Origin of the sequence: Mycobacterium celatum, assembly GCF_002101595.1 — a bacterium.
Taxonomy (GTDB): Bacteria; Actinomycetota; Actinomycetes; order Mycobacteriales; family Mycobacteriaceae; genus Mycobacterium; species Mycobacterium celatum.
Window position 1 is genome coordinate 1 of record NZ_LQOM01000006.1, and the last position, 98,576, is coordinate 98,576.

The 98,576-nt window shown below is 66.1% G+C and carries 82 protein-coding genes and 3 pseudogenes; 47 read left to right on the top strand and 38 right to left on the bottom strand.

The annotated features are described in order from the left end of the window. From esxG to eccA, 6 genes and pseudogenes are all read right to left on the bottom strand, one after another. Positions 1–95, bottom strand: a pseudogene (gene esxG, locus AWB95_RS00535) (type VII secretion system protein EsxG); the annotation flags it as partial. 54 nt (positions 96–149) lie between these two features. Then, positions 150–1,595, bottom strand: coding sequence for a PPE family protein (locus tag AWB95_RS00540; RefSeq protein ID WP_085167419.1), 1,446 nt, complete (start codon positions 1,593–1,595; stop codon positions 150–152). A 2-nt stretch (positions 1,596–1,597) separates the two neighbouring features. Next, on the bottom strand, positions 1,598–1,906 hold the full coding sequence (locus AWB95_RS00545; RefSeq protein WP_062541361.1) for a PE family protein: 309 nt from the start codon (positions 1,904–1,906) through the stop codon (positions 1,598–1,600). After that, on the bottom strand, positions 1,903–5,865 hold the full coding sequence (gene eccCa / locus AWB95_RS00550) for a type VII secretion protein EccCa (RefSeq protein WP_062541360.1): 3,963 nt from the start codon (positions 5,863–5,865) through the stop codon (positions 1,903–1,905). The genes AWB95_RS00545 and eccCa overlap by 4 nt, the downstream gene beginning before the upstream one ends. Then, on the bottom strand, positions 5,862–7,427 hold the full coding sequence (gene eccB / locus AWB95_RS00555) for a type VII secretion protein EccB (protein ID WP_062541359.1): 1,566 nt from the start codon (positions 7,425–7,427) through the stop codon (positions 5,862–5,864). The genes eccCa and eccB overlap by 4 nt, the downstream gene beginning before the upstream one ends. Then, positions 7,424–9,265 carry a type VII secretion AAA-ATPase EccA gene (gene eccA / locus AWB95_RS00560; RefSeq protein ID WP_062541358.1) on the bottom strand — a complete coding sequence of 614 codons (1,842 nt, stop codon included), beginning with the start codon at positions 9,263–9,265 and terminating at the stop codon, positions 7,424–7,426. Before eccA ends, eccB begins: the two co-directional genes overlap by 4 nt. Positions 9,266–9,795: 530 nt before the next feature. Here eccA and AWB95_RS00565 point away from each other — a divergent pair. Next, complete coding sequence (locus AWB95_RS00565) at positions 9,796–11,361, top strand: PPE family protein (RefSeq protein WP_085167434.1); 1,566 nt, start codon at positions 9,796–9,798, stop codon at positions 11,359–11,361. Here the strand turns inward: AWB95_RS00565 and AWB95_RS00570 are convergent, their stop codons facing one another. Then, positions 11,362–12,267: a class I SAM-dependent methyltransferase gene (locus AWB95_RS00570; protein ID WP_062540876.1), complete on the bottom strand. Its 906-nt coding sequence runs from the start codon at positions 12,265–12,267 to the stop codon at positions 11,362–11,364. It abuts the gene before it with no gap. Positions 12,268–12,394: 127 nt separating this feature from the next. Between AWB95_RS00570 and AWB95_RS00575 the strand changes: the two genes are divergently transcribed. Both AWB95_RS00575 and AWB95_RS00580 read left to right on the top strand, forming a co-directional pair. Then, the gene (locus AWB95_RS00575; RefSeq protein ID WP_062540860.1) at positions 12,395–12,649 is read left to right on the top strand and encodes a ribbon-helix-helix protein, CopG family; all 255 of its coding nucleotides are present in this window, start codon (positions 12,395–12,397) and stop codon (positions 12,647–12,649) included. 2 nt (positions 12,650–12,651) lie between these two features. Next, on the top strand, positions 12,652–13,080 hold the full coding sequence (locus tag AWB95_RS00580) for a type II toxin-antitoxin system VapC family toxin (RefSeq protein WP_062540861.1): 429 nt from the start codon (positions 12,652–12,654) through the stop codon (positions 13,078–13,080). Between the two features lie 5 nt (positions 13,081–13,085). Here the strand turns inward: AWB95_RS00580 and AWB95_RS00585 are convergent, their stop codons facing one another. Next, complete coding sequence (locus AWB95_RS00585; RefSeq protein WP_062540877.1) at positions 13,086–13,991, bottom strand: oxygenase MpaB family protein; 906 nt, start codon at positions 13,989–13,991, stop codon at positions 13,086–13,088. Positions 13,992–14,072: 81 nt separating this feature from the next. Here AWB95_RS00585 and AWB95_RS00590 point away from each other — a divergent pair, with 81 nt between their 5' ends. Beyond that, positions 14,073–14,708, top strand: coding sequence for a TetR/AcrR family transcriptional regulator (locus tag AWB95_RS00590; protein WP_373280795.1), 636 nt, complete (start codon positions 14,073–14,075; stop codon positions 14,706–14,708). Here AWB95_RS00590 and AWB95_RS00595 read toward each other — a convergent pair. Then, positions 14,705–15,280 (bottom strand): VOC family protein, encoded by a 576-nt coding sequence (locus tag AWB95_RS00595; RefSeq protein ID WP_062540863.1) that lies wholly within the window; start codon positions 15,278–15,280, stop codon positions 14,705–14,707. The two genes, AWB95_RS00590 and AWB95_RS00595, sit on opposite strands and share 4 nt — an antisense overlap. A gap of 136 nt (positions 15,281–15,416) precedes the next feature. Between AWB95_RS00595 and AWB95_RS00600 the strand changes: the two genes are divergently transcribed. The 5 genes from AWB95_RS00600 to AWB95_RS00620 all read left to right on the top strand — a co-directional run bounded on the left by AWB95_RS00600 (position 15,417) and on the right by AWB95_RS00620 (position 21,010). Beyond that, entirely contained in the window at positions 15,417–16,055 is a 639-nt protein-coding gene (locus AWB95_RS00600) for a TetR/AcrR family transcriptional regulator (protein WP_099539615.1), read from the top strand. A 1-nt stretch (position 16,056) separates the two neighbouring features. Then, complete coding sequence (locus tag AWB95_RS00605) at positions 16,057–17,178, top strand: alpha/beta hydrolase (RefSeq protein WP_062540865.1); 1,122 nt, start codon at positions 16,057–16,059, stop codon at positions 17,176–17,178. Beyond that, on the top strand, positions 17,175–18,125 hold the full coding sequence (locus AWB95_RS00610) for a 2-hydroxyacid dehydrogenase (protein ID WP_062540878.1): 951 nt from the start codon (positions 17,175–17,177) through the stop codon (positions 18,123–18,125). The genes AWB95_RS00605 and AWB95_RS00610 overlap by 4 nt, the downstream gene beginning before the upstream one ends. Before the next feature lie 41 nt (positions 18,126–18,166). Then, on the top strand, positions 18,167–20,365 hold the full coding sequence (locus AWB95_RS00615) for an acyl-CoA dehydrogenase family protein (protein ID WP_062540866.1): 2,199 nt from the start codon (positions 18,167–18,169) through the stop codon (positions 20,363–20,365). A 138-nt stretch (positions 20,366–20,503) separates the two neighbouring features. Then, a complete protein-coding gene (locus AWB95_RS00620; protein ID WP_062540867.1) occupies positions 20,504–21,010 on the top strand; it encodes a DinB family protein in 507 nt (168 codons plus the stop codon). An 83-nt stretch (positions 21,011–21,093) separates the two neighbouring features. On the opposite strand, the gene fadD2 is transcribed toward AWB95_RS00620, so the two are convergent. Next, on the bottom strand, positions 21,094–22,767 hold the full coding sequence (gene fadD2 / locus AWB95_RS00625; protein ID WP_062540868.1) for a long-chain-fatty-acid--CoA ligase FadD2: 1,674 nt from the start codon (positions 22,765–22,767) through the stop codon (positions 21,094–21,096). Between the two features lie 56 nt (positions 22,768–22,823). Between fadD2 and ligD the strand changes: the two genes are divergently transcribed. The 14 genes from ligD to AWB95_RS00700 all read left to right on the top strand — a co-directional run bounded on the left by ligD (position 22,824) and on the right by AWB95_RS00700 (position 37,328). Further along, positions 22,824–24,038 (top strand): non-homologous end-joining DNA ligase, encoded by a 1,215-nt coding sequence (gene ligD / locus AWB95_RS00630; RefSeq protein WP_062540869.1) that lies wholly within the window; start codon positions 22,824–22,826, stop codon positions 24,036–24,038. A gap of 158 nt (positions 24,039–24,196) precedes the next feature. Next, positions 24,197–24,481 (top strand): type VII secretion target, encoded by a 285-nt coding sequence (locus tag AWB95_RS00635; RefSeq protein WP_062540870.1) that lies wholly within the window; start codon positions 24,197–24,199, stop codon positions 24,479–24,481. Positions 24,482–24,571: 90 nt separating this feature from the next. Continuing rightward, positions 24,572–25,813, top strand: coding sequence for a hypothetical protein (locus AWB95_RS00640; RefSeq protein ID WP_232315721.1), 1,242 nt, complete (start codon positions 24,572–24,574; stop codon positions 25,811–25,813). Between the two features lie 7 nt (positions 25,814–25,820). Then, on the top strand, positions 25,821–26,567 hold the full coding sequence (locus AWB95_RS00645; RefSeq protein ID WP_062540872.1) for a hypothetical protein: 747 nt from the start codon (positions 25,821–25,823) through the stop codon (positions 26,565–26,567). A 310-nt stretch (positions 26,568–26,877) separates the two neighbouring features. After that, on the top strand, positions 26,878–27,474 hold the full coding sequence (locus AWB95_RS00650; protein ID WP_062540873.1) for a hypothetical protein: 597 nt from the start codon (positions 26,878–26,880) through the stop codon (positions 27,472–27,474). 587 nt (positions 27,475–28,061) lie between these two features. After that, positions 28,062–28,637, top strand: a complete 576-nt coding sequence (locus AWB95_RS00660; protein ID WP_139818437.1) for a hypothetical protein — start codon at positions 28,062–28,064, stop codon at positions 28,635–28,637. Positions 28,638–28,849: 212 nt separating this feature from the next. Next, positions 28,850–29,857 carry an ABC transporter substrate-binding protein gene (locus tag AWB95_RS00665; protein WP_084707211.1) on the top strand — a complete coding sequence of 336 codons (1,008 nt, stop codon included), beginning with the start codon at positions 28,850–28,852 and terminating at the stop codon, positions 29,855–29,857. A 74-nt stretch (positions 29,858–29,931) separates the two neighbouring features. Beyond that, positions 29,932–30,582, top strand: a complete 651-nt coding sequence (locus AWB95_RS00670; protein WP_085167421.1) for a 5-oxoprolinase subunit B family protein — start codon at positions 29,932–29,934, stop codon at positions 30,580–30,582. An 11-nt stretch (positions 30,583–30,593) separates the two neighbouring features. After that, on the top strand, positions 30,594–31,511 hold the full coding sequence (locus AWB95_RS00675) for a 5-oxoprolinase/urea amidolyase family protein (RefSeq protein WP_062540709.1): 918 nt from the start codon (positions 30,594–30,596) through the stop codon (positions 31,509–31,511). Between the two features lie 9 nt (positions 31,512–31,520). Beyond that, the gene (locus AWB95_RS00680; protein WP_062540710.1) at positions 31,521–32,066 is read left to right on the top strand and encodes a GNAT family N-acetyltransferase; all 546 of its coding nucleotides are present in this window, start codon (positions 31,521–31,523) and stop codon (positions 32,064–32,066) included. 158 nt (positions 32,067–32,224) lie between these two features. Continuing rightward, positions 32,225–33,622, top strand: coding sequence for a nitrate/nitrite transporter (locus AWB95_RS00685; protein ID WP_062540711.1), 1,398 nt, complete (start codon positions 32,225–32,227; stop codon positions 33,620–33,622). A 389-nt stretch (positions 33,623–34,011) separates the two neighbouring features. Continuing rightward, the gene (locus AWB95_RS00690; RefSeq protein ID WP_062540712.1) at positions 34,012–35,412 is read left to right on the top strand and encodes an MFS transporter; all 1,401 of its coding nucleotides are present in this window, start codon (positions 34,012–34,014) and stop codon (positions 35,410–35,412) included. 87 nt (positions 35,413–35,499) lie between these two features. Beyond that, positions 35,500–36,642 (top strand): uroporphyrinogen-III synthase, encoded by a 1,143-nt coding sequence (locus tag AWB95_RS00695; protein WP_062540713.1) that lies wholly within the window; start codon positions 35,500–35,502, stop codon positions 36,640–36,642. Then, positions 36,639–37,328 carry a sirohydrochlorin chelatase gene (locus AWB95_RS00700; RefSeq protein ID WP_062540714.1) on the top strand — a complete coding sequence of 230 codons (690 nt, stop codon included), beginning with the start codon at positions 36,639–36,641 and terminating at the stop codon, positions 37,326–37,328. Before AWB95_RS00695 ends, AWB95_RS00700 begins: the two co-directional genes overlap by 4 nt. Here the strand turns inward: AWB95_RS00700 and nirD are convergent. Together nirD and nirB are read right to left on the bottom strand one after the other, a co-directional pair. After that, complete coding sequence (gene nirD / locus AWB95_RS00705; RefSeq protein ID WP_062540715.1) at positions 37,298–37,678, bottom strand: nitrite reductase small subunit NirD; 381 nt, start codon at positions 37,676–37,678, stop codon at positions 37,298–37,300. The genes AWB95_RS00700 and nirD overlap by 31 nt on opposite strands. A gap of 25 nt (positions 37,679–37,703) precedes the next feature. Continuing rightward, positions 37,704–40,277: a nitrite reductase large subunit NirB gene (gene nirB / locus AWB95_RS00710; protein WP_084707197.1), complete on the bottom strand. Its 2,574-nt coding sequence runs from the start codon at positions 40,275–40,277 to the stop codon at positions 37,704–37,706. Positions 40,278–40,479: 202 nt separating this feature from the next. Between nirB and AWB95_RS00715 the strand changes: the two genes are divergently transcribed. Next, on the top strand, positions 40,480–40,917 hold the full coding sequence (locus AWB95_RS00715) for an Hsp20/alpha crystallin family protein (RefSeq protein ID WP_062540716.1): 438 nt from the start codon (positions 40,480–40,482) through the stop codon (positions 40,915–40,917). Between the two features lie 61 nt (positions 40,918–40,978). Here the strand turns inward: AWB95_RS00715 and AWB95_RS00720 are convergent, their stop codons facing one another. Next, the gene (locus AWB95_RS00720; protein ID WP_062540717.1) at positions 40,979–41,740 is read right to left on the bottom strand and encodes an isocitrate lyase/PEP mutase family protein; all 762 of its coding nucleotides are present in this window, start codon (positions 41,738–41,740) and stop codon (positions 40,979–40,981) included. Between the two features lie 110 nt (positions 41,741–41,850). Between AWB95_RS00720 and AWB95_RS00725 the strand changes: the two genes are divergently transcribed. From AWB95_RS00725 to AWB95_RS22820, 5 genes are all read left to right on the top strand, one after another. Further along, complete coding sequence (locus AWB95_RS00725; protein WP_062540723.1) at positions 41,851–42,147, top strand: hypothetical protein; 297 nt, start codon at positions 41,851–41,853, stop codon at positions 42,145–42,147. A gap of 75 nt (positions 42,148–42,222) precedes the next feature. After that, positions 42,223–43,044, top strand: coding sequence for a hypothetical protein (locus AWB95_RS00730; RefSeq protein ID WP_062540718.1), 822 nt, complete (start codon positions 42,223–42,225; stop codon positions 43,042–43,044). 18 nt (positions 43,045–43,062) lie between these two features. Beyond that, positions 43,063–44,979 (top strand): fumarate reductase/succinate dehydrogenase flavoprotein subunit, encoded by a 1,917-nt coding sequence (locus AWB95_RS00735; RefSeq protein ID WP_062540719.1) that lies wholly within the window; start codon positions 43,063–43,065, stop codon positions 44,977–44,979. Beyond that, positions 44,980–45,726: a succinate dehydrogenase/fumarate reductase iron-sulfur subunit gene (locus AWB95_RS00740; RefSeq protein ID WP_062540720.1), complete on the top strand. Its 747-nt coding sequence runs from the start codon at positions 44,980–44,982 to the stop codon at positions 45,724–45,726. It begins immediately after the preceding gene. A gap of 41 nt (positions 45,727–45,767) precedes the next feature. Beyond that, positions 45,768–45,929 carry a hypothetical protein gene (locus AWB95_RS22820; protein WP_099539608.1) on the top strand — a complete coding sequence of 54 codons (162 nt, stop codon included), beginning with the start codon at positions 45,768–45,770 and terminating at the stop codon, positions 45,927–45,929. A gap of 3 nt (positions 45,930–45,932) precedes the next feature. On the opposite strand, the gene AWB95_RS00745 is transcribed toward AWB95_RS22820, so the two are convergent. Next, on the bottom strand, positions 45,933–46,421 hold the full coding sequence (locus AWB95_RS00745; RefSeq protein ID WP_062540721.1) for a flavin reductase family protein: 489 nt from the start codon (positions 46,419–46,421) through the stop codon (positions 45,933–45,935). A gap of 31 nt (positions 46,422–46,452) precedes the next feature. Next, positions 46,453–47,442 (bottom strand): isopenicillin N synthase family dioxygenase, encoded by a 990-nt coding sequence (locus AWB95_RS00750; RefSeq protein ID WP_420799439.1) that lies wholly within the window; start codon positions 47,440–47,442, stop codon positions 46,453–46,455. A gap of 202 nt (positions 47,443–47,644) precedes the next feature. Here AWB95_RS00750 and AWB95_RS00755 point away from each other — a divergent pair, with 202 nt between their 5' ends. Beyond that, entirely contained in the window at positions 47,645–49,480 is a 1,836-nt protein-coding gene (locus tag AWB95_RS00755; protein WP_062541878.1) for an acyl-CoA dehydrogenase, read from the top strand. A gap of 51 nt (positions 49,481–49,531) precedes the next feature. Here AWB95_RS00755 and AWB95_RS00760 read toward each other — a convergent pair whose 3' ends face one another. Together AWB95_RS00760 and AWB95_RS00765 are read right to left on the bottom strand one after the other, a co-directional pair. After that, complete coding sequence (locus AWB95_RS00760) at positions 49,532–50,455, bottom strand: TIGR03564 family F420-dependent LLM class oxidoreductase (protein WP_085167425.1); 924 nt, start codon at positions 50,453–50,455, stop codon at positions 49,532–49,534. A gap of 222 nt (positions 50,456–50,677) precedes the next feature. After that, a complete protein-coding gene (locus AWB95_RS00765; protein WP_062541058.1) occupies positions 50,678–52,015 on the bottom strand; it encodes an acetyl-CoA C-acetyltransferase in 1,338 nt (445 codons plus the stop codon). Between the two features lie 129 nt (positions 52,016–52,144). On the opposite strand from AWB95_RS00765, the gene AWB95_RS00770 reads away from it, so the two are divergent. Both AWB95_RS00770 and AWB95_RS00775 read left to right on the top strand, forming a co-directional pair. Next, positions 52,145–53,509 (top strand): 3-oxoacyl-ACP reductase, encoded by a 1,365-nt coding sequence (locus tag AWB95_RS00770; RefSeq protein ID WP_062541059.1) that lies wholly within the window; start codon positions 52,145–52,147, stop codon positions 53,507–53,509. Position 53,510: 1 nt separating this feature from the next. Continuing rightward, positions 53,511–54,353, top strand: coding sequence for a MaoC/PaaZ C-terminal domain-containing protein (locus tag AWB95_RS00775; protein ID WP_062541060.1), 843 nt, complete (start codon positions 53,511–53,513; stop codon positions 54,351–54,353). A gap of 89 nt (positions 54,354–54,442) precedes the next feature. On the opposite strand, the gene AWB95_RS00780 is transcribed toward AWB95_RS00775, so the two are convergent. Further along, positions 54,443–55,057, bottom strand: coding sequence for a TetR/AcrR family transcriptional regulator (locus AWB95_RS00780; protein WP_062541061.1), 615 nt, complete (start codon positions 55,055–55,057; stop codon positions 54,443–54,445). 58 nt (positions 55,058–55,115) lie between these two features. Then, positions 55,116–56,249 (bottom strand): glycoside hydrolase family 3 N-terminal domain-containing protein, encoded by a 1,134-nt coding sequence (locus tag AWB95_RS00785; RefSeq protein WP_062541062.1) that lies wholly within the window; start codon positions 56,247–56,249, stop codon positions 55,116–55,118. A 123-nt stretch (positions 56,250–56,372) separates the two neighbouring features. Between AWB95_RS00785 and AWB95_RS00790 the strand changes: the two genes are divergently transcribed. The 3 genes from AWB95_RS00790 to AWB95_RS00800 are packed head-to-tail and all read left to right on the top strand — an operon-like array spanning position 56,373 to position 62,235. Then, positions 56,373–56,546: a DUF2613 domain-containing protein gene (locus tag AWB95_RS00790; RefSeq protein ID WP_084707240.1), complete on the top strand. Its 174-nt coding sequence runs from the start codon at positions 56,373–56,375 to the stop codon at positions 56,544–56,546. A gap of 43 nt (positions 56,547–56,589) precedes the next feature. After that, on the top strand, positions 56,590–60,750 hold the full coding sequence (locus AWB95_RS00795; RefSeq protein WP_085167436.1) for an alpha-(1->3)-arabinofuranosyltransferase: 4,161 nt from the start codon (positions 56,590–56,592) through the stop codon (positions 60,748–60,750). A 39-nt stretch (positions 60,751–60,789) separates the two neighbouring features. Then, entirely contained in the window at positions 60,790–62,235 is a 1,446-nt protein-coding gene (locus tag AWB95_RS00800; protein ID WP_062539067.1) for a lipase maturation factor family protein, read from the top strand. An 8-nt stretch (positions 62,236–62,243) separates the two neighbouring features. Here AWB95_RS00800 and AWB95_RS00805 read toward each other — a convergent pair. Then, a pseudogene (locus AWB95_RS00805) lies at positions 62,244–63,112 on the bottom strand (catalase); the annotation flags it as partial. A 101-nt stretch (positions 63,113–63,213) separates the two neighbouring features. Between AWB95_RS00805 and AWB95_RS00810 the strand changes: the two are divergent. The 3 genes from AWB95_RS00810 (at position 63,214) to AWB95_RS00820 (ending at position 65,446) form a co-directional block, all read left to right on the top strand. Continuing rightward, on the top strand, positions 63,214–63,408 hold the full coding sequence (locus tag AWB95_RS00810) for a hypothetical protein (protein WP_180275992.1): 195 nt from the start codon (positions 63,214–63,216) through the stop codon (positions 63,406–63,408). A gap of 131 nt (positions 63,409–63,539) precedes the next feature. Further along, positions 63,540–64,469: a LysR family transcriptional regulator gene (locus tag AWB95_RS00815; protein WP_062539086.1), complete on the top strand. Its 930-nt coding sequence runs from the start codon at positions 63,540–63,542 to the stop codon at positions 64,467–64,469. Continuing rightward, a complete protein-coding gene (locus AWB95_RS00820; protein WP_180275993.1) occupies positions 64,466–65,446 on the top strand; it encodes an FUSC family protein in 981 nt (326 codons plus the stop codon). Before AWB95_RS00815 ends, AWB95_RS00820 begins: the two co-directional genes overlap by 4 nt. Positions 65,447–65,466: 20 nt before the next feature. Here the strand turns inward: AWB95_RS00820 and fdhD are convergent, their stop codons facing one another. From fdhD to AWB95_RS00840, 4 genes are read right to left on the bottom strand one after another with little or no spacing between them, the layout of a single operon-like run. Next, entirely contained in the window at positions 65,467–66,339 is an 873-nt protein-coding gene (gene fdhD / locus AWB95_RS00825; RefSeq protein ID WP_085167427.1) for a formate dehydrogenase accessory sulfurtransferase FdhD, read from the bottom strand. Between the two features lie 2 nt (positions 66,340–66,341). Further along, complete coding sequence (locus AWB95_RS00830; RefSeq protein ID WP_084706979.1) at positions 66,342–68,714, bottom strand: FdhF/YdeP family oxidoreductase; 2,373 nt, start codon at positions 68,712–68,714, stop codon at positions 66,342–66,344. Between the two features lie 13 nt (positions 68,715–68,727). Next, positions 68,728–69,837 carry a cytochrome d ubiquinol oxidase subunit II gene (gene cydB / locus AWB95_RS00835; RefSeq protein ID WP_062539069.1) on the bottom strand — a complete coding sequence of 370 codons (1,110 nt, stop codon included), beginning with the start codon at positions 69,835–69,837 and terminating at the stop codon, positions 68,728–68,730. A gap of 17 nt (positions 69,838–69,854) precedes the next feature. Next, the gene (locus AWB95_RS00840) at positions 69,855–71,303 is read right to left on the bottom strand and encodes a cytochrome ubiquinol oxidase subunit I (RefSeq protein ID WP_062539070.1); all 1,449 of its coding nucleotides are present in this window, start codon (positions 71,301–71,303) and stop codon (positions 69,855–69,857) included. 862 nt (positions 71,304–72,165) lie between these two features. On the opposite strand from AWB95_RS00840, the gene AWB95_RS00845 reads away from it, so the two are divergent. Together AWB95_RS00845 and AWB95_RS00850 are read left to right on the top strand one after the other, a co-directional pair. Continuing rightward, the gene (locus AWB95_RS00845) at positions 72,166–72,762 is read left to right on the top strand and encodes a TetR family transcriptional regulator (RefSeq protein ID WP_373280753.1); all 597 of its coding nucleotides are present in this window, start codon (positions 72,166–72,168) and stop codon (positions 72,760–72,762) included. A 144-nt stretch (positions 72,763–72,906) separates the two neighbouring features. Beyond that, entirely contained in the window at positions 72,907–74,535 is a 1,629-nt protein-coding gene (locus tag AWB95_RS00850) for a DUF445 domain-containing protein (protein ID WP_238600909.1), read from the top strand. Positions 74,536–74,637: 102 nt separating this feature from the next. Here AWB95_RS00850 and AWB95_RS23165 read toward each other — a convergent pair whose 3' ends face one another. Continuing rightward, entirely contained in the window at positions 74,638–75,210 is a 573-nt protein-coding gene (locus AWB95_RS23165) for an Abi-alpha family protein (protein WP_169714618.1), read from the bottom strand. A gap of 94 nt (positions 75,211–75,304) precedes the next feature. Here AWB95_RS23165 and AWB95_RS23170 point away from each other — a divergent pair, with 94 nt between their 5' ends. Then, on the top strand, positions 75,305–75,577 hold the full coding sequence (locus tag AWB95_RS23170; RefSeq protein WP_062539073.1) for a hypothetical protein: 273 nt from the start codon (positions 75,305–75,307) through the stop codon (positions 75,575–75,577). Between the two features lie 436 nt (positions 75,578–76,013). Here AWB95_RS23170 and AWB95_RS00860 read toward each other — a convergent pair whose 3' ends face one another. The 10 genes from AWB95_RS00860 to AWB95_RS00905 all read right to left on the bottom strand — a co-directional run bounded on the left by AWB95_RS00860 (position 76,014) and on the right by AWB95_RS00905 (position 87,529). Then, positions 76,014–76,253 (bottom strand): hypothetical protein, encoded by a 240-nt coding sequence (locus AWB95_RS00860; RefSeq protein WP_062539074.1) that lies wholly within the window; start codon positions 76,251–76,253, stop codon positions 76,014–76,016. A 117-nt stretch (positions 76,254–76,370) separates the two neighbouring features. After that, positions 76,371–77,252: a glyoxalase III HchA gene (hchA, locus tag AWB95_RS00865; protein WP_062539075.1), complete on the bottom strand. Its 882-nt coding sequence runs from the start codon at positions 77,250–77,252 to the stop codon at positions 76,371–76,373. Between the two features lie 20 nt (positions 77,253–77,272). Next, positions 77,273–78,979 carry a GMC oxidoreductase gene (locus tag AWB95_RS00870; protein ID WP_062539076.1) on the bottom strand — a complete coding sequence of 569 codons (1,707 nt, stop codon included), beginning with the start codon at positions 78,977–78,979 and terminating at the stop codon, positions 77,273–77,275. 10 nt (positions 78,980–78,989) lie between these two features. Continuing rightward, positions 78,990–80,528, bottom strand: a complete 1,539-nt coding sequence (locus AWB95_RS00875; protein WP_062539077.1) for a succinic semialdehyde dehydrogenase — start codon at positions 80,526–80,528, stop codon at positions 78,990–78,992. Beyond that, positions 80,525–81,541 (bottom strand): Rieske 2Fe-2S domain-containing protein, encoded by a 1,017-nt coding sequence (locus AWB95_RS00880; protein ID WP_346223221.1) that lies wholly within the window; start codon positions 81,539–81,541, stop codon positions 80,525–80,527. Before AWB95_RS00880 ends, AWB95_RS00875 begins: the two co-directional genes overlap by 4 nt. 29 nt (positions 81,542–81,570) lie before the next feature. Further along, positions 81,571–82,572, bottom strand: a complete 1,002-nt coding sequence (locus tag AWB95_RS00885; RefSeq protein ID WP_062539079.1) for a PDR/VanB family oxidoreductase — start codon at positions 82,570–82,572, stop codon at positions 81,571–81,573. Beyond that, on the bottom strand, positions 82,569–83,807 hold the full coding sequence (locus AWB95_RS00890; RefSeq protein WP_062539080.1) for a cytochrome P450: 1,239 nt from the start codon (positions 83,805–83,807) through the stop codon (positions 82,569–82,571). The genes AWB95_RS00885 and AWB95_RS00890 overlap by 4 nt, the downstream gene beginning before the upstream one ends. A gap of 187 nt (positions 83,808–83,994) precedes the next feature. Beyond that, the gene (locus tag AWB95_RS00895; RefSeq protein WP_062539081.1) at positions 83,995–85,467 is read right to left on the bottom strand and encodes a long-chain-fatty-acid--CoA ligase; all 1,473 of its coding nucleotides are present in this window, start codon (positions 85,465–85,467) and stop codon (positions 83,995–83,997) included. Between the two features lie 6 nt (positions 85,468–85,473). After that, positions 85,474–86,292, bottom strand: coding sequence for a lysophospholipid acyltransferase family protein (locus AWB95_RS00900; protein WP_062539082.1), 819 nt, complete (start codon positions 86,290–86,292; stop codon positions 85,474–85,476). Positions 86,293–86,380: 88 nt separating this feature from the next. After that, positions 86,381–87,529: a PucR family transcriptional regulator gene (locus AWB95_RS00905; protein WP_062539083.1), complete on the bottom strand. Its 1,149-nt coding sequence runs from the start codon at positions 87,527–87,529 to the stop codon at positions 86,381–86,383. Positions 87,530–87,853: 324 nt separating this feature from the next. Between AWB95_RS00905 and AWB95_RS00910 the strand changes: the two genes are divergently transcribed. Both AWB95_RS00910 and AWB95_RS00915 read left to right on the top strand, forming a co-directional pair. After that, positions 87,854–89,377, top strand: a complete 1,524-nt coding sequence (locus tag AWB95_RS00910; protein ID WP_084706982.1) for a flavin-containing monooxygenase — start codon at positions 87,854–87,856, stop codon at positions 89,375–89,377. Continuing rightward, positions 89,374–90,648 carry a PucR family transcriptional regulator gene (locus AWB95_RS00915; protein ID WP_062539084.1) on the top strand — a complete coding sequence of 425 codons (1,275 nt, stop codon included), beginning with the start codon at positions 89,374–89,376 and terminating at the stop codon, positions 90,646–90,648. Before AWB95_RS00910 ends, AWB95_RS00915 begins: the two co-directional genes overlap by 4 nt. Here AWB95_RS00915 and AWB95_RS00920 read toward each other — a convergent pair whose 3' ends face one another. Next, complete coding sequence (locus tag AWB95_RS00920) at positions 90,649–92,298, bottom strand: acetolactate synthase large subunit (protein ID WP_085167431.1); 1,650 nt, start codon at positions 92,296–92,298, stop codon at positions 90,649–90,651. It lies immediately after the preceding gene. A 60-nt stretch (positions 92,299–92,358) separates the two neighbouring features. Here AWB95_RS00920 and AWB95_RS00925 point away from each other — a divergent pair, with 60 nt between their 5' ends. Next, on the top strand, positions 92,359–93,774 hold the full coding sequence (locus AWB95_RS00925) for an NADP-dependent succinic semialdehyde dehydrogenase (RefSeq protein WP_062539085.1): 1,416 nt from the start codon (positions 92,359–92,361) through the stop codon (positions 93,772–93,774). Between the two features lie 95 nt (positions 93,775–93,869). On the opposite strand, the gene AWB95_RS00930 is transcribed toward AWB95_RS00925, so the two are convergent. Beyond that, on the bottom strand, positions 93,870–94,811 hold the full coding sequence (locus tag AWB95_RS00930; protein WP_085167432.1) for a R2-like ligand-binding oxidase: 942 nt from the start codon (positions 94,809–94,811) through the stop codon (positions 93,870–93,872). Further along, positions 94,808–95,476: a TetR/AcrR family transcriptional regulator gene (locus AWB95_RS00935; RefSeq protein ID WP_062541219.1), complete on the bottom strand. Its 669-nt coding sequence runs from the start codon at positions 95,474–95,476 to the stop codon at positions 94,808–94,810. The genes AWB95_RS00930 and AWB95_RS00935 overlap by 4 nt, the downstream gene beginning before the upstream one ends. Before the next feature lie 78 nt (positions 95,477–95,554). Between AWB95_RS00935 and AWB95_RS00940 the strand changes: the two are divergent. The 3 genes and pseudogenes from AWB95_RS00940 (at position 95,555) to AWB95_RS00950 (ending at position 98,373) form a co-directional block, all read left to right on the top strand. After that, positions 95,555–96,320 (top strand): annotated as a pseudogene (locus AWB95_RS00940) (class I SAM-dependent methyltransferase). 23 nt (positions 96,321–96,343) lie between these two features. Beyond that, positions 96,344–97,399, top strand: a complete 1,056-nt coding sequence (locus tag AWB95_RS00945; protein ID WP_269745763.1) for a Gfo/Idh/MocA family oxidoreductase — start codon at positions 96,344–96,346, stop codon at positions 97,397–97,399. Then, entirely contained in the window at positions 97,396–98,373 is a 978-nt protein-coding gene (locus tag AWB95_RS00950; RefSeq protein ID WP_062541217.1) for a Gfo/Idh/MocA family oxidoreductase, read from the top strand. Before AWB95_RS00945 ends, AWB95_RS00950 begins: the two co-directional genes overlap by 4 nt. Positions 98,374–98,576 lie beyond the last annotated feature (203 nt).

The window sequence follows — 98,576 nt, forward strand, 5'->3', positions numbered from 1 at the left end:
GCCTGACCGATCGTCGAGCGCATCAACCCCGCCTTAGCCGCAAACGCCGACTGCGACGCCACCAACTGCGGAATATGCGCATCCAACAAACTCATCACTCACATCCTTTCCTCATCGACTACCACTCATGCGACATGTACGGTGCTGTCTCAGTTGTGTTCTCCCCCTTCGCCGTTGGGATGGCTGGCCGACTCCGATTCCCAGGTGCCGGGTACCATCGGCATCGTCGGGCCGCCGCCGAATTCATCGCCGGCAAGCGTCGCCAACCCCGACGCCGCGGTCACCGTGTCCTTGCCCACCGTGCCGGCGAACCCCAACCGTCCGGCGCCGTTGCCCGAGGCCATCGTCTCCGGCTCGGCGGTGGCGCCCGGGTCGAAATCGGTCTCCATGTCCGCGAATTCGTCGGCGTGGTCGTGCAGCGCCGCCCGGCGGCGGCGCCGTGCGCGCGCCTTCTCGCGGCTCGATGCCCCGACTGCGGCGGCGGCCGGAATGTGCGCGGCCGGCGCCTTGGTTCCCTCGCGATCGCGCAGGCTCGGACCCGGTCCGCCGTCCGGATAGATACCGCCCACCGCGTAGGCGAAACCGGGTGCCGCCGATGCGGCGGCAGGTGCGGCGCCCGCCGCGGCGGTGCCCGCGGCCGGCGCGGATCCGGGTGCGGCCGAGGCGGGAACACCGGGGGCCAGGGCGGCGACCGGCAACGCCGCGGACGATGCGGTCCCGGCCGCGGCGGGTGCTCCGACCACCGCCGGCACGGGCGCCGGCGCAATCGGCGCGTCGGCGGTCATCAGTGCGCCGACCCCGAGACCGATCGCGAGCGGCAGCACAAACGGGGCGCTGAGAATCATCGCCCACGTCGGCCAACCGACGAGGTTCCAGAACACCTGGTAACCGATAAAGAACAGCAGCGGAAAATAGGTCACCCAGGCAGCGGGATTGGTCAGCAGTGCTTGAAGCACCTGGCCCGGATTCTGGAACAGCTGCATCAGCTGGTTGAACATCTGGCTGAGGAAGTCCGACCCGGACGGCGCCTGGCTGGCAGCCTGCGCGACGCCGTTCGACTTCACCACCGTCGGCGCCGCCGTGGTGCGCGGCGCGGAGGCCAGCGCGATGCCGGAAACCGCGTGATAGGTCGCCATTGTGGTGGCGGCCTGGACCCACATCCGGACATAGTCCGCCTCGTTCAGCGCAATCGGAATCGTGTTGATCCCAAAGAAATTCGTGGCCACCAGAATCCCGTGGATCGCGTGGTTGGCGGCCAGCTCGGGCAACGTCGGCATGGCGGCCAGCGCCGTGGTGTAGGCCGCCGCCGCCACCTCGTGCTGGGCGGCCACCCCGGCGCTGTTCGCGCTGGCCTGCGTCAGCCAGGCCAGGTACGGCACATGGGCCGCGACGTACTGCTCCGCGGTGGGACCTTCCCACGACCCAGCCTGCACCGCGCCCAACAGCGTGGTGAGTTCACCCGCGGCGGAAGCGTATTCGTTACTGAGCGAGGTCCATGCCGCCGCGGCCGCCAGCAGCGACCCGGGCCCAGGACCGCTGCTGAGCAGCGTCGAATGCACCTCCGGCGGCGAAGCCATCCACACCGGCGCAGTCATGGTCAGCCGCCGGCAACCAGGTAGGTCGAGGCCGCGGCCGCGTCACCGGTGGCGTAGCTGACACCGGATTCCCCGACGCCGACACCGGCCCGGCCCAGTTCCTCGACACCCTGGGCGGCCACGGTCGCGTGCTCGCTGCCCTGGGCGCTGAAGCCGGCAGCGGTTTGCAGCGAAACCGGGTCGGCCGCAGCCGGTATCACGGCACTGATCACCGGAGCCGCGCTCGCGTGGGCAGCCGCGAGCTTGGCGGTGATCGCTTCGACCGCGGCACTGGTGGCGGCCAAGCCCTCGGGAACAACTTGCAGCGTCATTGCAAATACTCCTTTCGACCGTCGACGGTCACTCCCTCATCGACCAGAGGGTTGACCAACTGCACATACGTGGGACTGTCGCTGTCGCCCAACAGGATCGCCCGGCCGGCGGGCAACCGTTCGAATCGTTGACCGCGGATCTTGCCGCCGTCGGCCGGATTGCCGGACAGCATCAGCGTGGTCGCCTGCAGGTCGTTGAACCGGCGCAGCAGGGGGCTGGTCATCAACGCGTGCGCAGACCCGCTGGCACGCGCGGTGATGATGACCCGCAAGCCCAGGTCGCCGGCCTGCGCCAGCAGCCCGATCAGGCTGGTCCACGGCCGTTGCCCGATGAACGGCCCGCTCATCGCCGGTGTGTCCGGGAACTGGTCGACGTCGTCGATGATCAGGTAGTGGGTGTGCCCACGGTATCGCCAGCCGGCCAGCTCGTGCGGCGCCAAACCCGCTGGCGGGCGGCGCTTTTCGATGAGGGCCGACAGCCCCAGCATCGCCGGGATGACGCGGTCGATGTTGGTGGTGTACTCGTTGTCACCGAACAGCGGCTCGTCGACCAGATGCAGCCGGCGGTCCAGCACTGTGAAAGCGACCTGCTCGGCGGTCGAGTGCTCGCGGACGGTGCGGATGATGTGGCGCAGCAGCGTGGTCTTACCCGACTTGGTGTCTCCGAAGGCCATCAGCAGTGGGTTGTCGGCGAAGTTGACTTCCACTGCGGCCAAGTCCTCTTCGCGCTGGCCGATGACGACCCGGTCCGGACCCCGATACACGGCGCCGACATCGCTCGGCGCGAGATTTGTCGGCAGCAGCCGCACCGGCGGCGCCACCGCTCCCGGGTAACGGGCGTTGACCGCGGCCACCTGGTCCGGCTCGGGAGCCGCGAACAAGAAGTGTTCGGCGGCCATGGTCAGCCCGCGACCCGGCTGGTCCGGCGGCACCGCCTCGGCCGGCCGGCGCAGCGCGCCCACCACTCGGACATTGCTGTCGCGGGCGTCGTGCAGCTTGAGCTCCAGCCGCAGCCCGAGACCGTCGCGCATCGCCAGCGGCACCTCCAGCCAGCTCGGTGTGGTGACGATCACGTGGATGCCGTAGGCCAGGCCGACGTTCACCAGCTCGGTCACCTTGGCCAGCAAGGGGTTACGGGTGTTGAACTGGTCGGTGTTATCCCGGCTGAACGCGTAGAGGTTGTCGATGACCAGGAACACTTCGCCGAATCCGTCGTCGAGCGCCGAGCGATCCCGGAAGACCTCCCGCTGCTGACGTGAGCGCAGCAGCTGCTCGAGCTCGCCGAAGGTACGACGGATGCGCTCGGGCTCCAGCGGCGAGGCCACGCTGCCGACATGCGCCAGGTCCTCCAGCGCCCGCAGGCCTCCACCGCCGTAGTCCAGGCAGTAGAAGCTCACCTCGCCGGGCGCGTGCAAGTTGGCGGCCGAGAGGATAAAGGTCTGCAGCGCAGTCGACTTGCCCGACTTGGCGCCACCGTGGATCACCATGTTGCCGGCCGCCGAGCGCGCGTCGAACACCAGCGGGTCGCGGCGCATCTCGAACGGCTTGTCGATCTCACCGAGCGGCCAGCGCCACTGGCCTTGCGGTATCGCGGCGCGGGCCAGCACCGTCCTCAGCGGGATCGGCTCGTCGAGCGGCGGCAGCCATAGCTCCGGCGCGCGCGGCCCGTACCGGGCCAACTGGTCGCCGATCGTGGCGATCAGCTTGCGCGGTGGACCGGTCGGTTCCTCGTCGTCGCCGCCGGTGATCACGGTGTCCTGATCCGGTTCGACGCGCCCGGCGCTGAACAGCTTGGGCTCCGGAGCCGAGTGCACCACAAGCGTTTTCGCCGCCTGCGGCGGATCGTAGATGCCGTCGACATACGTGCTGCGGAACTTGATCGGCGCCGCACCCGGCGCGGGCACCAAGAACCCCACGCCCTTGTGCTCCTTGCCGGATTCGATGTGGTAGGCGTCCTCCACACCGATGATCTGCCGCGACACCGCGGGGCTGGCCACCTTCAAACCGATCCGGTAGGACGTGTTCTTGTCGATGTCCTTGATCTTGCCGATGTCCAGGGTCTGCGACGCGAACAGAATGTGGATGCGGAACGAGCGGCCTTTGCGGGCAACGTAGTCGAACAGCTCCGCGTATTCGGGGTGGTCGGCCAGCATCAGGGTGAACTCGTCGGCGACCACGAACAATGTCGGGATCGGCGCCAGGTCGTGGCCCGCCGCGATCGCGTTCTCGTACTCGGTCACCGAATTGAACGCACTGCCCTGGACGCGACGGCCCGCTTCCCGCAGCAACACCTCGCGGCGCGCCACCTCACCGCGCAGCGTGTCGGCGAACCGGTCGGCCAGCGACTTCTTCTCCGCCATGTTCGAGATCACCGCGACGACCTGCGGGAAATTGCGGAAGCTGTCGGCGCCGGCCTCACCCTTGAAGTCGGCATAGATGACGATCAGCCGGTCGGCGGGGTGAGTTGTCAACAGCGACAACAGGATCGACATCAGGGTCTGCGACTTGCCGGAGCCCGTCATGCCGATCATCAGGCCGTGCGGACCCATGCCGCCTTCGGCCTCGTCCTTGAGGTCGAAGATCAGCGGCTCGCCGGTCGCGGTGACGCCGATCGGAACCCGCAGCTCGTCCTCGCGGCGCCGCGGTGCCCACAGCGTCGGCACGTCCAGGCGCGACGCGTCCGGAATCCCCAGCAGCGTCGTGAAAGTGGCGCCGCGGGTGGCCGCCGACTGCAGCCCGCTGTGGGTGGGGTTCGAGTCCCAGCGGGACAGCCGCCGTGCGAGATACGCGGCGTCGTCGGCGCCGAATGTGTCGGCAGTGTCGACGTAACGCTGCCAGCCGCCGGTCTGCCAGCGGTCGATGACGCCGTCCGCCACAAGCAGGATCGGCCGCTCTGGATCCGAATACTGTTCGCGGTGCGGCGGGGTGGCCGAACGGTGGATGACGGTGACGCCGGCCCACCCGGCAGCCAGGGTCGACGCGTTGACGTCGTAGTCGGGGTCGTCGACGACGATCAACAGGTGCCGCAGCGCGTCGGCCGCAGCGCCGTTGAACGCTGGGCGGTCGGCCAGCGCCGGGCCCAGCTGGGCGGCCAGCTCGTCGATGTTGGTGGACAGGTAGCGCGCCGGACCGACGCCGTCGACCTGGCCCGGAATGTCAACGTGCGGCAGCCATTTCAGCCACGACCAGTCCGGCGACTCCAGGTCGGGCGTGGCCAGCGCGACGCCCAGCACGGTCGGGTCGTGCCAGGTCACCGCCTGGGCGATCCAGGCGCGCAGCGCCCCTCGCACGTCGTCGGTGTCGCCGAGCACGGTGATCCGCGAAACCTTGGCCAGGTCGATGCCGGCCGGCACGTCGCGCACGGTGCGCTGGGTGTCCAGCAGGCTGCGTAAAGCGCTGTGCGACACCGGTTCCAGGTCGATCTCGTCGGCGGTGTCGTTGACGCGCAGCGCGGTGGCGAGCGGCGCCGAATGCAGTCCGGCCCGCACCACCAGGAAGTCGTCGTCGGCGGGGTCGCGCTCCCACTGACGTCGCGAGCCGGGGATCGCGACCAACTCGGCCGGGTCGGGATGCGACCACTGCGCGGCCGCGCGCTGCTCGGCGGCCTGGGCGCGGATGTTGTCCCGCACCACCGACAGGTAGCGCAGATAGTCGGCCCGCTCGGCGTCGACCTCTTCGGTGCGCATCTTGTTGTCGGTGCCGCGGTACAGCGCCGTGGCGGCCAGCAACAGCACGAACGGGAAGAACAGGGTCTGCGGGGAGATCACCCGCATCCCGGTGGCGACCATCGCGACGATCATCCCGACGATCAGGATGACGATCACGATCGGCAGCGCGCGCCGCAGCAGCGACGGCGGAATCGCCCGCGGCAGCTCCGGGGGCGCCTCGATGTTGATGGCACCCTTGCGGCTCACCGGCCGCGGCACCCGGCGGCGGGCCTCAAAGATCAATCGGCTCATCGGGTCTCCTCAGCTGAGGTCGTTCGACCGGGCCGTTTGTCGGGCGCCAGGCCGTCGTGGGCGAGCAACGCGTCGGCGCGTGAGAGCGTCGGTCCGGGCGCGAACAGCGACAGCATCGACCATGGGATCGGAGTCGGCGGCGGGTTGAGGCCGAGAGCTTCAACGGTTTTCGCGTGATCGGTGGTTCCGGCTTCGGTGTCGATGCCGTAGCGCACGCCTGTATCGGAGATCCAGAACAGCGAACCCGCCGCAGGAGACTCCGCACCCTGGCCGACGCTCTGGGCGAAGTAACCCGTGCCGGGTGCCAGCGCGACACGGGTCGCCGTCCCGCCGGCGCCGGCACTGACCAGATCCTCGGTGTGCACCGCTTCGGGCACCGGCAGCGCCGAACCGGACAGCAGCGTCAGGGAGTTGGTGGCGGCGCCGGCCGGCTTGCTCCAATGCGCACAGGTGACCGGATCATGGGCGGCGTCGACCAGACTGATCCGCTGATCGGGGTAGCGGGCGGTGTCCAGCACCCGCGATACCGGCAGCTTGGCGACTTGGTCGGCGCTCAGCCGGGGCGGCTGGTCCAGGCCGTAGGAGTTGGCGTTGCGCAACATCGCGGCCAGCACCGCCGAAATCGGTTGCAGCCCATCGGGTAACACCGCGTAATACAGCGGGGTGTTGTCCGCTGCATAGGCGACGACGACCGCGCCGACCGGCGCTCCCACCGGCAGCGGGAACTGCGGCGGGCTTCCGGCATCGGGGACGGCCGGGGCGGTCAGGGCCGGCGCCTCGGGAATCGCATTGAACAGGCCGGCGGCGATCGTCCGCGGAGCGGGTACGTCGGTGCCCAAGCCCAACGCTCCGGTGACCGCGCGGTCGGCCAAGTCGATCCTGCTGCGCCTGCCGTCCCACAGCAGCCAGGTGCCGGCGTCGTTCTTGGTCAGCACGCCGTGCCCGGCCGCCAGCGTCGCCGCGCGGGCGCCGCTGCTGTCCGGGGTTCCGGCGATCACCGTGACCCCGGCATCCGGACCGCTCACGGCGTCGCACACCGTCCAGTTGGCGTCCTTGCTGGTGTTTTGCACCATCCGCTCCGGCGCGCCGGGGATGCCGATCAGGTTGCCGCGCGGGAATTGGTCCAGCGCACTGCTTTTCACGGTGGTGGGGTTGACCGGCCGGCCGGCGATCAGCCGTGCCGACGTCAGGTTGAGCACCGGGTGCAACCGGTCCCCGACCCGCACGTACAGCGCGGCGGTGGAGCGGTCGGCCAGCACCGGGTTGTTGGCCGGCGACCCGTTGGGCCGGATCAGCGAGAACACGAAGCAGCCCACCAGGGTGGTGGCCAGGATCAGCACGCCCATGACCACCGAGCGGGTCTGGGTGCGCAGCGGGTCGACGAGCATGCGGGTGTCGTGCAGGGCAACCCCAGAAGCGATGCGGCGCATGACGAATCGCCAGCCGCTCACCTGGTGGCGGGTGACGAAGCCGCGGCGGTAGACGACTTTGTCCGGGTTGTCGTTGACCGGCGTGCGCGACGAGAACGAGCGCCGCTCGTCGTCAGGTTCGCGGGCACTCATGCCGGCACCGAGAGGCCGAGGCCGCGCAGCAGCGGCTCCACCGAGTTCGCGACGTCGCCGGCGGTGATCGTGATCAGTTCGTCGTCGGTGAACTCACCGGTTCCAGCCTGTTCCGAGTGATCCAATCGGAATTCTCTTTCTTCCTCGGACTTTTCCACGATGTTGCGGACGAACCGGCCGTTACCGGCGATGTCGAGGCTGCGCCGGTTGACGCCGTTGGAATCGGGAGTCGTCGAGTCAGCCAGATGGGCGAACAACTTCTCCAGATCGTCGAGGGCGGCCTTCTCGAATGCGCTGTCGCGTTGCTCGGCCATCTTGCGCGCGATTTCGACGAGTTCGCCCGGGTTGTACGACGGGAAGTCGATGCTGCGGGTGAACCGTGAGCGCAGACCCTCGTTGGTGTCGAGGAACTTGTCCAGGTCGGCGCGGTATCCGGCGATGATGACCACCAGCCGGTCCCGGTCGTTCTCCATCCGGGCCAGCAGGGTGTCGATGGCTACCAGGCCGAAGTCGTTCTTGGCGCCGGTGGCCACCAGCGCGTAGGCCTCGTCGAGGAACAGCACGCCGTCCAGTGCGCTGTCGATGATCGCGTTGGTCTTGGCTTCGGTCTCGCCGATGTGCTGGCCGATCAGGTCTGCGCGGTGCACCTCTTTGATGTTCTCTTTCTTCAAAAGGCCCAGCCCGCAATAGATTTTGGCGACAACTCGGGCGATCGTGGTCTTACCGGTGCCAGGCGGTCCGGCGAAGACCAGGTGGTGGGTGCGCTGGGCTACCGTGAGCCCGCGCTGCTTGCGCACCAATTCCATTGCCACCGAGCTCTTCAGGCGCGCCACCTGGTTTTTGACTTGTTCCAGTCCGATGAACTCGGCGAGCTGGCGTTCGGCCTCGGCGAGCAGCTCGGCCTTACGCTCGCGCGACTCGGGGTCGATGAAGTCTTCGGCGCTGGGCTCGGTCTCCGGGTTCCATGGATCGGTCCGCGCGTCGATCCGGGCCGCGGTGGTGGTGACGATCCCGAAGCTGGTGTCGGACAGGGCATGTTCGATCTGCTCGTTTTCCGGATTGGCCGCGTAAAGGTCCTGCAGGACTTCGCTTGCCGACTCTTCGTCGACGTGTGCGCGCAGTACGAGCGCTTTGGCCAGCGCGCCGTCGACGGCGGCGACCGCGACCGGACCGTCGGGTTCCTCCAGGTACGACAGCGCGGGGGCGAACATGCCGAGCCGGGCCAATGCGATGCCCAGCGTGATCTTGGCGGCGTGCGCGTAGGTCTCGTCCAGGTCGGGGTCGTTGACGACGGGGGTTAGCAGCTTGACGACGTCGGACCAGCGCTCGGCGCGGTAGTGGATGGCCACCATGACCCAGCGGGCGTCGCGCCAGCTCGGCCGGCGTTCGGTGATGTCGCTGACCAACTTGTGCGCGTCCGCGTAGCGGCCCTCGGCGGCCAGCGCCGCCGCATAGGCGAGGTGGAAATCGTCGGGGTCGGTGGCACGAAACCGTAGATACAGACCGGTGTCGTAGTAGAAGCCCAAAGCGCCCGGCGCCAACTCCACGCGGCGCTGCAATATCCCCGCGGTGGGCGCGGTGCGCGAAACCGCTTCCAGCACACGGGCCGACACGTCACCGGCAGCGGCCAGCCCCGTCCAGGCATCGCACTGGTCGTAGGCAATGCGGGTGAGTGCGCTGAAGCCGGACCGGGCGGCGGCCAGGTCGGCGGGGCGCCGGCGGTCGTAGACCTTGAGCCCGAGGGCTCGGCAGCAGGTGGCGAATCGGCTGATGACGTCGTCGTCAACCCGGGCAGTTGCGGGCCGCGTCGCGAGCGTGCCGGTGTCAGCGCTGTCCACGCCCCCGTCTCCTCCTGTTGTTAGTGCTACCTAACTTCGCTGAAGTTAGCATTGCATAAGCTAAGTGTCGAGACGCCCCTATTAGCGCAGCGAGTGACTCCGGCAGCGAGACTGAAGCAACAAGACAGCCTCCTTCCGGCTCCACGCGTTGATGAAAACCATTTTCGATAACGTCTCATCGGGACGATACCCCACGCTGACGCTCTCGACTGAACGGGTCTCACTATCAGTCGGTCTGCCGACGTGTCGGGTTCCCCGACTCAGCGAGCATCGCGCCGGCGGGACCGCCACCGCACGAATCCGCAGTGTCGGCACAGCACGATCCTATCTACGTAGGCGCGGGTATAGAAGCCGATCTTCACAGCTAATGCGGAGCAAAACGCGCTAGAACTCCGTATCTACGGTCGTAGAATATCGTCCTACGTGCTATGTGGGGGCGGTTTCGACCACCGCCCGCGTCGCAACGCCCCGAGGTGCGGAGGCGACGTGGCGTGGCCGACGCCGACGAGAGTTATCGGGAGAGGTTTGTGATGACCGCGCCGATCTGGACGGCCTTCCCACCTGAAGTTCATTCGGCGCTGCTGAGCAGCGGACCGGGCCCCGGGCCGTTGCTGGCGTCGGCCGCCGCATGGGATTCGCTCAGCACCGAATACGCCTCGGCCGCTGACGAACTCACCGCAGTGCTGGGAGCGGTACAAGCCGGAGCATGGGCGGGCCCGAGCGCCGAGTCGTATGTAGCCGCCCACGCTCCTTACCTGGCCTGGCTGATGCAGGCCAGTACGGATAGCGCCGCGACGGCGGTGCAGCAGGTGACCGCGGCAACCGCTTACACGACCGCGCTGGCGGCCATGCCGACACTGGCCGAACTGGCCGCCAACCACGCCACCCATGCCGTGTTGGTGGCGACCAATTTCTTCGGCATCAACACCATTCCGATCGCCCTCAACGAGGCCGACTACGTGCGGATGTGGATCCAGGCTGCCGCCACCATGACCACTTACCACGCCGTGTCGACCGCGGCCGTCGCCGCGACGCCACGCAGCACGGCGGCGCCGCAGATCATGAAAGCGGACATGCGCAGCGGTTCCGATATGGGCAACGGCTCGGGCATGGGCAATATGCCCGGCATGGGTACTACCCTGCCCACCACCCCCGAGCAGTGGATACAGGCCATCTTCCCGCCGCAGTTCAATCCGTTTTCGCCAAATTCCTTCCAGATGATGCAGCCGAGTTTGGCGACGTTCCTCCCCCGCGCAGAAGCCATGCTTGCCAACTACGCAGGCAACCCCGTGCAATTCCTCGAGGCGTTAGTGCTCCTCGGTACCCAATTCGTCGTGCACCGCACGATGTATCTGATCTGGCTCATTCTCTACAACCCGGCGGGCCTGATCGGCTTTGTGCTCAGCAATCCGATCTACACCCTGGGGTTGACCGCACCCGTGGCAATCGCGCCCACCGCAGCGCCGGGCGGATTCGCCGGCCTGGCCGGGCTGGCCGGTGTGACGGCGCCGGCACCGGTTCCCGCTGCTGCGGCACCGGTTCCCGTCGCGACGGCGCCCCCGGTGCCGGTCGCCGCGTCCGCTCCTGCTCCCGGCGCTGTCCCGGCGCCTACTCCGGTCGCGACGGCACCCACACCCGCGGCCGCACCTCCGCCCACCGCTCCGCCCCCATCCCCGCCGCTGATGGGCCCGGAAGCTACCCTCGGCGCCCAGAGTTCCGTCTATCCATATCTGGCAGGCGTTCTGGGATCTGGCGCGAAGTCGAGCGCCGGCGGCAAGGCTCACAACCCGGTACTCGACGTCGGCGCGGCACCGGCCGCCGCGGCTTCGACGGCGAAGCCGGAGCAAATCCGGTGGCGTCGGAGCCGGGCACCGAAACGCATCTACCGCGGTTACCGCTACGAGTTCCTGGGGCCGGACTCAGAACCCCTTCAGGGGCCTACGACGGTGGCCTCCGACCAGGGCGCGGAACCGCTGGGTTTCGCCGGCACCGCGACCAAGTCCGCTGCGCGGCAGGCGGCAGGGTTGGCGAGGCTGGAGGACGGTCGGTTCGGCGACGGACCAACCGTGCCGATGGTGCCGGGCAGCTGGTCCTGATCAGCCCTTGACGGCGCTGACCAAGGTGTTGCGGGCGATCATCGGTCCAGCCTCGGTGTCCGGGCCGGGTACCGGGCGCCCGACTTCCCGCAAATAGTCGGCCAGCGGGGTCGCGACGGCGGTCCAGCCGCGCTCGCCCAACCACTGGTCGGCCGGCGCGAACCGCTCGTTGTAGACCAGCTGGAAGAACACGCGCTGGTCGCCCGCGGCGGTCGCCTTGCGTTCTTCCTCGACGGCGGCGGCGAACTGGTCGGCCGGCAGCGGGGCGCCGTCCTCCACCGCGATATGACTTCCGGACGCGGCCAGCGCATCGATTCCGGTGAACAGTTGCTGCTGTGCGGTCGCCGGAAGATAGATCAGTAGGCCCTCGGCAATCCAGGCCGACGGCTTTGACGGGTCAAAACCGCTGTCCCGCAACGCTTGCGGCCAGTCTTCGCGAAGGTCGATGGCGACCTCGCGGCGCTCGACTTTAGGCTCAGCGCCGTGTTCGGCGAGCACCTCGCGCTTGAACTCCAGCACCTGGGGCTGGTCCAACTCGAAGATCGTCGTCCCGCCGGGCCAGGGCAGTCGGTAGGCGCGGGAATCCAGTCCGGCGGCCAGGATGACCACCTGACGCACGCCGGCGTCGGCCGCCTGGCGGAAATAGTTGTCGAAATATCTGGTGCGGGCGCCTTGGAAGTTGATGAAGTGCTGGCCGAAATCGTCGGTCTTCAGCTGGTGGTCGGGCACTTTGCCGTCGAGCACGCCGGCCCAGTCGCCGCCCACCGCGCGGCAGAACACCTCGGCGAACGGGTCAACGGCCAGGGGGTCGGGCTTTTGCGCCTCCAATGCTCGGGCGGTGGCCACGAATAACGCGGTCGAACCGACACTCGTCGTGATGTCCCAGGTGTCACCTTCAGTACGCACGTAACCGACCATACGCCAACGCGATTCGGGCCCAGTCGCCCACGAGATCGGTGACCGTGAGCTGCAGATCGGGCTGGCGGTCCGGCCCGTACACCGGTGATGCGTGTGATGCACTAGCGTTGTCATCATGCGCACCACAGTGTCGATCTCCGATGAGCTTCTCGCGGCGGCCAAGCGGCGAGCGCGTGAGCGAGGTCAATCGTTGGGCGCGGTGATCGAGGACGCGCTTCGTCGCGAACTTGCCGCGGCCGACGACCGGACACCTCGGCCTGCAGTGCCGGTGTTCCACGGCACCGGCCCGCGACTGGGCCTGGACTTGACCTCGAACCGGACCTTGACCGAAGTTCTCGACGAAGGGCTCGACCTGACCAGGCGTCGGTGAGGATGTTCCTTCTCGACGTCACCGTCGTATTGGCCGCCCACCGCGGTGACCACCCGGATCACCACACCGTCCGCCCCTGGTTCGATCAACTGCTGGCGGGCGACGAGCTTTTCACCGTGCCGAGCATGGTGTGGGCGTCTTTTCTTCGGTTGGCGACAAATCGACGGATCTTCGAGGTTCCGTCACCGCGAGCCGATGCGTTCGAGTTCATCGAGGCGACCAACGCCCAACCGCACTACCTTCCGACGAGTCCCGGCCCACGCCACATCGCGTTGCTTCGCGAAATATGCGATGAGGCCGAGGCTTCCGGTGACCTCATCCCCGACGCCGTCCTCGCCGCGATCGCCGTCGAGCATCACTGCGACGTGGTGACCCTCGATCGGGATTTCGCCCGATTCACCTCCGTGCGTCATATCCGCCCGGCGATCTGACCCCGCTATACCAGCGGCCGGCCCGTCCTGATCCGCCGGTCGAGGTCCCACAGCAGCACGTTGAACGGGAATTTCCGGACGAACCGCGGCATCAGGTTGTTGACCGTCCGCAGCACCGCCATCAGCCGGTCGAACCGCCGCTGCTGGGCGGCGTCCCACGAGAACCGCATCTCGTCGCGAAACCGTTGCGGCAGAAAGCCTGCGGTGATCAGCAGGCCGAAACTGTCGAGCCAGCGCTGCACCGGCCCGGGCAGGGTCACGCCGGGCATCCGGCCCACCGCGATGGGATACAGGTACTCGCGCACGGCGTCGTCGATGTGCACCTTGTCCAGCGACTCCTGCCAGTACCGGTCGAACGCGGCGCGATCGGCCGGCCACATCTCCGGCGGAACCTGAAGTGTGGTGCCCAGCGCCATCCCCTCGCGATAGTGGCGCTCGGCCTCTTCGTCGTCCATCTCGCCGACGAAGATGCGGTAGATGTCGACCCCGCCCTTGTACAGGCAGGCGCCGACCCAGCGCTGCAACTCCGGGTCAAACGCGTTGTAGGACACCGGACTTTCGTCCGTCGAGTAGACCTGCGCGTGCGCGCGGTTGACCGCCCGGCGAAACGCCGCCTTCTGTTCGTCGCTGCCCGCGCTGGCCACCGCCAGGTAGGTGAACGTGGTGCGTGCCCGCTTGATCGGATGCAGGTCGACGCGGCCGCTTTCCACCCGGCTTTCCAGCACGCCGTAGCCGACGCCAGGGCGGGCCAACTGCATGATCACATTGGCCGGGCCGGCCAGCAGCGCCACGCCCATCAGGCCGTCGTCCATCCCCGCCGTTCGTAGCCGACGTCCGCGCCGTTTCAACCGCGGGTCGGGCGGGTCGCTCACCGCACGCTCGACCTGCCCGAGGGGTTCGCTGATCGTCATCGCCACACCTGCCCGCTAATTGTGAGAACGCTTGTTTCCTGATATTGCCGCCCGGGTGACTTCGATGTCAAGATGGTGGCCATGCCCCCGACGGAGACGACGAGTGTGCGGCCCTATCGGGGCGTCGAACCGGCCGAGCGGCTGGCCGCGCGTCGCAGCCGTCTACTGGCCGCCGGCCTGGATTTGCTCGGCACCGATCAGCAGGACCCGGCCGAACTGACCGTGCGGGGCGTTTGCCGTCGCGCCGGGGTGGCCGCTCGCTACTTCTACGAGAGCTTCGCCAACAAGGACGACTTCGTCGGCGCAGTGTTCGACTGGGTCATCGCCGATCTGGCCGCCACCACCCAGGCCGCGGTGGCCGCCGCGCCGCCCGAGGAGCAGACCCGCGCCGGCATGGCCAACATCGTGCGCACCATCGACGGCGACCCGCGTGTAGGGCGTTTGCTGTTCAGCTCGCAACCGGCCAACGCGGTCCTGGTACGCAAACGCGAGGAGTCCAGCGCGCTGTTCGCGATGCTCTCCGGCCAGCACGCGGGCACCGCGCTGGGAATGCAGCGCAACGACCGGATCACCGCCACCGCGCATTTCGTGGTCGGCGGCGTCGGGCAAACACTGAGCGCCTGGCTGGCCGGCGAGGTGCGGCTGGATTCCGAGCAGCTCGTCGACCACCTGGCGTCGCTGCTCGACGAACTGGGTGACCCGGCGCTGTACCGCTAATTGCCCACCGGCACCCGGCGATCGGCCGCAGTCTTCGGCACCGCCTTCGCGTCGCTGCCGCTGAACTCCTTTGTCCAGCAAGCAAACTCGAGCGTTATGCCGTCCGGGTCCTGGAAGTAGAACGATCGCACATAGACACCCGGGTGCACGATCGGCGAGACCTGCATCTCGCTCTCGTCGTGGTTGAGCACCGGACCGACCCGGACGCCCTTTTCTTTGAGACGCTTTCGGTAGTCGTCGAACTTCTCGGGCGGAACGTGAAAGGCCAAGTGGTTCATCGTGCTGACCGCGCTGGTGATCTCCCCGATCCCAGGGATCGCGGCAGGCGACGACACGCCCGGCACCCGGTCCGGCGCATCGGCGAACCAGAAGAACGCGACGCAGTCCCCGTTGCCGGCGTCGAAGAAGAAGTGCTGACCCTGGCCGCCCGGCAGGTCCAGCGATTTGATCAGCGGCATGCCGAGGATATTGCTGTAGAAGTCGACGGTGCGGGCCATGTCCGAACACACCAGCGCGACATGGTTGATCCCGCCGAGCTCGAATTCGGTGTTGGGGTTATGCGGCTTGATCATCTGCCGGGCTCCCGTCGGTCGGCGCGCGTATCGCTGATCCGTACACGAAGATCTGAACCTGAATCTAACATCAGATTCAGCTCTCTTCCAGGGGTCGCACGGGTCGTAGCGAGAGGAGGCGCCGCCGGTGTACACCGTGTCCGAGCAGCCCGGCCAGCGCGCCGAATTGCCCACCCATCGCGGCCGGCGAACGCAAGCCGCCATCGACGCCGCCGCCCGGGCCGTCATCGCGCGCAAAGGAATACTGTCCGCCACCATCGCCGACATCGCCGCCGAAGCGGGCCGGTCGACGGCGTCGTTCTACAACTATTACGACTCCAAAGAGGCGATGGTCCGCGAGTGGGCGCTTCGATTTCAAGACGAAGCTAATCAGCGCGCGAAAACCGTTGTCCAGCATGGTCTTTCCAACTGGGAGCGGGCACACGAGGCCGCAGCTGCGCACTGGCACACCTACCGCAACCGGCTCGCGGAGATGATCAGCGTGTCACAGCTGGCGATGGTCAACGACGACTTCGCCCAGTACTGGGCCGAGATCTGCGCGATCCCGGTCTCTTTCATCACCGAAACGGTGCGACGTGCTCAGGCCGAGGGGTACTGCGCCGGCGACGACCCGCAGCTGATCGCGGTGGCGATCGTGGCGATGTTCAACCAGTTCTGTTACCTCCAGCTCAGCGGCGCTCGTTCGTATTTGGCCGGTGATCCAGACGACGAGGCTTGCATCAACACGCTGGCCAACATCTTCTACCGCGCCATCTACTACAAGGAGGTCCGCTGAGATGGCCACCCCTGGAGTGATTCGCGAGTTCATCGGGCTGCCCTCGCCCACCGCGCGGCGGGCCGGTGCGGGCGGGAACCCTTGCCAGGGGCTGTATCACCGCGGGGTCGGTCGCAAGCCGAAGGTGGCGATGATCGCCACGCACTACCAGATCGACTTCTCCGAACACTATCTCGCGGACTACATGGCCACCCGCGGTATCGGGTTCCTCGGCTGGAACACGAGATTCCGCGGCTTCGAGAGCAGCTTCCTACTCGACCACGCCCTGGTCGACGTCGGCGTCGGCGTGCGGTGGCTACGCGAGGTCCAGGGTGTGGAAACCATTGTGCTGCTGGGCAACTCCGGTGGCGGCTCCCTGATGGCCGCCTACCAGTCGCAGGCGGTCGAGCCGAACGTGACCCCGCTGCCCGGCATGCGGCCCGCAAGCGGCTTGACCGAGCTGCTGCCCGCCGACGGCTACGTCGCCAGCGCCGCCCACCCCGGTCGTCCGGACGTGCTGACGGCCTGGATGGACGCCGCCGTCGTCGACGAGAGCGACCCCGTCGCCACCGATCCGGATCTGGACCTGTTCAACGAAAGCAACGGCCCGCCGTTTTCCGAGGAGTTCGTGGCGCGCTACCGCTCGGCCCAGGTCGCCCGCAACAATGCGATTACCGACTGGGCCGAAAAGGAGCTGAAACGTGTACGGGCGGCAGGGTTTTCCGATCGGCCGTTCACTGTGATGCGGACCTGGGCCGATCCGCGGATGGTCGACCCGGGCATCGAGCCCACCAAACGCCAGGCCAACATGTGCTACGCGGGGGTTCCGGCCAAGGCGAACCGCTCGGCGCACGGCATCGCCGCGGCTTGCACGCTGCACAACTGGCTGGGCATGTGGAGCCTGCGGACCGCGCAGACCCGGGCCGAGCCACACCTGGCACGCGTCACCTGCCCCGCGCTGGTCATCAACGCCGACGGCGACACCGGAGTCTTTCCCTCGGATGCCCAGCGCATCTACGACGCACTGGCCAGCACCGACAAGTCGATGTGCACCATCGACACCGACCATTACTTCACCACCCCGGGAGCGCGCAGCGAGCAAGCCGACACCATCGCCAAGTGGATTGCCAAAAGGTGGCGTTGAGAGTTCTCGCCCACTTCGTTCCCGGGGCGAAGGTGCTGGATTTCGTTGCGCCCGAAGCGGACTGGCTGGACATCCGGTGGTGTGCCGGCGACGACGACAGCGCCTTCTATCGCGAGCTGCCCGACGCCGAGGTGATCTGGCATGTGCTGCGGCCGCTGTCGGGCGCCGACCTGCGCAGCGCACCCAAGCTGCGGCTGGTGCACAAACTCGGTGCCGGGGTCAACACCATCGACGTGCAGGCCGCGACCGAGTTGGGCATCGCGGTCGCGAACATGCCGGGCGCCAACGCGCCGTCGGTGGCCGAGGGCGCGGTGCTGCTGATGCTGGCCGCGCTGCGCCGGCTGCCGGTACTCGACCGGCTCACCCGCCAGGGCCGCGGCTGGCCTTCCGATCCGGCGCTGGGCGAAACGGTGCGCGACATCGGCGGCTGCACCGTAGGCCTGGTCGGCTACGGCAACATCGCCAGGCACGTCGGGCAGATCGTCACCGCGATGGGCGCGACGGTGCTGCACACCAGCACCCGCGACGACGGGTTGCCGGGCTGGCGCGCGCTGCCGGACCTGCTCGCCGCCAGCGACATCGTCTCGCTGCACCTGCCATTGACGGACTCGACGCACCACCTGCTCGGCCGCGACCAGTTGGCCGCGATGAAGCCGGGCGCGGTACTCGTCAACACCTCGCGCGGTGAGATCGTCGACGAGGCGGCCCTGGTGGAAGCCCTGCGCACCGGCCGGTTGGCCGCCGCCGGGCTCGACGTCTTCGGCGTCGAGCCGGTGCGGCCGGACAACCCGCTGCTGAGCCTGGACAACGCGGTGCTGACGCCGCATGTCAGCTGGTACACCGCCGACACGATGCGGCGCTACCTGATCGAGGCCGTCGCCAACTGCCGTCGGCTGCGTGACGGGCAGCGGCTGGCCCATGTAGTCAACCAACCGACCGGTTATTAGATTGAGGGGGACGTGGCCCCTACGAAAGGCAGGGCAAGGCGATGCCGATCGCGATAACTCCTGAGCATCAAGACTTGGCCGACTCGGTGCGGTCCCTGGTGGCGCGGGTAGCGCCGTCGGAGGTTTTGCACGCCGCACTGGAAACACCGATCGACAATCCCCCGCCGTACTGGCAGGCCGCGGCCGAACAGGGTTTGCAGGGTGTGCATTTGGCGGAATCGGTTGGTGGCCAAGGGTTTGGCGCCCTCGAATTAGCGGTGGTCCTCGCCGAATTCGGCTACGGTGCGGTCCCGGGCCCGTTCGTGCCGTCGGCGATCGCCAGTGCGCTGATCTCGGCGCATGACCCGGACGCGAAAGTCCTCAACGATCTGGCGTCGGGTGCGGCCATCGCCGCCTACGCGCTGGGCCCCGGCCTGACCGCCACCCGCCACGGCGATGAGTTGGTGATCCGCGGCGAGGTCCGGGCGGTGCCCGCGGCGGCGCAGGCGTCGGTGCTGGTGTTGCCGGTGGCCATCGACAGCGGCGAGGAATGGGTTGTGCTGCACGCCGACCAGCTCGAGATCGAGCCGGTCAAGAGCGTCGACCCGCTGCGCCCGATCGGCCATGTGCGCGCCAACGCTGTCGAGGTCGGCGACGACGCGGTCTTGAGCAACCTCTCCAAGACCGTCGCGCATGCGCTGATCTCCACGCTGCTGTCCGCGGAGGCCGTCGGCGTCGCGCGCTGGGCCACCGACACCGCCTCGGAGTACGCCAAGATCCGCGAACAGTTCGGCAGGCCGATCGGCCAGTTCCAGGCGGTCAAGCACAAATGTGCCGAGATGGTCGCCGACACCGAGCGGGCCACCGCGGCGGTGTGGGATGCCGCCCGCGCGCTCGACGAGGCCAGCCAAAGCGACGGCGACACTGAGGGTTCCAAGGTGGAGTTCGCGGCTGCGGTGGCGGCGACGCTGGCGCCGGCGGCGGCTCAGCGCTGCACCCAGGATTGCATCCAGGTGCACGGCGGGATCGGGTTCACCTGGGAGCACGACACCAACGTCTACTACCGGCGCGCACTGATCCTGGCCGCATCGTTCGGCCGCCGCACCGACTACCCGCAGCGGGTGGTCGACACCGCGACGAGCACCGGGATGCGCAAACTCGACATCGACTTGGATCCGGACACCGAGAAGTTGCGGGAGCAGATCCGCGGCGAGGTGGCCGCGCTCAAGGCGATGCCGCGCGAGCAGCGCACCGTCGCGATCGCCGAGGGCGGCTGGGTGCTGCCGTATCTGCCCAAGCCGTGGGGACGGGCCGCCGGACCGGTCGAGCAGATCATCATCGCCCAGGAATTCGAGAGGGGGCGGGTCAAGCGGCCGCAGATCGGCATCGCGTCGTGGATTGTGCCGTCGATCGTGGCGTTCGGCACCGAGGAACAGAAACAACGCTTCCTGCCGCCGACGTTTCGCGGCGAAATGATCTGGTGCCAGCTGTTTTCCGAGCCCGGCGCCGGATCGGATCTGGCCGGGCTGAGCACCAAGGCGACCAGGGCCGACGGCGGCTGGCGCATCACCGGGCAGAAGATCTGGACCACCGCCGCGCAGTTCTCCCAGTGGGGGGCTCTGCTGGCCAGAACGGATCCGAACGCCCCAAAACATAACGGCATCACCTACTTCCTGCTCGACATGAAGAGCGAAGGCATCGAAGTCAAGCCGCTGCGCGAGCTCACCGGCGGCGCCATGTTCAACACCGTCTTCATCGACGACGTGTTCGTGCCCGACGAGCTGGTGCTCGGTGAGGTGAATCGCGGCTGGGAGGTCAGCCGCAATACGCTTACCGCAGAACGGGTTTCGATCGGCAGCAGCGAGGCGCCGTTCCTGGCCAACCTGGACGGGTTCGTCGAGTTCATTCGCGACGGTCAGTTCGACCAGGTCGCGCAGAACCGGGCGGGCCAGTTGATCGCCGAGGGGCATGCCGCCAAGGTGCTCAACATGCGCTCGACGCTGCTGACGCTGGCCGGCGGTGACGCGATGCCGTCGGCGGCGATCTCGAAACTGCTGTCGATGCGAACCGGGCAGGGCTACGCCGAATTCGCGGTGTCCACGTTCGGCACCGACGCCGCCATCGGTGATCCCGAGGAGCTGCCCGGCAAGTGGGCGGAGTACCTGCTGGCCAGCCGTGCGACCACGATTTACGGCGGCACGTCAGAGGTGCAGCTCAACATCATCGCCGAGCGGCTGCTGGGCCTGCCCCGCGACCCGTAGCCCGCACTCTCCTGGCGCGAGCGTGCGTGTCCCCGCACGACACGCCGCGGTGAAACCCGTTTTTGCGCACGCTCGCGGGCGTCGACCCAGCCGAAAACCCGTCGCGCCGAGGCCTTGCTCCCTGCTAGCTTCGCCGTCATGACCGAAGCCGCGCCCAATCGTCGCGACCGTGCCGATGCCGGCGAGCGCGAAACCCTGGAGTGTTTCCTCGACGACTACCGAGACATCCTGGTACGCAAGGTCTCCGGCCTATCCGACGCCGACGCCCGCCGTCACCTCGTCGCGTCGGCGACGACGGTGGGCGGGCTGGTCAAGCACCTGCGCTGGGCGGAGTACGGCTGGTTCGATCAGCTATTGCAAGAGCGGGTCGACGACAACCGCCGCCTGCACGAGCGGTCCTGGGAGTTCGAATTCCTGGCCGAGGAGTCGCTGGACACGCTGATTGCGGAATACCAAGCGCAATGCGAGGAATCGCGGCGCATCGCGGCCGAGTATCCGCTTGAGTACACCGTGCCGCACCGGCGCCTCGGCCGTGTCTCGCTGCGCTGGATCTACGTGCACATGATCGAGGAGACGGCCCGCCACACCGGACAGCTGGACATTCTGCGCGAACAACTCGACGGCGCAACGGGATTCGACGGCTGAGCCCGCGCGCCCGCGAGCGTGCGCAAACCCGGCGATTCGACCGGCGTGTCGGCCGGAGACACGCACGCTCGCGCCAAAAGGGATTAGACGTCCATCTCGCGCAGTTCGCGTTTGAGGATCTTGCCGGTGGGGTTGCGCGGTAGCTCGTCGAGGAAGATCACTTCGCGCGGCACCTTGTAGCGGGCCAACTGATCTTTCACGTACTTCTTGATGGTGTCCTCGTCGATGTCGGCGCCTTCCTTCTTGACGACGAATGCGCGCAACCGGTGGCCCCACTCCTTGTCCTCGACGCCGATAGCGGTCGCCTCGACCACGTCGGGGTGCCCGCTGATGCAATCCTCGACTTCGGCGGGAAAGACGTTCTCGCCGCCGGAGACGATCATCTCGTCGTCGCGGCCGCTGATGTAGAGCAGGCCGTGCTCGTCGAAATAGCCGACGTCGCCCGACGACAACATGCCGTCGATGATCTGCTTGCCCCCGCCACCGGTGTAGCCCTCGAACGGAAAGCTGGTGCCGACGAAGATCCGGCCGACCTCACCTTGCGGAAGTTCTTTGCCGTTCTCGTCGAAGATCTTGACCCGCACCCCTTTGACAACCGGCCCGGCCGTCGATGGGTTGTATTGCAAGTGCTTGGGTTCTGCGATCGTGGCGAACGCGATCTCGGTGGACCCGTACATGTTGTAGACAACCGGTCCGAAGTCCTTGAGCGCGCGCTCGGCCACGTCGGCGTTCAGCGCGGAGCCGGACGCGAAGATGATCCGCAAGCTCGACAGGTCGGGCTTCTTGTCCATCTTTTCCAGTGCATCGAGCATCCGCGCCAACATCACCGGCACGACCACGACCGCCGTCACTTTGTACTTTTCGATGTCTTCGAGCACCTGCGGCGGCTTGAACTTGCGGTGCAGCACCAGCGTCGAGCCCAGGAACGCCCCGATGGTGGCGTGCAGGAAGCCCAGCGCGTGAAACATCGGCGCCGGCAGCGCCGTCACCTCGCCGGCCTTGAACGGAACATGCGACAGGATGCCGCCGATCGGGGCCAGAGTCGGCGGGGTGCTGCGGTTCGCGCCCTTCGGCGTGCCGGTGGTGCCGCTGGTCAAAATGATGATCGACGAGTGCTTGCTCGCCTTGGGTGCCGGCTCGCCGCTGCTGCGTGCGATCAGTTCCGCGAGCGTCTCGTCGGTGCTGCCCGAATCCTTGTCCGAGTCGGGATTGGTCCCCAGGGCCCGCAGCTTGCCCAACGGCGGTTCGGCCTTGCTGACGTCTTCGGCGTATTCGTCGTCGTAGATGATCAGTTTGGCGTCTTCGCGCTCCGACACCTCCTTGATCTGCGGGCCGGAGAACGAGCTGTTCAGCAAGATGATGCGGGCACCGACCCGGGCGCACCCGTACTCCGCGATGGCGAACCAGCGGCTGTTGCGCGCCAGAAGCGCAACGCCGTCGCCGCCCTTGACGCCCTTGTCCAGCAGGCCGTGGGCGACGGCGTTGGCGGCGTCGTCGAGTTCCTTCCAGGTCAACTCGCCGTCGTCGTCGACGATCGCCACCTTGTCGGGAGTGCGCCGCGCATGCAGGGCGGGCAGCATGCCGATCTCGCCCCACTTGCGGATGTCGTTCACCATCGCCGCCACGTTCTGCGGCGGCTCGATCGGGAACCCGCCCGCTTCGAAGATCTTGCGCACGTAGTGCAGTTCGGCCAGGCCGCGGGACGCATACTGCTGGACTTTGGCCACGGCCCCGAACGGGTCAAGCAAACTAGGCATGACCCCACCATATGTGACCCACGTCGCAGTCCGGCCGGGAAAATTACCATGAACCTATGGCCGGCCCGGTGACCCTGGAAATCGGTGGGCGCCGGGTCCGGATCACCCATCCGGACAAGGTGATTTTCCCGGCTGCCGGCCGCACCAAGCTGGACCTGATCCACTACTACCTGGCCGTCGCCGACGGGGCGCTACGAGGTGTCGCGGGCCGACCGATGATCCTGAAGCGTTTCGTCAAAGGCATCGACCAGGAAGCGATCTTCCAGAAGCGCGCACCCGCCAAGCGGCCGGACTGGGTCGACGTCGCCGAACTGCGCTACGCTTCGGGCACCTCGGCCGCCGAGGCCGTCATCCACGACGCCGCGGGGCTGGCCTGGGCCATCAACCTCGGCTGCATCGACCTCAACCCGCATCCGGTGCTCGCCGAGGACCTCGACCACCCCGACGAGTTGCGGGTCGACCTGGACCCGATGCCCGGTGTGGAGTGGCCCCAGATCGTCGACGTGGCCGCCGTCGCCCGCGAGGTGCTCGAGGATTACGGGCTGACGCCGTGGCCCAAGACATCCGGGTCGCGGGGCTTCCACATCTATGCGCGCATCGCACCGCACTGGACCTTTCGGCAGGTACGGCTGGCCGCCCAGACGGTGGCCCGCGAGGTCGAGCGACGCGCGCCGGAGCTGGCCACCGCCCGCTGGTGGAAGGAGGAGCGCCAAGGGGTGTTCGTCGACTTCAACCAGAACGCCAAGGACCGCACGGTCGCGTCGGCGTATTCGGTGCGGGCCACGCCGGACGCGCGGGTGTCCACGCCGCTGCACTGGGACGAGGTCGGCGGCTGCGACCCGGCGGCGTTCACGATATCCACCGTGCCGGACCGGTTCGCCGACATCGACGACCCATGGGCGGGCATGGACTCCGCGACAGGCGGATTGGAGCGGCTGCTGATACTCGCCGAAGAACTCGGCCCCGCCGAGAAAGCGCCGAAAGGCGCGCGCAAACGAGCGGGGCCGGGCCGCCGCCAATCCCCGATGCCGCTCATCGAGATCGCCCGCACCAAGACCAAGGACGAGGCGATGGCCGCGTTGGACACCTGGCGGGACCGCTACCCCGCCGCCGCCGATCGGCTGCAGCCGGCCGACGTGCTGGTCGACGGGATGCGCGGGCCGAGTTCCATCTGGTACCGGATTCGGATCAACCTGCAGCACGTGCCGGAAGACCAGCGGCCGCCGCAGGAGGAGTTGATCGCCGACTACAGCCCATGGCCAACGCGTTAAGCGGGCCGCCAGCGGTACGCGCCGCTACTATCGGCCGTTCCGTGTCGACCGACTTTCGGTCCTGGCCTGCGGCTACGCGATGTTAATGTCGAACTGTTGGCGGACGCGCTTTTTGCGCGTCGCCAAGTTCTTTTAACGGTCGATATTGAGGGGTTGCGATGCGGGTCAATCCCGAGCTCTTGCGCGGTTTCGCCGGTCAGGTCGACACTGCGTCGGCAACCATCCACAGCGCCGAGGTCGGGCACGAGGTGAGCACGGCCGCTGACGGGCTGCCCGGGTCGGCGACCCAGTGGGCGGCTCGTCTGGTCGGCGAGCACATCGCCACAGTCGAGGCCAAGATCGCCAAGAACGTCGCCGACATGGGGACGGCGGTGCGTGGTGCGGGTGATCGTTATGAGGTGGAGGACGACACCCTCGCCGGGAAATTCGAGGGGTTGTTTTAGCCCGTGTTGCCATCGCGCTCGCGGTTGCAAGCATGGAACCCCGACTCTCTGTCACCGGCGGGGAAAGCGATCGACGCTGCAGGTCAGTCGGTGTACGGCGCGGTGCGTGGCCTCGAGGATGGGATCGACCGGCTGTCTGAGGCCGGGGGGTGGGAAGGCCAAGCGCATGACGCGGCGATGGGCATGTTTCGCCGGGCGACCCACCAAACCTCGGACTTCGCTACCGGTGTTGGTGCGGTGGGGGCTGCGGTGAGCAATGGTGACTCGACGATCGGGGCCGCTCGGTATCGGCTGCTGCGAGCAGCAGACGACATCGATCAGGGCGAGTTGCATGTCACCGACCAGTGGGTGGTGCTGATCAAGCCGGCGCGTATGTCCGCCCAGCATGCAGCCGAGCTGCAACATCAGGCCGAGCAAGAACAAGCCGAAATCAATCGGCTATTACTTGACGTGGGTGACGCAGATGATCGCACAGCAGCCAATGTGCAGGCTGCAGCGCAGAAACTTGGATTCACCCTCCCCGGCCCGAATGATATGGCCTCCATCTTCCCGCAGAGTCCTTCGCGGCCCGCAGACGAAGTGCCTAACCCGCGGACGATGCAAGGTCTGATACAGCAGGGCAACATTCGTGGGGAAGACATGGCGATGACGGTGCGTGAGTCCAGCGAGAAAACCACCGAGGATGGTCAACACGTCACCACGCTGATGATGCAGGACGGCAGCAAACATGTGATCACGAACTGGGGCACGTTGACGCCCAAGGTCGCCGACGATTACTACGACAAGAATGGCAAGTTCGTGTCGGGCACCAGCTCGTGGACCGGGCTGGACAACCAAACCAAATACACCCAAACGCAATGGGCCGACGGCACAATCCTCACAATCACCGATGCGCCCGGTAGCAAGCCGACGGCTAGCGTCACCATGGCCGACGGCCGACAAGCCGAAATACCAGCCGACAGCCCGCTTTTCGGCCATCCCGTGCTCAGCACAATAGGCGGCGGGCTGACCGGATTGGAAACCCATGCAGAGCGTGGCGGCCGGATTCCCATGCTCACACCCGAATCGGTGAAAGACGTCGGAAAAGCAGCACGCTACGCCGGGCCGGCGCTGGGCATCGGTGCCATGGCCTACGACGTCGCTACGGCGGCAACCGCACACGAGGCCTGCGTCGCTGGTGTCTCAGGATTATTCGGAACCGGTGGCAGCGTACTGGGTGGAGCAGCATTGGCAGAGGGAGGCCCCATCATGGCCGGACTAGGTGACGTTGTAGGAGGCGCGGCTTTCGGGTGGGTCGGTACGAAGGTCGGCAACGTCATTTGTCCTGGTTGATTTTCCCATGAAGCTATTCAGCTTGGCATTTTCTGGCGGCATCGGGATTCTTTGCGTGGTTTGGACTGCTATTACTCTCGCGCGCGGTGAATTCCTGACGGCGATCGTGGTCTTTGGATTCGCGGTATCTTGCGTGGGCCTTGCTGCCACGTTAATCCGAGTCAGGTTGGGAAGAGTCGCGCCACGCGGGACGTTCGACGCCGCGGGTACCACAATCCGGCCTGATCGGGGTGTTGAGGTGCTCGCTCAGACAATGTCATTAGCCGCAGTCGTCTCTATGGGGCTGTTTGCGATCTTCGCGCCCGTTGGCAAACTAGACATCCCGATGCCCGCCGCACGGCACTTCTACCTTGTCTATCTTCCCTTCGTCGCCGCTGCCGGCGCGGTGACGGGGGCGCTGATCATGTGGCGAGCGTACCGTCGCGGTGGTCCGACGAGCTACCTGCGTCTGACCCCAGAAGGATTCGAGTTCACCGAGGGGTTGTGGTCCTCCGTCGGACATGGTGGTTGGGGCGAGGTGAATGAAGTCACCGATCGACAGCCAGATAGCCGACCTCCGCCACGGAGCGCGATCGTCATGGTGATGTCTGACGGGCAAAACCACACCCTGCCGACGGCCGACGCCTATACGCGGGGCGGGGAGGCTTTACGCCAGATGGTGCGATTCTACTGGCAACATCCCGAGGACCGTGCCGAGCTTACTGACGGTCGTGCATTGGCACGCCTGTCGTCGAATGACTTCAAAGCTGACTGAGCGATCACCAACTTTGCAGCCCCATTGATAACTCAGATACAGGCGATTTACGCCGCGGGACTGCACGGGAGTCATGTCGAGGAGCCGCTCTCGCGGTCATTCTCCTGGCGGGCTTGCTGCAGCGCACCTTAGCGCTCGTCGCTGGCCGCCGTGCGGACCCCGACGACGAAAACTTCGACAAGAGAGCCGAATTCGGCATCCGGGCAGAAAATACCGCCGAGGACAGACGCAGAGATCGCAACGGCTGGCCTTAGTGGACTCCGGACCTGGCTTGCATAGTCTGGAGGCCCGCGACGTTAGAGGGATCGTAATGTTGGTTGATGACGGGGAGCTGGTTACGGCGACCGAGGTGAGCCGTGACACGGACCGCTACCTCGCCTCGGCAGCCTCGGGCAAGCAATTTGTGGTGTTCAGCGACGGTGCCCCCAAAGCGGCCATAATTGGCATCGACGACTTGCGGCGCTTCGACGCGATGAGACGCGGGTCCGACGGCCCCGCGCCCGACGACATCGACACCACCGGCGTCGACTACCGCTCGTTGCTGCGGCCGCACGATCCAACGGTGGCCCCCATTGGCGTCTATGCCGACGGCAGCGCGGCCATGCTGACCGTCCGGCGCCACCACACCATCATCGCCAGTGAGCACTCGGGCCGTGAGGATCTGCTGACCTCCGCAATCCTGGGGGGCCGCACTCGTCAATCCGCCGACTCGGCTGAATTATGTGCTTGCCACAGGGCGCTCTGCCACCGGGCTGCCGGCACAGCTGGCGAACCTGCCTCACGTTGTCGCCGAAGAAACCGATCTCGACGACAAAGCGGCGTTGGCCCGTTTTCTCGACCATATTCGCGGCGAAGTCCAATCGCGCCGGGCGCTGCTGCAACGACACCGGGTGCGGTCTTTCGCTGAATTGCGCGTCGGACAGCCGCTATCCCGTGAACTCACCGAGCTGGTTTTCGTCATCGACGACGCCACCGAGCTGTTGGACACCGACTACGAGTTGCGCGACTTGCGCGACCTAATCACCCACATCGCGGTCTCCGAAGACGCTTACGGACTGTACCTGTGGCTGACCTCCCCGACACCTCTGCCGCACGGGTTGAGGAACGTATTTCCCAGTCGTGTTGCGCTGCAAGTACTTTCCGGCTCCCACTCACGGGAGGTCATCGGTGTGAGCGACGCGGCGCAATTGACCAGGCGCGGCAGCGGATACGTCAAAGCGGACAATGTCACTATACCGCGGCACTTTCAAGTAGTCGCCCCCGCCGATCTACACCAGGTGATCGCCGACGTCGCACCGGAGTGGAACCACGGCAAGTTTGCTCCTACTGCCGAGCCCGCCGAGCGACTCCGTTGGGCTGCCGAACTTCCACAGAAACTGACCATCGCCGAGCTCGTGTCACGATGGGAAACCGAAGGCGGCGTTCGCCATTGGGCTCGTGTACCGATCGGCGTCGTTGACAACTCCGCTGAACATCGACACAGTGTGTTGACCCTTGACTTCGCGAACAATCCCGGGATCGTCACGATTGCCGGCGGCAACCCCGATCACGTCACCGCGGCTGTGGCCACCGTCATCGCCGCGGCGCACGACACTAACGCCCCCGGAAATTCTGCAATTCATCTATCTGGGACCCGCTTACCACACCGCTGCGTTTCCGGAGTTGCTCCTGCCCAACGTCAGCGAAATCATCAGTTGGGATTCGTCCGAGCGCATCGACGCGACCATCCAGGCTCTCGCACGACGGATCGCCACCGGCGCTCCCGGTCCCCGCCACCTCGTCTTGGTAATCGACGGCTGGCGGGCTTGGCAGCGCGACCGGGTCGATAGGTTTGATGAAATCGCCGACATAGCGCGGCGCGGACACCCGGCCGGTGTCCACCTCGTCATCGGTACCAGCGGTTACGACTACCGCATGACCAGCCTGGCGCCCTTTGTCAGCGAGACCATCGAGCTCCGCCTCAGCGAGACCTACGGGTCACAGTTCGAACGTGCCGCAGCCAAACTCGTTCCAGACGACCCGCGCCGAGGGCTCACCAAGCACGGCCAAATCCTGCTCGCCACCAGCTGACGAACAGCCGTTAACCAGCGGTTTTCCCGCCTGGCCCACACCGAGCTTGCCCGATTTATATTCGAGCCCATTGACTCCACGGTTGTGTCGAGATCTTGCGGCGAAGCCCTCCCGCCCGGGGCCGAACAGCAGTAGAGGTTGGCTACCCCAGTCGGCCAGCGCGTCGCACGATCTGCGCCCTCTTCCCGCCATCCATAAGAGAGAATCGCTGCATGCAGGAGACCGACCATGTCCGCGGTCTGGAGAGTAAATGGAGTCGGCGCGAATTCCTGGGCGTTGCCGGCGCGGCCGGGCTGCTGGCCGCCACGGCCGCGTGCTCGTCGCACAAACCGGCCCCAAGGACCGATGGCCCTGGGCCCGTGACGATCCCGCACGTGTTCGGCGAGACAACCATTGCCGCGCCACCCAAGCGGGTGGTCAGCGCCGGCTACACCGGGCAGGACGACCTGCTCGCGGTCGGCGTGGTACCGATCGCGGTGACCAACTGGTTCGGCGACCAGCCGTTCGCGGTGTGGCCCTGGGCCCAACCGAAGCTGGGCGACGCCAAACCCGTTGTGCTGAACCTGGATAACGGAATCCCGGTCGACCAGATCGGCGGACTGAAACCCGACTTGATCGTGGCGACCAACGCCGGCGTCGACGCCGACACCTACCAAAAGCTCACGGCGGTCGCGCCGACGATCGCGCAAGCCGACGGCGAGGCGTTCTTCGAGCCGTGGAAGCAACAAGCGACCGCCATCGGCCAAGCGGTCTACCAAGCCGATCAGATGAAGTCGCTGCTCGACGGCGTCGACCAGAAGTTCACCGCCGTCGCGCAGCAGAACCCGCAATTCAAGGGCAAGAAGGTGCTGCTGCTGCAGGGCCGGCTCTACCAAGACAATGCGGTGGCGACCACCGGCTGGCGCACGGAGTTTTTGACGCAGATGGGTCTGGTGGTCGGCGACAGCACCACTCCGTTCGCCGTCGACGCGCAGCGCGCGTTCATTCCCCGCGACAAGATGCAGGGCGTGCTCGCCGCGGCCGACGTGGTGATCTGGACAACTGACAGCGAAGACGATCAGCAGGCGCTGCTGGCCGTCCCCGAGGTGGCGGCCCGGCAGAGCCACAGTGTTTTCACCACCAAGGACCAAGCCGGCGCAATCGCCTTCGCATCCCCGCTGAGCTACCCCGTGGTGGCCGACCAATTGCCGCCGCTGATCACGAAAGCCCTTGGCGTCTAAGCATTTGCTAAGGCTGCTCTGGCAGTGCTCGAAAATTTCTCGCCGCCTCGCAAACCCGGAGTTACTGTCGAGTAATGAGCGTGGCAATGGATTTGACGGTGGCCAACACCGTCCTCGACTACGGCGATCGGGCACTGCTGCTGCAGTTCGGCAGCACCGCCGAGGTGCTGGCGGCCGCCGCTGCGCTGCGTGAGGCGGCGCTGCCCGGCGTCCTCGACATCGTCCCGGCTTCCCGCACCGTGCTGGTGAAGCTCGACAGCCCGCGCTACCAGGGCGTCGTCCGCCATCGGCTGCGCGGGCTGCGGGTGGACACCGACGCCGTCGAGACCGCGCCGCCGGGCGGAAACGTCGACGTGGTCATCGACGTCGTCTACGACGGCGCCGACCTCGCCGAGGTCGCCGAGCGCACGGGGCTGAGCACCGCCCAGGTCATCAACGCCCACACCTCGACGCCGTGGCGGGTCGGATTCGCCGGTTTCGCACCGGGTTTCGCGTACCTGGTCGGCGGCGACGAGCGGCTGGCGGTACCGCGGCGGTCGGAGCCGCGGGCGTCGGTGCCGGCCGGCGCGGTGGGCCTGGCCGGCGAGTTCACCGGCATCTATCCGCGCCGGTCCCCCGGCGGATGGCAGCTGATCGGCCACACCGACGCCGTCCTGTGGGATATCGACCGTCCCAACCCGGCGCTGCTGACGCCGGGCATGTGGGTCCAGTTCCGAGCCGCGTAAGGAGATCACCGGTGACCACTTTGGAAATCCTGCGCCCCGGACCGCTGGCCCTGGTCCAGGACCTCGGACGGGTCGGGCTCGCCCACCTCGGCGTCACCCGGTCGGGGGCCGCCGACCGCCGTTCGCACACCCTGGCCAACCGCCTGGTGGCCAACCCCGACGACCGCGCCACCATCGAGGTGACCTTCGGCGGGTTTTCGGCCCGGGTCCGCGGCGGCGACGTCGACATCGCGGTCACCGGCGCCGACACCGACCCGACGGTCAACGGAATTGCCTTCGGCAACAACAGCATTCACCACGTCCGCGACGGCGACGTGATCTCCCTGGGCTCGCCCTACTCGGGCCTGCGCAGTTATCTGAGCGTCCGGGGCGGCATCGACGTGACACCGGTGCTCGGCTCGCGCAGCTACGACGTCATGTCGGCGATCGGGCCGCTGCCGCTGCAGGCCGGTGACGTGCTGCCGGTCGGCGAGCACACCGACGACTACCCGGAACTCGAACAGGCCCCAGTCGCCGCAATTGAAGAGCACCTGGTGGAACTGCTGGTGGTGCCGGGCCCGCGCGACGACTGGCTGGCCGATCCCGACGCACTCGTGCACACCATCTGGATGGCCTCCGACCGCAGTGACCGGGTGGGGATGCGGTTGGAGGGACGCCCGCTGCAATACCGCTGGCCGGATCGACAGTTGCCCAGCGAGGGTGCCACCCGTGGCGCAATCCAGGTGCCGCCCAACGGTTTACCGGTAATCCTGGGTCCCGACCATCCGGTGACCGGAGGCTATCCGGTGGTCGGCGTCGTCGCCGACGACGACATCGACAAGCTGGCCCAGGTGCGGCCCGGCCAGTACGTCCGGCTGCATTGGTCGCGGCCGAGGTCGCCGCTGGCGGCGGTTTCCGGATCAGTGACGGCAGGCCCCCTGGCCTGGTAAACCGAAGGTGTGCACACCCAGGTCCACACCGCCCGCCTGGTTCACACCTCCGATCTCGACGCCGAGACCCGCCACAGCGCCCATCACATGGTCACCGCGGCGTTTGCCGGCGAATTCGGAGACACCGACTGGGACCACGCATTGGGCGGGATGCATGCCCTCATTTGGCACCACGGCGCGATCATCGCCCACGGCGCAGTGATACAGCGGCGGCTGATCTACCGCGGCACGCCGTTACGCTGCGGCTACATTGAAGCGGTGGCGGTGGCCGAAGAGTGGCGCGGCCAGGGCCTGGCGATCGCAATCCTCGACGCGTGCGAGCAAGTGATTCGGGGCGGCTACCCGCTGGGGGCACTGAGCTCCTCGGACCGGGGACGACGGCTCTACACCGTGCGCGGGTGGCTGCCGTGGCGCGGACCGACGTCGGTGTTGGCGCCCACCGGGCCGACGCGCACTCCCGACGACGACGGGTCGGTGTTCGTGTTCCCGGTCGGCATCAGCCTGGACACCTCGGCCGAGCTGATGTGCGATTGGCGTGACGGCGACGTGTGGTAGTCGCCGAAAACCATTGCAGCCAGTGGTATACGGGCAATGTGATACAGGCCACGCGCAGCCTATGAATCACACCGCGTCACAGAGCGGGTGATCGGAAGTTCACACCAGGGTCACGCCGGACAGCATTGGGGCAACAAAAAATTCCTAGCGTGACCGCCATGCCACGTTCGCACTTGATAACCGACTGGGATCCCGAGGACGTCGTCGCCTGGGAGGCCGGTAACAAGAACATCGCCCGCCGCAACCTGATCTGGTCAGTGGTTGCCGAACATGTCGGCTTCTCGGTCTGGTCGATCTGGTCGGTGATGGTGCTGTTCATGCCCCAGGCCGTGTACGGCTTCTCCGCTGCCGACAAGTTCCTCTTGGGTGCCACTGCGTCGCTGGTCGGCGCATGCCTGCGTATCCCGTACACGCTGGCAACCGCCACCTTCGGCGGCCGCAACTGGACCATGTTCTCGGCTTTCGTCCTACTGATCCCGACGGTTGGCACGATGTGGCTGCTTGCCCACCCCGGCTTGCCGCTGTGGCCGTACCTGGTGTGCGCCGCGTTGGCCGGCTTCGGTGGCGGCAACTTCGCGTCGTCGATGACCAACATCAATGCCTTTTACCCGCAGCGGCTCAAGGGGTGGGCACTGGGACTCAACGCCGGCGGCGGCAATATCGGTGTCGCGGTGGTCCAGATCGTCGGCCTGCTGGTGATCGCCGTCGCCGGTAACCGGCAGCCGTACTGGGTGTGCGCGTTCTACCTGGTGCTTCTGGCCATAGCCGGCATTGGGGCGGCACACTTCATGAACAACCTCGACCAGCATCGAATCGACCTGACGTCCATGCGGTCGATCCTGTCCGTGCGCGACACCTGGATCATCTCCTTGCTTTACGTCGGCACCTTCGGCTCCTTCATCGGATTTTCCTTCGCGTTCGGCCAGGTGCTTCAGATCAACTTCATCGCCGACGGGCAGAACGCGGCACATGCGTCGCTGCACGCGGCGCAGATTGCATTCGTCGGACCATTGCTCGGCTCGGTGAGCCGGGTGTACGGCGGCAAACTCGCGGACCGCATCGGTGGCAGCCGAGTCACCCTGGCCGTATTCGCGGGCATGATCGCGGCCGCCGGCCTGCTGATAGGCGTCAGCACTCACGCGGGCCGCGGCGCTGCGACCACCGCCACGATGGTCGGCTACGTCGTGGGCTTTATCGCCTTGTTCGTCCTGTCCGGGGTCGGCAACGGCTCGGTGTACAAGATGATTCCGTCGATCTTCGAGGCGCGCAGCCACTCACTGGAGGCCACCGAAATCGAACGCCAGCATTGGTCACGCGCCATGTCCGGGGCGTTGATCGGGTTCGCTGGTGCGATCGGCGCCCTGGGCGGCGTCGGCATCAATCTGGCGCTGCGCCAGTCCTATCTGAGCAACGGCTCGGCGACGGCGGCATTCTGGGCCTTCGTGTCGTTCTACGTCGGTGCGTCGATTCTGACCTGGGTGCGCTACGTTCGCCGGCCGGTGTGGGCATCCGCTACAACGTCCGACATGGCGGCTGCCGCTTTCGCCCAAACGTGAGCAGCTAAATGCGTTGAGGCCAGGGCTAACTGCGTGCGCTAGGCAGAAGCGGGCGCGAAGCGCACTGTGATGCAACGAGGTTGCGCAACTCAACCGCCTGCCAGCTTCCTTTCAGCTAACTGGGACAGAACTTTCAGCCGCTATCGCCGGATCTGGCTTGACCGGGTTTGGGTCCTGATGTGAGATTGCCGCATACATCGTTGCAAGTCCCAATAAGGGGTGCCTGCACCGACATAGGCGTGGGCTAATTCGCTTGCGGCTTGCCGAGGCCGGAGATTTCGTGTGGCGGCGAACTCCGGCGCCAGGGGTGCCGTGCACGCACCGGTTCGGTCGTGCCGGCACCCCTGTTAATGCAACGACGCCTCTGGGACCCGAAAGGTTAGGACTGCATGGCTCGCTCGCATCACATCGCCGACTGGAATCCCGAGGACACCGCGGCCTGGGAAGCCGGTAACAAGGCCATCGCGCGTCGCAATCTGATTTGCACGGTGGCCGGCGACCACGTCGCGTTCTCGATCTGGTCGCTGTGGTCGGTGATGGTGCTGTTCATGCCCCAAGAGGTCTACGGTTTCTCGCCGGGTGACAAATTCCTGCTGGCAGCGGTCGCGACCTTCGTCGGCGGATGTGTGCGTATCCCTTACACGATGGGTATCGCGAAATTCGGCGGGCGCAATTGGACGACGTTTTCGGCGCTGGTGCTGCTGATCCCTACCGTGGGAACGATCCTGCTGCTTGCGAATCCGGGCCTGCCGCTGTGGCCGTATGTGCTGTGCGCGGCGGCCACCGGCCTGGGTGGCGGCAATTACTCCGCCTCGCTGGCCAATGTGAATGCCTTCTACCCGCAGCGGCTCAAGGGCTGGGCGCTGGCGGTCAACGCCGGCGGCGGCAACCTCGGTGTGGCCGTCGTGCAGGCGGTCGGGCTGCTGGTGCTCTCGATCGCCGGCAACCGGCAGCCCTACTGGGTGTGCGCGTTCTACCTGGTGTTGCTGGCGATCGTCGGCATCGCGGCGGCGCTGTTCATGGACAACCTCGATCACCGCATCGAGGTGGGCCACATCGGTTCGATTCTGCGCGAGCCCCACACCTGGGTGATCTCGCTTCTCTACATCGGCACATTCGGCTCGTTCATCGGGTTCTCCTTTGCCTTCGGCCGCGTGCTCTACATCAACTTCCTGACCACCGGCCAGACCGCCGCCCAGGCCTCACTGCATGTCGCGCAGATCGCGTTCCTGGGGCCGCTGCTGGGGTCGCTGTCCCGCATCTACGGCGGCAGGATGGCGGACCGGATCGGCGGCGGCCGCATCACGCTGGCAGTCTTTGGCGGCATGATCCTGGCGTCCGGGCTGCTGGTCGCCATCAGCACGTACGACGAGCACACCGGCTACGCGACGAGCACCGCTGCGCTGGTTGGGTACGTCGTCGGCTTTATCGCCCTGTTCATCCTGTCCGGCATCGGCAACGGGTCGGTGTTCAAGATGATCCCGTCGATCTTCGAGGCCCGCAGTCGTACGTTGAACGGCAGCGAGGCCGAGCGCCGCCACTGGGCGCGGGACATGTCGGGGGCCCTGATCGGCTTCGCCGGCGCGGTGGGCGCGTTCGGCGGCGTGGCGATCAACCTGGCGCTGCGCCAGTCGTATGCGAGCACCGGCGAAGAGACAGCTGCGTTCTGGGTCTTCTTGGCGTTCTACGTCGCGGCGTCGGTGCTGACGTGGGCGATGTATGTGCGCCCGCCCGTGTCGGCGCGCGGCGTGGCCGGCGGAGAGGTCGAACCGACGCACGCCCGGGTGTGAGCGACGCCGCCCGGGTGTGACGACCGGGCAACTCGTCGGAAATTGCGAGGTAACGCAGCGGCAATCTCCCGGGCTTACATACTTCATATGGGTCAACCGGACTCGCCACCCCTTGCCGGCTACCGGGTGGCGGTCACCTCCGCGCACCGCGCCGACGAGCTGTGCGCGCTGCTGCGCCGGCACGGAGCCACCGTATGTAGTGCCCCGGCCATCACCAAAGTCGCACTGCCCGACGACGACGAACTGCACCGCCACACCGAAGCGCTGATCGCCCGTCCGCCGGACATTCTGGTGGTGACAACCGGTATCGGATTTCGGGGCTGGGTCGCCGCCGCCGACGGGTGGGGGTTGGTGAACCCGTTGATCGCCGCACTGGGCAGCGCCCGGATCGTCTCGCGTGGACCCAAGGCGACCGGCGCGCTGCGCGCCGCCACGTTGCTCGAGGAGTGGAGCCCGGAGTCCGAATCATCCCGCGAGGTACTGCATTACCTGCTCGAGTCCGGCGTGCATGGGCGGCGCGTCGCGTTGCAGCTGCACGGTGCCAGCCAGGACTGGGATCCGTTCCCGGAATTCGCCGACGAGCTGCGCGCCGCAGGCGCCGAGGTGGTGCCGATCCGCGTATACCGATGGAAGTCGGCACCGAGCAGAGAATTCGACCAACTGGTCGCCCAGATCGCCCAGCGCCAAGTGGACGCCGTCAGTTTCACATCCGCACCCGCGGTGGCAGCCACCCTGCAGCGTGGCCGCGAGCTGGGGATGGGCGAGGCGCTACTGGCCGCAATGCGCACCGAGGTGCGCGCGATGTGCGTCGGGCCGGTGACGGCTCAACCGCTGGTCCGGTTGGGCATTCCGACGTCGTCGCCGCAGCGGATGCGGTTGGGCGCGCTGGCCCGTCATATCGCCGACGAGCTGCCGCGGCTGCGATCCCGCACGGTACAGGCGGCCGGGCATCTCATCGAGATCCGCGGTTCGTGTGTGGTGGTTGACGGCACCGTCAAGTCGCTGTCACCGGCCGGGATGGCGACGTTGCGGATTTTGGCCCAACGCCCGGGTGTGGTGGTGGCCCGCAGTGAGCTGCTGCGGGCCCTCCCAGGCAACGGCACAGACACCCACGCGGTCGACACCGCCGTGCTGCGGCTGCGAACGGCCTTGGGCGACAAGAGCATTGTGGCAACCGTGGTCAAGCGCGGTTACCGGTTGGCGGTCGACGAAGAGTCGGGTGTGGCGTGAGCCTGATCTTGGTGGCGCACGGCACCCGCAGACCCGAGGGAATCGTTATGATCGGCGACCTCGCCGAGCAGGTCAGCGCGCTGCTGAACCACCCCGTGCACGTGGGTTTCGTCGACGTGCTGGGCCCCACGCCCAGCGAAATACTGTCCGACGCAACGGTCGCGGCTGAACCGGCGGTCGTGGTGCCGGCGTTCTTGTCCCGCGGATATCACGTTCGCACCGACCTGCCCGCGCACGTCGCCGCCAGCTGCCATCCCGATGTCACGGTCGCACCGGCGCTGGGGCCCAGCGCGCAACTTGCGCGGATCGTCGTCCGTCAGATGCGCGAATCTGGTTGGTGCCCAGGTGATTCCGTCGTCCTGGCCTCCGCCGGAACATCGGATAAGCCAGCGCGTGCCGATTTGCGTACCACCGCGTTACTGCTGTCCGCGCTCACGGGATCGCCGGTCGAGTTGGCGTTCGCGGCCACCGGCGAACCCAGCGTGGCCGAGGCGGTCGCGCAGGCGCACAGCAGATCCGCCGGCCGGGTTGTGGTGGCGTCGTATCTACTTGCCGAGGGTTTGTTCCAGGAGCGGTTACGCAACTCCGGCGCCGACATCGTCAGCCGACCGCTCGGCGCTCACCCGGCTCTGGCGCGGCTGATCGCCGGCCGGTTTCAGGCCGCCCGCGCGTGCGTGCCGGTGTGACCGTACCGGCCCACCTGCACGATCCCGTCGATCACCCGCGTCGGATAGACGGGCACGGCCACAGCGGGGTCGTCGAGGCAGCGACCGTCATCGAAGGCGAAGGCCTGCTTGGCGATCGGTGACTGAACCACCGGTCGCCCGCCGCGATCACCCACGATGCCGCGGGACATCACCGCGGCGCCCGAGAACGGGTCGATGTTGCCCAGCGCATGCAGCGAGCCGTCGGAGAGACGGAACAGCGCCGCCTGCGATCCGTCGTCGAGCAGCACGCCGACACCGCGGCCGGGGATGAGGTAGTCGTAGGCGCACGCCGCGGTCCAGGTCTTGGTCATGTCATCGAGCAGCGTCATGAGATCTCCTTGGTGTCGTGCACTTTCACGCCGGCATCGTCGGCATACCGATGGGAACGGGCGCGGGCCTCTTGCGGCCGTTGTATTCCGTGAAGGTCACCGTCGAGTCGACGGCGTCGGGCGCGTTGACGAAGGACACGAACCGCGACAGTTTGTCCGGATCCTCCAGCACGCCTTTCCATTCGCATTTGTAGTTCGCCACATGCCGCTCCATCGCGGCCTCCAGCTCCTCGGCCAGGCCCAGCGAATCGTGGCAGACCACGTCGCGCACGTGATCCAAACCGCCCTCGAGTGATTCGATCCACGGCGCTGTGCGCTGCAACCGGTCGGCGGTGCGGATGTAGAACATCAGGAACCGGTCGATGTAGCGGACCAGCGTTTCCTCGTCGAGATCGCTGGCCAGCAGCTGCGCATGCTTGGGCGTCATCCCGCCGTTGCCGCCGACGTAGAGGTTCCAGCCTTTTTCGGTGGCGATCACGCCGACGTCCTTGGCGCGCGCCTCGGCACATTCCCGCGCGCAGCCCGACACACCCATCTTGATCTTGTGCGGTGCGCGCAGGCCGCGGTAGCGCAGTTCCAGATCGATGGCCAGCTGCACCGAATCCTGTTGTCCGTAGCGGCACCAGTCGCTGCCCACGCAGCTCTTGACCGTGCGCAACGCCTTGCCGTAGGCGTGCCCGGATTCCATACCGGCGTCGACCAGCCGCTTCCAGATGGCCGGCAGTTGGTCGACCCGCGCGCCGAACAGGTCGATGCGCTGGCCGCCGGTGATCTTGGTGTACAAGCCGAAGTCCTGGGCGATCTGGCCGATCAGGATGAGGTGCTCGGGTTTGATGTCGCCGCCGGGAACTCGCGGCACCACCGAGTAGCTGCCGTTGCGCTGGATGTTGGCCAGGAAGTGGTCGTTGGAGTCCTGCAGCGCCGCCTGCTCGCCGTCGAGGATGTGCTCGGAGCCGGTGGACGCCAGGATGGAGGCGACGACGGGTTTGCAGATGTCGCAACCCATTCCGGTGCCGAAGCGCTCCAGCAGCCCAGAGAACGTGCGGATCGAGGTGGCGCTGATGATCTCGAAAAGCTCGGCGCGGGACTGGCTGAAGTGCTCGCAAAGCGCCTTGGACTGCTCGACGCCCTCGGCCTCGAGCAGCTGCTTGAGCAGCGGAACGCAGGAACCGCACGACGTCCCTGCCTTGGTGCAGGATTTCAGGCTCGGCACATCGGTGCAGCCGGCCGCGATGGCGTCGCACAAGTCGCCCTTGGTGACGTTGTTGCACGAACAGATCTGCGCCGAACCGGGCAGCGCACCCACTCCCAAAGCCGCTGCGCCGCTGTCGGATTGGGCCGGCGAGATCAGCGCCAGCGGGTCGCCGGGCAGTTCCTCGCCGACCATCGGCCGCAGCATGCCGTATGCGGACGCGTCGCCGACCAGGATGCCGCCGAGCAGTGTCTTGGTGTCGTCGGAAAGCACCAGCTTGGCGTAGGTCTGGTTCACCGCGTCGTTGACGACGACCTCGAGGCAGTTCTCCGTCGTGCCCATCGCGTCGCCGAAGCTGGCGACGTCGACGCCGAGCAGCTTGAGCTTGGTCGACATGTCGGGCTCGGGAAATTCGGCCGCGCCGTCCAGCAGTCGATCGGCGACCACCTCGGCGGAGGTGTATCCCGGCCCGACCAGGCCGTAGCAGCGACCCTCGATGGCTGCTACCTCGCCGATCGCGTAGATGTTGAAATCGCTTGTCCGGCATGACAAATCGGTGAGCACGCCGCCGCGCTCGGCGATCGCCAGCCGCGCCGCGGAGGCCAGCTCGTCACGCGGCCGGACGCCGGCGGCAAAGATCACCAGGCCGGCGTCGATAGCCTGGCAGTCCGACAGGTGTACCCGCAGCGATCGCCACCCGTCCAGGTGCTCGAACGATTCGATCCAGTCGGTTTTCACGTCGAGATGCACCGAGATGCCGAGGTCGGCGATCATGCGGCCCAACAGCGCCCCGCCCGCCTCGTCGAGCTGCTGGACCATCAGTCGCGGCGCCAACTCCACGATGTGGGTCTGCAGTCCGAATCCGCGCAGCGCGTTGGCGGCCTCCAGCCCCAGCAGGCCACCGCCGACCACGACCGCGGTCTTGGTGTGGCCCGCGTCGAGCGTGCGCTGGGCATCGGCGCGAATGGCGTCGAGGTCGTCGAGAGTGCGGTAGACGTGGCAACCGGGCAGGTCGTGGCCGGGAACCGGGGGAACAAACGCATACGACCCGGTCGCCAGTACCAGCTTGTCGTAGCCGAACTCTTCACCGGTGCTGGTGACCACCTTCCTGGCTGCCCGGTCGATATCGACGACCCGGGAGTTCAGCAGCAGCCTGACGCGCTCGTCACCGGCGTAGTCGTTGCCGGGCAGGGCAAGCTGCCGGCGTTCCCAGTGCTCGGTGTAACCGGTGAGACCCACTCGGTCATACGCGGCGTCGGATTCCTCGGCCAGCACAGTGATTCGCCACAAGCCCTCGGTGTCGCGGGCGCGAAGCGCCTCGACGAATCGGTGCCCCACCATGCCATGCCCGACCACGACGACATCGCGAATATTGCCGTCGTCACAGCGATTTCGGGCTGAAGCCATGGCCCGAGGCTATGGAAGCGATGTTGCCGATATGTTTCGTGAACTTGGCCGCGAGCTGTGAGACTGTTTCGCAAATCTCTCCGCCTTCGGCAGAACCGTTCGCTCCCGGCGAACGTCCAGGTGGAACTTAAGCGTGGGCGACTCATGTTTACTCCGATGACAGGCCGGCGCGGTGTCGGCCGGATCACGACGAGGAGGACTCATGAGCAACGTCACACTGTGGTCGCGACCCGCTTGGGACACCGAGCGGTGGGCGCGTGAATTTTTCGGCCCCGCAGCCGCGTCCGATTGGTTCAAGCCGCTCAATGGCTTCAGCCCCGCCGCGGAAATCGTCAAGGATGGGGACGACGCGGTGGTCCGCGTGGAGCTGCCGGGAGTGGACGTCGAGAAGGACGTCAATGTCGAACTCGACCAGGGCCGGCTGGTGATCCACGGGGAGCGCCGCGACGAGCACGCCGAGAACAAGGATGGCCGCACGCTACGCGAGGTGCGCTACGGATCGTTCCGCAGGTCATTCAAACTGCCGTCGCACATCACCAGCGAGGCGCTTTCGGCGTCCTACGACGCCGGCGTGCTGACCGTCCGGGTAGCCGGGGCTTACTCCGGTACACAGGCGAAGCGCATCGCGATCACCAAGTAACCAGCAGACGCGAAATCCCCCGCACGCACGGCGCGTCGGGGGATTTTGTGTCTGCTCGCGCTCAGGCCCAGCGGGCCAGGATCTCCTTGGCCCGGCTCGTCAGCGCGGCCTGCAGGAACGGGCCGAAACTGACGCGTCCGACACCCAGCAGGCCGAACGACGCGGGGTCGTCCTGGTCGGGCGGTGCGATCGCGTTGACAGGCAGCGGCAGCTCAGAGGTCAAGCGCCGCAACGTATCCGGGTCATGGCGTCCCACCGGATAGAGGACGTCCGCACCGGCGGCCGCGGCCTCTTTCAGCCGCGCCACCGCCCGCTCGACCCGGTCCGATTCGTCACCGTCCTTGCGCAAGAACAAATCCGTGCGGGCATTGATCACGACATGCACGCCGGCGGCGTCGGCGGCTGACCGCAAAGCACCGACGAATTCGGCGTGTTCACTCGGCGAGCGCAGCCGCTTGCCCTCGCTGTGCACGGTGTCTTCGATGTTGAGACCGACCGCGCCCACACCGAGCAGCCCGTCGATCAGCCGCGCGGCCGGCAGCCCGTAACCCGATTCGATGTCCACCGACACCGGGACGTCCACCGCGGCGGTGATCTGTGCGACCCGGCCCAACAGGTCGTCGAACGACATGCCCTCGTTGTCGGGTTTACCAACCGAATCGGCGACCGGGTGGCTGCCGACGGTCAGCGCGGCGAACCCGGCACCCGTCGCCAGCCGCGCCGACCAGGCGTCCCAGACCGTCGGCAGGATCACCGGGTCACCCGGCTGGTGCAGCGCCAGCAGCGCGGCTGCGCGGTCGGCGGGTGTGCTGTCTGCCGGCATCGATGCGGCCCTCCGTCGCACGGACGTGACCTACCTCACCTCCGCTGTGTGAGATGGATAGTATCGAGGTGAGTACTGTGATCCACGACACCATCAGCTCAGGAGATCCGTTGTCGAGCCCCACTGAATTAGCGGAACTGCACAATCTCATCGGTGGTCTGCGGCGGTGCGTGACCTCGCTGAAGTCGCGCTACGGCGACGCTCCGGCGATGCGGCGCATCGTCAACGACGCCGAGCGGATCCTCAACGATGTCGAACTACTCGACATCGACGCCGGGGAACTGGAGTTGGCGCACGCCAGCATCCCGCACGCCGGTGAGAAGATCCCGATTCCCGACACTGAATACGACGCCGAATTCTGGCGCGACGTCGACGACGAGGGTGTTGGCGGGCACAGCCGGCCCTGACCACCCCCGCGGTTCGGGTGCGCATGTGTGACTTAGTACCCTCCAACGAGCCCCACGCGAAGAGGATCACAGTTGATGAGCGCACCTACCGCGAACCGTTCTGCCACCGGCGTCTTCTCGCCGACCCGCGCGCAGCTGTCGGAGCGCACGCTGCGAACCGACCGGTGGTGGATGCCGATCTTTTGGACAGATCTGGGTCTGTCGGTGTTCATCGTGTACGCGACGATCCGGGCTTTTTGGGGCAGCGCCTATTACGTCGAGGACTACCACTACCTGACGCCGTTCTACTCACCGTGCGTCAGTGCGTCTTGCGTGGAGGGAGCCCGGCATTTCGGCACATGGGTCGGTGAACTGCCCTGGTTCATCCCAATGGCTTTCATCTCGCTGCCGTTCCTGCTGGCGTTCCGGCTGACGTGCTACTACTACCGCAAGGCTTACTACCGGACGGTGTGGCAGTCCCCGCCGGCATGCGCTGTGGCAGAACCACATTCGAAATACACCGGCGAGACGCGGCTTCCGCTGATCATGCAGAACGTGCACCGTTACTTCTTTTACGTGGCATGCGTCATCTCGCTGATCAACACCTATGACGCCATCAAGGCGTTTCACTCGCCGAGCGGTTTCGGCATCGGACTGGGCAACGTCATCCTCACGGGCAATGTGATCCTGCTGTGGATCTACACCCTGTCCTGCCATTCGTGCCGCCACGTCACCGGTGGGCGGCTCAAGCACTTCTCGAAACATCCGGTGCGCTACTGGCTCTGGACGCAGGTCAGCGTGATCAACACCAAGCACATGCAGTGGGCCTGGATCACATTGGGCACCCTGATCCTGACCGACTGCTACGTCATGCTGGTTTCCAGCGGCGTCATCTCCGACTTGAGATTCATTGGCTGACAAGACGAGTGAGGTTTCATGGTTGAGGTCGAACGGCACTCCTACGACGTAGTCGTCATCGGTGCCGGCGGCGCGGGGTTGCGTGCGGTCATCGAGGCGCGCGAACGGGGCCTGAAGGTCGCCGTGGTGTGCAAATCCCTTTTCGGCAAGGCACATACGGTCATGGCCGAAGGTGGCTGCGCGGCGTCGATGGGCAACGCCAACCCGAAAGACAACTGGCAGGTGCATTTCCGCGACACCATGCGTGGCGGGAAGTTCCTGAACAACTGGCGGATGGCGGAGCTGCACGCCAAGGAGGCCCCGGACCGGGTCTGGGAGCTGGAGACCTACGGCGCCCTGTTCGACCGCACCAAGGACGGCAAGATCAGCCAGCGCAACTTCGGCGGGCACACCTACGCGCGGCTTGCCCACGTCGGCGACCGCACCGGGCTGGAGTTGATCCGCACGATGCAGCAGAAGATCGTGTCGCTGCAGCAAGAGGACTACGCCGAACTCGGCGACTACGAGGCGCGGATCAAGGTGTTCGCGGAATGCACGATCACCGAACTGCTCAAAGATCAAGACGCCATCGCCGGAGCGTTCGGCTATTGGCGCGAGTCCGGCCGGTTCGTCTTGTTCGAGGCGCCCGCGGTGGTGATGGCCACCGGCGGGATCGGCAAGTCGTTCAAGGTGACGTCGAACTCCTGGGAGTACACCGGCGACGGGCACGCGCTCGCATTACGGGCCGGCGCGACGTTGATCAACATGGAGTTCGTCCAGTTCCACCCGACCGGCATGGTGTGGCCACCCAGCGTGAAGGGAATCCTGGTCACCGAGGGTGTTCGCGGCGACGGCGGAGTGCTGAAGAATTCCGAGGGCAAGCGGTTCATGTTCGACTACATCCCGCCCGTGTTCAAGGGCCAGTACGCCGAAACCGAACAAGAGGCCGACCAGTGGCTCAAGGACAACGACTCGGCCCGTCGCACCCCTGACCTGCTGCCCCGCGACGAGGTGGCCCGGGCGATCAACTCCGAGGTCAAAGCGGGCCGCGGCAGCGCGCACGGCGGGGTCTACCTCGACATCGCCTCACGGCTGACGCCGGCGGAGATCAAGCGGCGGCTGCCGTCGATGTATCACCAGTTCATGGAGCTGGCGGGTGTCGACATCACCAAGGAGCCGATGGAGGTCGGGCCGACCTGCCACTACGTGATGGGCGGTATCGAAGTCGACCCGGACACCGGCGCGGCCACGGTCCCCGGCCTGTTTGCCGCCGGCGAGTGCTCCGGCGGGATGCACGGCTCCAACCGGCTGGGCGGCAACTCGCTGTCGGACCTGCTGGTGTTCGGCCGGCGCGCCGGCCTGGGCGCCGCTGACTACGTCCGCGCCCTGCGCAGCCGCCCGTCCGTCTCGCAAGAGTCCGTCGACGCCGCCGCCAAGCTCGCCCTGGCGCCGTTCGAGGGACCCAAAGACGGTGGGCCGGCGGAGAATCCGTACAAGCTGCAGATCGACCTGCAGGACACCATGAACGATCTGGTCGGGATCATCCGCAAGGCCGACGAGATCTCCGAGGCGCTCTCCCGGCTGGAGGAGTTGCGCACGCGGTTCACCAGGATGCAGGTGGAGGGCAACCGCCAATACAACCCCGGCTGGAACCTGGCCATCGACCTGCGCAACATGCTGATGGTCAGCGAATGCGTCGCCCGGGCGGCCCTGGAACGCACCGAAAGCCGCGGCGGGCACACCCGCGACGACCATCCCGCCATGGAGGCCAACTGGCGCAACACGTTGCTGGTGTGCCGCGCGCAGAATGGCGACTCCGCTATTCCCCACATCAGCGTCAGCCGCGAAGAGCAGGTCCCGATGCGGCCCGACCTGCTGGAGCTCTTCGAGATCTCCGAGTTGGAGAAGTACTACACCGACGGCGAGCTGGCCGACCATCCCGGACGGAGAAGCTAAATGACGTACAACGCCAGCATGCGGGTGTGGCGCGGCGACGACGACGGCGGCGCGCTACAGGACTTCACCGTCGAGGTCAACGAGGGCGAGGTGGTGCTCGACGTCATCCACCGGCTGCAACAAACCCAGACACCCGACCTTGCGGTGCGCTGGAACTGCAAGGCCGGCAAGTGCGGGTCGTGCTCGGCGGAGATCAACGGCCGGCCCCGGTTGATGTGCATGACGCGGATGTCGACGTTCGCCGAGGACGAGGTCGTCACGGTGACGCCGCTGCGGACCTTCCCGGTGATTCGCGACCTGGTCACCGACGTGTCGTTCAACTACGAAAAGGCGCGCGAAATCCCGTCGTTCGCTCCGCCCAAGGAGTTGCAGCCCGGCGAATACCGGATGGCGCAGGTCGACGTGCAGCGCTCGCAGGAATTCCGCAAGTGCATCGAATGCTTCCTGTGCCAAAACGTCTGCCACGTCGTGCGCGACCATGAGGAGAACAAGAAGGCGTTCGCCGGACCGCGCTTTTTGATGCGGATCGCCGAGTTGGAGATGCATCCGCTGGACACCCTGGACCGGCGCAACCAGGCGCAGGAGGAACACGGCCTGGGTTACTGCAACATCACCAAGTGTTGCACCGAGGTCTGCCCGGAAAACATCAAGATCACCGACAACGCGCTGATCCCGATGAAGGAACGGGTCGCGGACCGCAAATACGATCCGGTGGTGTGGCTGGGCAACAAACTGTTTCGCCGCTGACGGTTACGTTAGCCCCGGCTGGTTCGGGGTATTCCGTTGCGATGGCCCTCCGACAATCCCACAGCATCAACGACATTCGAACCGCGATCCGGGAGCTGTCCAGTCGCGCCGAGCTCGCACGCAAAGAGGGGCGACACGAGGCGGCCGACGAGATCGAGCAGCGCATCCAGGCCTACCGCGACGAACTGGGTCATCGCCCGTAGCGGTCAGGCGCCGAGGCGGCGGAAAACGCTGCGGTGAAACACGATGGGAGCCACGTCCGGGTCCACCCGGACATCGCTGACCCGCAGCACGACGATGGTGTGGTCCCCGGCCGCGACCAACTGATCGACGCTACTTTCCAACCACACGCTGGTGCCCTTGATGAAGACGGCACCGCTGTCGTAGGACACCGTTTCCAAGCCGGCGAACCGGTCGCCCGTCTTGGCCGCCAGCGTGCGAACCGCCTCGTCGTGTGCCTCCCCCAGCACGCTGATGCCCAGTGCCGGTACATCTTTGAGCTTCGGCCACGTCGTCGACGTGTTCTGCACGCAGAACGAAACCAGCGGTGGATCCAGCGAAACCGGAACGAACGTACTGGCTGCCAGCCCTTCGCGTATGCCATTGACCTCGGCGGCGATCGCGATCACGCCGGACGGGAAATGGCCGTAAGCTTCACGCAGTGACGACGGTGTCAGCTTGTCGGGTGAGTTCACCGGGCTTCATTCGTGTCGAAGGGTTTTCGCCTCACGACCCTACCGAGTAGCCGTGCGCCGCGGCGACGTCGGGGTGCGCGCGCAGTCTGCTCTTCCAGGCATTACGTCCGTAGACCGCGAAAATCGGGTCCGACGAGTCCGGGCGTCTGCCGCCGCGTGCCGCCAGGTCCGGCGGCAACGACAAAACGGGCAGCTGCGCGTCGAGCCGCGGGTTGAAGAAGTACGGCACCGAGATCCGGTCGGCCGCCTCGTGGAGGTTCACGCGGTGCTCGGTGGCGCGCAGATATCCGCCGGTCGCGAGCTCCAACAGCTCGCCGATGTTGACGACGAACGCGCCGTCGCGCGCGGGGACGTCGATCCAGCCGCCGCGCCGGCCGCGCACCTGCAGTCCGCGGCTGCCCGGCTCGGCGAACAGCAGCGTGAGCACCCCGGCGTCTCGATGCGCGCCCACCCCCTGCGAGGTCATCGCCCCCGCCGGATAGCGGACGATTTTGATCAGGGTGGCCGGCGTCTCGGCGAACGCCGTGTCGAAAACGTCGGGCGGGCTGCCCAGTGCGGCCGCCCAATGCCGCAGCAGGGTGCGGGCCACCCGGGAAAGCGCCGCGTCCCACGAGTCGATGAGGCCGGGCAGCCCGGGCAGGCCGGCCGGCCACTGGTTGGGGCCCTGCAGCCACAGGTAGTCCGGCTGGCCGGTGCCGCCGACGGGTTGGCGCTCCGGCCCGATGTCGATCTGCTCGCGCCAGTCCACCCTGCCGCCGGTCAGCTCGCCGCCCAGCCTGGTGTAGCCGCGGAAATGCGGACTGCGCACCATCGCGATGGCGTCCTTGTCGGCCTGCGGCAACGCGAACAGCCGCCGCGCCTCGTCGAGCAGCGACCGGGTCAGCGACTCGGGAACGCCGTGCCCGGTCAGGTAGAAGAAACCGACCTCGTGAGCGGCCTCCCGCAGCTGCTGTCGCAACCTACTAGGACGGTCGCTGAGGTCGACGACAGGTAGCTCAGTGACGGTTGCCACAGATCTCACGTGTCCATCATCGTTGCAGGTGAGCAGGGCCGCCAGGGTAGCAATCGGGCGGGTCCCAACCGGTTGGTTGCTTAGCCGATGAAATTTAGCTCACACCCGCTTGCGTTGAAGTTACTGACCCGTTAAGTTTAGCCGTGTTACTGGTGGGTAACTTAGCCGTAGTACCCAACCAACAGGTGGCATTCTCATCGAGGAGGAGCACGTGAGCCACTACAAGAGCAACGTCCGCGACCAGGTATTCAACCTCTTCGAGGTCTTCGGCGTGGACAAGGCATTCGGCGAGGGCAGCTTCAGCGATCTCGACGTCGACACGGCGCGGGAGATGCTGGGCGAGATCAGCCGACTGGCCGAAGGCCCGGTTGCCGAGTCGTTCGTCGAGGGCGACCGCAACCCGCCGACCTTCGACCCGGAAACGCACGCGGTGACGTTGCCCGAGTCCTTCAAGCAATCCGTCCGCGCGGTTCTCGACGGCGGTTGGGACAAGGTCGGCATCGACGAGGCTCTGGGTGGCATGCCCGCGCCCCGGGCGTTGGTGTGGGCATTGCACGAGCACCTCCTGGGCGCCAACCCGGCGGTGTGGATGTACGGCGGCGGCGCAGGCTTCGCCAACATCCTCTACCACCTGGGTACCGAGGAGCAGAAGAAGTGGGCCGTGCTGGCCGCCGAGCGTGGTTGGGGCTCGACGATGGTGCTCACCGAGCCGGACGCCGGTTCGGATGTGGGCGCCGCCCGCACCAAGGCTGTGCAGCAGGACGACGGGTCCTGGCACATCGACGGTGTCAAGCGGTTCATCACCTCCGCGGACTCCGGCGACCTGTTCGAAAACATCTTCCACCTGGTACTGGCTCGCCCCGAGGGCGCCGGCCCGGGCACCAAGGGTCTGTCGCTGTTCTTCGTGCCGAAGTTCCACTTCGACCCCGAGACCGGCGAGCTGGGCGAGCGCAACGGCGTGTTCGTGACCAACGTCGAGCACAAGATGGGCCTGAAGGTCTCCGCCACCTGTGAGCTTTCCTTCGGCCAGCACGGCGTACCGGCCAAGGGCTGGCTGGTCGGCGACGTGCACAACGGCATCGCGCAGATGTTCGAGGTCATCGAGCAGGCCCGGATGATGGTCGGCACCAAGGCGATCGCCACGCTGTCCACCGGCTACCTCAACGCGCTGGACTACGCCAAGGAGCGTGTGCAGGGCGCCGACATGACGCAGATGACCGACAAGACCGCGCCGCGGGTGACGATCACCCACCACCCCGACGTGCGCCGCTCGCTGATGACCCAGAAGGCCTACGCCGAGGGGCTGCGGGCGCTGTACCTCTACACCGCGACCTACCAGGACGCCGAGGTCGCCAAAGCGGTGCACGGCGTGGACGCCGATCTGGCGGTCAAGGTCAACGACCTGATGCTGCCGGTGGTCAAGGGCGTCGGCTCCGAGCAGGCCTACGCCAAGCTCACCGAGAGCCTGCAGACGCTGGGTGGCTCCGGCTTCCTGCAGGACTACCCGATCGAGCAGTACATCCGCGACTCGAAGATCGACTCGCTCTACGAGGGCACCACGGCCATCCAGGCGCAGGACTTCTTCTTCCGCAAGATCGTCCGCGACAAGGGTGTGGCGCTGGCCCACGTGTCGAGCCAGATCGAGGAGTTCGTCAAGAACGAGGGCGGCAACGGCCGGCTGAAGGCCGAACGGGCGCTGCTGGCCACCGCCCTGGCCGACGTCCAGGCAATGGCAGCGTCGCTGACCGGCTACCTGATGGCGGCCCAGGAGGACATCTCCAGCGTCTACAAGGTGGGCCTGGGTTCGGTGCGCTTCCTGATGGCCGTCGGCGACCTGGTGATCGGCTGGTTGCTGCAGCGTCAGGCCGCGGTGGCCGTCGAGGCGCTGGACGCCGGCGCCAGCGACGCCGACCGGGCGTTCTACGAGGGCAAGATCGCGGTGGCGTCGTTCTTCGCGAAGAACTTCCTGCCGCTGCTGACCAGCACCCGGACGGTTCTGGAGAACCTCGACAACGACGTCATGGAGCTTGACGAGGCAGCCTTCTAAGCCTGCCGACCAGACGTAAAGGTCCCCGCACGCACGGCGTGTCGGGGACCTTTACGTCTGCTGGCGCAACAACGCGCGGGTGCGGGCGCGAACGTCGGCGGAGCGGTCGAACACGACGCCGACGAACTCGTCGACGCCCGCGGCGCGCAGGCTCTCCAGGCGCTCGGTCACCGACGCCTCGTCGCCGAGGATCACGGCATCTTCCGGGCCGGCGTAACCCTCCCTGTCGAGCATCGCGCGGTACGACGGCAGTTGGCCGTACATCGCGAACTGCTCGGCGGCCTGTGCCCGGGCGGCGGCGACGTCGTCGGTCACGCTCACCGGTAGCGCGGCGACCACCCGCGCCGAGCCGTCGGGGCGCCCGGCCTCGGCGGCGGCCTGCCGCAGTGTCGGCCCGATGTGCTCGGCCAGCGTCTTGGGGCCGGTCATCCAGGTCACCGTGCCTGCGGTGCGCCGGCCCGCCAGCCGCAACAGCTGCGGACCCAGCGCGGCGATGTACACATCGGGCGCCTTGGCTCCCGGAATCTGCAGCGCGCCGCGCGTGGTGATGGTCTCGCCGACCGCATCGGCCTTCTGCCCCGACAACAACGGCTGCAGGCCGTCGAGATATTCGCGCAGCCGCCGAACGGGTTTGTCCCAGGGGATGCCCCACATGCCTTCGGTGACGGCCTGGTGCGTCATCCCCAGACCGAGGATGAAGCGGCCGCCGCTGATAAGGCTCAGCGTTAATGCGCGCTGCGCGAGCAGCATCGGATGCTGGTTTTGGATCGGTATCACGCCGGTGCCGACCTCGATGCGGTCGACTTCACGCAGCGCCACGGCCAACACGGTGAGCAAATCCGCCTCGTAGGGCATCTGCGTCATCCAGACCCGGCGGAAGCCCTCGTCGCGCAAGTTGGCGAGGTTCTCCACGGTCGCGTCGACGGGAGAGCGGCCGTCGGTGTCGCTCAACGAACCAAGAATGCTGATCTGCACGACTCATCGTAACGACGTCAGACCGACAAAAAGGGGCCGCCGCTGGATCCCCTCTTTTCAGCGGCGGCCCCTAAATCCAGGGATGCCCCGCGCTGCCATCGGGTCGGGGGTCGGACGACAACACGGAGCTATCCGGTCTATCGGATAGCCGTGGCGTCCCGTTACTAAACTTTTCGGCGGAATTTTTTTCCGCTGTTTCCGCCGTTTCCGCTGGGTAGCGGCTCAGGCTTCGAGGATTGCGGCCACGCCCTGACCGCCCGCCGCGCAGATCGAAATCAGTGCGCGCAGCGGCTTGCCGCCGGCCCCTTTCTGCTCTGCTTTCTTCTCGGCCAGCTGCTTGGCGGTCTGCGCCAGGATCCGCCCACCGGTGGCGGCGAACGGGTGGCCGGCGGCCAGCGACGAGCCGTTGACGTTCAGCTTGGACCGATCGATCGGCCCCAGCGCGGCGTCCAGGCCCAGCCGTTCCTTGCAGTATTCCTCGGACTCCCAGGACTGCAGGTGCGCCAGCACCACCGAGGCGAACGCCTCGTGGATCTCGTAGAAGTCAAAGTCCTGCAGGCTCAACCCATTTCGGGCCAGCAGCCGCGGCACCGCATACGTCGGCGCCATCAGCAGCCCGTCGGCGCCGCTGACGTAGTCCACTGCCGCGGTCTCGGCGTCGACGAAATAGGCCAGCGGGGTCAGCGAGTGCTCCGCTGCCCACTCTTCGCTGGCCAGCAACGCCACCGAGGCGCCGTCTGTCAGCGGTGTCGAGTTGCCGGCCGTCATCGTGGCGTCGCCGGCTTTGACCCCGAACACTGGCTTGAGCTTGGCCAGCTTCTCCACCGACGCGTCGGGCCGCAGGTTGTCGTCGCGATAGAGCCCCAGGAACGGCGTGACGAGGTCGTCGAAGAAACCCCGGTCGTAGGCGGCGGCCATGTTTTGGTGGCTGGCGGCGGCCAGCTCGTCCTGGGCGATCCGGGTGATGCCCAACTGCTTGGTGGTGATGGCCTGGTGCTCGCCCATCGACAGCCCGGTGCGCGGCTCGCTGTTCACCGGGATCTCCACCCCGAGGCTGGCGGGCAGCTTGCCCACCAGCTTCAGCCGCTCGACGTTGGTCTTGGCCCGGCGCAGTCCCAGCAGCGTGCGTCGCAGGTCGTCACCGAACCCGATCGGCGCATCTGAGGTGGTGTCGACCCCGCCGGCGGCGGCAACCTCATAGCGACCGGCGGCAACGCCGTCGGCCGCGGCGACGGCGGCCTGCAGCCCCGTTCCGCAGGCCTGCTGGATGTCGAATGCCGGCGTGTAGGACGACAGCTTCGACCCGAGCACGCATTCGCGCATGAGGTTGAAGTCGCGGCTGTGCTTGAGCACCGCGCCGCCGATCACCGCGCCGAGCCGTTCGCCGGCCAGACCGAACCGGTCGACCAGGCCGCCCAGAGCCGCGGTGAACATGTCCTGGTTGGACGCCTCGGCGTAGGCGCGGTCCGACCGCGCAAACGGGATGCGGTTGCCGCCCAATACGGCGACGCGCCGCCGGGTGCCGGTCGTGGAACTTGCAGAAGAATTGTTAGGAGCCACGCTTATCTCCGTCAGTTGGGGGTTATTCGCGGTTGAGGGTCATACTACCCACTGTTCTTACTCTGGAGTAAGTTCGGTCTTCGATACGGTTGTCGATAGACGGCACGCTCGACATGGAAGGCAACATCAGTGGCCCCCAAGCTTTCATCGGATCTATTCTCCCAGGTCGTCAACTCCGGCCCCGGGTCATTTCTGGCCAAGCAGCTCGGCATCCCGCAGCCCGAGCCGCTGCGCCGCTACCGGGTCGGCGAACCGCCGCTGGCCGGCTCGCTGCTGATCGGCGGCGAAGGCCGCGTCGTGGAACCGCTGCGCGCCGCGCTGGAGCGGGACTACGACGTGGTGGGCGCCAACTTAGGCGGTCGTTGGGCCGACTCGTTCGGCGGACTGGTATTCGACGCCACCGGAATTACCGGCCCGGCGGGGTTGAAGGCACTGCACGATTTCTTCCCCCCGCTGCTGCGCAACGTCGGCCCGTGCGGCCGGCTGGTGGTCGTCGGCACCACCCCTGAGGCGGCCGACAGCACCGACGAACGCATCGCGCAGCGCGCACTGGAGGGCTTCACCCGCTCGCTGGCCAAGGAGCTGCGGCGGGGCGCCACCGCCCAGCTGGTCTACCTGGCCCCGGACGCAAAACCGGCCGCCACCGGTCTGGAGTCGACGATGCGGTTCATCCTGTCGGGCAAATCGGCCTACGTGGACGGCCAGGTGTTCTACGTGGGCGCCGAGGATTCCACTCCGCCGGCCGACTGGGACCGGCCGCTGGACGGCAAGGTCGGCATCGTGACCGGCGCCGCCCGCGGCATCGGCGCGACGATCGCCGAGGTGTTCGCGCGTGACGGCGCCAGGGTGGTCGCGATCGACGTCGAGTCCGCCGCCGATGCCTTGGAGAAGACCGCCAGCCGGGTTGGCGGCACCACGCTGACACTCGACGTCACTGCGGACGATGCCGTCGACAAGATCACCGAGCACCTGCGCGATCACCACAACGGCCGGGCCGACATCCTGGTCAACAACGCCGGCATCACCCGCGACAAGCTGCTGGTCAACATGGACGAGGGCCGCTGGGACGCGGTGCTCGCCGTCAATCTGCTTGCCCCACTTCGTCTTACCGAGGGGTTGGTCGGCAACGGCAGCATCGGCGCGGGCGGCCGGGTGGTCGGACTGTCGTCGATGGCCGGCATCGCCGGCAACCGCGGGCAGACCAACTACGCCACCACCAAGGCCGGCATGATCGGTCTGACCCAGGCGCTTGCGCCCGACCTCGCCGGCAAGGGCATCACGATCAACGCCGTCGCACCGGGGTTCATCGAAACGCAGATGACCGCGGCGATCCCGCTGGCCACCCGCGAGGTGGGCCGTCGGCTGAACTCGCTGTTCCAGGGCGGCCAGCCCGTGGACGTCGCCGAGACTATCGCCTACTTCGCCAGCCCTGCGTCGAACGCGGTGACCGGCAACGTGATTCGGGTGTGCGGCCAAGCCATGATGGGGGCCTGAGGTGACCCAGCCGAGTGGTCTGAAGAACCTGGTGCGCGCAGCGGCCGGAGCGTTGCCGTTCGTTCCGCGCGGCGATCAACTGCCCAGCCGAACGCTGACGGTGAAGGACGTGTCGATCGACCGGGCGAACGTGGCCGCCTATGCGGCGGTCACCGGGCTGCGTTACGGCGACAACGTGCCACTGACCTATCCGTTCGCGCTGACCTTCCCGGCGATGATGTCGCTGGTGACCGGATTCGACTTCCCGTTCGCCGCAATGGGTTCCGTTCACGTCGAAAACCACATCACCCAGTACCGGCCGATCGCGGTGACCGACACCGTCAACATCTCGGTACACGCGGAAAACCTTCGGGAGCACCGCAAGGGCCTGCTCGTCGACCTGGTGACCGACATCAGCGTCGGCAACGAAGCGGCGTGGCATCAGGTGACGACCTTCCTGCACCAGCAGCGCACCAGCCTGTCCGACGAGCCCAAGCCGCCGCCGCAGAAACAACCGAAATTGCCTCCGCCCACCGCGATCCTGCGGGTCAGCGCGGGGCAGATCCGCAAGTATGCCTCGGTGAGCGGCGACCACAACCCGATCCACACCAACCCGATCGGCGCCAGGCTGTTCGGCTTTCCGACCGTCATTGCGCACGGAATGTTCAGTGCGGCAGCAGTATTGGTGAACCTGGAGGGCCGGCTGCCCGACAAGGTGAGCTATTCGGTGCGGTTCGGCAAGCCGCTGGTGCTACCTGGTAGCGCGGGGCTCTACGTCGAACAGGTCGATGACGGCTGGGATCTCAGCTTGCGCAACATCGCCAAGGGTTACCCGTACCTGACCGGCACGATCCGCGTGCTGTAGGCGGCCGGCGATTCGCGAAACTTAAATGTCCGCTACTCCTCTCGGCGTGTCGTCGCAGAGGTTTAAGTGTCGCGTTAATCGCGCGCGAATTAGGCGGAGCTGGTGCTGATTTCCGACGGCGCGCCTTTGAGGCCGCGCCAGAACAGGTTGATCATCAGCTCGGCCGCCTCGTCGACATCGGTGTCGCCGGTGCTCAGCCGGGTGGCCATCGCCTCGCCGGCTCCCACCAATGCCACGGCCATCATCTCGAAGTCGGTGCCCGGCTCGGGGTTTCGGGTGCCAGCCTGCAGCAGACGGGCCACCAGCTCGATGATCCGCTCGCGGCCCTCACGCACGGTCTGCGCGAACGCCTGCGAACTGGTGGCCTGGGTGTACATCACGATCCACGACGCCCGGTTGGCGTCGATGTAGCGCAGAAACGACACAATGGTGTTGCGCAGCAAATCCTTTGGGCTCTGCTCGAGGTCGATGTCTTCGCGAACGCCGTCGATGAACCGGGACAGCTCGCGGTTCAGGCAGGCACCGAACAGTTCCTCCTTGGAGCCATAGTACAGATACAGCATCGGTTTGGAGATCTCGGCCTTGGCGGCGATGGCGTCCATCGAGGTCTCGTGGTAGCCGTTGACCGAGAACATCTGCACGGCGGCGTCGAGCATCTGCTGCTCGCGGACAGCACGCGGTAACCGCTTGGTACCACCTGCCATGGACTGTCCTTCGCCTGCAACCGGGTTATCTGACTCCAGGGTAAGCAATGCTTGCGCTCTACCTGCCACATCCGGGCGACGACTTCTTCATCACCGCAATCCGATGCAGCGAGGCGTCGACGGCCGGCTGGGCCAACTCGCCCGCCGCCAGCGCCTTCTCCAGCCGGTCCAGCACGGCCGGCACCTCGTCGGTGGTGACCCACAGCGCGACGTCACTGCCGGCCTGCAGGGCGTGCAAGGCCGCGTCGGGCACCCCGTAGCGTTCGTTGATCGCGGCCATGCTGGACAGGTCGTCGCTGAACACCGGCCCGTCGAAGGGCGGTCCGCCGTAGCCGCTGCCGGTGCGCAGCAGCTGCACGGCGGCCGGGCTCAAGCTGGCCGGCTGGTCGCCGGTCAGGCCGGGGACCTGCAGGTGACCGATCATCACCCCGACCGGTGACGCGGTGACCAGCGTCCGGTAGGGCACCAGGTCGTCGTTCTTGAGCTGGTCCAGCGGCGGCGTAATCACCCCGCCGGTGTGCGAGTCGCCCGAGCCATGCCCGTGGCCGGGGAAATGCTTGAGCACCGGCAGCAGTCCGGCGTCGCGCAGTCCCCGCGCATACGCGCCGGCATAGTCGGTGACCAGCGCCGGATCCGAACCGAACGACCGGTCACCGATCACGGTGTCGTCGGCGGCGTCGGTGACGTCGACCACCGGAGCGAAGTCGATCGTGATGCCCAGGCCGCGCATCTTGTGGCCGCGCTCCAGCGCCATCGCGTAGACCTCGTCGGGGGTATGGGTCTGCGCCAGCACCCGCGCGGACGGCGCCGTGCCGATCAGCGGCGACAACCGGGACACCCGGCCGCCTTCTTCGTCGACGCTGATCGCGAGCGGCAGCGGGCCCGTAGCGCCGGTAATGCCGCCCAGCGAGCCGTCGGTAAGCATCGACAGGTCGGTCCAGCTGCCGATGAAGATGCCGCCGACATGGTGGTCGGTGACCACGGCCTTGGCGTCGGCGGCGTTGCGCACCCCCACCATGAGCAGCTGGGCCAGCTTGTCGCGGGCAGACAGGCCGGCTGTCGGGTCCCCGCAGGCAGTCCGGTGACCGGCGGCTGGGGTCGACGGCGCAGCGGATGGTTTGGTGTGGTGGCCGCATGCGGCAACCATCGCCGACACCACGGCAAGCACCGCCAGGATGCGTGAAAAGGCCATCGGCCCATGCTGTCATGGGCACGAGTGCGCGACGGTCGTGGCTCCGGCGGCAGCGAACGCTCTGCTAGGTTGGGCGACTAGGTTTGGTGACCGCCCGGTCCAGGTATTTCGAGGAGTTTCCGGATGAACCGGTTCGTTGCGCCCGCCGCAGCCAGCATTGTGGTCGGTCTGCTGCTGGGCGCCGCCGCGATCTTTGGGGTCACCTTGATGGTGCAGCAAGACACCAAGCCGCCACTGCCGGGCGGCGACCCGCAGTCGTCGGTGCTCAACCGGGTTGAGTACGGCAACCGCACCTAACCCGGCGGTGCCGGCCGTTTCGGCCGAGACCGCTTCGTCCGCTGTGACTCCGCTTTCCCGTCGTTGGCTGTGGTTGGTGGGGGCGGTGGCGCTGGTCCTGAGCTTTACCCAGGCGCCCGGGCAGATCTCCCCCGACACCAAACTCGACCTGACCGCCAACCCGCTGCGGTTCCTGGCCCGCGCCACCAACCTGTGGAACAGCGAGCTTCCGTTCGGGCAGGCGCAAAACCAGGCATACGGCTACCTGTTCCCGCACGGCACGTTCTTCCTGGCCGGGCATCTGCTGGGGTTGCCGGGCTGGGTGACCCAGCGGCTGTGGTGGGCGCTGCTGCTCACCGTCGGTTTTTGGGGGCTGCTGCGGGTCGCCGAGGCGCTGGGTGTCGGAAGCCCGACGTCACGCGTGATCGCCGCGGCGGCGTTCGCGCTGTCCCCGCGGGTGCTGACCACGCTGGGGTCGATCTCGTCGGAAACCTTGCCGATCATGCTGGCGCCCTGGGTGCTGCTGTCGACGATCCTCGCGTTACGGGGCGAGGGGTCGCTGCGACGGCTGGCCGGGCAGGCCGGACTGGCGGTGGCGCTGATGGGCGCGGTCAACGCGATCGCGACGCTGGCGGGGTGCCTGCCGGCGGTGATCTGGTGGGCCTGCCATCGGCCGAACCGGGTGTGGTGGCGCTTCACCGCCTGGTGGCTGCTGGCGCTGACGCTCGCGATGACGTGGTGGCTGGTGGCGCTGGTGTTGATGGCCCGAATCAGCCCACCGTTTCTGGACTTCATCGAGTCGTCGGGTGTGACCACGCAATGGTCGTCGCTGGTGGAGGTGCTGCGGGGCACCGAGAGCTGGACACCGTTCGTGGCGCCCAACGCGACCGCGGGTGCGCCGCTGGTCACCGGCACCACCGCGATCCTGGCCACCAGCCTGGTGGCCGCGGCCGGGATGGCCGGCCTCGCGATGTCCGGCATGCCCGCTCGCGGTCGGCTGGTGACGATGCTGCTGGTCGGGGTGGCGCTGATCGCCGCCGGCTACTCCGGCGGGCTAGGGTCGCCGCTGGCCCATCACGTGCAGGCTTTTCTGGACGCCGGCGGGGCACCGCTGCGCAACGTGCACAAGCTGGAATCGCTGATCCGGATCCCGCTGGTGCTGGGTTTGGCGCAGCTGCTGAGCCGCGTGCCATTGCCGGGCAGCGCGCCGGCGCGGGTGTGGCTGCGGGCCTTCGACCACCCGGAACGCGACAGGCGGGTCGCGGTCGGGATCGTCGTGATGGTCGCGCTGATGGTCAGCACGTCGCTCGCGTGGACCGGTCGGCTGACCCCGCCCGGCGCGTTCCGCGCGATACCGCAGTATTGGCACGACGCCGCCGGCTGGCTCGACGAGCACAACACGGGCGGGCGGGTACTGGTCGTCCCGGGCGCGCCGTTCGCCACCCAGGTGTGGGGCACCAGCCACGACGAGCCGCTGCAGGTGCTGGGCGGAAGCTCGTGGGGTGTGCGCGATTCGATTCCGCTGACCCCGCCGCAGACCATCCGCGCGCTGGACTCCGTGCAGCGGCTGCTCGCCGCCGGTCGGCCGTCCGCGGGTTTGGCGGATACCCTTGCCCGGCAAGGTATTTCTTATGTCGTGCTGCGCAATGACCTGGACCCCGACACGTCGCGCTCGGCGCGTCCGATCCTGGTGCACCGGGCCATCGTCGGCTCGCCGCGGCTGGCGAAGGTGGCGCAGTTCGGCGCGCCGGTCGGGCCCGGGCCGGTGTCGGGGTTTGTCAGCGACAGCGAACTGCGGCCGCGGTATCCCGCGGTGGAGATCTACCGGGTCGACGCCACCGCCGGGAATCCGGGAGCGCCGTACGTCGCCGACATCGACGAGCTGCCCCGGGTCGACGGCGGGCCTGAAGTGCTGTTGCGCCTCGACGAACGCCGGCGGCTGCGCGGTCGGCCGGCGCTGGGACCGGTGCTGCTGACGGCCGACGCCCAGCGCGCCGGTCTGCCGCTGCCCGTCGTGACCGTCAGCGACACCCCGGTCGCGCGGGAGACCGATTACGGCCGCGTCGACCACCACTCGTCGGCGATCCGTGCGGCCGGCGATGCCCGGCACACCTTCAACCGGGTACCGGATTACCCCACACCGGGCGCGCAGACCGTCTACGGCGGCTGGACCGGCGGGCGGCTGACGGTATCCAGCTCGTCGTCGGATGCCACCGCGCTGCCCGACGTCGCACCGGCCGCCTCACCGGCGGCCGCGATCGACGGCGACCCGGCGACCGCGTGGGTCTCCAACGGGCTGCAGTCCGCCGTCGGCCAGTGGCTGCAGGTGGATTTCGACCACCCGGTGACCAACGGCGTCATCACGCTCACGCCCAGCGCGACCGCCGTCGGCGCCCAGGTCCGCCGCATCCAGATCGAAACCGTCAACGGCACCACCACGCTGCGCTTCGACGAGGCCGGCAAGCCGCTCAGTGCGGCGCTGCCCTACGGCGAAACCCCGTGGCTGCGAATCACCGCGATCGGCACCGACAACGGCTCCGCCGGTGTGCAGTTCGGCATCACCGACTTGTCGATCACCCAGTACGACGCGTCCGGCTTCGCCCACCCGATTGATCTGCGGCACACCGTGCGGGTTCCGGCGCCGCCGCCCAACAGCGCGGTGGCGGGATGGGATCTCGGTTCCGAGCTGCTGGGCCGACCAGGCTGCGCCCGCGGTCCGCGAGACATGCGCTGCGCCGCCTCGATGGCGCTCACCCCGGAAACACCGGCCACCTTCAGCCGCACGCTGAACGTGCCGGGCCCGGTGTCGGTGACGCCGACGGTATGGGTGCGGGCCCGGCAGGGCCCGAAGCTGGCCGACCTGCTCGCCGCGCCGGACACTGCCCGGGCGCGCGGCGACTCCGACCTGGTCGACGTCCTGGGTTCGGCGTACGCGGCCACCGACGGCGATCCGGCGACCGCGTGGACGGCGCCGCAGCGGGTGGTGCAGCACAAGACGCCGCCGACGCTGACCGTGAGCTTGCCGCGGCCGGCAGAGGTGGCCGGTTTACGGCTCACCCCCAGCGCTTCGGCGGTGCCCACGCATCCGAGCATGGTCGCCGTCGACCTGGGCGACGGCCCCCAGACGCGCGAGCTGAAATCCGGCGACGGGGCGCCGCAGACCGTGCTGTTGAAACCGCGGGTCACCGACACCATCAGGGTCAGCCTGCTCGACTGGGTCGACGTGATCGACCGCACCGCGCTGGGCTTCGACCAGCTCAAGCCGCCGGGACTGGCCGAGATCGCGGTGCTGGGCAGCGACGGCAAACCGGTCGCGGCCGCCGATGCCGCCCGCAACCGCTCCCGCGAGGTCACCGTCGACTGCAGCCGGGGCCCGGTCGTCGCGATCGCCGGGCGGTTCGTGCACACGGCGATCAAGTCCACGGTGGGCGCGCTGCTCGACGGCGAGCCGGTGGCGGCCCAGCCGTGTGACCATGAACCGATCGCGTTGCCGGCCGGTCAGCAGGAGCTGTTGATCAGTCCGGGCGAGCAGTTCGTCGTCGACGGCGCCCAGCTGAACGCCGCCGAATTGCCCAGCGCGACAACGAATCCCGTGGAAGCCGCGGTGTGGGGTCCGGCGCATCGCGAGGTTCGGGTAGCCGCGGCGACGACCACTCGGGTGCTGGTGGTGCCGGAAAGCATCAATCGCGGCTGGGTGGCGCATACCAGCACCGGGACCCGGCTCAACCCGGTCGCCGTCAACGGCTGGCAGCAGGGCTGGGTGGTGCCGGCGGGAACCTCCGGCCCCATCACGCTGACATTCGCGCCCAACTCGGCTTACCGCGGCGGCCTGGCCGGCGGCCTGGCTCTGCTGCCGCTGTTGGTGCTGATGGCGTTGTGGCGCGGTCGCCGGCGACCGCCCGATGACTCACCGGCGCAACCGTGGGCGCCGGGCCGGTGGGCGGCCGTTGCGATGCTGGGAGCCGGCGTCGTGATCGCCGGCGCGGCCGGTGTCCTGGTATTCGCCGCCTTCCTCGGCGTGCGATGGCTGCGACCGCACCACCGATGGACCGTCGGTTTGAGTGCGGCCGGACTGATCCTGGCCGGCGCAGCGCTGTCGCGGCATCCGTGGCGGTCGGTGGACGGCTATGCCGGGCATTCGGCCGGTGTGCAACTGCTGGCGCTGATTTCGCTCGGGGCCTTGGTCGGCTCGGTGGTGGTATTGCGACCACGCGAACCTGGGTAAGCGAGACAATAGAAGTCCACCGTCCGAGGAGCCGCGGGCATGGGATGGTTCAGCGCACCCGAATATTGGCTGGGCAGGCTGGTACTGGAGCGTGGTATCGCAGCCGTCTACCTGATTGCGTTCGTCGCGGCAGCCCGGCAGTTCCGTGCGTTGATCGGCGAGCACGGGATGCTGCCGGTGCCGCAGTTCCTGGCTCGAGTGACTTTCCGGGACGTCCCGAGCATCTTCCATTTCCGCTACTCCGATCGGTTTTTCGCCGCCGTCGCCTGGTTCGGTGCAGCGCTGTCTGCCGCAATCGTCGCCGGCGTGGCGGGTCTGGTGCCGCTCTGGGCCGCCATGCTGATGTGGCTGGTGCTGTGGGTGCTCTACCTGTCGATCGTCAACGTCGGGCAGACCTGGTATTCGTTCGGCTGGGAGTCGCTGCTGCTCGAGACCGGCTTCCTGGCGATTTTCCTCGGCAACGACCATGTGGCCCCGCCGGTTCTGACCATGTGGCTGGCCCGCTTGCTACTGTTCCGGCTCGAGTTCGGCGCGGGGCTGATCAAGCTGCGCGGTGATCGATGCTGGCGCGACCTGACCTGCCTGTACTACCACCACGAGACGCAGCCGATGCCGGGACCGTTCAGCTGGTTCTTCCATCACCTGCCCAAGCCGCTGCACCGGATCGAAGTGGCGGGCAATCATTTCGCGCAGCTGGTCGTGCCGTTCGCATTGTTCGCGCCGCAGCCGGTGGCCAGCATCGCGGGCACGATCGTTGTGATCACCCAGCTGTGGCTGGTGGCGTCCGGCAACTTCGCCTGGCTCAATTGGCTGACGATCCTGTTGGGTTGCAGCGTGATCGACGTGTCGTCGGCGTCGGCCGTGTTGTCAATTCCTCAGCAGCCGGCGATGACCGAGCCGCCGGCCTGGTTCGCGGTGTTGGTGATCGCGTTCGCCGCGGTGTCGGTGTTCTTGAGCTACTGGCCGGTGCGCAACATGATCTCGCGCCGGCAGCGGATGAACATGTCGTTCAACCCATTTCACTTGATCAACACCTACGGAGCGTTCGGCAGCATCGGTCGGACTCGTTACGAGGTGGTCATCGAGGGGACCGACGAGCCGACCATCACCAGGCAGACGGTATGGAAGGAATACGAATTCAAGGGCAAGCCGGGCCCGGTGGACAAGCTGCCGCGACAATGGGCGCCCTACCACCTGCGGCTGGACTGGCTGATGTGGTTCGCCGCGATCTCCCCGCACTATGCATATCCGTGGCTGCGCGCGTTCCTGGTGCGATTGCTCGAAAACGATCCGCCGACCCTACGACTGTTGCGCCGCAACCCATTCCCGGGTTCACCGCCGAAATTCGTCCGCGCCCAGCTCTACCATTACCGGTTCACCACGGCGCGGGAGCTGATCCGGGAACGCGCGTGGTGGCATCGCACACTCGAGGGTCTCTACGTTCCGCCGGTCGCGTTGGAGAAAGTACATCGGGCTACCCCGTAGCGCTTGCCCTACCGGTTCGCCCTGGCGCGGATGCCGTCTTCGATTTTTTTGCCGATGTCGGGGTCGATGTTGTACCAGTATTGGACTACTCGGGACAGCACGGGTTCTTTGACGCCGTCGGTGACGTGGTGAACGACGTTGTGTACCAGGCGTTCGCGCGCCGCGTCGTCCATGACCTCGGGCACCAGAGCGCCGGCCTGGCTCCAGTCGTCGTCATCGGGTCGCAGCGTGTAGGCGGCGCGCATGATCTCCCCGTCGGTGGCCCAGCGCACCTCAGAGGCGCGGTCGGGATCGGCTTTGGGCCCGCCGACGGAGTTAGGGGCATACACCGGGTCGGTGGAGTTGACAAATCGCATCTGCCCGTCCTTGGAATAGGAGCGCACCGCACAGCGGGGGGCGTTGACCGGGATCTGGTTGTGGTTGGCCCCGACCCGGTAGCGGTGGGCATCGGCGTAGGCGAAACTGCGCCCCAGCAACAGCTTGTCCGGGCTTAGCCCACAGCCGGGCACCAGGTCGTGCGGCGCAAAGGTGCCCTGCTCGACCTCGGTGTGGTGATCAGTCACGTTGCGGTCCAACGTCATCGTGCCCAAATCGATGAGCGGATAATCGGCGTGCGGCCACACCTTGGTCACATCGAACGGGTTGAGCCGATACGTTTTCGCGTCGGCGAACGGCATGATCTGCACCTTCAGCGACCAGCTCGGATACTCCCCGCGCTCGATCGCCTCATGCAGATCGCGCATACAACAATCCGGGTCGGTGCCGGCCAGCCGATCCCCCTCCTCCTGGGTCAACCACTCGATACCCTGATTGGTTTTGAAGTGATACTTCACCCAGCAGTGTTGATCCAGCTAAAGGCATGCAAGCCATAGCCATGCGGTTGATTGGCATGTCAGACAGCAGAATCCGTCGGCGTCGCCATCGGCGGTACAGAACGAAACCTTGGAGGTCATACGCTCTTTGGTACATCCCGGAGGCGTGGCCCCGGAAGGGGAACACTTCATCCCGTGGAATGAGTCGCTCGATCATTCGATGCACAAGGTTTTCCACGGCTACGTCAAGCATTACGACGACCTCGAGCGATGGATGTACTCCGCTTACCTGCAGCTCACCGACACGGGTCAAGAGCTGGCACGGTCGATCGAAGACAAAGACATACAGGGGTACAGATAGGAACCCTAATAGTGGGCCTCCAAGGCTGAAGCATCGCGGAACGCCGTCGAAGCTGCTTTGACAGTGCGAGACTTGTCCGCAGCACTAGCCGGCAGGGCTTGCTGAAGGACGCGCGTGCGGAAGGAGGTGTCGTGCTCTTCCGCCAACTGGAGTATTTCGTCGCGGTCGCCGAGGAACGCCACTTCGCCCGCGCGGCCGAGAAGTGCTATGTGTCGCAACCCGCGCTTTCCGCGGCGATCGCCAAGCTCGAACGCGAACTGGATGTCACGCTTATCAAACGCGGACGCAGCTTCGAGGGCCTCACCCCAGAGGGAGAGCGGTTGCTGGTGTGGGCCAAGCGGATAATCGCCGAACACGACGCTTTCCGCGACGAGGTACGCGCCATGAGGTCCGGGGTCGTCGGGACCCTGCGGCTGGGCGCCATACCTACTGCCTCGACCACTTCGTCTCTGGTGCTCTCAGCGTTCTGTTCGGCTCATCCGCTGGCCAAGGTGCAGATCCGTTCGCAGCTGGCGACCTCCGATCTGTACCGGCGGCTGCGCGGGTTTGAGCTCGACGCCGCCATCGTCCCCGTCGGGCCGGAAGAGACGCGCGGCTTGGATGTGGTGCCCTTGTATGAGGATCGCTATGTTCTCATCGCGCCCGCCGACATGCTGCCCACGGGTACCTCGACGATGCGGTGGCCGGAGGCGGCACAGCTGCCGCTGGCCTTGCTCACCCCGGACATGCGGGTCCGCCAGATCATCGACGCGACCTTCGCCGGCCACGGCGTCACGGTGAGCCCGCACGTCGAGACCGACTCGGTCAGTACGTTGCTCGCCCAGGCCACCACCGGCGACAGAGCGTGCATCGTTCCGCAGACCTGGCTGTGGGCCAACCTGATGGCCGCCGATTTGCGGGCGGTGGAACTCGTCGACCCGGTCCTGAAGACGCAGATCGCCGTCGCCGCCAACTCGACCGGGCCCGGTTCGCCCGTGGCCCGGGCATTCGTGGAGAGCGCGCACAAGCTGAAACTCGACGAGTTCTTCGCCAAACGGCTCGGCAGCCTCTATCGTCAGTGACTCTCGTGACCCGCGCCTTATGGCCAATCGCGCAGACCGCGATCGCCGCGAGCCTCGCCTGGTACCTCGCGCGCGACGTGCTCGGCCACCACAACCCGTTTTTCGCACCCATCGCCGCTGCGGTGTGCTTGTGGGCGACCAACGTGGTTCGCGCGGAACTCGCCGTCGAAATGGTGATCGGCGTGACGTTGGGAATCGGCATCGGTGCGGCGGTGCACGCCGTGCTGGGCAGCGGGCCGCTCGCGATGGGTGCAGCCGTGCTGATTTCGCTTTGTATCGCAGATTTGATCGGCCGGGGCTTCACGCGGCAAAGACCGATGTTCGTCAACCAAACCACCATGTCGGCGATCCTGATTCTGGCGTTTCCGTATGGCGGTGTCGGCCCGGAACGACTGTTCGACGCGCTGATCGGCGGCGGTCTGGCGGTGGCCTTCAGCATCTTGATCTTCCCCAAGAACCCGCTGGCCGTGCTGCGCGGTGCACGCGACGGCACACTGACCGCGCTGCGTGACATCCTCGTCCAGATCGCCGATGTCACTGATGATTTGGCACCAGACTGGGCACTGAAAGCCGCGGACCGACTGCACCGGCAGCTGGCGCGGCTCATCGAAGCTCGCAGCACCGCAATTCAATTGGCGCGGGTCTGCCCACTGCGATGGCCATTACGTGAGGCCACTCGCGCCGCTGATCGTCAAGCGGCGCAGCTCGCGCTGCTCGCCAATTCCGTTCTGCAGCTGGCCCGCACCGTCACCAACCATCACAGGATCGCCGAACCGTTGCGCGCCGCTATTCGCGACCTCGCCGATGCTGGCACAGCGCTCGCCGAGGACCAACTCGCCGTCGCCGTCGTGCACGCCAGCTCCGCACACAATCACACCGTGGAACTCTGCCCGACTACTCACACCACTGAGCAAGTGCGGTTGGCGGCGGTGATCGATGCCTGCGCCGACGAGCTGCAGCAGGTGGTCGAGCACTAAATCTCACCGTGAGAGTGCAACTACCTACGTATTTCTCGAGTAGATGCGTCGCCAGTTGCACTTTCGCGGCGACGAATAATGCGGTCGGGACGGCTGTAGACGTTCATCGAGTCCCCCCGCAAGAACGCCACCAGCGTCACACCGGACTGTGTGGCGAGGTCCACCGCCAGCGACGACGGCGCGGAAACCGCGGCCAGCACCGGGATCCCGGCCATCACAGCCTTCTGGGTCAACTCGAACGACGCGCGGCCGCTGACGAGTAGCACCGTGCCGGACAACGGGATTCGACTCTGCTCGACGGCCCAGCCGATCACCTTGTCGACCGCATTATGGCGGCCGATGTCCTCGCGTACCACCAGCATCCGTGCCTCGGCGTCGAACAGTGCCGCACCATGAAGGCCGCCGGTGCTGGCGAACACATTCTGCGCAGCGCGGAGTCGGTCTGGCATCGCGGTGATCGCTTGCGCGTGGACGGTGACCGGGTCGTCGCCGGGACAGTACCGGCTGATCGACTGCACCGCTTCCAGGGAAGCCTTGCCGCACACGCCGCACGACGACGTGGTGTAGAAGTTGCGGGTGACGTCCACCTCGGGCATCGGCACGCCGGGCGCCAACGTCACGTCCAGCACGTTGTAGGTGTTGAGGTCGCCGCCGTCGGCCCCTCGGCAATACCGGACGGTGAGCACGTCGTCGCGGCGGGCGATCACGCCTTCGGTAAGCAGAAACCCTTGGGCCAGCTCGAAATCGGAGCCGGGCGTGCGCATCGTGACCGTCAATGGGCGGCCGTTGACCCTGATCTCCAGCGGTTCCTCGACCGCCAGCGTCTCGGGCCGTTCGGCCGCATGACCAGCCGCCAGGTGGCTGGCTCTCCGGCGTGCAGTAACGCGACCCATGGTTATCGAGCCGCCGAGCGGGTGACTTCGATCGGGACGTGCTTCATCACCGGTTGACCGCTCTCGGCGTTGAAGTTCCCGATTGGGCACAGCACGTTGAGCTCGGGCATGTAGCCCGCCGCGCAGCCGCGGGGAATGTCGTAACCCACCGCGCGGTAGCCGTACACACTGCGCCGGGTGCCGTCCTTGGCGATGCTGGTGATGTCGATGTAGTCAAACTCGGAGATACCCATCTCGGCCATGTCTATGGTGTTCATAAACAGTAGCGTGCGCAGGTTCTTCACCCCCCGGTACCGGTCGTCATCAGAATACACCGTGGTGTTGAACTGGTCGTGGGAGCGCATCGTGCCCAAGATGAGTTGTCCCTCGGGGGGAACCACGTTCGGCAACTCGGCAGCAGAAAATTCGGCCTTGCCCGAGTCGGTGAGAAACACGAGCTCTCGTGCGGGCTGGCGGATCCGGAAGCCCAGCGGTTGACGCACCCGCCGGTTGAAGTCTTCAAAGCCGTACAGCCCCTTGGCCATTCGGTTTCGGATCAGGTCGTAGTCGGCGACGAGTTCGCGCCACGGGGTCTTAGAGTTCGGCAGGGTGGCTTCGGCGATGCCAGCGACGATGGCCGGCTCCGACAATAGGTGCGGTGACGCCGGTTCTTTCATGCCCACCGACAGGTGCACCATGCTCATCGAGTCTTCGACCGTGATCGACTGAATCCCGCTGGCTTGCCGGTCGATTTCGGTGCGCGCCACGCAGGGCAGGATCAGTGCGCGCCGGCCGTGGACCAGATGGCTGCGGTTGAGTTTGGTGGAGACGTGCACGGTCAGCTCGCATTGGCGCAACGCTTCGAAGGTGTAGGCGGTGTCGGGTGCGGCCAGGGCGAAGTTGCCGCCCATTCCGAAGAACACCTTGACGTCGCCGCGGTGCATCGCATTGATGGTGGCGACCACGTCCAGCCCGTGCTCACGGGGCACGTCTATCTCGCAGGCGGCCGCGATGCGGTCGAGAAACTCCTCGGACGGATGATGGTCGACGCCGCAGGTCCGGTTGCCCTGCACGTTGCTGTGGCCGCGAATCGGGCAGGGCCCCGCGCCTTCTCGGCCGATGTTGCCGCGCAGCAGCAACAGATTGACGATCTCACGAACGGCGTCGGGCCCGTGGGCGTGCTGGCTCACGCCCAGGCACCAGGCAATGATGCTTGCCCTCGCGTTCCGATAAACGTCTGCGAGACCGCGGATTTGGTCGACAGGCACACCCGACTGGTGTTCGATCTCCGGCCAGCTCACCGCCTCGCACGCCGCTTTGTACTGGGCGAAGCCGCGAGTGTAGCGCTCGATGAACAGCTCATCGATTGCCGCCGGGTCGTCTTTGGCGGTTTCCAGTAGCGCCTTTGCGACGCCACGAATCAGCGCGAAATCTCCGCCGGTGCGAGGCTGGATGTTCATCGTGCTGATGTCGGTGGCGCGGAACAGCGCCATGTCGAGCATCTCGTGCGGCACGATCGTTCGGGTCGCGGCAGCTTCGATCAGCGGGTTGATATGCACGATGGCCGCCCCGCGGCGATGCGCCTCCACCAACGCCGTGAGCATCCGCGGGGCGTTGGTGGCGGCGTTGACGCCCATGATGATGAGGCAGTCGGATTCTTCCCAGTCGACCAGGTCGACGGTGCCCTTGCCGGTGCCCAGCGTCGTCAACAATGCGACACCGCTGGCCTCCTGGCACATGTTCGAGCAGTCCGGGAAATTGTTGGTGCCGAACTCGCGGACGAACCACTGGTAGAGGAAGGTTGCCTCGTTGCCCAACCGGCCCGAGGTGTAGAAGGAGGCCTGGTTAGGCGAGTCCAGACCGCGCAGAGTCTCTCCGATCAGTGCGAATGCCCGCTCCCACTCGATGGGTACGTAGTGGTCGGATTGCGGGTCGTACACCATGGGTTGGGTGAGCCGACCAGCATCCTCCAGCGCAAAATCGCTCCATGTCAGCAACTCGGTAACACTATGGGCGGCAAAGAAATCAGGGCCGACGCGCTTGGGGTCCATTTCCCAGGTCGAGTGCTTGATGCCGTTCTCGCAGATATCCAGGCGCAGGCCCTTGCGGTCGTCCGGCCAGGCGCAGCCCGGGCAGTCGAAGCCGCCGTTTTCGTGGTTCATCCGCACGATCACCTGCGGACCTTCCAGCAGCTCGCGACGTTGCAGCAGTACCTTGCTGACACTCATCGCTGCGCCCCATCCCGCCGCGGGGTGGTGATAGTCGCGTTTCTTCGGGCGACCCTCCCCCGGCCCGCATCCGGGTGCCGCCGATTCTGGCGTGCCCTGTCCCAGCAAAACCTCTGCACCCTCGCCGGGCAGCCGGGATGCCGACTCGTCAGGTGTTGTTGTGGTCATCGTCGTACTCTCCTTATGCCGCAGGGGCTTTCCGGTCAACAGCGATGCGCGGCCCTGCCGCGTCCCTGCGCAATCCGATCGACGCCGGGATGGCCTCGGCCGAAATCCGGCGGCGGAACACCCAGTACGTCCACGCCTGGGCAACCAGCACCGCCGGGGCGGTGATCAGCGCGGCCCACGTCATGATCTTCAGCGTGTACGGCGTCGACGACCCGTTGTAGACGGTGACGCTCCACTGCGGGTTCAGCGTCGACGGCACCAGGTTCGGATACAGCGCGCCGAACAGCAGCACGACTACCGCGGCGACGACGAGCGTCGTGCACACGAAAGTCCAGCCTTCCCTGGGGTTTCCGGTCATGACTTTCAGACCGATCCACTGACGCCACACCAGCGCGACCGCGACAAGCTGAGCGATCACGGCGGCCGCCAGCACATACCAGGTCCAGTTTTTCCCGTGGGCCAACTGCGTCCACAGCCCGAACGCCGCGACGACAGCCGTGACCGGCAGCGACAAGACGGTTGCGAAACGCAACGCATCCTCGCGAACTCCCTGCGCGGTCTTGAGGACCAGGAAAACCGCGCCGTGGAACAAGAACAGCGCGCCGGTCGCCACGCCGCCGAATACGGTGTAGGGATTGATGATGTCGCCGAACGACAGATGGACACGATGGTTCGCGTCGACCGGAAGGCCACGCACCAAAATGGCGAACGCGACACCCCACAGCACGGCGGGCAGCCAGGATCCGGCAGCGATGCCGACGTCGGCCCACTTGCGCCACCCGGTGTCGTCGACCTTGCCCCGCCATTCGATCGCGACGACACGGAGGATCATGCCGAAGAGGATTGCAAGCAAAGGTAGATAGAGCGCAGAGAAAACCGTTGCGTACCAGTTGGGGAACGCGGCGAACATCGATCCGCCGGCGACGATCAGCCACACCTCGTTGCCGTCCCACACCGGTCCGATCGTGTTGAGGACCGCCCGTCGGTGCATCTCAGGGTCGCCCTTGGCGACACGGCCCAGTGGCGCCATCAGCATCCCGACGCCGAAGTCGAAACCTTCCAGAATGAAGAATCCGACGAACAGCGCGGCGAGGATTACGAACCACAGTTCATGCAAGTCCACCGATGAATCAATTCCTTTCAGTACGCGAACGACAGCGGTGCAACCTCGTCCGCGCTCGGTACGGCCGGCGGCGCAGGCTCGGCATCGTGCTCCTGGGGACCGGCAACCACGTAGCGGCGCAACAATCCGAACCAGATCACCGCGAGCACCGCGTAAACCAACGTGAGTGTGATGACCGAGAACAGCACCATGCCGGCGACGTGATCCGACACCCCCTGCTGCACGGTGATGTGGATCATCTGATCGCCGGTCGGGTTGGGCGCCACGATCCACGGCTGACGGCCCATTTCGGTGAATATCCAACCCGCACTGTTAGCCAAAAAGGGGGTGGGGATCGTCAGTAATGCGAACCAGGATAACCAGCGCCACTTGGGGATCCGGCCACCGCGAGTCAGCCAAAGGGCGACCAGGGAAAACAACACCGGCACCGCCAACAGGCCGACCATCGCGCGGAAAGACCAGTACGTCACGAATAGGTTTGGCTGATAGTTGCCCGGACCGAACTGCTTTTCGTAGCGCAGTTGAATGTCCTTGACGCCTTCGAGAGTGACGCCGCTGAACTTTCCCTCGGCCAGGAACGGCAGGGCGTATCGCGCCTCGAGCACACGCGCCACGCTGTCGCAGTTGTTATGGGTGCCCACTGTCAGGATCGAGAAGGTCGGGTCGGTCTCGGTGTGGCACAACGATTCCGCGGATGCCATCTTCATAGGCTGCTGCTTGAACATCAGCTTGCCCTGGATGTCCCCGGTGAAGAACAAGCCCACCGAGGCGACCAGCACAACCAGACAGCCCAGGATGGTTGCCGGACGGTACATGGTGCGTGCGTCGTCGGCCGTGGGTTCGCGCACCATCAACCAGGCGGAGACCGCGGCGACGAACACTCCTGCGGTTAGCCAGGCGCCCACGACCGTGTGAGTGAACGCCGCTATTGCCGTGTTATTGGTGAAAAGCACGACGATGCTGTCGAGTTCGGCGCGTTTGGTTTCCGGGTTGTAGTGCGCTCCGACCGGATGCTGCATGAACGAGTTGGCCGCGATGATGAAGAACGCCGATACGTTGACCGAGATGGCCACCACCCAGATGCAGGCCAGGTGCACGAGTCGCGGCAGCCGGCTCCACCCGAAGATCCACAAGCCGACGAACACCGACTCGAAGAAGAACGCGGCGAGCCCTTCCATGGCCAACGGTGCGCCGAAGATGTCGCCGACGAAGCGCGAATACTCACTCCAGTTCATCCCGAACTGGAACTCCTGCACGATCCCCGTTGCGACGCCCAGCGCGAAGTTGATCAGGAAGAGCTTGCCGAAGAACCTCGCCAGTCGATACCACGATGTGTTGCCGGTGGCCACCCAAGCGGTCTGCATCAGGGCGATCAGCGGAGCCAGCCCGATCGTCAGCGGCACCATGATGAAGTGGTAGACGGTCGTGATCCCGAACTGCCACCGCGAAACGTCGACTACATCCATCAGCGCGTCACCTGCTTACGCCCCCACCAACTGGAGCACCACGCTCATGACCAAACGATAAGCCGGGAAAGCACCTGGGCGCGCGAGTTCCGCCAGATTATCAATAGATAGTTTCTATTAGTCCTGCGCCTTGCCAGCCAAACATTTTTCCGGTAGTGATTTTCTCGTTCGGCAATGGACGACAACTCACCCGTTTGCTCCCCCGCACTTTCGCATAATTCTGGGCGATAATCACGACGTAACGGCGGGAACCGTGGAGCGCACCTCCAGACCGGCCAGATCGTCACGTCGAGCCGCAACTCGTAATCGCGGCGCCTGCAAGAGTTCTGGACTTGAGCCTGACGACCGGTCGTCTCATCGCCGAGCCGTCGGCGGTGACACGCGACATCGTCATATTCACTATCGATGAGCCGATACATGCTTTTTATGGTCTTTACCCGCTTCTGTCATCGCAACTTCGGAACCTCAGCGGCCGTATGTTCTCAGGTGCGTAGTGATGACGGCTATCTTTCCGCTCAGACGGCGGTTGCTTCTCGGCGATGCGCTACGTTGGCGTGTTTCCTAAATTTCTCCAGTCGATAGCACCGCTATTTCGGTGCACAATTCGAATTCTTCAGCTACCGGCGGGCCATCTAATACGACGGACTCGGATGCGGCAAGCCCGCCGGCCATGACATGAACGATCCCGACCCCGTCCAGCCAGCTCGCTCGACGAGCGCGATCGGCGGGTGATGCACGGCGGCACCCACGCGTCTCCGATAAACACGGTCAATCACCGCATAGGAATTCGTTCTTGGACGTAAGGTCAAGCACCCTGCAAAGGTGATCGACAGGAACCATCAAACGAACGAGGGGTGTGGCGGTGCTCGCGTTGACCGCACCGGAATCCGGTGTCGAGACTCAGCAGCAGCGCCGCGAACGCGTTTTGGACGCCGCGCTGGCGATTGCGGCTACGGGCGGCTACGAGGCGGTTCAAATGCGCCTGGTGGCCAAACGATCAGGTATCGCCGTCGGTACGCTCTACCGCTACTTCCCGTCCAAAGTGCACTTGTTGGTGTCGCTCCTGGGCCGGGAAATTGAACACGTTGATACCACCGCCGAGCTCAACGCCGTCGCCGGCAGCGCATCTGAGCGACTGCACCACATCATCGACCGACTCAACAGGTCAATGCAGCGCAATCCGCAACTGGCAGAAGCAATGACGCGTGCCTTCGTCTTCGCCGACGGGTCGGCGGCCGCCGAGGTTGACCGGGTCAGCAGGATGACGGACCGAATGTTCGCCCGGGCGATAAGCGATGGGCAGCCTGCCGAGCAGCATTACCGCACCGCCAGGGTGATCTCCGATGTCTGGCTGTCGAATCTGCTGGCGTGGCTGACCCGGCGGGCATCAGCTGCCGACGTCAGCAGGAGGCTGGACCTCGCTGTACGCCTCTTGGTCGGGGAATCTATCTGCCGCTAAACAGCGGGACGCTGCTGGGGAAGGGCGACCGCACGCAGCTGTGGCCTCTTCGCGGTTGCGCCGCGGGCCCGTCGGACGCCTGTCATGACCTTGGGGCCAACAGTGACTGCCACTGGAATCCACAGCGGGAACATGATGAAGAACATGAAGACGGTGAGCTGTAGAAATGCCACGATGTGCTCGCTTTCTTCGCAAGGCGGAATTGGGATTTCGTGCGCTCGGCCGTCGCGCTGCAAAGGAAATTACCCAGGCGGGCCGCAGCGGGCGACGTCGTCAGCGGACCAAGTTTCGGCGCAGCCTTGTCTGCGGAAGACAAAGCGGCCACAATCTCAGCAATTACCAAAATCGAAGCACGTCAACCGGGTTACGATGCCAACCACCAGACGAGGAAATCCCGACGGGCCGGGCGAAATGATCGAATTGACGACAGCGTCATCGTTTATTGATTGGGAAGAGCTGACCGGTCAATCTCAGTTCGTGGTGGACCTTGTCAGCATTCCGATCTTCAGCGCAATCGCGGGTCTGATCACGAATTGGACTGGCGTGCTGATGCTTTTCGCGCCGGTCCATTTCACCGGCTTCCACATGCGTGGCCTCAAGACAATCTTTCCGCTTCTGCCGCGCAAGGTGCAGATCTTGCCGATCTTCGCACCCAACGGCGTCCTGGGCTTCCAGGGGTTCATCCCTTGCCGGGCGGAAAAGATGGCCAGCCTGATCGTGGACAAATCGATTTTCCGGATCGGCGGCATCGCGGACTTCTACCAGGAGCTCGAGCCCGACGTCCTCGCGGAACAACTATCCAAAGCAGCGCGGCCGAATATTCGCCAGCTGGCGACCGACGTTCTCGAGAAGGAGCATGCGCTGCTGTGGCAGATATTGCCGCAGCCGGCGCGCAATGCGGTACTCGCCACGATCGACGAACGGCTACCGGTGATTTCCCGCAAGGCCTTCGCCAAGATCGGCGAGCACATCGACGACCTGCTCAACGTCAAGCTGATGACCGTCAACTACCTGCGCAGCAATCCGGGCATCCTGTGCGACATCTTCAAAGGCTTCGGCGGGCCGGAGTTGAGGTTCATGGTCCGCATCGGCGCGCTGGGATTTTTGTTCGGCTTTCCCCTGGCCCTGTATCTGACGTTCGTGCGCGAGTTTCATCCGCCGGTTCTGAGTGCGATCCCCACTTGGATCATGGTTCTCGGCGGCGCGGCTCTCATTGGAGTCGTCGTCAACATCCTGGCAATCAAGGTCGTGTTCGAGCCCGGCGACCCGCAGCCGCGGTACAGGTACCTGTGGAAGCAAGGACTACTGCCGAGGCGACAGCATGAGGCGGCGGCCCAGTTCGCTCACATGCTGTCGACGGAAGTGCTCACCGTCACCAACTTCGCCCGAGAACTGCTCTTCGGCGCCTGCGGTGACAAGACCGCGGCGTTTATCGGTGAGGTTGTCTCCGACGAGGTCACCGGAATCCTGACGCCGGTGGTCTCCAGCCTGGCCCATACCTTCGGGCTGGTTGATTTGGACTCACTACAACGACGGGCGAGTATGGAATTCGTCAACTTCGCGCCGGAAGTATTCTACTCCAAGGAGTTCAACGAAGAGAAGGCGAAAAAGATCGAAGCCTTTGCGACGCAACGGTTCCGGGCGCTGCCGCCGGCCGAGTTCGGCGAGATGCTTTATACGGCAATCGAGCAGGATGCGTGGCTGCTGTATGTCCACGGCGGGTTGCTCGGGGTGGCGGTCGGCGCCGTGCACCTACTGCTTTTCGGATGGTGAGCTGCCGATCAGGCCTCGCCCAGTGGCCAGTTATTGCACGGTTTTAACGAAATCCCGTGTAATAACTGGCCACTCGCGACCTGGCTGGTGCAAAGCGCCGTGTCACGCCTGCCCGCGGATTTTGTCCTGCCGGCCGTCGGTATCCCAGCCGCCGGCGTTGTAGCCTTCCGTATCGATGCACGCATCGATGAATTGCCGACCAAACGCGGTAAGGGCGATGCTGCGGTAGATCGTGATGGTCTTCTGCCCGCTTTCGATCGCGTGCAAGGCGGCGGGTTGCACTTCCAAGAGCGCATACCTGCGATAGTCGTCGACCGGTTCGCGCGACAGGTCGATCAGGCCCAGGCGTTCGAGGTTCGCGAAGTAATGGTGGTCGCGGTCGGGCCAGTGACAGCCCGCCATCGACGCGACCATGCTGACGTCGCCGGCCAACAACACTGAGCCCACTTGGAACAGCGTCTTGGTTCGCACGTCGAGCAGTGGCTGGGTGCCGGCCACGGCCAGGAAGCGCAGGATTCGCGCCTCATCGGGAAGCAGTTCGTCGAGGATGCGTGAGAAGGACGGGTGCACATCGCGGCGTTGCAGCTCCGGCTTGTAGGAGATCCGGATCAGTGCGTTGCCGCGCTTCCGCAACGCATCTATCTCGTCGCGCGGGCCGACGACCTTGTCGATCACATCTCGAACGCCGGTCAATGGTGCTGTCGCGACTTGGCGTAACCCCTCCCCGACTTGCTCGACGACCGGTTGCACCGGTTCGGTGGCAGCACCGATGACCCTGCCCAAGACGTCGGTGGCGGGGTTTCTGCCCAAGACCGCGCTGACGAGGTTGTCGGGCTGGGTGGCCGCCGACGGCGCCGATTTTCCGTTCGCGGTCGCGGGATCGGACGTCGACGGGCTCGTCGGCTGTTCGCGCCCGGGTGTCCCCACTACCTCATTGACCGCATCGCTCACCGCTGCGAACGGGTTCCACAAACCCGGCTCGTTCACAGATTCGGACGCCGTCGCCCGCTCGGTGGGCGGCGCCGACGTGCTGCCCGTTTGAAAGTTCAACAGGCGGCGGATGTCCGTCACACCTGCGGCCCGCCCAACAGCGCCAAGAGGATTCAGTAAATCGTCGACCGGGCTTCGTCCTGCCGCTGCGCCTCCCAACAGCCCGGCGGATGCATCGCCAGCGCCGTCTGGATATCGCAATAGCTCCAACGCATTCCATACATTTGTCGCCGCGCTGCGCAGATGTTCGACGGCGTTGACAACTTCGGTGGCCAGGTTCCTGATAAGAATCACCGACGCGCCGGACTCACCGAGGGAGTCCAGATTCAGATCGCCAAGCGGCGGCACCGATCCCGGCTTGTTGCGATCTTCTGGACTCGGAGTGCTCATGCTGTTCCCGCCACGGGCGACTTGTGTCTTACGTCACATTCTACGCGACAGCCTGATTCCCCACCCGGCCCCGCTCGGGTGGGGAATCAGTCGTGCTGTCACCTCTTGGCTGTCGTCTTCTTGGCGTTCTTTTCCTTAACCTTGGCGAGCTTCTCGATCTGCTCGTTCAAAGCCTTCGACCGCGCACGCAGCGCTTCGATGCTCGAATCCTTCGTGTCCTTCGCCATGTCCGTGACATCTGATTCGAGTTTCTCGACGTTTTCGAGCACGTCGTCGACAAATTCTTTGGTGTTGTCGAGAAGCTTCGACACCAGACCGGAGACGGTTGGGTCTGCCATTTTGGATTTCCTCTCGTCGTGCTGTGTAGGTGAATGTGTGTCCTTGGCAATGACTTTGGTAACAGCCTCCTCCCTTACTGCAGCCGCGGCTGGCTCACGTTTGGCAACCCCGCGTGGTTACGCACTCGCATTGGCGGCTCCGACTAAGGCGTCTGCGGCCATCAGACCGAGGCTGTGTGACGCCAGCGGACTGTCACCGGTGAGAAGAGTGCGGTCTTGGTGCGTCTTGCCGGTCATGTCATCGTTGACGACGGTGATACCCTGCTTGCTCAGCAGATCGGCGACCAGCCACTGTAAACGGCCTGGCAGGTAACCGATCTCGATATTCGACCCCTCGTCGAGCGCATCGGGAAAGACACAAACCGAGTAGCCCTTGAACGGCGATTCTTGCCTACCCAGCGATGCAGCGAGCAAAGCTGCCGGCCCATGGCACAGGGTGATGATCAACTTGTCCTGCGACAAAGCCCAGTCGAGCGTCCGCCCCACTGCCGGGCTTGCCGGTAGCCCGACGACGGCGCCGTGGCCGCCCGGGATGAAGACCGCAAGGTAGTCCGAGTCCGGACCGAGATCGTGCGTCACGACATCGGAAAGCTTCTTGGGCTGCTTGAGCTTTGGCTTGAGCGCCTCGTAAGTCGCGAGGACGGCCTGGTCCTCGCGCGGCATCGCCCACAGCTCCAGCTTGGCCGGATAGCCAGCCACCGTTGCGACATCGACATCGAAGCCCGCCGCCATCATGTGGTGCACAGGAAGCAGCATCTCGACCGGATGATTGCCGGTGGAGAACATCTTGCCGTTGCCCAGAAGGACGTAGCGCTCCTCGGTCGCGATCATGAGCACCTTCCACCTGCCGTCGGTATAGGCGCCCTTGTGCCGTACGCCATCGAAGTTGGTCTTCGGCGACGTGTACTGGCTCAGTGAATACGGGGACGGAAAGAACGCGTTGTCCTCGGCCGGGTCCGGGGTCGGGTCTTTGCTCAGTTCGGCTGCATGGCCGGACATTTCGTTTCTTCCTTCCTGTGTCAGTCGAGCCGCAATGCCGCCGGCGCGTGGTCAGGGACAACGGGTTTGAGCGGCTGCACGGGACGGATCCGCTGGTAGCCCGAACCGAGCTCCGGTCGGGTGTCGGCTTCGCCCTTGTTGGGCCAGAAGGAGGTGGCCCGTTCGGCCTGGGCGGTGATCGTCAGCGACGGGTTGACCCCGATGTTGGCGGAAATCGCCGAACCGTCGAATACGTGCAGACCGGGGTGGCCGAACACCCGGTGATACGGGTCGACGACTCCGCGTTGCGGCGAGCCGCCGATCACGCACCCGCCGAGAAAGTGCGCGGTCATCGGGATGTCGAGGATCTCCCCAACGCTGCTCCACGGCGTGCCGTCGATCTCGCGGGCCATCCGACGGACCGCCTCGTTGGCCGCGGGTATCCAGGTCGGGTTAGGCACCCCGTGCCCCTGCCGTGACGACAGCTTGAAGCGCCCCAGCCGACTCCGCTTGGGGAACAGCGTCAATGAGTTGTCCTCGGTCTGCATCACCAGCGCGATGACCGTGCGCTGCGACCAGTCACGCAGTCCGACATACAGCGACGCGGCCTGCGCGGGATGGCGCACCAGTTGTCCCAACCACTTCAGCCATCGGGGCACCTTTCCGCCGCCGTCGGTCATCACGGTGGTCAGCAGCGCCATCGAGGTGGAGCCCTTGCCGTAGCGGACCGGTTCGATGTGGGTCTTGTCGTCGGGGTGGATCGACGATGTGATCGCAATGCCGGTGTGGAAGTCGGCGCCCTTGCGGTGGCGCAGTTTGACGCTCGCGGTACACAGCGCCTCAGAGTTGGTGCGGGTGAGCTCACCCAACCGTGGCGAAAGCTGCGGTAAGACGCCCTCGGCCTTCATGCGGTGCAGTAATTGTTGGGTCCCCCAAGTGCCGGCGGCGAACACGACTTGTTCGGCGGTGAAGGTTCGAGCGGTCTTTTTCGCCCTCCAAGAGCCGGTGCGAACGGTGTCGACGGCGTAACCGCCGTCGATCGGCCGCACTTCGGTAACAGTTGTCAGAGGGTGAATTTCGGCGCCGGCCTGCTCGGCTAGGTAGAGGTAGTTCTTCACCAGCGTGTTCTTGGCGTTGTGCCGGCAACCGGTCATGCACTCGCCGACTTCGAGGCAACCGCGCCGACGGGGACCAACGCCACCGAAGAACGGGTCGTCCACTTCCACACCGGGCGCCTTGGTGTTGTTTGGCCCGAAGAACACGCCGACCGGCGTCATGCCGAAGGTGTCTTGTACTCCCATTTGCTCGGCGACGCTAAGCATCACGCGATCGGACCGGGTCATCGTGGGGTTGCGCACCACCCCGAGCATGCGTTTGGCTTGGTCGTAGTACGGTGCCAGCTCTGCCTTCCAGTCGCTGATATCGGCCCATTGCGGATCTTTATAGAAGGCATCGGATTTCGGCTCGTACAGTGTGTTGGCGTATACCAGTGAGCCGCCGCCGACACCGGCGCCGGCCAGGATGAGCACGTCGGGCAGCGCGTGAATCCGCTGAATTCCGGTGCAACCCAGCTTCGGCGCCCAGAAGAATTTGCGGATTTGCCAGTTGGTCTTGGGCAGCTCGTCGTCTTCGAAGCGCCGCCCGGCCTCCAGAACGCCGACCGAATAGCCCTTTTCGGTCAGCCGTAGCGCCGCCACCGATCCGCCGAATCCCGATCCGATCACCACAACGTCATAGTCGAATGTCATGCGTGTTCTCCTACTTGACGCCGGGGAGTCGCTTGAGGGCGCGCAGACCGGTGGTCATGATCCGCGCGTAGCGGCCCGGGTTGAGCCATGTTGGTGCACCGACCGGTAGCAGGCGCTCGGTCGCAATCGTCTGCGACTCGGTGTATTTGAGAATTCCGTGTTCCCCGTGGCGGCGCCCAAGGCCGGACGCCTTCATGCCGCCCATCGGCGCGTCGACCGATCCCCACGCCGCCGCGTAGGCCTCGTTGACATTGACCGTGCCGGCCTGCAGACGGGCTGCGACGGCCTGCCCGTGCTTCGGGTTCGACGTCCACACACTGAAATTGAGCCCGTAGTCGCTGTCGTTGGCCTTCGCTATCGCCTCGTCTTCGCTATCCACCCGGTACAGCGAGACCACCGGTCCGAACGTTTCGTCGGCGAACGCGGTCATGCCTTCGCGAACCCCGGAAAGGATTGTCGGCTCGTAGAAGTGCGGGCCGATGTCCGGGCGCGCCTTGCCGCCGGCCAGCACGGTAGCGCCCTTGCCCACTGCGTCGTCCACGTGCTCGACCACCGTCTTGAGTTGCTTCTCGGAGATCAGCGAACCCATGTCACCCGAATAGTCCAGGGCTGCTGAGAGTTTCATCGCCTTCGCAGCGTCGGTGTAACGGGTGGTGAATTCGTCCCACAGCGTTCCCGGGACATAAATGCGTTCGACCGAGATGCACAACTGCCCGGCGTTGGAGAAGGCCGCCCGAATCGCGCCGGACACGGCCTTACCGACGTCGGCGTCGTCGAGAACCAATAGTGCGTTCTTGCCGCCCAGTTCCATCGAGCAGTCGATCAGTCGCTCACCTGCCTGCGCGGCGACGGTGCGTCCGACCGCAGTGGACCCGGTGAACATCAAATAGTCGGATTGTTCGATGATCGACCCGCCAAGTTCCGAGCCCGATCCGGTGACGACCTGCACCAAACCCGGTGGCATGCCGGCCTCTTCGAGCAGTCGCACCGCCCATAGCGCCGAAAACGGGGTCTGCTGGTCCGGTTTGGTCAGCACGGCGTTGCCGGCGACGATCGCCGGTATGGCGTCACTGATACCGAGCGTCAGTGGATAGTTCCACGGCGAGATGATGCCGACCAGACCCTTGGGGTGATGGAGTTCGGTCACCTGGGTGAGCACCAGCTGCACACCCTGTCGCCGCTTGGGGCGCAGGTAATCAGCCGCAGTGTTCGCGTAGTAGCGGGCCGTCAAGCAGACGTCGAGGACCTCTTCGAAAGCATGCCGGCGCGCCTTGCCGTTCTCGAGCTGGATCAGGTCGAGAACTTCGTCCTGGCGTTGCAGCACCAGATCGTGGAAGCGCAGCAGCATGGCGGCGCGTTCTTTGATCGGCCGGGCGGCCCAATCAGGCTGTATCGCGCGGGCGCGCTCGGCGGCAGCGGCGACGTCGTCGGTCGTGCAGCGAGGGACATCGCCCAGCGGCTGGCCCGTCATCGCATTGGTGACTTCCAGGCGGGAATCCGCAGCGGACTCCACCCGGCTGGCCAATTCCTTGATCAGAACCGTGGTCATGACGACGCCAGAATCCGGTTCAGCGTGAAGCGCCCGGTTTCCTCGTCGACCATCTCCATCGCGATGCGCCGCGCCCGAACCGCGACGCGGTCGGCCTTGACGTTGATGTCGCGGCGCGGCACGGTCTCCTCGCCCAGGCGGCGCTGAATGGTCTCCAACACGACGAAGTCGCGCACCGCCCACTCGTGGAACATGGCGCGGAGAAAGTCGGCGACGCGGGCATCGCCGCTCGCAAAGTTGCGCCCCATCTGTAGAAAGACGTGCGTCACGCCGGGCGATTGCGGTGTGAACCCCTGAATTCGCAAGAGCTCGTGGGATTTTCCGGTCTCGGGAGCAATGACGTAGTGCTGGACGTGCAGCGCCGGTGAGACGAACGTTCCTTCCTCACGCCGGCTACCCGTGGTCTCGGAGGGAAGTCCGGTGATCTCTGCCTCCCACGGGGCAAGCCTGCTGGGCGGCGTCGTGCGGGTGTAGGAGACCGAGCGTTCGGAGACTTCGACCTCGTCGAGCTGCGGCAGCACCTCGATATCGGGCGGCACAACCTCCGGATGCATCACGAACACATCTGTCAGGTCGAGGTAATGCTCATGCAGCAGTAGGTAATTGGCCTCGACACGCAGTACTTCGGTGGTGCTCTCCCAGCCCGTCCCGTCGGCGTACCACGGAACCCGCGGCGGCGGGCGCAGTGCGGCCACGCCGGGGTCGCCGAGCCAGATCCACACGAACGGCGACTGCTCGTAGACCGGGTAGGTGCCCACACGGGCGCCCGGCGGAACGTTCTCCTGCGACGGCACGTCGGCCAGGCAGCCGTCGGGGTCGTAGGCGAAACCGTGGTAGCCGCAGACCACGCGATCGCCGTCGCGCCGGCCCTCCGACAGCGGATAGGCGCGGTGGATGCAGCGATCCTCCATGGCGACCACGTCGCCAGAGCCACGGCGATATAGCAGTACGGGCTTGTCCAGCAGGCGACGGGCGAGCAGGCTCTCCCCGACCTCGTCGGTGGTCGCGGCCACGTACCAACAGTTGAACGGGTAGTTCGATCTCATAAGTCCAGCACCAGCCTTTCCGAGCGCGAGCGCGAAACGCAGGTCATCATCACGTCGTTGCGGGCCTTCTCGGCGTCGTTGAGCACCGAGTCGCGGTGATCGGGTTCGCCGTCGAGCACGTCGCATTCGCAGGTGCCGCAGACTCCCTCCATGCAGGAGCCGAGCACGTCGACACCGGCTTCTTCGCACACCTGGTAGATCGACTTGTCCGGCGGCACAGTCAACGTCACGCCGGAGCGCTGGCATTCGACTTCGAATGTCTCCAACGCTCCGGGTGACGGCTCCTCGATCGCTTTGGCCGAGAACCGTTCGATGTGCAGGCTGCCCGGCGGCCAGGTCTTGCACGCGTCCTCGACCGCGGTCAGCAGGCCTTCGGGGCCACAGCAGTACACCAGCGTGTTCTCGCCCGGGTCGGCTAACGCCGAACTCAGATTTGCGCGGAAGTTCGCACCGTCCTGGGCATCCCGCGCGCAGACGGTGACGCGGTCACCGTAGCGCTGCAAGCTGTCGACGAACGCCATCGACGACCGCGTCCTACCGCCGTACAGCAGCCGCCACTGCGCGCCGGCGGCCTCGGCCGCCGCGATCATCGGTATCAGCGGGGTGATGCCGATGCCACCGGCGATGAACAGGTACCGCGGCGAACCGACGAGCGGAAAGTGGTTGCGGGGGCCGCGAATACGAACCGTGCTGCCCTCGTGCAGCTTGTCGTGCACGAATTGGGATCCGCCGCGACTGTTGGGGTCGAGGAGCACGCCCACTTGCCATTCGGCGCGGTTGGCGGTGTCGCCGCACAGCGAGTACTGCCGCACCAGCGACGGCGTCATGAGCAGGTCGATGTGTGCGCCGGGCGCCCATTCCGGCAGGTCGGCGCCGGTCGGGTCGGCGAGCGTCAGCGTGACGACGCCGTCCGACACCTCCTGGCGGCGCCGAACCTCGACGTCGACCTCGACCTCGCGGTAGGCGGGTCGGGCCCGGGCCGTCTCCGTTGCGGTCACGATGTTCTCCGGACCGGAATCGAGTTGTACTGGTTGAGGAACAGCGCCCGCACGCGTCTGGGGTCGCCGTCCAGTTCCAGGTCGGGGAAGCGTTCCAGTGTCCGCTCGATCCACAGCTTCAGCTCGAGCCGGGCGAGGTTGGCGCCCAAGCAGAAGTGCTTTCCCCGGCCGCCGAAGGCCTGGTGTTTGTCGGCGAGGCCCTCGCGGGTGATGTCGAACTTGTGTGGGTTCGGGAATACGCTCTCGTCCCGGTTCGACGCGATGTACCACAGCAGCAGGCGGTCGCCTTCCTTGATCGTCTTGCCGTGCAACTCGGTGTCTTTGGTGGCGGCGCGCGCCATGAACGAGAATGCGGGATAGCAGCGCAGCCCCTCTTCCACTGCGGCCGGGATCAGTTCTGGGTTGTCCTGAAGCTGTTGGCGCAGCTCGGGATTGCGCAGCAACTCCAGCATCGTCGCGCTGTAGGTTGCCCGGGTCGAGTCGTTGCCCGCCGACATCAGCAAGACGAAGAATGTGGCGATTTCGAGTTCGTTGAGCTTGTCGCCCTCGACCTCGGCGTCGACCATGGCGGTGAGCAGGTTGCCGCCGATGGAGTCGTCGCGCTGCGCGATCCTGTTCTGGGTGTACTCGACGATCTCGCCGACGACACCCATGGTGTCTTTCCACTGCTCGCGGATTACCGGGTCTTCGAACGCGGTGAAGACGTTCGTCCAGTGCACCAGCGTGGCGTCGTCCTCTGGCGGCGTGCCCAGCAGTGAGCCGATCACGCGGGACGGGATGGGCCGCGCCACGTCGGCGACCAGGTCGAACCGTTGCTTGTCGGCGACGCTGTCCAGAACACCGTCGATGATTTGCCTGACTTCATCCTCGTGGGCGGCTACCGCCTCCGGGGTGAACTCCTTGATCACCAACGCCTTGAGCCGGTCGTGGCGTGGCGGGTCCATCGAAATCAGTTGCAGCCGCTGGATATCCAGCGGAACGCCGACGTCGTCCCAGTGGAAGATGCCGCGTCGTTCGGAGGAGAAGGTCCGGTGGTCGCGGCTGATGGCGCGCACGTCGTCGAAGCGGGTGATGTCCCAGAAGCCGCCCTCCTCCGGCCTGTTGCGTTGCGGGCTGAAGTGTGCCGGGTCCTCGCGCTGCATCCGGGCGAAGAGGTCATACGGCGGCCCGTCGTCCCACACCGAGGGGTCGGCCAGGTCGACGCTGTCCAGATCCAGTCGGTCGATGGTGGTCATCGCTTCTCCTTCAACTTATGTACAACTGCGCCAAAGCATTCCTGGCTGCGATGGCCTTCGGTGTGCGCCGCAGATGCCTTGACGGGGAGTGGTTCGACCGCAATGATTGACCTCAACCGGCGGCCGCGGCGGTCACGTGGACGCGCGGATGGCTGCAACCAAAAATCCTGTAGTACAACGGTTTTCATCACGCCTCCACCGGGATGGCGATATCGCGTTTGAGGATCTTGCCGGTGGGGCCCTTGGGCAGTTCGTCGACGAACCAGACGCGCCGCGGGTACTTGTAGCCGGCCACCCGGTCCTTGACATAGTCGCGGATCGCCGCCGCGTCCGCCTCGGCGCCAGGCTTGAGAGCGATCGCCGCGCCCACTTCTTCGCCGAGCATGTCGTCGGGGATACCAACGACCGCCGCCTCACGCACGGCAGGGTGCTCGTAGAGCACTTCCTCGATCTCTCGCGGATAGACGTTGTAGCCGCCGCGGATGATCATGTCCTTGGAGCGGTCGACGATGAAGTAGTAACCGTCGTCGTCGACACGGGCCAGATCGCCGGTGTGGAACCAGCCGTCGGCGTCGATCGCCGCGGCCGTCGCGTCGGGGCGGTTCCAGTAGCCCTTCATCACGTTGTGGCCGCGGATGGCGATTTCGCCCACGCCGTCGGTGACGTCGACCAGCTTCATCTCGACGCCGGCGACCGGTGTGCCGATCGATCCCGGCTTGCGCTCGAGGCCAGGGTGGTTGAACGACGCCGCCGGCGAGGTTTCGGAGAGGCCGTAGCCCTCGAGCACCATGGCTTCGAAGGTGTCTTCGAACCCGCGCATCACTTCGACCGGCATGGCGGCGCCGCCGGACACGCACAACCGCAGCGACGACGTGTCCGGGCGCGCGTTGCTGTGCAGCATCGCGGCGAACATCGTTGGGACGCCTTCGAATACGGTGACGCGGTCGCGCTCGATGATCGACAGCGCCTTGGCCGGATCGAACCGTGGGATCAGCGTCAGGCAGGCACCGGCGGCCACTGCCGCGTTCAGCCCTGCGGTCTGCCCGAACGCGTGGAAGAGCGGCAGGGCACCGAGGATCACGTCGTCGGCCGCCAGATCCACCATCTCGACGATCGTTGCGACGTTGCGGCGCAGGTTGGCGTGGGTCAACTCGGCGCCCTTGGGCGTGCCGGTGGTGCCCGACGTGTAGAGGATCACCGCGGTGTCGTCGTCCTCGCGCGCGACGGGTTCGGCGATGGGTCGGGCCGCGCAGATCAGCTCCTCGAATTCGCCTGGGCTCACCACGATGCACTCGGCGCCGGCGGCCGCCGCGCCTGCCTGGGCGGCGGGGGCGAACTCATGCCAGGCGATGATCGCCTTGGCCTGCGAGTCCGACAGGTAGAAGGTGGTCTCGCGTTCCTTGAGCAGAACGTTCATCGGCACCACCACCCCGCCCGCTCGCAGCACGCCGTAGTAGGCGACGGCGAAATACGGAACGTTGGGCAGCATGACGCCGACCCGATCGCCCGGCCGCAGCCCGTGCGCTGCCAGCAGACCGGCCAGGCAGGCGCTCGCCGCGTCCAGTCCGGTGTAGGGAATCTCGACCTCGTCGAGGCGCAGCGCAATGCGCTCCGGATGCCGACGGGCGGCGTCAATCAGGTTGAGGGCCAGGCTGCTCATGATGGATCACCCCAGTACCGGGAAGCTGCGGCGTTTGGCCAGCTGATCCATGCCGTCCTGGATCGCGCCCTTTACCTCGTCGTACACCTTGTCGACGTAGTCGCGGTCGTCGGCACGATCCGGGTCGGTGTCGACCCGGATCGGGTCGAGAAACTCGGTGCGGATCTTCGCCGGCAGCGGCAGGTGTGCGGGCAGTATTTCGACGGCCAGCGGGAACGGGAAGCCCGCGATGATGGGCATCGTCGCGCCACGCAGCCGCTTGCCCAGCCCGGTCCAGCGGGCCAGAAACCGGCCCTCGGAGAGCACAAAGACGGTGTCGTGGCCGCCCACCGTCGCGACCGGGACAATCGGCACGCCCGAGCGGATGGCCTGCCGCACAAATCCCTTGCGGCCGGCTAGAACCGCTTTGTCACGCCGGCGCCAGTTTCGCATCGCGTCTTGCTCGCCGCCGGGCCAGACGATCACGTCGTGGCCGGCCGCCAGGGCGGCGGTCACGCCTTGGCGCGAGGCCGGGATCACGCCGAGCGCCTTGAAGTAGTCACCGAGCAGCGGGGCTGCCATCAGCACGTCGTGTGCGGTGCCGTGCAGGATTCGGCGGCCTTCGAACCGGCGATACCAGGAATGCACCAACGTCCACGCGTCCATCGTCAAAGACCCACCGGAGTGGATGCCGATCAGCAGCGACGGCTCGTCGGGAATTCGATGCCAGCCGTCGATCTCCAGCCGAAAGTAGTGGTCGCACAACAAGTTCCAAACAGGGTTCTGCGCGTAGCGCATGAACGTCTCGTTCGGCCCGCGGAGCGACGGCGCTTTGGGTGTTGTCATCTGTGTCTCCTCGCGTTCAGGGTCCGTCCACCGCCGACCGGTGGCTACGGAGCCGTGTCCGATATTTCGGGTCACGTCTTGGGGGCCGCTACAACCGCATGGCCGAGAGTTCGAGGGCCCACCACACCTCGAAGAGAACCTGTGTTTCACGCAGGCTCGCCCCGGTCAGCTCTTCGAACCGGGCGAGCCGGTACCGGACAGTGTTCTGGTGGACGAACAACCGCGTCGCTGCCCGTTCCACGTGCATCCCGCACGCCAGGTAGGCACGCAACGTCGCTATCAATTCGCAAGCCGAACCGCCCGCCGTGAGTGGTTCGAGATACCGCTGGCGCAGCCAGTCGCCGACGTCGGCATCCATTGCCACCGCCGCGCGAAGGCCAAGCGACGCAATGTCGTAAGCACCGAGAAGACCGCAGGCCTGCACGGTCATCAGTGCACGCGCGGCCAGCCGGTACGACTCGGCCAGCCGGTCCAACGGGCGCGGCGGACCATAGCCGACGACGCCGTCGACGCTTGCCGGTGGCGGATCGCTCAACAAGCCGGCGATGTCACCGTCAACCAGGGCGCACAGGCCGCGCGGACGTTGCAACGGGTCATGAAAACCGAGGGCCCGTTCCAACTCACGCTGCGAGACACCCTCCGCCAGGCACGCACGGACCGCCACATATTCGCGGGTCGGGTCCAGACCGTACGCCTCGGCTTGGATGCGTAGCTCGGCGGCCGGGGCCGTGCCGAACAGCGCGCCACGGACAAACGCTGCTCCGCAGGTCTCTTCCGAGACGGCAAGTGCCAGTTCGGTTTTCCGGTGTGCCTTGGCCGTGGTGACCATGGCGATGTCGGACCAGGCCAGGGCCGACTGCACGAACTCCAGCACCTGGGCGTCCTCGATGCCGAGTTCTGGCGCCGCCTCACGCGCATATCCGATGACAACCTCGATTCCGATGCGCCATGCGCGGAGCATGTCGTCAACGGGGACGCCCTGCTGTGCGCGTGCCTCGCCGATCGCGGCCAGGCCCACGAGCTCGCTGTCGCTCAGCGCCGCACGTCCGGCGTGCGCGGAGCCCAAGACCTGCTCCACCTGAAACCCGATTTCCTCGGTGAGGGACTCGCAGGACATGGCGCGGTAGGACTGAAGCTGGGCCTGGATCGCCTCGCACACCCGCCCCGCCAGCACTACCCGGTCGCCGAGCAGCGTGTCGAAGAGGACGTCCCAGGAGACCGCCAGATCGGGCATCATGCAGTGCGAAGGTTACCCAGCAGCGCGTGGGATGCGTGGATGAGCGCCGGGACCAATGCCGGCCACAGCACGAACATGAGCATCGCGGTGATGGTCAGGTAAGCCATTTCGTTCCTCCTAGAGACGGCGTGGAAGCTGAACCAAACGCTAGGAAGTTCCTCCCTTTGCGACGACGTCCGCGGGGGACCAACTATTGGCGGATTGTCGTCCGCTGAAGACAACGCAACTGTGGCGGCGCCCAAACCGGCGACCGCGGACTTCGTTTGCCAACACGAAGACAGGCGTGCGCCGGCGTGATCTGATGGCGCGTGATGGGGGTGTGTGATGAGCGAGAGTCAGAACGGGCTGCCGGGTACCACCGTCGCGATCATCGGCGCCGGATTCGGCGGAATTTGCATGGGCATCAAACTCGGCCGCGCCGGGATCCCCTACACGATCTTTGAAAAGGCCCCGGCGGTCGGCGGGGTGTGGCGGGACAACGTCTATCCGGGTGCGGCGTGTGACGTCCCGTCGCACCTCTACAGCTACTCGTTCGAGCCCAGCCACGACTGGTCACGCACCTACGGCCAGGCGTCGGAGATTCGCAGCTACATCGAAAGCTGTGCCCGCAAGTACGGGGTGCTCGAGCACGTCCGCTTGCGCACCGAAGTCACCGCCGCCGAATTCCAGAAGAACTCCGGCCGCTGGCGTATCACGCTGGGCGACGGCACCCAGGTGCACGCCCGGTTCCTGGTTGCCGCGACCGGTCAGCTGAGCCTGCCGGCCGAGCCGCAATTCCCGGGACTCGACACCTTCGGAGGCAAGGTATTCCATTCGGCCCGTTGGGATTACGACTACGAAATGACCGGCAAGCGGGTCGCGGTGATCGGCTCGGGCGCAAGCGCCATCCAGTTCGTGCCGCAGATCGCGCCCAAGGTCGCGCAGTTGTACCTCTTCCAGCGCTCGGCACCCTATGTGCTCCCCAAACCGGACCGGCCGTACACGCCGCTGGAGAAGTACGTGTACCGCCATTTCCCGATCGCGCTCGCCGCCAGCCGCACCCGCAAGTACCTGTACCACGAGGCGCGGGTGATCCCGATGACCAAGGGCCATGGGATGTGGCTCATCAAGATGATGTTCAACCGGAATCTGCGCCGCCAGGTCCCCGACCCGAAGCTGCGCGCGACGCTCATGCCCGACTACCCGATCGGCTGCAAACGGATCCTGATCTCCAACGAGTGGTATCCGGCGATCACCCGTCCCAACGTTGAGGTGATTCCGGCCGGGCTGAGCGAGGTCCGTGGCAGCTCGGTCGTCGGCGCCGACGGGAGCGAGCGGGACGTCGACGCGATCGTGTTCGGAACCGGGTTCGCGACCAACGACTTCCTCGCGCCCACGTCCATCACCGGCCTCGACGGGCTGGACCTGCGGCATGACGCATGGCGCGATGGCGCCGAAGCCTATTTGGGAATGACCGTTTCCGGATTTCCGAACATGTTCATCCTCTACGGGCCCAACACAAACCTGGGGCACAACTCGATCATCTACATGCTCGAAAGCCAAACCGACTATGTGCTTTCGGCGATCCGCCACGTGGGCGCCTACGGCAACGGCTGGGTCAACGTCCGCCCCGAGGTGCAAGCGGAATACAACCGAGAGGTGCAGGACCGGCTCGGCGACACGGTATGGGAGGCCGGCTGCACCAGCTGGTATCGCACCGCCGGCGGCAAGAACACCAACAACTGGCCCAGCTACACGATCGAGTATCGGCGCCGCACCAGGTTCTTCGATGCCGGCAACTACGAGGCCTATCCCCCAGTCGAATCAAAGCCGCTGACGACCGTCAGCGCTGCTGACACCAGGGCGTGATGGCCGACGGCACGGACGACGCCGTCGTTGCCCAGGCTGCGACAACGATCATCGGCAGGCTGGAAGACCGGCTGGCCGAGCTGACGCGTTCGACCCAGGAGTTCCTGGTCAGCGAGATCGTGGACCTGCGCGGGGATGTACAGTTGCTGCAGCTGTTGCGGGACACCGTCTCCAGCAATATCGACACGTTCTTCTCGGCCGTTCGCAACCGCATCCCGGTCGAGCACATCGAGCCGCCGGCGGCCGCACTGGAGTATGCCCGGCGGTTGGCGCAGCGCGACGTGTCGGCTAATGCGTTGGTACGCGCATACCGGCTGGGGCACCAAGAGGTGCTCAAGACCGCGCTGGAGGAGATACGTGCATCGGAGCTGGATCCGAAGCTGAGCCTGGCCGTGTACGAGCTCATCGCGACAGTCTCGTTCGGGTATATCGACCGGATTTCGCAGCTGGTGGTTGTGACCTACCAGGACGAGCGGGAACGCTGGCTGGAACGCCGGAATACTCTGCGCGCGTTGATGGTTCACAAACTGTTGTCCGGAGCGGACGTCGACATCGATGCGATGACAACCGCAATCCGCTACCCGCTCAAGCAGAACCACCTGGCGCTCGTGGTTTGGTGCCGCGAGTCCGAGCGTGGCGACGAGCTGGCGTCGATGGAGCGATTCGTGCACAAGCTCGCCGAATCGCTTGGCGCCCGCGACAGTCCGTTGTTCATTTCGATCGACCACGTGACCGGCTGGGCATGGATTCCGCTGCTGGGCAAGGCGGCATCGGACACGCCGTCGCGGATTCGCGAATTTGCGAGCACGACGGCGGACGCGCCCTGGATGGCAGCGGGCAACCCGTTGCCGGGGATTGAGGGCTTCCGCCGCTCACATCAGCAGGCGCTGGATGCCCGCACCGTGGTGACCGCCTCGGAAACGGAAGTCCCGCAGGTGATCACCGCCAGCGATCCCGGGCTCGCGGTGGCGGGGCTGGTCGCCGACAACGCCGGGGCGGCCGCGGCCTGGGTCGGGGAAGTGCTCGGCCCGCTCGCCTCTCCCACCGAGGGCGACGAACGTTTACGCGAAACACTGCGCGTGTTTCTGCGGACCGGCTCCAGCTACAAGGCCGCCGCCGAGGAGCTGCACCTGCACGTCAACTCGGTGAAGTACCGGGTTCAGCGGGCGGTCGAACGCCGCGGCCGTCCGATCGGCGACGACCGCCTCGACGTCGAAGTCGCGCTGCTGCTGTGCCACTGGTTCGGCCCGGCAGTCCTGCGCGACGACTGACTACAGCGTGCTGTCGAGTTGGCCGAGGCGCTCGGTCAACCGCAGGTTCTCCGAGTAGTCCACCGGGCAGGAGATCAGCGAGACACCCTCGTCGTCGAGAGCGGCTTTCAGTGTCGGCAGCAGCTCGTCGGCGCTTGTGATGCGGTATCCCTTGGCGCCGAAGCTTTCCGCGTAGCTCACCACGTCGGGGTTGCCGAACTTGACGTAGTAGTGGTCGCCGAGTTCGAGATCCATCTTCCACTCGATCAGCCCGTAGCCACCGTCGTCCCAAATCAGCACTACCAGCGGGATCTTTTCGCGAACAGCGGTCTCGATCTCCTGCGAGTTCATCAGGAACGCGCCGTCACCCACGACGGCCAACACCTTTGAATCGGGCCGGGCCAGCTTGACACCCAACGCTCCGGGCAGCGCAAACGCCATGGTGGACAAGCCATTCGAGATCAAGCAGGTGTTGCGTTCATAGGTCGGATACAGCCGGGCCATCCACATCTTGGTGGCGCCGGTGTCCACCAGGACCACGTCGTTGCGGCCCAGCGCGGCACGGGTATCGGCGACGACCCGCTGCGGAGCCAACGGGAAACGCGAATCCTGTTGTCCGCGAGCGAATTCCTCGGCGAGGAGATCACACCCTGGAGCCGCGGCGTCGGTGCTGAAGCGGTGTCCCGCAAGCGCGTCGGTGAGCGCGTCGAGCGAGGCGCTGATGTCACCGATGATGCCGACGGCCACCGGGTAGTGCACGTCGACCTCGGCGGGGAACCGGTGAATGTGGATGATCTGTTTGTCGCCGTTCGGATTGATCTGCACCGGGTCGAACTCCTGCAGCTCGTACCCGACTGCGACCACGACGTCGGCGTTGTCGAAACCGAAGTTGACGTAGTCGTGCCGCATGAAACCCATGGTCCCGATGCTGTTCGGATGGTCGTCGGGCATCACGCCCTTGCCGTGAAAGGTGTTGGCGACCGGGATCGCGAGCTCGCCGGAGAACCGGACCAGGGCAGCGGTGGCGTCGTTGCGGGCCGCGCCGTGGCCGGCCAGCACCACCGGCCGTTTCGCGGTGCGAAGGATGTCGGCCGCGCGCTGCACCTGTCCCTCGGCCGGCGCCTCGGCGCGGGGGACATTGCGCGGCAACGGCTTCAGGTCTGAATAGTCGGCGGTATCTGTATCTATGTCTTCAGGCACCGCCAGATAAACCGCCGCCGGGCGTTCGGCCTCGGCCAGCTTGAACGCTTTGCGAAACATCTCCGGGATCGCACGCGCGGTGGGCACGCCGTCTGCCCAGCGAGTGATCGGTGCGAACATCGACACGAGGTCGACGTACTGGTGTGACTCCTTGTACTCCCGGTCATGGCCGACCTGGGCGGAGATCGCGACCATCGGCGTGCTGTTGGTGGTGGCGTCGGCGACCCCGAGCTGCATGTTGATGGCACCCGGACCCAAGGTGGTGGAGACCACCGCGGCGCGGCCGGTCACCCGCCCGTACATCTCGGCCATGAACGCCGCCGCCTGCTCGTGGCGGGTCAGCACGTAGCGGATGTCGGAGTCGGCCAGTGCCTGCACGAAGCGGATGTTCTCCTCACCCGGTATGCCGAACACCACCGACACACCCTCGTTTTCCAGGCACTTCACCATCAGCTGGGCGGCGCTACTCACACTCCCCACAGTAGTGGCAGGCTGGAGGGCGGAATCCGTCCAGCGCTCGAGGAGGCCCAGGTGTCCATCGCCACGATCAACCCCGCCACCGGAGAGACGGTCAAGACCTTCACCCCGGCGACAGCCGAGGAAATCGACGCCGCCATTGCCCGCGCGCACGACCGGTTCGCCGAATACCGTCGCACTAGCTACGCGCAGCGTGCCGAGTGGACGAACGCGACGGCGGATCTGCTGGAGGCCGAAGCCGACCAGGTCGCGGCGATGATGACGCTGGAGATGGGCAAAACGCTTAAAGCGGCCAAAGCCGAGGTACTGAAGTGCGCCAAGGGGTTTCGTTACTACGCAGAAAACACCGAGAAGCTGCTCGCGGACGAGCCTGCCGACGGCAAAGCGGTGGGCGCGACCAAGGCGTACACGCGCTACCAGCCGCTGGGCGTCGTACTGGCGGTGATGCCGTGGAACTTCCCGCTGTGGCAGGCGGTACGCTTCGCCGCGCCGGCGCTGATGGCCGGCAACGTCGGGATCCTCAAGCACGCGTCCAACGTGCCGCAGACCGCGTTGTATCTCTCCGACGTCATCCGTCGCGGCGGCTTCCCGGAGGGCTGCTTCCAGACGCTGCTGGTCCCGTCGAGCGCGGTCGAGGACATCCTGCGTGATCCGCGGGTGGCGGCCGCGACCCTGACCGGCAGCGAACCGGCCGGTCAATCGGTCGGAGCCATCGCCGGCGACGAGATCAAGCCGACGGTGCTGGAGCTCGGCGGCAGCGACCCGTTCATCGTGATGCCGTCCGCCGATCTCGACGCGGCGGTGTCCACCGCAGTCACCGCACGGGTGCAGAACAACGGCCAATCCTGCATCGCAGCCAAACGCTTCATCGTCCACACCGACGTCTACGACGAGTTCGTGGACAAGTTCGTCGAGAAGATGGCCGCTTTACGGGTGGGCGACCCGACCGACCCGGACACCGACGTCGGCCCGCTTGCCACCGAGTCCGGCCGCGCCGACGTCGAGAAGCTGGTCGACGAGGCCGCTGCAGCGGGTGCCGTAATTCGTTGCGGCGGAAAACGAGTCGACGGGCCGGGCTGGTTCTACCCGCCGACGGTGATCACCGACATCACCCGCGACATGCCGATCTTCTACGAGGAGGTGTTCGGGCCGGTCGCGTCGGTGTACCGGGTGGCCGACATCGACGAGGCACTCGAGATCGCCAACGCCACCACCTTCGGGCTGGGCTCCAACGCGTGGACCCGCGACGAGTCGGAGATCAGCCGTTTTGTCGATGACATCGAAGCAGGGCAGGTCTTCATCAACGGGATGACGGTGTCCTACCCCGAGCTGCCGTTCGGTGGCGTCAAACGATCCGGGTACGGCCGCGAGCTGGCCGGCCATGGAATCCGGGAATTCTGCAACGCCAAGACCGTCTGGATCGGGTCAGCGGACAGCGGTGACGCCGGCGGCGGGTCGAAGGTCGAGTAGCAGTTCGCCGGCGATCGCTGCACCGAGATTGACGCTTTGCAGAGAAAGTTCGAGAGGCGACCTGCAAAACGTCGATCTCGGTGAAGCAGTCGGCGCTATGCGGAGGCGGCCAGGACCCGTTGGTCCTCGTCGGCGAAGGTGTCCTCCAACTGCAGCGGCGAGTAGTCGAGGTCGATCTCCTCGACCGGGCGGCCGCGGGCGCTGCTGATCGTGCCGAACCGTCGCATGCCCTTGTCGCTGGCGTAGGCCAGGAACTCTTCGGTGGATAGGCCGAACGGAATGTCGGGGGCATACAGGGCAAAGCCCTCTTCGGTGAGCCGCAGCGCCAACGGCATCAACTCGTTCATCCGCGTTTCGAACACCGTCCAATTGGCGTCGTCGGCGGCGACGTGGCGCCGGCAGGTGAACGTGCCCCACGCCATGTGGCGCCGCTCGTCGTCGCCGATGTGCCGGACCAGTGCCTGCATTCCGGGCAGGATGCCGCGTTCCACGCAGATCTTGTGCCAGGCGTAGTAGCCGGTCAGTGCCAACATGCCCTCGACGATGTGGTTGTAGGTCACCGACGCCCGGACTTGAGCCGCCGGTGAGGGATCGACCGACAGCGCGTCGAGCGACTGCGGAAGTTCCTCGTTGAACATTTGCCGATAGGCCGGCAGGTCGTCGAAGTAGCTGTGCAGGTCGGCGTCGATCCCGACGGCATCGAGCCACCGCCGGAACACCGACACATGTTTGGCTTCCTCGAAGGCGAACTGGGTCAGATACATCTCGTCGCCCAATCGGCCTTCGGCGCGCATCGCGCCCATGAAGGGCTGGATGTCCTTGGTGACCGCTTCCTCGCCGGCGATGAACTCGGCGCACAGCCGGGTGGCGTAGTCGCGTTCACGGTCCGAGAGCTTCTCCCAGTCCGCGCGGTCGCGGGAGAAGTCGATATCGGCCGGGTCCCAGAATTTCGCGTTGCCGCCGGCAAAGAGCTTGAGCGGCAAGCTATCCCAGTTGAGGCCGCCAGCGGCCAGCGAGCCGTATCGTGTCCGTGTCATGCGTTGACCTCCTTGATAGTTGGCTGGCCGGCGAAGGCTGCCGCCAGCACGGCGACCAGCCTGCGCACCGCCAGCGCCGGTTGCTCCGGCGTGGGCTCGTCGAGCCCGAGGACCGGGTCCATGCCTCGCACATAGGGCGCGAGCGCCAGGTGCGGAAAGATCAGCAACATCAACGACAGCAACGCGTCGGTGTCCGCATCCGCCCGCAGGTCGCCGCGGACCTGCGCGTCACGCACCAGCGGCCTGAGCACTTCGAGGTAGTGCCGGTGGATGACGGTCCGCACACTGACGCGGGCGTCGGTGTCGACCTCCAGGCTGGCGGCGGCATGCAGCGAACGTTCCCGCGGATGGTCGGCGAAGTAGGCGACCCAGTCGTCGAGCAGGTCGGTGAGGAACTCGAAAAACGGTCTGCTCGGGTCGAGTTCGCGGATGCGGTCCTCCATGTAGGAGCGCACGCGCTGGCTACCGACGTCGGCGATGAATGCGTAGAGGTCGCGCTTGTCCGCGAAGTATTGGAACAAGCTGCCCTTGGCGACGCCGGCGCGCCGGGCGATGACGTTGAGGCTGCCGCGGGAAAACCCGTGCGCGCCGAATTCCGCCTCGGCGGCTTCTATCACGGCTGCTCGACGAGCCGGGTCGACGCGGGCCCACGTCACCGTCGGCATCGGTCCCTCCTAGCGGTCGATGACCACTGGTCATGCTAGTGTGACGCGGCTCACTCTTCAAGGTGCGATGATGCTCGGGTGGATCGGGCGTTCGACGACCTTGTGGCCGAGGCCGATTCGGTATCGGTCGCGGGCTGGGACTCTTCCTGGCTGGAGGGCCGGGCCGCCGAAGAGCGACCATCCTGGGGGTACCAACGGCTGCTTCGGGCTCGGCTCGCTGAGGTGCAGTCTGCATTGGACATCTATACCGGCGGGGGCGAAGGTCTTAGCCGGCGCTGGACCCTTCCCCCCGACGATTGCTGCCACCGAGCCGTGGCCGCCGAACATCGCCCTGGCCACCCGGCTACTCCATCCGCTGGGTGTGGTCGTGGTTTCCACCGGTGACGAACCGCCACTTCCGTTCGCCGAGGCCGCATTCGACCTGGTGACCAGTCGGCATCCGTCGGCCGTGTGGTGGGACGAGATCGCCCGGGTACTCAGGCCAGGCGGTACCTATTTCGCCCAACATGTCGGCGTTATCTACCTGCGCAAACTGATTGAATACTTTGTGGGGCCGCAGCCGCAGACGCGGATCCGTGGGCAATTGAACCCGGATACCGTCGACGACGAGGTCGCGGCAGCCGGACTGGAAGTAGTCGACTTGCGCCACGAGCAGATACAGCTTGAATTCTTCGACGTCGGCGCCGTCATTTATTTCCTGCGCAAGCTGAGTTGGGTCGTCCCGGACTTCGCAGTCGACAAATACCGCGACAAGCTACTCAGAATGCACCAGGAGATCGACGCCAACGGAGCTTTCGTCACCCACAGCTCACGAGTACTGATAGAAGCGCGGAAGGCGGGGTAAAGCTTCACGGAAAGAGATCAGCGGTGAGCCAGCCACATCCACCACGGAGCGCGATCATCGGCGCCGGCATGGTCGGCTCGGTGCATGCGCACGCCGTCCATCGAGCGGGCGGAAAGCTCGCGGCGATCTGTGGCAGTACGCCGCAAAGCAGTCAGCGCTCGGCGCAGCGCCTCGGGGCCGAACGCGCAGCCACTACAGAAGAGATCTTCGCTGCTGATGACGTCGACGTCGTGCACATCTGCACACGGAACAACCTGCACCTGGAGCAAGCCGCCGCGGCCCTGGCCGCGGTGAAGCACGTCATCTGTGAAAAGCCTTTGGCCACAACAGTTGCCGACGCCGCCGCCCTCGTCGACGCCGCCGATAGCGCCCGCACAGTTGCGGCCGTGTCATTCATTTACCGTTTCTACCCGATGGTGCGGGAGGCTCGTTGCCGGATCGCCGATGCGCCGGTGTGGCTCATGCACGGTGGCTACGTGCAAGACCATATGGCCAAGGCCGATCCGAAGGGCTGGCGATCCGACCCGACACAATGCGGTGTTTCGATGACATTCGCGGACATCGGCTCGCATTGGTGTGACCTGATGGAGTTCGTTACCGGTCATCGCATCAGCTCTGTCATAGCAACTGAGGCCACCGCACCGCAGGGCGACGGTGCGGTGGTGGCTTTTCGCACCAACCGAGGCGCGATCGGAAGTGTCGTCGTCAGTCAGGCGTCGCCGGGCCGAAAAAACCAGTTGTCCTTCTCATTCGACAGCCGTGAGACGGCGGTGCAATTCGACCAGGAATATCCCGATGAGCTCATCATCGGCGGGCTGCACGCTAACACGGTGCTATCGCGCGACGGAGATGCGCTCGATCCACGCAGCGCACGCTACTCTGTGCTGCCGCCGGGACATCCCCAGGGATACCAGGATTGCTTCAACTTGTTTGTCGCCGACGTGTACGAGACCATCCGCATCGGGACCGCACCGGAAGGGCTGCCGGTGTTCGCGGATGGCTTGCGGTCAGCCAAGATTCACGCCGCGGTAGCCGCCTCGGTGTCCAGCGGCACCTGGACCGAAGTCGAACCGCTATGAGCACCGCGCCGGTGCGCCTCGCCCTCATCGGGCTGGGCAACATGGGCATGGAGCACCTGGCGATCTTCGCAAGCCTGCAGCCGCGGGCACATATCCGTGCACTGGCCGACAGCCATGCTCCGTTCGCCGAACGCGCCGCTGCTGCTGTGCCGACCGCAGCCGTTTACCACGACCCGTTGGACTGCGTGAACAATGCCGACGTCGACGCGGTTGTGGTGGCGACCGCTGACAACACTCACCACGAGATCGTCGAAGCGTGCATCGCCCGTGGCCTGTTTGTGTTCTGCGAGAAGCCACTTACCACGTCGGCTGACCGGTCGTTGCGGTTGGTCAACGCCGAACGGGCCACTGGTCGGCGACTGGTGCAGGTCGACTACATGCGCCGTTACGACGCCGATTACCAGGATGTCTACCGCGCGCTGCAGTCCGGCCGCATCGGTGAACCAGTTCTGATCAGTCAGCGCCACCGTAATCCGCTGGCGGTCATCAACTTTGACGAGCAACAGCTCATCACGAGCTCTGCGTCCCACGACATCGACGTGTTCCGCTGGCTGTGCGGCGAGGACGTCAGCGAGGTTTCCGCCATCGCCAAGGCCAGCCGCGACGAATCCACCGTGTTCGTGGTCCTCACGCTGACCTCGCAGTCGGGCGTGCTTGGCATTATGGAGCTCGGCCGTGGACCGGGGCTGGACTACGACATCGGCTGCGAGATCGTCGGCAGCTCCGGCGTACTCACCCTCGCCTCGCCCACACCGACCGACAGCTCAGCCGATGGCGATGCCCCGCTGCCCGAGGCCTGGATGCAACGTTTCCACCGGGCGTATCGCTCGCAGGACGCCGCATGGCTCGCCGGCGTGGTCGGCGGTTCATTCACGGGAGCCTCGAGCTACGACGGATACGCCACGAACGTTGTCATCGATGCCGCTTTAGCTTCGCTGGCCAGCGGTCGCCCGCAGTCGGTACGGCAGACGTGAGGTCGGGGGTCTGACGTCCCAACCAATTTGGTGTCCATGCTGACGCCGCAGCGCGGTTGGCGGCGGTGGCTTGTCGGACCTGGCTGTAATGATGCGGTTATGTCGTCGACTACCGCTTCGTCTGCTGCGGCGCTGAGTCCTGCCGAGCGTGTGGAGGTGTTGTTTGAGGAGTTGGCGGAGTTGGCGGGTCAGCGTAATGCGAT

Coding starts and splice junctions, on each gene's coding strand:
- fdhD (WP_085167427.1), bottom strand. CDS start 66,339: ATGGGTCGCGTTACTGCACGCCGGAGAGCCAGCCACCTGGCGGCTGGT.
- AWB95_RS00615 (WP_062540866.1), top strand. CDS start 18,167: ATGCCGATCGCGATAACTCCTGAGCATCAAGACTTGGCCGACTCGGTG.
- AWB95_RS00595 (WP_062540863.1), bottom strand. CDS start 15,280: ATGATCAAGCCGCATAACCCCAACACCGAATTCGAGCTCGGCGGGATC.
- AWB95_RS00720 (WP_062540717.1), bottom strand. CDS start 41,740: ATGCCGGCAGACAGCACACCCGCCGACCGCGCAGCCGCGCTGCTGGCG.
- AWB95_RS00790 (WP_084707240.1), top strand. CDS start 56,373: ATGAACCGGTTCGTTGCGCCCGCCGCAGCCAGCATTGTGGTCGGTCTG.
- AWB95_RS00800 (WP_062539067.1), top strand. CDS start 60,790: ATGGGATGGTTCAGCGCACCCGAATATTGGCTGGGCAGGCTGGTACTG.
- AWB95_RS00565 (WP_085167434.1), top strand. CDS start 9,796: ATGACCGCGCCGATCTGGACGGCCTTCCCACCTGAAGTTCATTCGGCG.
- AWB95_RS00735 (WP_062540719.1), top strand. CDS start 43,063: ATGGTTGAGGTCGAACGGCACTCCTACGACGTAGTCGTCATCGGTGCC.
- AWB95_RS00830 (WP_084706979.1), bottom strand. CDS start 68,714: ATGACCACAACAACACCTGACGAGTCGGCATCCCGGCTGCCCGGCGAG.
- AWB95_RS00900 (WP_062539082.1), bottom strand. CDS start 86,292: ATGACAACACCCAAAGCGCCGTCGCTCCGCGGGCCGAACGAGACGTTC.
- AWB95_RS00645 (WP_062540872.1), top strand. CDS start 25,821: ATGAAGCTATTCAGCTTGGCATTTTCTGGCGGCATCGGGATTCTTTGC.
- AWB95_RS00895 (WP_062539081.1), bottom strand. CDS start 85,467: ATGAGCAGCCTGGCCCTCAACCTGATTGACGCCGCCCGTCGGCATCCG.
- AWB95_RS00780 (WP_062541061.1), bottom strand. CDS start 55,057: ATGGCAGGTGGTACCAAGCGGTTACCGCGTGCTGTCCGCGAGCAGCAG.
- AWB95_RS00785 (WP_062541062.1), bottom strand. CDS start 56,249: ATGGCCTTTTCACGCATCCTGGCGGTGCTTGCCGTGGTGTCGGCGATG.
- AWB95_RS00690 (WP_062540712.1), top strand. CDS start 34,012: ATGGCTCGCTCGCATCACATCGCCGACTGGAATCCCGAGGACACCGCG.
- AWB95_RS00695 (WP_062540713.1), top strand. CDS start 35,500: ATGGGTCAACCGGACTCGCCACCCCTTGCCGGCTACCGGGTGGCGGTC.
- AWB95_RS00950 (WP_062541217.1), top strand. CDS start 97,396: ATGAGCACCGCGCCGGTGCGCCTCGCCCTCATCGGGCTGGGCAACATG.
- AWB95_RS00935 (WP_062541219.1), bottom strand. CDS start 95,476: ATGCCGACGGTGACGTGGGCCCGCGTCGACCCGGCTCGTCGAGCAGCC.
- AWB95_RS00605 (WP_062540865.1), top strand. CDS start 16,057: ATGGCCACCCCTGGAGTGATTCGCGAGTTCATCGGGCTGCCCTCGCCC.
- AWB95_RS00545 (WP_062541361.1), bottom strand. CDS start 1,906: ATGACGCTGCAAGTTGTTCCCGAGGGCTTGGCCGCCACCAGTGCCGCG.
- AWB95_RS00620 (WP_062540867.1), top strand. CDS start 20,504: ATGACCGAAGCCGCGCCCAATCGTCGCGACCGTGCCGATGCCGGCGAG.
- eccB (WP_062541359.1), bottom strand. CDS start 7,427: ATGAGTGCCCGCGAACCTGACGACGAGCGGCGCTCGTTCTCGTCGCGC.
- AWB95_RS00635 (WP_062540870.1), top strand. CDS start 24,197: ATGCGGGTCAATCCCGAGCTCTTGCGCGGTTTCGCCGGTCAGGTCGAC.
- AWB95_RS00910 (WP_084706982.1), top strand. CDS start 87,854: ATGAGCGAGAGTCAGAACGGGCTGCCGGGTACCACCGTCGCGATCATC.
- AWB95_RS00875 (WP_062539077.1), bottom strand. CDS start 80,528: ATGACCACGGTTCTGATCAAGGAATTGGCCAGCCGGGTGGAGTCCGCT.
- AWB95_RS00890 (WP_062539080.1), bottom strand. CDS start 83,807: ATGACCACCATCGACCGACTGGATCTGGACAGCGTCGACCTGGCCGAC.
- AWB95_RS00850 (WP_238600909.1), top strand. CDS start 72,907: ATGAAGACGGTGAGCTGTAGAAATGCCACGATGTGCTCGCTTTCTTCG.
- AWB95_RS00575 (WP_062540860.1), top strand. CDS start 12,395: ATGCGCACCACAGTGTCGATCTCCGATGAGCTTCTCGCGGCGGCCAAG.
- AWB95_RS00715 (WP_062540716.1), top strand. CDS start 40,480: ATGAGCAACGTCACACTGTGGTCGCGACCCGCTTGGGACACCGAGCGG.
- fadD2 (WP_062540868.1), bottom strand. CDS start 22,767: ATGCCTAGTTTGCTTGACCCGTTCGGGGCCGTGGCCAAAGTCCAGCAG.
- AWB95_RS00670 (WP_085167421.1), top strand. CDS start 29,932: ATGAGCGTGGCAATGGATTTGACGGTGGCCAACACCGTCCTCGACTAC.
- AWB95_RS22820 (WP_099539608.1), top strand. CDS start 45,768: ATGGCCCTCCGACAATCCCACAGCATCAACGACATTCGAACCGCGATC.
- nirB (WP_084707197.1), bottom strand. CDS start 40,277: ATGGCTTCAGCCCGAAATCGCTGTGACGACGGCAATATTCGCGATGTC.
- AWB95_RS00730 (WP_062540718.1), top strand. CDS start 42,223: ATGAGCGCACCTACCGCGAACCGTTCTGCCACCGGCGTCTTCTCGCCG.
- eccCa (WP_062541360.1), bottom strand. CDS start 5,865: ATGAGCCGATTGATCTTTGAGGCCCGCCGCCGGGTGCCGCGGCCGGTG.
- AWB95_RS00870 (WP_062539076.1), bottom strand. CDS start 78,979: ATGACATTCGACTATGACGTTGTGGTGATCGGATCGGGATTCGGCGGA.
- ligD (WP_062540869.1), top strand. CDS start 22,824: ATGGCCGGCCCGGTGACCCTGGAAATCGGTGGGCGCCGGGTCCGGATC.
- nirD (WP_062540715.1), bottom strand. CDS start 37,678: ATGACGCTGCTCGATGACATGACCAAGACCTGGACCGCGGCGTGCGCC.
- AWB95_RS00665 (WP_084707211.1), top strand. CDS start 28,850: ATGCAGGAGACCGACCATGTCCGCGGTCTGGAGAGTAAATGGAGTCGG.
- AWB95_RS00740 (WP_062540720.1), top strand. CDS start 44,980: ATGACGTACAACGCCAGCATGCGGGTGTGGCGCGGCGACGACGACGGC.
- AWB95_RS00590 (WP_373280795.1), top strand. CDS start 14,073: ATGCCCCCGACGGAGACGACGAGTGTGCGGCCCTATCGGGGCGTCGAA.
- AWB95_RS00540 (WP_085167419.1), bottom strand. CDS start 1,595: ATGACTGCGCCGGTGTGGATGGCTTCGCCGCCGGAGGTGCATTCGACG.
- AWB95_RS00580 (WP_062540861.1), top strand. CDS start 12,652: ATGTTCCTTCTCGACGTCACCGTCGTATTGGCCGCCCACCGCGGTGAC.
- AWB95_RS00685 (WP_062540711.1), top strand. CDS start 32,225: ATGCCACGTTCGCACTTGATAACCGACTGGGATCCCGAGGACGTCGTC.
- AWB95_RS00905 (WP_062539083.1), bottom strand. CDS start 87,529: ATGATGCCCGATCTGGCGGTCTCCTGGGACGTCCTCTTCGACACGCTG.
- AWB95_RS23170 (WP_062539073.1), top strand. CDS start 75,305: ATGACCCTGCCCAAGACGTCGGTGGCGGGGTTTCTGCCCAAGACCGCG.
- hchA (WP_062539075.1), bottom strand. CDS start 77,252: ATGTCCGGCCATGCAGCCGAACTGAGCAAAGACCCGACCCCGGACCCG.
- AWB95_RS00860 (WP_062539074.1), bottom strand. CDS start 76,253: ATGGCAGACCCAACCGTCTCCGGTCTGGTGTCGAAGCTTCTCGACAAC.
- AWB95_RS00930 (WP_085167432.1), bottom strand. CDS start 94,811: ATGACACGGACACGATACGGCTCGCTGGCCGCTGGCGGCCTCAACTGG.
- AWB95_RS00840 (WP_062539070.1), bottom strand. CDS start 71,303: ATGGATGTAGTCGACGTTTCGCGGTGGCAGTTCGGGATCACGACCGTC.
- AWB95_RS00585 (WP_062540877.1), bottom strand. CDS start 13,991: ATGACGATCAGCGAACCCCTCGGGCAGGTCGAGCGTGCGGTGAGCGAC.
- AWB95_RS00650 (WP_062540873.1), top strand. CDS start 26,878: ATGTTGGTTGATGACGGGGAGCTGGTTACGGCGACCGAGGTGAGCCGT.